A 101,352-nucleotide genomic window follows, 5' to 3' on the forward strand; every position below is an offset into this window, starting at 1 on the left:
TGCCAGTGCCAGTGCCAGTGCCAGTGCCAGTGCCAGTGCCAGTGCCAATGTTGTGGGCGGCCGGGGGATGGTCGGCGGTTTTAGGGGCAACCGTGTGATCAGCAACCAGTCGCGCCAGGGCTTCAAATGAGGGATAGGCCTGAAAACGGATGGTTATCAGGCGGTCAGCCGTCAGGATAAACCCGACGGGCGAGGCCTGAAATTCCGTGCCGATTTTTTTCAGCATGGGGGTGGAAAGAAATGCCGCCCCATTCCGCACGCTGATTCGGGACGAACTTTCAATTTCGTTCAGATCATCAAATGTGGGTACAGGCTGGCCACATAGGCGGCTGGCCAGATCATGCTCCTGCGGGGTGGGGTTAAGCAGATCAAGCCAGGTGACTCCTTCTGCATCAGCTTCGTTTTCGACCGCCCGTGCGGGCATGCCGGGCCGGTGGGCCAGAAACATGCAACTCTCCCTGCCTGTCAGTCGCAGCATATGTCTCTGCACTGCCGTGTGCGTACAACACTGGGGGATGCAGGCGGCACGGCAGGGCTTTGCTAGGGTATGCCCGCCTGTGCCCCATGCTGGCAAGGGGCGGGTTTTAACGTATGCGGGGGCTGTGCAAGGGCTTGTGCCTTCTGGTAAGCCAGAAACCTGTCTGGTGGCCAAGGCGGCCCCGACACAACGCGACACAGGAGCGGTAGAACCAGCAATGGCGGACCCGGTAGAACACGGCATAACAGCAACGCAAGCCAATTCCCTTCGGCATGGACCGGACGAACGTGGTCATTTTGGCGGCTGGTATGGCGGTCGCTTTGTGGCGGAAACGCTGATGCCATTGGTGCTTGAGCTTGAGCAGGCCTACAATACCGCCAAGGCAGACCCCGCTTTTCATAAAGAGCTGGATTTTTATCTGCGCGATTATGTGGGCCGTCCCAGCCCCCTATGGTTTGCCCGCCGCATGACGGAAGAACTGGGCGGCGCGAAAATCTACATGAAGCGTGAAGAACTGAATCACACCGGTTCTCATAAGCTGAATAACGTCATGGGACAGATTCTGCTGGCCCGTCGCATGGGGCGCACCCGCATTGTGGCGGAAACGGGTGCCGGACAGCATGGCGTTGCGACCGCAACCGTCTGCGCCTTGTTTGGCATGAAGTGCGTGATCTATATGGGCGCGACCGATGTTGAACGTCAGTCCCCCAACGTGTTTCGCATGCGGCTGCTGGGCGCGGAAGTCGTGCCTGTTACCGCCGGCGCGGGTACTCTGAAAGACGCCATGAACGAGGCCATGCGTGACTGGGTGGCTAACGTCGCCGATACCTATTTTCTGGTAGGTACCGTGGCTGGCCCGCATCCATATCCCGCTATGGTCCGCGATTTTCAGAGCGTGATTGGTGAGGAAACGAAGGAACAGATGCACGCCGCCGAAGGCCGCCTGCCTGATGTTGTCGTGGCGGCTATTGGTGGTGGTTCTAACGCCATGGGGATTTTCCATCCGTTTCTGGATGACCCCTCCGTCCGGTTGATCGGGGTGGAAGCTGCCGGGTGTGGACTTGATAGCGGTAAAACCGCTGCCTCGATCGAGCGTGGCAGCCCCGGTGTGCTGCACGGTAACAGAACCTATCTGCTTCAAAATGCCGATGGGCAGATTGATGAAGCCCATTCCATCAGCGCGGGGCTTGATTACCCGGGTGTTGGGCCGGAACATTCCTGGCTGAATGATATCGGGCGTGCGGAATATGTGGGCGCGACAGATACGGAAGCCCTTGATGCCTTCCAGCTTTGCACGCGTACGGAAGGCATTATTCCCGCGCTGGAATCAGCCCACGCCATTGCATATGCCACCAAAATTGCACAAACTTTACCAAAAGACACCTTGCTGGTTGTGAATATTTCGGGCCGTGGTGACAAAGATATCTTCACCGTTGCCGAACATCTGGGAGTCAAACTGTGAGCCGCATCGCCGCCCGCTTTCAATCTCTGGCCGCCCAAGGGCGCGGCGCGCTCATCCCGTATCTTGAAGCGTATGACCCGGATCTGGAAACATCGCTGGCTCTGCTGAAAGCTATGCCAGACGCCGGGGCTGACCTGATAGAAATCGGTATGCCGTTTTCTGACCCCTCAGCAGATGGTCCGGTTATTCAGGCAGCCGCACGGCGTGGTCTGAAAGCGGGCGCAACTCTGCCGGGCGTGTTGGCCATGGTTGCAGAATTTCGAAAGGATAATGCGGAAACCCCTGTTATTCTGATGGGATATCTGAACCCGATTGAAGCATACGGGTATGACCGTTTCTGCACAGATGCCGCCAAGGCAGGTGTTGATGGGCTCATTATTGTCGATCTTCCCCCGGAAGAAGCTGACGTTATTGAAAAACCGGCTGAAGACGCCGGGCTGGATATCATTCGTCTGGTAGCCCCCACTACGTCTGATGACCGCCTGCGTTATGTGCTCTCTCACGCATCTGGTTTTGTTTACTACGTCAGTATTACTGGCATTACCGGTACACGTGCTGCCAGCACGGATGACCTGAAAGCGGCGTTGCCGCGTATCCGCGCGGCAACCACCCTGCCGGTTGCTATCGGGTTTGGTATTCGCTCTCCCCAGCAGGCCGCCACAGCCGCCAGTATTGCCGATGGTGCGGTTGTCGCGTCGGCGCTGCTGGCCACACTGGCAGACACGCTGGATGCAGAAGGGAAAGCCACAGCCGAAACTCTGCCGCGCGTGCTGGAGCAGATCAAGGCGCTGGCTACCGCCGTGCAGGCCGGAACAGTGAGCGCGGATCAGCCTGCCTGATGCTGCTTTTGTGTTCTGTGTCTGTGTTTGTGGGCGTACGCTAGAGCATGAGTACGTCCTATAGGGTTGCGGTTATTGGCGGTGGCCCCGCCGGGCTGGCGGCAGCAGAAAGTTTGTCGGCCGCCGGGTGCGCCGTGCAGGTAATAGAGCGCATGCCCAGCATAGGCCGTAAACTGCTTATGGCGGGCCGTGGGGGGCTGAATATCAGCCATTCGGAAGCGCCGGATCATCTGCTGGCCCGGTATGGGCAGGCAGCCCCATGGCTGGCCCCAACGCTGGCCGCATGGACGACTGATGATATTCGCGTCTGGATGGCGGGTCTGGGGCAGGAAAGTTTTATCGGGTCTTCGGGGCGTGTATTCCCCACGGCCATGAAGGCGTCTCCCCTGTTGCGGGCGTGGCTTGCGCGACTACAGCACCAAGGGGTTCTGCTTCATACCCGTGTGGAATGGACTGGGTGGGATGCCTCTGGCGGCCTGACTTTTGCCCCCGCCGCGGGTCGGGATGTGCTGCCTGACACATTGCCCAGTCCGTTCGTGGCAGATGCCGTTGTGCTGGCTATGGGCGGTGCAAGCTGGCCCCGACTGGGCAGTAATGGAGCCTGGGTGCCGCTGTTGCGGTCTCACGGTGTTGAGGTCGAGCCTCTGGTACCTGCCAACTGCGGTTTCCGTGCCAATTGGTCCGATCCTCTGCGCACCCGGTTTGCCGGAACCCCTTTGAAACCTGTTGCATTGCGGTTTGCTGATCATACTGTGCGTGGTGAGGTTGTGATTACGGCAAATGGGTTGGAAGGGGGGGCGCTTTATGCCTTATCTGCCCCTTTGCGAACTTGTCTGGCACAGCAGGGACAGGCTGAACTGCTCCTTGATTTGCGCCCTGATCTGACGGTGGACGTTCTGGCAACGCGTCTGGCCAATGTGCGTCCGCGTGAAAGTCTTTCAAATCGCCTCCGCAAGGCTCTGCGTTTGCCACCGGTCGTGGCCGCCTTGTTACGGGAAGCTGGGGAAGTACCCTCCGCGCCTCACGCCTTGGCCACGCGTCTGAAGGCTTTGCCGGTCATGCTCACGGGGCCGGAACCGATTGACCGGGCTATTTCTTCAGCCGGGGGGGTAGTGCAGGCCGCATGTGATGCGCGGTTTATGGTGCGGGCCATGCCGGGTGTGTTTGTTGCTGGTGAAATGCTGGATTGGGAAGCCCCGACTGGCGGTTATCTGCTGCATGCGTGTCTGGCAACAGGCCGTGCAGCCGCACAGGGTGCATTGCAGTGGTTGCGGGAGACCCGCTCCTAGCGGTATCGAGTGGCCCCATGACCAACATGATCACAATGGGTGAAGTGCCGGGTGGCGGCCCCGCACAGATGGACCTTGCCGAGCTTCTGGCAACGCGACTGCTTGTGCAGGGCAATTCGGGCTCGGGCAAATCGCACCTTTTGCGGCGTTTGCTGGAACAGTCTGCCCGACTGGTGCAGCAGGCAATCATTGACCCGGAAGGCGACTTTGTCAGTCTTGCCGACAAATTTGGCCATCTGGTGATTGACGGTGCCGATTGTTCGGAAATGGCCCTGCATGCGGCGGGTGAACGCATGCGTATGCATCGCGCCTCCGTCGTGTTGAATCTGGAAGGTCTGGACGCAGACCAGCAGATGAAATGGGCCGCCGCATTTCTGGGCGGTATGTTCGAAACCCCGCGTGACTACTGGTATCCCGTGCTGGTGGTGGTGGATGAAGCGCAGCTTTTTGCCCCAGCCGCCGCGGGTGAGGTCTCGGACGAAGCGCGGCGTTCCTCGCTCGGGGCCATGACAAACCTGATGTGCCGTGGGCGTAAACGCGGGCTTGCCGGGGTGATTGCCACCCAGCGTCTGGCCAAGCTGGCCAAGAACGTGGCGGCCGAGGCATCGAATTTTCTGATGGGCCGCACGTTCCTTGATATCGATATGGCCCGCGCATCTGACCTTCTGGGGATGGAGCGGCGTCAGGCCGAGGCATTTCGTGACCTGCCACGCGGTACATTTGTTGCCCTTGGTCCCGCTATGTGTCGCAGGCCAACGCCCGTCCGTATTGGTATGGTTGAAACGGAAAGCCGTTCGGCAGGGCCGGTGCTGACACCGTTTGAACCCCCATCGGCCCCGGTGCATGACCTGATTCTGGCCCCGCTGCCTGCTGCTGAAAGTTTCACGCGGCCGCGAAAAGCCCCCGTCGCCCCGCCGCCTGACCTGCTGTCCCAGCTTGCAGCGCATGGTGAGGCACAGGCCGCCGCCGCACAGGTGGAGCAGGAACAGGACGAAACACCGGAAGATCAGGGTGAGCGCGAATCCCGCATGACGGCAATTGTGCGCGATATGATGGCGGATGATGAAACGTCATTCCGGTCAGCATCCGTGCTTTATCAGGATTTTCTGGTGCGCTGCCGTATTGCCGGTCTGGGGCGTAACGCGCTTGATCTGAAAGGCTTTAACCGGGCGCTGGCAACAGCCCGCAGCGGTGTGAGTGAGGATCTGTCGGCCACGCCCCAGTGGCAGGAAGCCGAGGCTCTGGCCGCTTCATTGCCGGAAGATTTGCAGTCAGTCTTTCTATTTCTGGCCCGCACCGCCATTGATCGGCAGCCATGCCCATCCGATTCTGAAATTGCCCGCGTCTATGGCACAGTGTCACAGGGCCGTGCCCGTCGTTTGCTGGAATGGCTGGAAGACAGAAACGTCATAGTGTTGCAGGCAGACGGCATGGGGCGGCGGGTGATTACCGTCATTGGGCCGGGTTGGGAAACGCTGCCGGGCGTGCCGCAGGCGTAATACGCAAAAAAGTGCCACTTTGCGGGCATGACGGGCGCGGCCTGCGGTGCTATAGCCCGAACCATGACGGATGACCCGCCTTTCAGTCCGGCCTTGCTGCCGGCCGGCTTTGTAGACCTGCTCACGCCTGATGCCCGGACCGAGGCAGAAGGTGTGGATGCGCTTATGGGCGTGTTTGCCTCACACGGGTATGACCGCGTGCGGCCACCGCTTATGGAATTTGAGGAAACGCTGCTTGCGGGGTCCGGGTCATCCCTGACCGAGCAGAGCTTCCGTGTGATGGACCCGGACACGCGGCGCATGATGGTGCTGCGGCCTGACATCACCCCCCAGATTGCCCGTATGGCTGCGACTCGCCTTGGTGGTGCTGCGCGTCCGCTGCGCCTGTCTTATTCGGGGTCATGCGTGGTTGTCATGCCTGCGGCGGCTGAAGAAAGCGGTCGGCAGATCATGCAGGCGGGGATCGAGCTGATTGGCCCGGATACCCCTCATGCCGATGCCGAAGTCGTGTCTGTGGCGGCTGAAGCGCTTGATCATCTGGGTGTGCCCGGTGTGTCGTTTGACCTGACCATGCCGCCGTTTGTGCCCGCCTTGCTGGAAGAAGCTGGGGTGCCACCCACCGTGCGCCCCGCTTTGATGCGTGCGCTTGACCGTAAAGACGCCGCCGCAGTGGCAGAACTAGGCGGCATGCTGGCCGAAACGCTTATTGCCCTGTTGCGTGCGGCTGGTCCGGCTGAACAGGCCGTGGCGCTGCTGGCCCGTATTAATCTGCCCCCACGCTCCCGTGCTATTATTCAGCGTCTGGCAGATACGGTTGAAGCTGTGCGGGCGTTGAACCCAACCCTGCGCCTGACGGTTGACCCTGTCGAGTTCCGTGGCTGGAAGTATCATACCGGCGTGTGCGTGACCGTTTTTGCCGTGGGCCGATCAGAAGAACTGGGCCGTGGCGGCCGTTATCTGTGTAACGATAACGAACCAGCCTGTGGCCTCACCTTCCGGCCCGATGTGCTGTTCCGCATGATCCCGCCTGCCGCAGCGCGCCCCAGGGTTTATCTGGCACCGGGTGCTGACCGTCACGTCGCTGCCAGCCTGCGCAAACAGGGCTATGCCACGCTGGCTGCTCTGGGTGGTCTCGCCGTCACAGGCAGCGCACAGGGTGGCGGTGCTGCGGCCCCGACAGGACCAGAGCGTGACCGGGCAGAAGCCCGTCGTCTTGGGTGCAGCCACATTCTTTCAGGTGCCACGTGCACGGAGCTTGAGTAACAGCCGCCTGTTCAAAGCGGTGCCTTTGCCCCTGATGGGGCGCCATCAGGCAGATTTTCCAGGAGCAGACTGTTTATGTCCAACGTCACCGTAATTGGCGCCCAGTGGGGCGACGAAGGTAAAGGCAAGATTGTTGACTGGCTGGCCAGCCGTGCGGACATTGTGGTCCGTTTTCAGGGTGGCCACAATGCCGGCCATACACTGGTTGTTGGCAATCAGGTTTACAAGCTTTCCCTGCTGCCTTCTGGCGTTGTCAGCGGCAAAATCGGTGTTATCGGCAACGGTGTGGTGGTTGACCCACAGGCCCTGCTGGCTGAAATTGCCCGTATTCAGGAACAGGGTTTGGTTGTCACCCCCGACACCCTGAAAATTGCTGAAAACGTACCGCTGATTCTGCCTGTTCATGGGGCTCTTGACCGTGCGCGTGAAGCCGCACGCGGTGACCGTAAAATCGGCACGACAGGTCGCGGCATTGGCCCTGCGTATGAAGACAAGGTTGCCCGGCGTGCCATCCGTCTGTGCGATCTGGCCGAGCCTGAAACGCTTGACTGGAAGCTGGACGAACTGCTGCTGCACCACAACACACTTCTGGCTGGCTTGGGTGCACCGACGTTCAAAAAAGAAGACCTGCTGGCTTTCCTGACAGACATCGCGCCTAAGGTGCTGCCATTTGCTGCACCCACATGGGACATTCTGGATGAAGCCCGGCGTGCAGGCAGTCGCATTCTGTTTGAAGGCGCGCAGGCCGTCATGCTGGATGTTGACCACGGCACCTATCCGTTTGTCACAAGCTCAAACACGGTTGCCTCTAACGCGGGCACAGGGTCTGGTATGGGCCCCAGCGCAGCCGGGTTTGTGCTTGGCATTGCCAAAGCCTATTGCACCCGCGTGGGTGAAGGGCCGTTCCCGTCTGAACTGCATGATGATGTTGGCCGCAAGATTGGCGAACGGGGGCATGAATTTGGCACGGTAACAGGTCGTCCCCGTCGGTGTGGCTGGTTTGACGCCGTTCTGGTGCGTCATGCTGTGCGTGTTGGTGGCGTGAACGGTCTGGCACTGACCAAGCTGGACGTGCTGGATGGATTTGATGAAATCCGTATCTGCGTTGGGTATGAACTTGATGGAAAAACCATTGAGCGTTTCCCATCGTCCCCAGCGGCACAGGCCCGTATCAAGCCAGTATTTGAAACGGTTGAAGGATGGAAAGACACGACGCACGGTGCCCGGAGCTGGGCGGATCTGCCCGCGCAGGCAATCAAATATGTGCGCCGTATTGAAGAACTGGTGGGTGCGCCCGTCACGCTTCTTTCTACCAGCCCAGACCGCGATGATACCATTCTGATGCGTGACCCGTTTGAAGACTGATTACGTCGTTTCAGGTTCAGGTGCGCGCTAAAGACCGCAAGGCTTTTGCCGATCACACCAAACGATAAGAATACCCGGCCCGGTGCTTCCGATGGCCGGGTTTTTTATGCGCCTTGCGGTTGTGGGGCGTATCGCTGTTGAAAGGAGTCAGGTGCTTTGCTGCTGACATTCATGCTCCCCGGTCTCATCGTGATCCTCAACTGGCTTTTGCCGCTGGCACTTCCTTTTGGGGTAAAAGTGGCAATCGGGCTGGGGGTCATGATCGTCTCTTACTATTATTTCTGGTCACGCCTTTCGTCTGGATCGGTGTTTGCGCCTGAATTTCCCCGGCTGATTGTTATCCTGTTTAACTGGTTGCTGGCGGCTGTACTGTTTCTGGCCCTCTTTCAGCTTGTGTTGGATGTCGGCGTGCTTGGCCTTGATCTTGTGCGTTGGCGTCTGGTGTCTCTCCCAGACACTGTGCGGGAAGTAGTTGCCCTTTTCGCCCTTCTGCTCTCAGCGGTAGGGGTGATGAACGCGATCAAAGTTCCGGCCGTCAAAGATGTCCGGGTCACGATTGCGGGCCTGCCGCCGCAGTTTGAAGGCTATCGTCTGCTGCAACTGACAGACCTGCATATCAGTCGGCTGTTCCCTGCGTCATGGGCAAAAGCCGTTGTGGCGCGTGCCAACACTGCCGGGGCTAACCTGATTGTTGTCACGGGTGATTTTATCGACGGGTCTGTTGTAATGCGTCAGGCTGATACCGCACCACTAGAAGCGCTTCACGCCCCGGATGGCGTGCTGGCGGTGGCGGGCAATCATGAGTATTTTTTCGATTATAACGACTGGATGCAGCGTCTCTCTCAGCTTGGCATCACCATGCTGCTGAATACTCATACCGTTCTGGCGCGGGGGGAAGGTAAACTGGTTGTCGCGGGCGTAACGGATTTGTCCGCGTCTGCTCATGGTCAAGAAGGGCCAGATATTACGGCTGCCTTGCAGAACAGCCCTGCCGGGGCGCCTGTTATCCTGCTTGATCACCAGCCGCGTATGGCCGCAACGGCGGCTGATCATGGGGTTGCGCTTCAGCTATCAGGCCACACACATGGCGGCATGATCGTAGGGCTAGACCGCCTTGTGGCGCGTGGAAACAATGGCTTTGTGTCGGGGCGTTATCGTGTAGGTGGCATGACCCTGTATGTCAGCAACGGCACAGGCCTGTGGCCCGGTTTTGCTCTTCGTCTGGGGTGTCCGCCTGAAATGACCCGTTTCACGCTAACGGCTGAAACCTGACAGACCGCCCAGATTTAGCAAAAGCAGGCCCTTTAATGGTCGGGTAACGACACAGGCCTGCTGGTAATTCCGGGACGGAGGGCTTCAGAGCGGACCTTCCGTCGGAACCTGCATGGCGGTTGCGGTCGGGGTCGCTGCAAAACTGCCAAAATGGGGTGTTGTAGGATAAAGGGCGCGAAGCCGGTCCTTACGGGCGTTTTCATCCAATGTGGTAACAATGCCTTCCAGCATGCCCAGTTGCAGCATGCCACGGGCCCGAAAAGCCCCGGAAAGCCGGGCCACAAACGCTTTTAATAAAACTTTCACGGATAGGCGGGTGTCCGTGCCGCTTTGCGGCAGGGAAGTGCGAAAAATACTCATGCGAGCGTATCCTGGAGGTGCATCCGGCACGATTACCGGTCCAGCTCCTTTTCGGTCCCATAATCCAGGAAGTGCGCGTTTGTATATAAAGATTTCGCACATCAGGATGGCATTGTGCGCAATGGCTGCAAAGCGCCAGTTTTCGGGGGCACGGTTGTTTTTTTACACGGCCACAGCCTATTCTGCGCTCGAATCGTTATGGGCAGGTCATGACGCAGAAAACGAACATTCTTGTAGTTGAAGATGATCCGGCACTCTCCCGGCTTATCTGTTATAATCTTGAAAAGCAGGATTATGAGGTCCGTCTGGCAACAGATGGTCAGGACGCGCTAGAGCAGATTGCCAAGCGCATGCCTGATCTGGTTCTGCTTGACTGGATGTTGCCGGGCGTATCGGGGATTGAGGTTTGCCGCCGTCTGCGCGAACAGCCTAAAACCCGGACATTGCCCGTGATCATGCTGAGTGCGCGCGGGCAGGAAACCGATAGTGTGCGCGGCCTTGATACGGGCGCGGATGATTATCTGGTCAAGCCTTTTGGTATGGAAACGCTGTTTGCACGCGTGAAGGCCATGCTGCGCCGTCTGCCACCGCCAAGTAAAACCCTCCAGTTTGAAACGCTGGTGCTTGACCGCGTGGCCCACAAGGTTGAACGCAACGGCCGTCTTCTGGCACTGGGTCCCACCGAATACCGCCTGCTTGAATTCCTGATGAGCCACCCGGGGCAGGTGTTCTCGCGCGAAGAACTTCTGGAACACGCGTGGGAGCGGAGTTCCTACGTGGAGCTTCGTACGGTTGATGTGCATATCCGTCGCCTGCGTCAGACGTTGAACGAAGGGGACGAAAAAGACCTGATCAGAACCGTGCGGGCCCGTGGTTACGCGCTTGATCTGCCGCAGGACTGATCTTGCCTGAAGACCACAGGCGTCGTGAGCCATGATGCATGCTGTGCTGATTGCGGCCTGTGGTGCATTAACCGGGGGGATTCTGGGGGCCGGACTGACGGTTGTTGCCTTGCGTCGCGGGGCTGACCAGCAGATCGAAAATCAACCAGAACCACCCCCGTTCATTCCTGCCAAAGTCCGCATGCTTATGGCGGTCGAGCAGGTTGTGTCCTCCCTCCCATCGGCGGTTCTGGTGCTCGATCAGGACAGGCGGCTGCTTTATGCCTCCCCACAGGCTTATCGTCAGTTTGCTGAAAGCGTGGGCAGCATAGAACGGCATCCTGCGTTTCAGGGTGCGCTTGATCGTTTGGCAACCCGCGGGCGTGATCGTTCTGATGAGGTTGAGGAAGCCCGCATTGTGCTGGACGTTCCACTTCATCGGATTGTGCGCGGTTTTTTCCAGAAAAAAGCATTTCCGAAGAATATTTTTGCCTGCGAGGAAGAACGGGGCGAGGAACGTCGCACGGTTTCCCTGACCTTTGTGGCGTTGTTCGATGTCACGGAAGCGGAGATTACCGAGCGCCAGCATGCCGATTTTGTCGCGTACGCCAGCCACGAACTCCGCACACCTCTGGCCGCCCTGATGGGCTTTATCGAAACATTGCAAGGCCCCGCAGCGGATGACCCGGAAGCCCAGAAAGAGTTTCTGGGTATTATGGCGGCACAGGGCCGGCGTATGCAGCGTCTGCTTGACGGATTGCTGTATCTGTCACGCGTGCAGATGCTTGAGCACCAGCGGCCACGCGGGCAGATCAAACTGACCGATTTATGTGATCGCCTTCAAAGCGAAACTACGATTCTGTTCAGACAGAACAAGGCAGAGCTACACGTCGAACCGCCAGAAAACCCGGATCTTTCCGTGGCTGGCGATGAAGACCAGATGTTGCAGGTGCTGATCAATCTTGTTGAAAACGCCCTGAAATACGGAAGCCATGATGGCGCAGAAGCGCGCTTGGCTCCGCTTGAGGTAACTGTTGGCTGTCATCTGGCATCCCCGCGGGATGGCTGGCCGGGTGGCTCTGGGGTGGTGTTGAGTGTTTCAGACACAGGCCCCGGTATTGCAGCCCGTCACCTTCCGCGTCTGACCGAACGTTTTTACCGGGTACCCAAAACGTCTGCCATTGTGCAGGGCAGCGGGTTGGGGCTTGCCATTGTGCAGCATATCATTACCCGGCATGGGGGGCGCTTTGTGGTTGAAAGCACGGTGGGGCAGGGAACAACCTGCAAGATCTGGCTGCCACTGGCGCAGACTGCCTCTGTCACAAAACAGTAACAAAACTGTCTTAAAGACGTCATTACCTTTTAGGGAACAGACCCTTTAAGGGAGAGGTCAGGCGTAGCACCGCTGCGTTCTTTTATAAGATGTCCAGGGATCATACCGAAATGCGTCTTTCATTCCGGCCACTCGCCATTCTGCTCGCGGCTACCAGCCTTTCCGCCGCGTTGCCCGGCGTCTCCATGGCTGAAAGCGTTACCGGCGCGGGCTCAAGCTTTGCCGCGCCCATCTATGAAGCATGGGGTGAAGCTGCGAAAGCCGCAACCGGCGTTGCTGTGAACTACCAGAGCGTTGGCTCCAGCGCCGGGCAGAACCAGGTTCTTGCCGGAACGGTTGATTTCGGTGCGTCTGATGCCCCGATGGATGCACAGAAAATCGAATCTGCTCATCTGTTCCAGTTCCCCACGGTCATGGGCGGTATTGTTCCTGTTGTGAACATTCCCGGTATGAAAGCCAACGCCCTGCGTCTGAGCGGCGAAGTGCTGGCCGGTATCTACGCTGGTGACATTACCGAATGGAACGACGCCAAGATTGCAGCCCTGAACCCAGGTGTGAAGCTGCCTGATCTGGCCATCGCCCCAATCCACCGTGCCGATGGTTCTGGCACCACCTTCGTGTTCACGTCCTATCTGGCTCGCTCTTCTGATGCCTGGAAGAACAATCTGGGTGCTGGCACGTCCATCTCTTGGCCCGGTGGGCTGGGTGCGCGCGGAAATGACGGTGTTGCTGCGACCGTGCAGAACACTGAAGGGGCAATTGGTTACGTTGAATACGCGTATGCCAGCCGCAACCACCTGACCACCACCAAACTGCGTAACCATGCCGGTGACGACGTGGAAGCAAACCAGACCAGCTTTGCACACGCTGCCGAATCCGCAGACTGGAAGCACGCAACCCACTTCGCGGTTGATCTTCTTGATACGGCTGGTCATGGCGCATGGCCGATTGTTTCTGCCACCTACGTGCTGACCCCTGTTCCCCCCAAAGATGCAGCACGCGGCAAGGCTGTGCGCAGCTTCTTTACCTGGGGCTTTGAAAAGGGCGATGCAATTGCTGCAAAGCTTGATTACGTAGCGCTTCCGCAGTCTGTAAAAACAGACATTCTGTCTTCTTGGAAGTAAGTCTTATTCAGTAAATTTATATATTTCATAAGTTATTTTAGCGAGGGGCTGCCTGAATTTTCAGGCGGCCCTTTTTTCATAAAACTGTCATGAAACCATCACGAAACCATCACGCACAAGCAACGGAAAGACACGTATTCAGCGCTCATCCTTTCTTCACTGGGAACGGTCCCGATGCGCTGTAAAATTGTTGCTTCTTCTCTAGCCTTTGCATCTTTGCTGATGAGTGGTGCAGCGCCCGCTGCTGTTGCCTCTTCTTCAGATGATGCACAAATTCGTGCTCTGCGTCTGGAAATGGCGCAGATGCGTAAGGAAATGATGGGGCAGATTTCTACCCTGAAGGTTCGTCTGGCCCATAGCGAAGCATCAGCTCACAAACAGGGTCACATGGGCCGTGGTGACATGCAGACGGCGGAATCGGGTGTTCATCCGTCCCGTCGCCAGATTGTCGCTGGCGCTACGGACCCACGCGTTCAGTTTGCTGAACCCGCTCCCGGTGCAACACGGATCCGCCTGAACGGTGCAGGCACCCCGACGTCTGACCGTGGCGACGTCATGGATTGGAAATCTTTCCGTCACGCCACCATCAATGATGAAAACGTGCATGTCGGTGGCATGATCGTCGGCTTCCCGAAAGGCCGCTTTACGGTTGCCACGGAAGATGCCGCTTACGCGCTGTCTATCGGTCTGGCCTTCCATGAAGATTTTGGTGGCTTCTTTAACTCCGGCCCCCGTCATGGCGAAGGCCGCGGTGCTTTCAACAGCTTCACCAGCAACATGCGTCGTCTGCGTATTCCGTTCACCTTCCGCTACAAAAACTTTGTTGCGGCCGTCACGCCTGACTTCGGCGCCAACCATAACGACGGTTATGTGGGGCTGTATGAAGGCAACCTGAACTATACCGGTCTGCGCAATACAATTCTGACCGTGGGTTACTTCCAGCCACGCGTGACAGAAGAAGATTCCGAAAGCTCCAACGACTTCTTCACGCTTGAACGTCCAAGCATCACTGACATGGTGCGTAACATTGCCGCAGGTGACGCCCGCTTCAGTGTTGGTGCGCTGCATTATGAAAAACGCTGGTGGGTTGCCGGTTATTTCACCGGGCAGGAATGGGGTCATCGTAACGCGTCTGACGTCAGCTCCACTTACTACGGTGGCGGTAGCGGCACGACCATGGACAGCCAGACAGGGGCTACGCTACGTGTCGCGGGCCGTCCGGTTGCCACAAAAGACTGGGATGTGCACATGGGTGCGTCCGGTATCACGGCCTTCCGTCTGGCATGTAACGCGGCGTCTTCTACGTCGGGCACGGCAACGTCCTGCACACGCTCTACCTCTTTTGGGCAGCGTCCTGAATTTGACATTGGTGAAGCCAATCTGGCGGCTACGGGTGCCATCGCCAGCGCCAAGCAGGTCTGGGCCGCTGGTCCGGAATTGGGCGTTCGCTGGAACCGTCTGCTCATGAAGGGTGAGTATTATCATGTTGGTGTGCAGCGCGAAAATGGCCTGAAAAACGCAGGCTTCCAGGGCTGGTATGGGTCAGCAGCCTATACGCTGTTTGGCACGCCCCGTCTGTATAGCGAAAAAATGGGTGCGTTTACGGCACCTGGCGTGAAGGAAAACGAAGAGTTCAACCCAGCACTGAACCACTGGGGTGCGCTTGAAGTCGTTGGTCATTACAGCGTGATTGACCTGAACAGTAACCTGAACGACAGAAATTCCAAGAACGTGATCCGTGGTGGTCAGCAGACTGTCTGGACGGGCGGCCTGAACTGGTATCCAAACCGTCACTTCCGTATCATGCTTGACTACAGCCACTTCATTGTGTCCCGCAGTGAGCAGGCGACCAACACAGCAGGCCGCACAGGGAACTCTGTTGCTGTCCGTGTTCAGGCTGGTTTCTAATCACAAACCATCCTGCACAATCTTTCTAAAAAAGGGGAGGCTGAAAAGCCTCCCCTTTTTCTATGAACGCATGGTGACAGAAAGTGCAGCACGCTACGCGCAGCGCACAAATCAGGACTGAACTGTGCCTGTAAACAGATATTGTGATGGTGTGCGGGCAAGGCCAACGATGGTTAACCCAGCGTCTTGAGCAAGCCGTAATGCGCGTGTAGTGGGAGCAGAAATGGCAACAAGCGTTGTAAACCCAGCCACAATCGCTTTTTGTGCCATTTCATAAGAACACCGGCTGGTAATCAGGCAGAAGCCTTCTGAAAAATCAGCCTTCTGCCGTATGCCTGCGCCAATCAGTTTATCCAAAGCGTTATGGCGGCCGACATCCTCGCGCAGCAGGGTGACATCGCCGCTGCTGCTACACCATGCGGCCCCGTGGACCATACGCACCTGTGCATTGAGTGTCTGGGCGGCGGGTAAGGCCGCCAAGGCTTTCCGAATAGCTGCAATGGATACAGGTGGTTTTTGCGGAACTTTGGCGAGATGCGTATGTAGGCTTTTCAGGTCATCACTTCCGCAAATGCCGCATCCTGTCCGCCCTGTCATGGCACGACGGGATTGAAGCAATCGCCTGAAATCTTCTCCAGAAATTGCAAGGGATAGGCTTACGCCATCATCCGTTTCTTCAACCCGAATGGCTTTGATGGACTCAGGGTTTGAAACAAGACGTTCCGTTATGGAAAAACCGTAGGCATAATCTTCCATATCCTGACAGGTTGCCATCATGACAGCATAGGGAACACTGTTGAAAACAAACCCGACAGGGGTTTCTTCCGCTAACTTTACGGATATCTGCTCTCTTGTTGTGTCTGTTAGTTTTTCAGCATCCCATGACACAATCAGATCATCTGTCATCAGCCTGTTCCTTATCGGCTAACGTGCAGGCTGTTGCATACTCATCCGGCGTGTTGATGTTGAAAAAGGGATCATAATATCCTGCTGCAAACGTAACTTCGCGGATACCCAGAGTTCGGGCAAACACGCGCACACGCAATTTGTCTGGAAAATCTGGCTTGTTCAGCCAGTCCTGTAACGCATGAAACGCCGATACCGGCCATGTGGCTACCAGCGGATGTTGCCTGCCATCCGATACGGCAACAGCGGGTGCAGGTAGCAGATCAGCCATAAGGTTGGCGGGGATAAACGGTGTGTCACCCGGCACCGTCAGCACTGTTTCAAGATTGTGCGACTGACCCCATGCCAATGCGGCCAACACGCCAGCCAGCGGCCCATAGTCAGGCATCGTATCTGGCAAGATCGGTAATCCCCACGCAGAAAACCGATCGGGGTTTCCGTTGGCACTTATGGCAAGGGCTTGGCACTGTGGCTGTAACCGGTCAATCAGATGGGTCAGAACAGGGACATCGGCAATGGAAAGCAGGGGCTTATCGCACCCGCCCATGCGCAGGCCCTGACCGCCAGCCAGAATAACAGCCCCGGTCCGGGCAGAAGGAGAGTGAAAAATCATGCTGGCAGAATCCTCCTCCCGCTGTGGATGTGCAAGAGGATTTATGGACGGCTGTAAATAAGGAGTTTTGAGAGGCTTTCTACCGCAGACAAATAAAAAAGAACCCCGCAAAAGCGAGGTTCCTGTTTGGTCTTAAGGCGACCCTAAACCAGAAAATAGTCTGGTAAGAGCGGTTTGCTGGAGCAAGTGGATCAGTAGTTACGGGCCGGAAGCACGTTTTTATAAGCAATCATGCACTGCACGTAAGCATTGTCATACTGTTGCTGGATGCCACCCTGACGCGAATTGGAATAAGCGCCACCGCCCAGTGTGCCGCCCAGTGCGCCAGCACCCGCACCAATACCAGCACCAACGCCGCCACCGGCCGCAGCACCCAGACCAGCACCCAGAGCCGTCGTTGCCAGACCGCCCAGCAGAGCGCGATGGTTCTGACGTTCAGCCTGCCCGTTGACACTGCTTGCGGCCTGAGACCGACAGAAATTCTGTTCCTGAGAGAATGTGGCGTAGTCTTTGCCCGGTCCGGGCAGAACCATGGCGGTTGGCCCCATAGGCGTTTCTGCACATGCTGCCAGCACCAGAGCCGGAAGCAGGAAGAAGGAGGCATGTCCAAGTTTCATTGTTCGATACTCTTGTTACGGTTGGACAATAAAATGCCTGATTAATAGAGCATTTTTAAGGCAGGGCAAAATACTCCTAAACAGTAAAAATGCAAACGAACCATGCGCCTGAAGGTTCGCCAAGTTGGCAAAAAAACTCTGCTTACTGGCTGTCAGGAAAACAGGCCGAGTGCTTCAAAGACCCGAAACGTCTTCTTGTGAATTCTTATAAAAGTACCGGTAAAATATTTGTATTCAGACACGGGATTGATTTGCAGCCGACAGGCACGTCCCGCCCTTGTTCGATTGCCAGAGGGCGCGGACCCCAGTTCTCAAGCTTCTATGAGCTAACAGGCTCCTGCTAGCCGCGCCTGTTTTTCAGTCAGGATAGGCGTGTCACCAACAGCTGGTTAATGCGGAAGCCTTCAACATCCACCACTTCAAACCGGAAACCACATTCATCCACCCGGTCCGTTTTACGGGCCATACGGCGCAGGCGATGCATCACAAATCCGCTGATCGTATCAAACTGATCGCTGCCCGGAAGTTCGAGCAAATGCAGTTCACGCATTACGTCGCCAATGGGGGCCGCGCCATCCACCAGCCATGAATTTTCATCACGCCGCACAATAGCCTGTTCTTCAAACGGGTTGGCCAACCCGTCCATCAGGGCACCCATAATGTCTTTGAAGGTAATCAGGCCCACAACCAGCCCATATTCACTGACAATCAGCGCAAACCCCACACCGTGGGTATCAAACTGGGCCAGTGTATCCCACAGGTTCAGGGTTTCGGGCACGGACAGTACATCCCGCCGCATACGGAAAATGGGGTTGGGAAGGGGGGAGTCCTCGGGTGCGGGAATCAGGCTTGGGTCCACAACGGAGGCAAGAACGTCTTCTGAACGGATGGAACCAATGACTTTATCCAGCCCGCCATTGCACAAAGGATACCGGGAATACGGCTTGGCGCGGACCTTTTCATAATTGCTCTGTGCTGTGTCCTGCACATCCAGATAAACAATTTCGTCCCGCGGGGTCATGGCCGATGTTACTGAACGGTCCTGCAAGCCAAGCACGTTCTGGATCATCTGGTGCTCTTGTTCAAGCAGTACGCCAGAGGCTGTGCCTGCTGCTAGAATCGCCCGCAAATCTTCCGGCGTGACAGGTTCTACTGCCGATGCTGCCGGGATTTTCAAGGCCCGCAGCACCACGTCTGATACTTTGGAGAAAATCCAGACAAAGGGATAAAGCACCCGAAGGGCAAATTTGGGAAACCAGCCAATAGCCAGCGCAACCTTGTCTGGCGCATTCATGGCAACGCGTTTGGGCAGCAGGTCGGCAAAAAGCACAAATACGCCCGTTACCAGCACAAAGCTGAACGCAGCTCCCAGTTTTTCGGATAATCCGCTGGAAAGCCCCCACTGCATTAACAGGGCCGCACTGGGGGGGGACAGCATTTCTGAACTGACAATACCGCCCAGAATACCAACACCGTTCAGGCAGATTTGCAGAACAGTAATGACCTGACCACTATTGCGGCGCAGGGCCAGAAACGCCTGTGCCCGCTTGTCCCCTGCTTCTGCGCGTGAGCGTAGCCGGACTTCTCGCGCAGCCGCGAAGGAAATTTCCGACAGGGAAATCAGGATGCTGACCGCAATCAGCAGGACAAGGGCCACAATGCCCATCAGGAACAGGATCAAGAGAAAACTCTGCAAACGAGAGAAAAAGGAAGGTATCACTTCCTATTATACCCTGTGCTGCGTGTATCGGCTAGGGTAAGAGGCAGGTTAAACAGGAAAGTAAAGAAACTCTGTCGCAGGTATAAATGGCTTAGTGGGCGTGGGCCGGGGCTGGTCGTTTCTGTGCACAGGCAGCGCAGAGCCCTTCAATTTCAACTGACGCGCTTTGAATAACAAATCCCTCCGCCCGGCAGGTGGCCCGAACGGCATCCAGAATGGCGGGTGTGCTGATTTCTGTCACATTTTTGCAGGACCGGCAGATCAGAAACTGCGCCGTATGCAGACACATATCATCATGATGGTGGTCATGCGCACAATCATGGGCGTGGTCATTATGGAGCAGATGCGTGCACGCAACAAATGCTGACAGCTTTTCGATACGATGTATCAACCCATGTTCCAGCAGAAAATCGAGCGCCCGGTAAACGGTAGGTGGGGCCGGTTTGCGCTCAGGCGACTTGATCTGCTCAAGCAGGTCATACGCCCCAACGGGCGTGGGGGCGTCCAGAATCAGGCCAAGAATTTCACGGCGTTGCTGTGTCAGGCGTGCGCCCTGCCGGGTGCATAGCCCTTCTGCGCGGTCTAGCAAGGCTTGCGTGGCCGGAGAGAAATTGTCAGGAGAAGCAGGCTGCATGGCAGATTTCATGGTCATTATCCGTTCTGGGCCTATCTTAGCCATGCAGGCGCGTGAAGGCAAAACTGTTGGCAGCGACTGTTCTGGCCCAGAATACACTATGTTATATTATCACATCTAGTGTTAGGAAGGCAGCCTGCCCGGTGGGGGCAGAAACCGGGGTGAGTCTGTATCTTATGCGTCTAGCCATGTCATGTGTGTCCGGCCTGATGGTATCCTGCCTGACTGTTGTGCCTTCCTATGCCCAGACAGTTGCCCCCACGACGACACACACCACGCTGACAGCCGTTGCAGCAGAAAACACATGGGGTGATCTGGCCGCCCAGGTGGCAGAACCAGACATTCACGTCACCTCCATTCTGACGACACCCACGATTGACCCGCATCTTTACGAGCCCAGCCCGGCAGAAGCGCGCCGTGTGCATGATGCCACGCTTCTGGTTGCCAACGGGGCCGGATACGACGCGTGGATGGAGCATCTGGCCAGCGCGCGCTCAACTCCGGCTCCGATGGTGCGGGCCGATAGCTGGGGCGGCTGGCATAAAGGCGACAATACGCATTTATGGTATAATCTAGCAGCTGTGGCGGCATTTGTTGGCCATTTTACAGCACTGTGCCAGCAGGTTGATCCGGCCCATACGGCAGGCTACACCGCACGCAGTCAGACACTGCTTGCTGCGATTGATGCTGTTCGGGCGCATATTGCAGCCCTAAGACCTAAAATAGAGGGGCAACCTGTGGCCGCGACCGAGCCTGTTTTTACGCCCCTTGCCGATAGTCTGGGGCTGGTGATGAAAGAACGGGCGTTTCAACAGGCTATCATGAATGATGTGGAACCACCCGCGTCGGCTGTTGCTGCATTTGATGATGATATCCGCCAGCGCCGGGTGCGGCTGGTGGCCTATAACGCTCAGGCTGACAGACCATCGGTTCAGCGGCTTATTGCCAGCGCAAAGCAGGTTGGTATTCCTGTGCTGCCCGTGCTTGAAATCATGCCAGCGGGCGAACATTGGCAAACATGGGTTGACCAGACCGTGACAAACGTAGCGGATGCTTTGGGCGTTACACCGTGATCCTGCCTGCGCTTGAGGTCGATCATGTCACGCTGGCACGGGGTGGGCAGGTGGTGTTGCAAGACATTACCTTTGCTATCCCCAAAGGCAGTTTCGTCGTCGTTCTGGGCGCGAATGGCGCAGGGAAAACCACGCTGTTCCGTGGGCTGCTTGGTCTTGAACCCAGCCACACGGGTACTTTGCGGGTTAACGGAATACCGGTGCACAGGGGCAGCCCCGCTATCGGGTATATGCCGCAAATGCGGAAACTGGTGGGCGGTCAGTTAAGTGGCTGGAGCATGGTTGCCGCGGCCCGCCGGGGGCAGAAATGGGGCTTGCCCTGGTGTGGGCGCGCAGGCCGTGCTGCAGTAAAGGCGGCTCTTGAGGCTGTAGATGCAGTCGATCTGGCCCGTAAACCAGTCGGTACGCTTTCCGGGGGGCAAAGGCAGCGGTTGCTTCTGGCCCAGACATTGCTGGATGATCCGTCCCTACTTTTGCTTGATGAACCTCTGGCCAGCCTTGATCCCGCCCGTATGAGAGAAACTGCATTGCGCATCCATACGCTGGCGCAGACTCGCGGTATGACTGTCCTAATGTCGGCTCATGATATCAATCCGTTATTGGGGTTGATGGACCACGTGCTGTATCTGGCGCGTGGCAAAGCCTTGCTGGGCACTGTGGATGACGTCATTACCACACAGGCTTTGACAGCCCTGTATGGTGCCCCGGTTGATGTGGTGCGGGCTGGTGGCCGTGTCTTTGTTGTGGCGGAGGGCGGCGGTGCTGCACTGCAACCCCATGACTGCACCGGGGGCCACACGCATGCTTGATTATGACTTCATGCGCACCGCGTTTCTGGCAGCATTTCTGGTCGCGATTGTCTGCGGGCCAGTAGGTTGGTTTCTGGTCTTACGTGGCCAGACGTTTGCCAGCCACGCACTGTCCCATGTCGGGTTTGCCGGTGCTACCGGGGCGTTGCTTGTTGGTGTTTCTCCGCTCGCGGGTTTAAGCACCGGGGCTTTGGTCGCTGGTATCCTGATGGGCTTTGCGGGCGACCGCGTTGCCGGGCGCGATGTTATGATCGGCCTAGTGCTGTCAGTTACCATGGGTGCGGGGGCGCTCTTTCTGCACTTTCTAACGCAATCCGCCAGCGCGGCTACGGCTCTTTTATTTGGCGATATTCTGGGTATCAGCAAAGGTATGCTGGGCTGGCTTGCCCTGCTGAGTGTCGGGTGTTTGTTGGCACTGGGTATTATGGCGCGCCCGCTGCTGTTCGCATCCCTTCAGCCCGAACTGGCTGAAGCCAAAGGTGTGCCCATGCGCCTGCTGGATGTGCTGTTTCTGGCGTTGGTGGCTCTTGCAACCGCCGAATGTGCGCAGATAACCGGCGTCCTTCTTGTGTTCACGCTTATGGTGGCCCCTGCTGCTACGGTCTTGCGGCTGGGTGTCGCGCCTCTGGCTGGGCTGATGCTGTCAGCGTTACTTGCGTTGTGTGAAGCGTGGGGCGGGCTAGTGCTGTCATGGCAGACAGATTACCCGACATCTTTCTGGATAGCGGCTCTGGGGGGTATTGGCTTTGTTGCAGCGGGTCTGTTTAGCCGCTTCGTCATGCGACAGACCACTTAAAAAGCGCGTCGATGCAGAGTAAAATAGGTCTTTAGAACGTCAGCCCACCCTCGCGTAAAGGTGCGGCAACTGGTGTAGGTAAACGGCTGATTACGATAACAGGCGGATTTACTGGGGCAGGGACCAGTCAAGCCAGGCCCAGAGTGCCAGCAGCACAAAAAGCACGGCATGCATGATAATCAGCGCCTTTAGGGTAATCACCGGCACGTCGTATTGCGGCTTGTTTTTTGGTGCGGCCATGACGATTGGTTCCTGTTTCTTCAAGGCTCTGGGGTTATCAAACGACCAGGCTGATTAGCCCATCATAGGCGGCGTTCCAGCCGCCGTCCATGCCCCGCTTATTCCGGTGCGTGTGGCAGGTGATGGTAGGCCCGGTTGAAATAGACCAACCCCCCAACATTCTGGTTAATGCGCAGGGCCTCGACAATGCCGAACATGACGCTGTGGGTGCCGACCTCAACAATCTGGCTGATGCAGCAGTCAAACGTGGCTACGGCTTCTTCCAGCACAGGGGCCCCTGTTGCAAGCGTTGTCCAGTGGCCAATTGTAAAGCGCTCTTCCATGCTGTTTGGGCTGGCAAAATGGTTGGACAGCGCCTGCTGCGCGGAAGAAAGGACGTTCACACACAGCGGGCCGCCTTCCACAAATGCGGGGCGGGCGCGGCTATCGCGTTTCAGGCACACAAGCAGAGTCGGGGGTGTATCCGTGACCGAGCACACGGCCGATGCCGTGAAGCCAACCGGGTCGGTGCGCGTTCCTGTGGTCACAATGTTCACAGCTGCGCCAAGTCTGGACATTGCATCACGGAAGGCGCTGGTGTCCAAAGCCAACATCTGCTCTCCTTTAATCCCTCTTTTAAGCAGAGTGTTTTGTGCATGAATAAAGAAGGAAAGCAATGACTGAGGAAAGCCTTTCAGGCACATCCAGTGTCAAAACCCGCCGCACAGGGCATATGGGCCGCATTATACTTGATAGCCCAAAGCGCTTGAATGCTGTTGATCTCGACATGGCAGAAGGCATTGCCCGTACCCTGGAGGCATGGCGCAATGACCCAAACGTCGCGGTTGTCGTGCTCGAAAGTTCGTCCCCTCGCGCCTTTTGTGCAGGGGGGGATCTGAAAAGAATATGCGAACTGCTACAGATTGAAGGTGCTGATGAAGCCTTCCGGCAGATGAGCCGGGTTTACGCCATCATGCAGCAGATTGCCGCGTACCCCAAGCCAACCGTGTCAGTTCTGGACGGAATTGCCATGGGTGGCGGGATAGGGCTGGGTGGTCACGCAACCTACCGGATTGTGACGGAACGCTCCGTTGTGGCCATGCCCGAGACAGCCATTGGCCTGACGCCAGATGCTGGCGGGTCCTGGATATTAAGCCGAGCCCCCGGCTTTTCCGGTTTGCGGGGTGCCGTAACCGGTAACCGTATGGATGGTCAGGCAGCCATAACAATGGGCTTTGCAGACACATTGATTGCGTCAGAAGCGCTGCCAACTTTTCTTGATCAGTTGGCTGACAAAGTGCCGGAAGATGTCTTTACAGTGACCCCGCCAGCCTCACAAAGCGTGTCCGTTCAAAGTCTGGATACGTGTTACAATGCCCCCGATCTGGACCATGCCATACGCAACCTGACCGAGCACGACAGTGAAGAGGCCCGTCAGGATCTTGACGCTTTATCCCGTGCGTGTCCGTTTTCCGTGCAGCTTGCTTGGGGTGCGTGGCACCGAGCACGGTTCCTTTCATCTCTTTCAGAAGCATTTCAACAGGAGACGGCTCTTGTGAACTGTCTGATACGCCGGGCCGATTTTGCTGAGGGCGTGCGGGCACGACTGATTGATCGGGATAATGCGCCGCGCTGGCACCCCCGGACATTGGCGGAATTAGACAGAAGTGAGGTCGAAGCCTGCTTTAAGCAGGTGTCGTAATCAGCTGATTGAGCAGTAGAAATGCGACTAGTAAAAAACGTGGGGCCCTGAATACGGGGATGTGCCTGAAATAGACGGGATGCGTCTTTGATTATGGCGTGAAGGGCAGCCCATTTCAGGCCAAAAGCCTTGTGACGCTGCTATTTGCTTTTTCAAAGCACAACCCGCTTCGCAGAAGGGCGGGCAGCCTAAAGCTGGTTTTTATCCAGCTTCCCCCGCAGGTTAGAGCCGAGCTATTTACTCGTTTTGGGAGAGGGATGCTGGTTCAGCAAAGCCTGCCACTGTTCATAGACTGCCCGAACAGTGGGGGAAGGGCAGCGCCCTTCCTGTTTCCCATGTGCCTGATAGTGCGCTTGGCCTGATGGCCAGTCGCCTAACCTGACTGCAACTGCCACGTCTGTGTTCTGTTGCAGATACCAGTCTTCCTGAAAATCAGACCCAAAACCACCGCGTTCTTCCTGATATCCAATCTGAAGAAAGTGACTCAACCCAGAGTCAAACTCTCCGTCCTGTACAGCCTGTGCAACATCAGGGTTGGCGGTCAGGTAGGCGGCTTCATCAAAAGGAAGCTGCGCGAGATAAGACTGGAGCAGAAAAGAAAAAACGGCCTGCGGTACAGCCAGAGTCGGCTGACTGGCATCAAAAGGATTAAACCCGAGCGCTTCGGAAAGAATGGTGGCAGGAATCATGCGGAGGGATATTTCTTAATGAATGGTTAACCAAATGTGATTATTTTCTTAATATCCGTCAACCAGAGACCGAGGCAGCAGGGGACTGAAAAGGAGGACAACTTTTTGGAAAACAGGCTGCATGCTAGAAGTCTTGACCAGCATTGTTTGAGGAAAAGCGGACACAGAGATGATAGAATTTACAGACATACAGGCCGTGCATCGGCTGGAAGTCGCAACAATTCTGTCACCTGAATTTACAATGCCTGTGCCGCATGTGCAGAATTTGCATCTTATCCCGCAGCCCATTCTGGACGCGATGCGACCGGGTTGGCTGACAGGGCATCATGCGCCGCGTCCCGTCACACTCACAAAACTGTTCGATGTCTTTGTGACTGAAGAAGGTCTGGTTTTTACGGCTGAAAAAAAGCTGATTACGCAAAGTGTAACGCAGCACACGCAGGATGAATGTCACCGTGCCTTTATGCGTGTGCAGTCAGCGCACAGCGTGCCTGAAATCAGACCTTCTGCGCTGTTGCTCCGTAAACGAGGGGACCATAATTACGGGCATTGGTTAATAGAGGTTCTACCCAAACTCTGGGTGGCGGAACAGTATATGGAACGTCCCATTTTGGTTGTGCCTGAATTGAGCGCGGCCATGACCCATGTTGTCCGTGATTCCATAGCTCTGTCATCCCATTATCAGCCAGAATTTTTGACCATGCGGAATGACGATGTCTGTTTTTTCAAAGAACTGGTCATGGTCAATGGCCTTACCGACCATGGGGTCTATATGTCTCCGCTGGTTTTTGCTCGCACTGACGCCATGCGGGCATGTGTGCCAAATGGATCCCCCCAGAACCTGTATGTGAAACGTTCAAACAGTAACCGCCAGCTTACGGACTATGCTGATATTGAGGCAATGCTGAACAGGCATGGCTTTAAAGGGGTTGATCCCTCAGAACTGACCTTTCTTGAGCAGATAAAGGTTTTTAAGGCTGCGCGCATTGTGGTGGGGGTTATGGGGGCTGGCCTGACGAATATCGTGTTCTGTTCCCCGTCGGCCAAAATCATCACGCTGGCCCCCGCCACCATGCCGGACACGTTTTTTGCTTTTATTGCTGCTTTACGCGGGCTTGATTATCATGAAGTACGCGGGCCGATGCGGGAGGAGCAAACAACCGGGTGGGATGAACCTTTTTCAATCATGCCATCCCAGATTGAGGCCCTTCTTGCAGCCTGACGTTATCCGAACACCGCATTGCGATGCGGCACGGCAACGGTGACGCCTGCATTGGCTCCCGGAATATCAGGAGAAAGCTGAAGCGGTCCGTAGCGGTGGAAAAAGCCGGGAACGGACGTAATGATGTAAGCAGCCTGCTGTAGGCAGGAGACCACACGTTCCCGCGCCAGGCAGGCTTCTTCCGGGTGTGGCACTGTGCTGATGATATCGGCAGCATTTCGCAATTTGGCGGCAGTCTGTTCCGGGGCCTGATGCAAGGTCTTGAATGATTTCAGGGCATCCATAAGGGCCTCATGAGCAGACGGTGCCAGCGTGGTGTGGCCTGCATTCCAGCGGAGGCGAACAATCAGCCGTCCAAGGGACAGTGCTGCGAAGGCTGCATCTGTATATCCTTTCCGGTCCACACTTTCATCCAGAAAGGAAAGACGCATCATCAAACGGCTGATTTTCTGAAGTTGCATGCCTTCCCACGCAGCCCATAAAATGGGCTTGTTCTGCCGCGCTGCGGCCAGTTGCTGCACACTACGGGTAAGCGATGTGACAAGTCGTGCTGCATCCAGCCTGTGGTCGGCTGGCAGAATAACGCGGAACACCAGCACAAGCAGCACGCAGGCTGCCGCCATGGTCATCCAGTTATTGGTCAGCGTCATGTCATCATACACAATCGGGTTGGTGACAGACAGCATCATGGTAAAAAACACGGCGTACCCAAACGCGCCAATGCTGTAGCGCGGATGAAACTGTAACCAGACCCCCGGCAGCAGAAAAACACAGACTGTCACCCATAAAAGCGGATAACCATCAATGCGTGGCAAGCCGATCACATGGCACAAAAAACTGGCCGGAATAGCCAACGCAGTACCCATTGCCATCAGCGGACTGGTTTTTGCGGCAGACGGCGTTGTGGAGAGCAGGCTGGAGGCGGCCACAACAAACATCATCAACATAGGGCCAGTGCTCCAGTGTAGCACGTACCATAACAGACCAGCCAGTAACGCAATAAATGTGCCCCGTGCGCCGTTACGCAGCGCCATAGGCCATTCCAGATACGTCCCCATTTTGAAAGATGCGCGGCCCGGCCGCCGGGTTGTGATATCGCTAAGGGCCATATCAAGTTGGCCCAGAACATCGCGTGTGTTGTCCAGTGATGCCAGAACAGTCGGGCTGGGGTTCTGGCGTTCCAATACAGCCAGCTTTTTCAGGGCATTGTGAATACAGTCAGAAATTGGGCGTGGGTCATTCTGCCAGTCAGGGCGCTCTGTCAGTTCCAGAATCTGGCGGAGTGTTTCTGAAACTTCCAGATGCACCTGACAGGATGCCCCATTAGCCAATGACAGATTCAGCCAGTAAGGATGATAGGTGACAATCAGCCCCGTCAGACGGCTTAACCCAACACGCAGACGGTTTACACGGGCCTGCATATCCCGGTCATCTGCTGCAGCATATTCGATGGCGGGCCCAAGCCCCGTCATGCGGGCCAGCAGACGGCCCCGGCTATCATAAAGGGGTTGCGGTAGTCCGCGAAAGGCCGGTGTGGAAGACGTGTTTTCCAAACCCGGCATCTGGTCTTCCATGGCATCAGCCGCCTGCGCGGGAGAGGAACGCGTGCTTTCCGCCGCATGAAATGACAATGCGTGACGCACGGTTTCCCGGAACGCATCGCCTAATGTGCTTAAAACCTGCGTGGGTTTACGCGGGGATGTGATCATGAACACAAAGGCAGTGACAACAACCCCGGTTGTCACTGCGGAAAGTCGGCCCATTGCGGCCAGAAAAATGGAATCAGGATGTGCAAATGCGGGCGAGGAAACAATGACAATGGTGTAGCCTGTCAGCACGGCTGCATAAGCGCGGAACAGCCGTAAAAACGTGGCAACCATACAGGCCAGACCAACAAAAAAAGCCAAAGCAGCAAAGTAAAGCACGGGTGACTGCACGAAAGCCGCCATGACCGCCACGCTGATTCCGGCCCCTATGACAGTACCAATCACGCGCCACATGCTTTTTGAAACCATGGCCCCCACAGTCGGGTTTGCCACAATCAGTACGGTTGTTGCTGCGCTCATGGGTGATTGAAGCTGGAAGGTAAATGCCAGAAACAACGCAATGCCAATCGACGCAAAAACACGGGCGGTATAGGCCGCTGTGGCGCAGGTGGCCCGCCACCGGTCGTCCTCGGTAAAGGTTGCGGGCAGGAGTGAACGGATCAGGGCTGAAAGAGTGTGCAGCATGGGCGTGCTTTTTAGGTCAACAGTCAGGCAGAAAAGGCAGGGCGAACAGCCAGAAGCTGGTCAAGTTGCTGAATAAGCGATCGGATATCCTCGGTGGCGACATCCTGTGTCATTGTCTGTTCCATCTGGGCGGCAACCTGATGGAACACAGCACATTTTTTCTGCCCGCTTTCTGTCAATATCAGCCGTTTGGCACGCCGATCCTGCGTATCAGGCTGTCGGGAAATCAGGCCTTCTTTTTCAAGCAGATCAAGCACCCGCACCAGCGCAGAACAGTCTGTATCCATGGCGGCCGCCAAATCACGCTGGGTTGCGCCGTCGGGCATCATCATCAGATAGGCCATGGGCCGCATCAGGGCGACGGTCATACCGTGGGGGCGTAAAGCGCGCTCCAACCCCGTGCGCCACGCAGCGGCCAGTCGCATGACACGAAATGTCAGCGCCATATCCCGAAATCGGGTTTCATCAAGGGCACATAAGCTGCGCAGAGCGTCCATCGGCCTGCTCCATAGTTAGCGTCATAATATTTGACATGAAAAATATATTGAAACGAATATAACAGAACGCCCTTAAGGGTCAACGCCACGCCCCTGTCACGCTTGAGGGAGAGTGGGGGTGCCGGTTTTATCCCCATATGACTGTGGCTTGGCCGCCGCACTTTGCGCACAGGCTGGCCTTCTAAAGCGCGTATTTTTTAAATCACTTGCATTGCGTGTTCGTGGGCTTAAAGACGGCGGCTCGCCTGTAATGGGCTGTAATCATACGCAGGAAAGCCGCAAGGCAGGAGAGCGCACGGTGTCTCAGAAATTTTCATCCCAGACCATGGTTGGGCTGGGGGCGTTATGCGCCGCAACCTTTACCGCCATTACAACGGAATTGGCCCCCATTGGCCTGATGCTGGAAATGGCCCGGACCTTTGGCGTGGGGGTGGGGCAGGTTGGGCTGGCAGTTAGCGCCTATGCGCTGATTGTTGCAGTTATTGCCGTACTGCTTACCCGGCTTACGGCTGGGGTTGACCGGAAAAAGCTGCTGCTGTCGGCTTTGAGCGGGTACGTTCTTACAAACGTAATCGGAGCAACTGCGCCCAGCTTTGCCGTGCTGTGCGTGGGGCGGGTTATCGGCGGTGCGTCGCATGCCCTGTTGATGTCCATGGTCTCAGCCTACGCAGCGCATCTGGTGCCAGAACGCCAGACGGGGCGGGCTATTTCCATTGTTTTTGGCGGTGCGTCGCTGGGGGGTGTTCTGGGCGTGCCGGGTGCCGCCGCTATCGGGCATTTTGCTGGATGGCGAATAGCGTTGTGGGTGGCGGCTGCATTGGCTGCCATTCTTACGCTGTTTATTGCGGCCTATCTGCCGCGGGTCGGGCATGCCGCTAAACCGGCTTCGTTGGTTATTGTGCGTGCGCCCGGTGCCATGCGTGCCTTTGTGCAGGCTATTCTAGCCAATGCCTTGTTCTTTCTGGCCCAGAACGTGCTGTACACTTACATTGCACCGGTGTTGATGGCGCACGGCCTTTCCGAGGCTTCGGTCAGTGTGGATTTGCTTGTTATTGGCGCCTGTAGCCTGTCTGGTCTGTGGGCGGCAGGGCTGGTGGTTGATAAAAGCCCGCGCATGGGTCTGCTCAGCGCCGGTGTGGTTATGATCGCCGGCATTACGCTTCTTTGCGGTGGCTTGGTCTCCGGGTTGATGACGGTTGCGGCGGCGGCGGTATGGTGTGCTGGTTATGCAGGGGTTATTCCCTTCATTATGTCAGGGGCAATCCGCACCCGTGCCACATCCGCTGATATTGCCGGGGCGGCCGTGAATAGTACCAGCAATATTGGTATTTTGCTGGGATCTGCTTTTGGGGGAAAATTGCTGGCATCTTACGGTGTTAGTGTATTGGCCCCCACCGCAATCGGCATAACGATTCTGACATTGCTGGTGGTTCTCTTCAGTCGTCAGGCATTTCCTGCCCACCTGCATGATCATTCAGATGGCATGTAGGGATAGACTGCTTTTATGTCCGGTATGGCACTGCCTGTCAGATTATAAAGTTTTTTGCGTTGGGTCGCTGGCTTCAGATATTCCAAACGCACTTAAAAACAGGGCCGACTTTTTTAGTCTGGCCCTATTTTTAAGTTAGGTCGTCAGTTGTTAGTCGAAACGGACTTTGTTGTTTCTGGTGGTGCTGTCGGCATTTCGGGGCCAGTGGTCGTCAGATTTTCATACTGGTCCGGGTTGGGTGGGCTATCAATACCCCCGACCGGCGTGGGGTGATGCAATCCTTCATACTGAAAGCCCGTAAACGTCATGGTCTGGTCAGGCGTTGGCAGCAGTTTGTCATTCCAGCCGCCGCCCAAGGCACGAACCATGCCAACTGCGGCCTGAAGCGCACGGGCCTGCACCTGTGCCTGTTCAATACGTGCATCAAGCGTATTAACCTGCGCAATCAGTGCATCCAGATACCCATCCGCGCCGCCTTTATACAATGTCATGGTTAAGGTCTGTGATTGCATGGCGGCATCAACGGCCTGCTTCAGGCGCGTGTTTTCGGCCCGAAGCCGTGCCGTCATGGACAGGCCGTTTTCTACATCCTTGAAAGCAGACAAGACCGCCATGCGATAATGGTCACGGGTTTCGCGGTAGTTTGACCATGTGCGTTGAAGTTGGGCTCTGCGCAGTCCACCTTCAAACAACGGCATGGTCACAGATGCCCCGTAAGACCACATGCTGTTTGCCAGATTGGCCAGATCAAACCCGTTCGCGTCAAAACCCCCATTCGCGTTGAACGACACATGCGGGTAGAACGCAGCGCGGGCAATGCCAATAGCCCGGTTGGCCTGCGCCATTTCACGCTCCGCCACGGCAATATCCGGGCGACGTTGAAGCAGTTCAGATGGCAGGCCTAACGGAAAAACAGGTTCTGCCGTATCCTGATGCGCAACTTCAGGAATGTGGAAAGAAGATGGTGACGCGTTAACCAACACAGCCAGAGCATGTTCCAGCACTTCGCGCTGGGCCTGAACATCCAGTTGGCGGGCCTGTGTCATGTAAAGCTGGTTTTTGGCGCGGGCTACGTCAATGCCGGTTGCATCCTGATTATCAAGCCGTGTTTGCGTCACACGTAGGGCCTGCTGATAATAGCTGATGGACTGCGTATAAATTGCGTTCTGGGCATCCAGCCCCCGCAGGGCAAAGTAATCAGTTGCCAGTTCGGCCTGTAGACTCAACCGGGCAGAGGCATATTGCGCAGCCTGTGCCTGCGCATAATATTTCTGGGCCCGCACACGGTTGCGAATGGAAGACCAGATATCTGGTTCCCAACTGGCCATGCCGCCGTAGAATTCATCGGTCGCAGTAATGGGCCCCTTGTAACGGAACAGTCTGTCAGACGAGCTTTTGTTGTTACTTGACCCAAAGGCCAGCGCAAAATGCGGCAATAGGTCAGACCGGGCTTCCATAACAATTGAGCGTGCCTGAATGAAGCGTTCCGCAGCAGCCTGCAAATCGGCATTACCAACCATGGCTTGTGCTTCAAGCGTGTTCAATGTTGGGTCTGTAAATAACGTCCACCAGTTAGACCGCATGACAGTTTCTTGCGGTTGCGCATCATGGAACAACCCTTGTCCATGCCAGGACGCAGGCACAATGAAGTGCGGAGCCTGATAGGTAGGGGCCAGATCACACGCGCTAAGGGCCGTGAGTGTGGCAAGTGCTGCTCCCTTCAGACTGTTTGTCTGAAACAGTTTTCTTTTTGAAAGAACACTATCTTTTGTAAGCACAAAGGCTTTCTTTCGGGCCGGTGCAACGGGGCGTGTTATGAGAATGCTCATTCGTCATCCTCCTCGTCATTGCTGGCAGTTGTTAAATATCCTTTCTCTGGCACACTTAACCGCACGGTCTGTCCTTCAAGAAGATCTGCCGGCGGGTTGTTTATAATATGGTCAGTCGGAATCAGACCTGCATCGACTTCCGTATAAGCATCTGACATACGACCGACAGTTATATTTTTATAATGTGCCTTGTTCTGAGCATCGACCGTGACAACCTGCATCCCTTTTTCCTGAAAGACCAAGGACCCGGTGGGAATTGTATAAACACCGCCTTCAGCAGGAGCAGACAGCGACACGGTGGCAAAGGTGCCGGGCCATAATTTCTGGTCAGCGTTGTCAATGGTGAATTCAGTAACGGCAGTACGGGTGTTGGGGTCATAGCCCTTGGCAATCGTCAGGAAGTTGGCAGTGAAAACCTGATTGGGGTACTGCGGTACTGTTACGCGTGCTTTCAGACCGGGCTTCAAAACGTAGGAGAAAACTTCCGGGACGGAGACAAAAAGTCGCATCTCATGCGTATCTGCCACGGTAAACAGTTCACTGGCCATGCCATTGGCGTTCAGATTGCCCCCGCCAGCACCAACATAATCCCCTACGCTAATGTTTCGGGCGGTCACAACACCATCAAATGGCGCAACAATTGTTTTGAATCGTTCAAGCGCGTCATAGTGGTCCACATTGTGCTGGGCGGCTTCTAACGCAGCCCGGGCAGACTGTTCATTTGCATTTTGAACAGAGACAGACTGCCCTGATACAGCCTGCGATTTTCCCATCGAACGCCAGCGATCAGCCGTAACGGTTGCTAGTCCATATTTGGCCTGCGCAACCTGAAGGTCGGCCTTAGCCTGTGCATATTGCGCGTCCAGACCGGGCGCATTGATTTCGGCCAGAATGTCCCCCTTTTTTACTGGCGCACCATAGTCTTTATACCACATTTTCACATAGCCAGAGACCTGCGCATAAATGGGTGCTTCATACCAGGCGTTGATATTTCCCGGCAGTGTCATGGCAAGGGTGGATGGTGCAGGCTTGGGCTGTACCACAGCCACATCCGGGACACTTGCATGCGTTGCATCAGCCTGCAAGGTGACCTGATTATGCAGGTGCTGTAGTTCCAGATACACCACATAGCCGACAAGCACACACAACAGGGAGCCGACAAACAGACGTTTTTTTGTAACTGTGGACATCAGACGGCCTCCTGCCCAATTTCATGGCCCGCTTCAGACGGGGTATGGTTTTTTGTATGAGAGTTCTTGTGAAAAATTGCATAAACACACGGCACAAAAAGAAGTGTTGAAACTGTTGCCAGAATCAGCCCTCCGATAACTGCCTTCCCCAGTGGCGCATTCTGCGAATTACTGGTTGCCATAGGCACCATACCAATCACCATGGCAGAAGCTGTCATGATAACCGGGCGGATGCGTCCAAACCCGGCCTCGACTGCGGCAACAAGCGCGTTACCGTGCAGGCCAAAACGCTCCTTGGCGAATGAGACGACCAGAATGGAATTTGCTGTCGCTGTGCCCATGCACATGATGGCACCCGTCAAAGCCGGCACGGAAAGACGTGTCTGGGTCAGGAACAGGCTCCAGGCAATCCCTGCCAGGGCCCCCGGCAGTGCAGAAATAATAATGAAAGGATCAATCCATGACTGGAAGTTGATAACAATCAGCATGTAGATCAGCACGATAGAAACAACCAGACCGGCAATCAGTTCAACATACGCCCCGTGCATGGTAACGGCTTGCCCACGGATATCGACAGCCGCTGTCTGTGGAAGGTCTTTTTTTGTGCTGGCGATAGTCTGTTTTACTTTTGCCAGAACAGACCCCAGATCCGTACCTTCAGTTGAAACATACACATCAATGTCCGGCATGGAATTGTAGTGGGAGACCTGCCCCGGTGTTCCTGTAGGTGTTACGGTGCTGATGCTACCCAGAAGCTGCATATCCGTACCTTTGGGGTCATTATCACCTTTATCAACCGGAATGGTCAGCAAATCATTATAGTGGGTCAGCTGATCTTGCGAGACATAGACGTTAAGCGGAAACGTAATACCTGTTTTCGGGTCAAGCCAGTATTGCGGGTCAACTGTCTGGCTGCCAGAAAGCGTCATCAGTTCATTGTTGGCAATATCCGCTTCTGTCATGCCTGTTGCCTGACCAAACGTACGGTTGCCCTGCACAAACAAGGTTGGCGTTTTCATGGTCTGTTGAATAACCACATCTGCCGTGCCGGGAATGGCGCGCAGTTTGTTCACCAAAAGACGGGCGTATTGGTAATTATCACGGATATCCGGGCCAGAAACCTGAATGTCGATGGGTGCTGGTGACCCGAAGTTGAGTATTTTTTCAGTCAGGTCTGCAGGCTGGAAGGTAAAGACGCTGCCGGGAAATTTGGCAGACAAATCGCTGCGTAGCAGTTTGCGATATGTCCAGACGGGAGATTCCTCATCCTTGAGCGAAATTGTCAGGTCACAATCCTGCGTGCCGATAGAGGGTGTCGGGATAAATGCCTGATTATGCGGGCCTTCAGGAAGCCCACAGTTGTTGATGATTCCAGAGACTTTTCCCGGAAGAATTTGCTGAATTCGGTCATCAACCAGAGAAACGACACGGCCTGTTGTTTCAATACGCATGCCAAGTGGGGTGCGCATGTGCATCTGCATCATGCCCGATTTCACTTCGGGGAAAAAATCTTGTCCGGATACCAGGAACAAGCCCAGTGAAAGGACAGATGCCCCCAGAAAGCCTAAGGCAAACACGCCACGTCGCGCAATGATACGTTCAAGCAGACGACCATAGCTGGCGCGGAAATTATGGAATGCGTGTTCAAACTTGTTCTGAAAACGCCCCAGAAAACCTTTGGGTAGGGCAAGATGTTCGTCACTGTGCAAACCGGGGTGAACCTGCCCAGCCAGAAGATATTTGGCCATGGTCGGAACCAGGGTGCGCGACAGAATGAAGGATGCCAGCATGGCATAAACAATGGCTTCTGCCATTGGCATGAACAGCCAGCCTGCAACGCCGCTTAACCGGAAAAGGGGTGTCCATACAATGCAGATACACAAGGTGGAGACCAGTGTTGGCACCACAATCTGGTTGGCTGCATCAATAATTGCGGGCTCTAGCGCTTTGCCTTCCTCAAGATGGGTATCAATGTTTTCAATCATGACGGTGGCGTCATCCACCAAAATCCCGACCGCCAGCGCCAGGCCACCAAGCGTCATGACATTGATGGTCTGCCCTGATAGCAGAAGGCAGATAATCGCCGTGAGAATGGCAAGTGGAATGGATGTGGCGATAATAAGGGTGGAACGCCATGACCCAAGAAACAGCAGAACCACAAGCCCTGTCAGAATGGCGGCCGTTACCATTTCACGCACCACATCCTTAATGGCGTCTTTCACAAAAATAGACGCATCACTCAGAATGGAAATATGCACGTCAGGGGGAACAAGTTTCTGGATACGTGGCAGAAGCTCCTTGGTGTGCGCCACAACATCCAACGTGGAAGCATCACCACTTTTCATGACAACAACTTCCACACCTTGCCGTCCCTGAACCAGAACAAGGTTGGTCTGTGGATGCCCGCCACGGTAAACCTGCGCGACGTCGTGCACATAAATAACGGCATTACCAACACGTTTTACCGGAATATCACCTAGTTCCTTCATGGACCGTGGGGTGGCGTTGGTCTGAACCATCCAGTCTGTTGTGGCTATCTTTTGGTCACCTGCCGGTAGAACGATGTTCTGTTTACGCAGTGCATTCTGCACGTCCATTGCGGAAAGATGATGTGCTTGTAACTGCTTCTGGTTCAGGGCAACCATAATAAAGCTGTCCATCCCGCCATAAGGATGCGGGAGAACCGCACCTGGCACCGTTACCAGAATTGGCCGAATACGCGTCATGGCGATTTTATACAGATCAGATGGTGTCTGTTTTTCAGACGTAATCTGAAGTGCCAGAACCGGAACAGACGATGCTTCCAGCCGCATGACCATGGGGGCTGGAATGTTATCCGGTAGCTGTTTGATAACCGTTTGCGAAATTGCTGTGACTTCAGCTTCGGCTTCCCCAATATCCGTGCCGGGCTGGAAGTAGATGTTGACGATGCTCCTACCATAATAGGAGCTGCTTTCCATGTGTTCGATACCCTCCACGGTGGAGGTTACGGCCAGTTCGTAATTATAGGTGATACGGCCAGCAAATTCTTCAGGCAGCATGCCACCGTATGTCCAGACCACGGATACGACGGGAATCCGGATATTCGGAAACACATCGGTCGGGGCATTGAAAAGGGACAGCACACCAAAAGCGAGAATAAGCAGCGACAAGACAATAAATGTGTAAGGTCGCTTCAGCGCCGTCACAACGATGGCATTCATGCGTTTCCTTCCTTGCTGGGGTCGGTGGAATTCAGCGCACGATAGAATTGCGGTTATGCAGAAATCTTTTAAAAAAAATATTATCGCGTTAAAAACTGTTTTATGAAAATTCTTTTTAAAAACAATACGATATAAATTTCTATTTAGGGAATCTCCTTATGTTTTTTTGTGCTTGTGTTTGTGCGCGCGTCTGGGTGCCTGCTAATGATCCGACAAAATAGGTGTGGTCATGCGTTCGCGGCCAGCTTACGCAGGCAGGCGATAATAGTAGGGAACCAGACATTGGGTCGTGTATGTCACCGCGTGACCTTTGTCGCACGGCGTGGTTTGGGTCTTGAAGAATGATGCAATCTGTGGCCAATGTTCAGCCGATGGTGTCCCGCAAGGGATGAAAAGGGAAGAACGGTGCGCGGCCCAAACCGCCAGTCCGTCGCTGCCCCCGCAACTGTAAGTGCGTGAAACCATTACCCTGTGAAGCCCCCTTGGGCGGGTCTCACACACCACCGGGCCATCCGTCTGGGAAGGGGGGTAATGTTGCCAGCCGCCCAAACCCAGATGGGTCGGGCGTGTCTGGCCCGGCACAAGCCAGGAGACCTGCCATCAGCATGATGTGTGACCCATGTGTCATGCCGTGTTGTGAGTTCATCAAGGTGTTGCGTCTGGCGGGGTGCCCGGATGTGTGACGATGCGTGACCTGTCACGTATGCTTTCATCCCATGTTGGAGAAAGCCCTGTTTTCTGCGCCCCGGCCTGCATGGGTTCTTGTGTTGAACCATGCCGTAACAGGAACCGGTATGCTGTCAGATACTCCTCCTTTGGTGGCCGATACGCAGCAAGTTCTGCCAGTTGTGCATATCTGTGTGACGTGTCGTCGCGGCGGCCCTGCCATGGATACGCCGCCGGGTGCGCAACTTTATGACCGGCTGGTTGCGCTTCTGGCGCAGGAAGAGGCACATCCTGACGGTTCACAGTATTGCGATGGTGGAATTGCGGGGGCTGACGGTGTCACGCGAGAAATTCCGGTAATTGTAAAACCAGTCCAATGTCTGGCGGCCTGTGACCGGGGCTGCACAGCCGCTATTGCCATGCACGGCCACTGGACGTGGCTTTTAGGCCATCTGGGGCCAGAAAAGGCGGAAGACCTGCTTGTGTATGCCCGTCTCTATGCAGCCTCTAAAAAAGGGACTGTCATGCCATCGCGGCGTCCGGCCTCGCTTTCTGATATGGTGCTTGGGCGCGTGCCTGCATCACTTTACCAAGAACAGGAATAAGTCATGAGTGCTGCTTCTACCCGTAGGGTTCCGGTCACCATCATCACAGGTTTTCTGGGGGCCGGGAAAACCACCCTGCTGCGCCATATTCTGCAAAAAGCGCAGGGCCACCGTATTGCCGTTGTGGTAAACGAATTTGGGTCACTAGGCATTGATGGCGATATTCTGCGCGGGTGCGGGATAGAAGGTTGCCGTGATGATGATATTGTCGAACTGACCAATGGCTGCCTGTGTTGCACCGTAGCAGATGACTTTCTACCCACCATGGAAGCCTTGCTTGATCGGGCAGACCCACCCGAACACGTTGTGATTGAAACATCCGGTCTGGCGCTGCCCAAACCGTTGCTGAAAGCCTTTGGCTGGCCGACGGTGCGTGGGCGCATGACGGTAGATGGCGTGGTAACCGTGCTTGACGCCCCCGCAGTGGCTTCAGGCCGTTTTGCGGATGACCCGGAAGCCGTGGCCAAACAGCGCGAAGCTGACCCGTCGCTTGATCATGACAATCCGTTGGCCGAGGTATTTGAAGACCAGTTAAATGCGGCCGATCTGATTGTGCTGAACAAGACAGACCTGCTGGATGCTGCGGCACTGGATGCTGTGGAAAAACAGATTCAGAAGCTGGTTCCTCGGCCTTTGCAGATTTTGCGGGCCAGCGAAGGCAAGGTTGACCCTGCTGTGCTGCTGGGTGTTGGCGCAGAAGCAGAGGCCGATCTGGACTCTCGCCCGTCGCATCATGATGCAGAAGATGGTGACCATGAGCACGATGATTTTGAAAGCTTTGTCGCCACAGTGCCAGAACAGAACAGCGTGGAAGAGTTTCTGACCATTTTGCAGGATGTTGCGCGCAAATATGACGTGCTGCGTATGAAAGGCTTTGCCGCAGTGGCGGGTAAACCCATGCGTCTGGCTGTGCAGGGGGTGGGTGTGCGGTTCCGGCATGAATTTGATCGCCCGCTTCAGGCAGGAGAAGACCGGACCGGACGAATTGTGGTGATTGGCCAGAAGGGTCTGAAGGAAGCGGCCATCAAGTCCGAACTGGCGAAAACTGCCTGATAGGAAAGCACGGGGCGTCAAGTAGGGTCAGGCAGTTTCATGCATTTGCTGGTTCGGGAAAATCGCACGATTGATGAGCAGGACGAGGCAGAAGACCTCGGCCTGCCATCGGCTGATCTGGTGGTCCTCTCTTTCACTGAGAGCGATCTGTTAGGGCTGCGATACGCCCACGCCCGCTTGCAAGCGGATGCTGAAGACGGTCAGACACTCCCCAGCTTGCAGGTCACGCATCTGGCCCGACTGCGACACCCGATGTCGGTTGATCTGTATCTGGAGACCACGCTTGAAAAAGCGCGGTGTGTGGTCGTTCGGTTACTGGGGGGGGTGGAATATTGGCGCTATGGGGCTGAAGAACTGGCAGCATGGTGCCGCGAGCACAAAGTGCCATTGGCCCTGCTTCCCGGTGACTGTGTTCAGACCCAGGGCGCTCAGGCTATCGCGCGTGACCCTGCTGCAATCGGCGATTACGCCAGCCCTGCTATGGACGATGAAGGAGCATTGGCTGCTCTCTCAACAGTGTCGGCTGAAATACGGTCCAGACTAACCGGTTTTTTCCGTCACGGTGGCCCCCAGAATATGATGAAGGCGCTGCGTCTTATGGGTGCCGTGGCCGGGCTTAATGACGATGCGGCAGACCAACCAGCAGACCTTCCCTCATGGGGTCTGTATCGTACCGTGCAGGCGCGCTCAGTTGTTGCATTCCCTGCTGATGCGGCCAAAGCGTTTGCTGTTCCTGATTTGCCAGAGGGTGCCACAGCGCGGGCTGTTCTGGTTTTTTATCGCGCTCATCTTCTGGTCAGTGACTGTGCGGCACTGGATGCTCTGGCAGATTATCTGGCGGCGCAGGGCTGCACGGTTGATCTGCTGTTTGTCACATCCCTGAAAGATGCGGCAGTTGCATCGGGTATTGCTGGGTTTCTGCACACAACACAGCCGGATATTATTCTTAATGGGACAGTGTTTTCTTCAAAAAATCAGAACGGTATCTCTCCATTAACCAGTATCGGCACACCTATTCTGCAACTGTTGCAACCCAATGCAACATACGCGGTGTGGGCGCGCAGCCCTCGCGGCCTGTCGCGTTCTGACTTGGCCATGCAGGTTGTGCTACCAGAACTTGATGGATCTATTGCAACCCTTCCACTTTCCTTTCGTGAAGAGGTGCAGACAGGCCAACCGGGCCGCCGCGAGCCTTATCTGCCGGGTATAGAGCAGACAGCCGCCCGTGCGCTGGCATGGATACGATTGCGGAAACTGCCTGCTGATGAAAAACGACTTGCGATTGTGGTGTCAGATTACCCCGGAGCCGGATTGCAGCAGGAGAGCGGGCATGTCGCCCATGCCGTGGGGCTGGATGCTTTTGCAAGCCTTCACTCTATTCTAACGAATTTAAAACAGGAGAATTATTCACTGGGGTCCGGTGCGCTCCCCAACCAGAAAGACCTCACAAAAGCCCTCACAGATGCACCGGTTCAAAGCCTGCTATCGGTCGAAGACTATAAAAAACTGACGGCAAAACTGGATGATAGCCTGATGGCAAAAGTCCATGCCGCATGGGGCGAGCCGGAGCAGGATCGTGCTGTCCAGAATACTCAGTTCTGTCTGCGTGTTTTAAAACTCGGAAACGTGATGGTTGCTGTGCAGCCTGACCGGGCAGCCAGTGCAGAGCGGAAGGCGCTGTATCATGACCCGGATAGCCCGCCGTGCCACGCCTATATCGCTTTTTATTTGTGGCTCCAGCATGTTTGGCGGTGTGATGCACTGGTGCATTTGGGCACCCACGGCACTCTTGAATGGTTACCGGGAAAAGCCGCAGCATTGTCTCCTTCCTGCGCGGCGGCGGCTTTGACGGGGGCCATGCCTGTAATTTACCCGTTTATTGTAAATAATCCGGGTGAAGCCGCAGCAGCTAAACGCCGACTGGGGGCTGTTATCATCGGGCACATGACGCCGCCCGTCATGCAGGCCGAACTGTCAGCAGACATGCAGGTCCTGGAACGCCTGATTGATGAATATGCCGAGGCAGACGGCCTTGACCCCAGACGCGGTGCTTTGCTGCGTAAGGATATCCTCAATCAAGCTGCCCGCACCGGCTTGCTGTCAGAAAGCGGTGTGCGCCCCGGTGATGAGGATGAAGCCGAAGCATTGGCGCGGCTGGATGCGTATTTGTGTGATGTAAAAGACCTGCAAATACGCGATGGTTTACATATTTTTGGAAAACCCGCACCTAAAGCAAAGGCATTGGTGGATGCCATTGAACAGGCCTGTTCAGGGAGTGAGTGTTCGCCAGAGTCACAGCCTGATTATTTAGTAAAAAGGTTAGAGATAGAAAGAAAGATTGCGGCCAGTTCTTCCGCAGAAGCCAACGCTTTAGGCGATGCCTTGGCGGGACGGTTTGTGGCCGCTGGTCCGGCTGGTGCCCCGACACGGGGGCGTGTCGATGTGCTGCCAACCGGGCGCAACCTGTTCACGATTGACCCACGCGCGCTGCCCACGCCGTCTGCCATGCTGCTGGCAGCTAAAATGGAAAAGCTGCTGTTAACCCGGAACCTTCAGGAACAAGGTGAGCCTCTGACCCATCTGGTCATGGATTTATGGGGGGCAGCCAGTTTGCGCACGGGCGGCGAGGACATGGCGCTGGCCCTGCGACTTATGGGGGTTACGGTGCAGCGCGCTGCGGGTACGGGGCATGTCAGCGGCTTTGAAATTATTCCTCTGCCCGTGCTTGATCGCTCCCGTGTAGATGTCACACTTCGTATTTCGGGCCTGTTCCGCGATGCCTTCCCGGATCAGATTGCTTTGTTTGATCAGGTTGTCTCTGCCGTTGCGGCCCGTGATGAACCGCTCGAATGGAACCCTTTGGCTGCGGCTGTGAAGGGGCTTGAAGGGGAAGCACGCATACGGGCATCGGCCCGCATATTTGGTGCGGCATCAGGCACATATGGCACAGGCGTAGAAAAATCTCTGCAGCAGGGTGGGTGGCAGACGCAGGCTGATCTGGGTCACGCGTGGCTGGATGGGTCAGCATGGACTTATGGAGGTGGCCGGGATGGACAACAGGATGCAGACACGTTGGCCAGCCTTCTGGGCCAAGCCAATGCCATCCTGCATGTGCAGGATCATGCGGAAACAGACATGCTGGAAAGCCCCGACAATGCTGCGCATGAAGGCGGTCTGGCCGCTGCGGCAGCGGTTGCGGGTGGCCAACCTGCGCAATGGCATGGGGATACATCGCGACCTGAAGCCCCAAAACTTCGTGCCACGGCACAGGAGGTCGCTCGCGTTGTAAGGGGCAGGCTGGCTAACCCCCGCTGGATAAAGGGTATGCAGCGGCACGGCTATGCCGGTGCGGCGGAACTGGCGCGTGGGCTGGATGCGCTACACGGCTTTGCCGCTACTCTGCCAGAACGATTTGATCAGCAGTTTGACCTGGTTTTTTCGGCCACCCTCGGGAACGAAGAGTGTGATGCTTTTTTGCAAGACACCAACCCAGCCGCCCGTGCTGCAATGTGTCGTCGTTTTGTTGACGCGTGGCAGCGGGGGCTGTGGCACCCCAAAAGCAACAGCGTGATCCACACCTTAGAGACATCCGCGCAGAAGCAACCCCTAGCTTCTGATACGGCAAAACAGAAAAACAGAACGGTGGCCCCATGACTGCACGCGCCATTATGGTGGCTGCCCCGCGTTCAGGTGGTGGCAAGACAACGGTGACACTCGCCCTTTTAGCAGCTCTGAAACGGCGTGGCTTGCGGGTTGGGGCGGCAAAAACAGGCCCGGATTATATTGATCCCGCTTTTCACGCTGCTATTACGGGGCGGCCAGGACTGAATCTGGATAGCTGGTGTATGCCGCCCGCGTTGCTCGGCGCAACAATGCAGGCGGCCCAGCAGGATGTGGACGTGGTGATTGTGGAATCTGCCATGGGCCTGTTCGATGGTCTGGTGGAGCCCAAAGGGGCGCGGGGCTCACCGGCGGATATTGCGGCCGGTTTTGGTATTCCTGTTGTTCTGGTGCTGGATGTTTCAGGGCAGGGGCAATCTGTTGGCCCTATCGCAAAGGGCTTTGCAACATGGCAGCCTGATGTGCACATTGCGGGTGTTGTTGTGAATAGAGTGGCTTCTGCTCGGCACGCGGGCCTGACAGAAGGCGCGATTACAGCGGCCGGTCTGCCAGTGTTTGGCACCTTGATGCGTCAGGCCGGAACCCCTTTGCCCGAGCGTCACCTAGGGTTGGTGCAGGCGCGTGAGCACGGAGGATTGGCAGACTGGCTGGAAAAACTGGCAGACAAGGCAGAACAGGAACTAGACTTGGACGCCATTTTGGCTGCTGCAACCGTATTACCAGATTTGGCTTCTGTGGTTGACCAAAGTGCGGCGGCCTTTGTGCCCCCACCCGGTCAACGGATTGCCGTGGCGGATGATGATGCGTTTTCGTTTCTGTATGGGCATCTGTCGTTGTTCTGGCGTCAGACAGGGGCAGAATTACTGCCGTTTTCACCTTTGGCTGATGAAGCGCCGGATCCGTCCTGCGATGTCTGCTGGTTACCCGGTGGATACCCTGAACTGCATGCTGGCCGATTGGCGCAGTCACAAAACTTTCATGCCGGTTTGCGTTCCTTTGCACAAAAACACCCTGTGCATGGGGAATGTGGGGGCTTTATGGTGCTGGGGGGGGCTCTGGAAGATGCTGATGGTACCGTTCACGCCATGACCGGGCTGCTTGGCCACCAGACGTCTTTTGCAAAGCGTAAGCTGCATCTTGGTTATCGTGAAGCGACGTTGGTAGCAGATTGTGCCGTGGGTAAAGCAGGCACCCGTTTGCGCGGGCATGAATTCCATTATGCATCGGTGCTGGATGCGGGTGACGACCTGCCGCTTGCGGACTTACGAGCAGGGGACGGCACACCATTAGGCGCATGTGGCGGTAGGCGTGGTCTGGTTTCAGGCTCGTTTTTTCATGTTCTGGCACGCGTCAACACAGAGGCGTGACGTGATGCCATTCTGCTTCATAACGGCTTTGCCAAAAAACAGGGACCCTATGGGTATGATCCTGCGTTGTGTGCCCGTAAGGTAGTCTGACGCTGGGTCGTGTCAGACAATTTTGTCTAAGGCGGGTCTGAAAGCCCAAGGAGAGAAAAATGGCACAGTCTTTCCCTGTTTTGTTGGTCCGTCATGCGCCGGTACAATTACCGGACGGCGTTTGCTATGGGCGTCAGGATGTTGCGCTGCGCCCCGGGTGGGAGGGACTGGCTTCCGGGTTGGCGGTTTTGGCACAGGGGGCGGTTTGCCGCGTTCTTTATAGCTCGCCCGCCAGACGGTGCCGTGAAATGGCCCATAAACTGGCAGCCGCTACTGGCATGGAACTGAAAATTGATGACCGGCTGGCTGAAATTGATTTCGGCCACTGGGAGGGTATGAACTGGCATGACATAAGCCGTACCCAGTTGGATGAGTGGGCGGCTGACCCTGCGGGCTTTGCGCCACCGGGTGGCGAGAGTGGAATGGCATTAAGCCAGCGGGCGCGGGCTTTTTGGCAAGACGTAAAACAGGCGGGTGTTCCGGCATGCGTGTTGTCTCATGGTGGGCCGTTGCGGGTTTTAAGTGCTTTGGCCGGGGGCAGGCAGCCTGAACTTCTGGCCCCGTCTATGCCACAGGGGTCAGCCCGGTTGTTCATGGTGCCACAGCAGCACAGCATCTCTGTCACAACCCTGCAGGCAGCAGAATAGAGTTTTCCATGACAGACCGATTAGTAAGAAAATATTTTCCATGACAGAGCGTTCTTCAAACCCGCAGCAGAATGAACAGACCCGCCACCGGGAAAAAATGCAGAAACGGAAAGCCGTGCAAGATCAGGAGGTCGCGTCGAAATCCATCGAAAAGGGCCTGCTAATGGTTAATACCGGCCCAGGTAAGGGAAAATCGACGGCTGCTTTTGGGCTTTTGTTACGCACACTGGGGTATGGACGCCGCGTTGTGGTGGTGCAGTTTATTAAAGGCGCATGGGATACAGGCGAGCGGCATGCACTGGAGCGGTTTGAAGATCTGGTCGAATGGCATGCTCTGGGCGAAGGCTTTACATGGGAAACACAGGATCGCACACGCGATATCGCTGCCTGTGAACGGGCATGGGCCGTGGCTAAAGCAGCCCTCGCACGCCCGGATGTCGCCCTTGTGGTGCTGGATGAACTGAATATTGCGCTACGTTATGACTATCTGCCAGTTACACAGGTTCTGGCAGACATTGCCGCCCGTGCAGCGGGACAGCATGTGGTTATCACCGGGCGCAACGCGAAGCCGGAACTGATAGAGGCCGCGGACCTTGTTACTGAAATGGCGCTAGTGAAACATCATTTCAAAAACGGTGTTAAAGCACAGCAAGGGGTGGAATTTTGAGCGCACGGGTGCTCATGGTGCAGGGAACAGGGTCAAGTGTCGGTAAATCCACTCTGGTGGCAGGGTTGGCACGGGCTTACACGCGGCGTGGGTTAAGGGTTCTGCCATTCAAACCCCAAAATATGTCGAACAATGCAGCCGTTACCCAAGATGGTGGAGAGATAGGCCGGGCGCAAGCGTTACAGGCCCGTGCCTGTGGTGTGCAACCTGAAACGGATATGAACCCTGTTCTGTTAAAGCCGCAGGGGGAAACGGGTGCCCAATTAATCGTGCAGGGGCGCAAACTGAATACAGTGGCGGCTCGGGCGTATCAGAAAGAAAAAAATAAGCTGTTACCGGCTGTTCTGGAAAGTTTTTATAGACTGGCTGAACGTGCTGATCTGATTCTGGTTGAAGGCGCTGGTTCTGCTTCTGAAGTAAACCTCCGGGCAAATGATATTGCCAATATGGGGTTTGCCCAAGCGGTCAATGCCCCTGTTGTGCTGGTGGGTGATATAGACCGCGGCGGGGTTATTGCCAGTCTGGTTGGTACACAGGTCGTGGTGGCAAAAGAAGATGCTGAGAAAATAAAAGCGTTTATTGTGAATAAAATGCGCGGTGATACCACATTATTTGAAGATGGAATGGCGTTTATAGCAGACCGTACGGGGTGGTTGCCTTTGGGGGTCGTGCCAGACCTGCCCGCAGTCAGGCAACTGCCGGCGGAAGATGCGGCTGAGTTAAAAACAACTTTTGCATCTAATTATTTTCAAAAACCTGATGAAAAGACAATAACCGGCATAAGTAAATGCCCTAACCGTCTGCGTGTTGCGGTTCCCATTTTGCCTCTTATTGCCAATTTTGATGACCTTGACCCACTGCGGTCTGAACCGGGTGTAGAGCTTCTGCCAGTCATGCGCGGCGAACCATTCCCGGAGTGTGATCTGGTGATTCTCCCCGGTTCTAAAGGGACGCTTTCTGACCTCGCCTGTTTACGATCTGAAGGGTGGGATAAGGCTTTGGTAGCCCATGTTCAGCGTGGTGGACACATTATGGGTCTGTGCGGTGGCTACCAGATGTTAGGCAAAAGCATTGCAGATTGGGCTGGTATAGAGGGTAATGCTGGGGAAAGCGCGGGCTTGGACTTTCTTTCTGTTGAAACAATATTGCATAACGAAAAAACATTAGAAGAGAAAAAAGGCTTTTTAGCCAATACCTCTATCCCGGTGCATGGATACGAAATGCACATAGGCGAAACATCCGGGCAAGACCGTAAGCGGCCATTATTAGTGCTGGATAATGAACCGGAAGGGGCTATTTCAGAAAATGGCCATATATATGGCACCTACCTTCATGGTGTTTTTACAAACCGATCTGCACGGCTGGCGCTTTTGCAGCGTGCTGGCGGAATGGATTTTGCACCTGACGGCTTTTGGAGTCAGCGAGAGATATCTGGCCAGAAAATTTTAGTCCATTCCTCTTACGATGTGACCATAGAGAAAGCGCTTGATGCGTTAGCTGATCATCTGGAAACGCATCTTGATCTTGATGCGTTGCTTGCTCTGGCACAAAAACTCCTAGTCTATAGTTAGTTTTCCATCAGTATACGCCGCATTCTTTTTTTGACGTGTTTGAGCGTTTGAAAGCAGGACGCTTTATTCCCTGAAACAGCCACATTATTTTGGCTTCGGGTAAATCAAATAAACCCATAAAAAAGGGTATGATGTTGGCATAGTTACCAGCATCATACCCATTCTAAAGACAGTCAGGCGGAGCCTGAATGCTCCTCTCCGTGAAACACTAAAGCAGAAAAATCAGCCCTGCTTTTGCACTTTCCATCCTGTTTCTTTCAGACGGAAAGACAGAACAATCGCGATGACAATACCAACAACCAACGGCAGGAACGCACGGTGGAACAGGTCCATGCTGCTGGTGTCACCACCTGTCATCAGGGCTGAAACCAGCGGAGACATGATTCCTGTTGTGCCAAATACCAGAAAGTTCATCACGCCAGCAGCCGTTCCCTTCACTTCAGGTGGGTTGACTTCCTTCATGCTAGAGAACGGAATCATGGCTGCGCCTGACGCAATACCCATGATAAGGGCAACAGAATAACGCGGCATAATCCCAACCGGCACATACAGTGCGCACAGTGAGGCAGCCAGCAGAACAATAGCTCCGCCAATCAACACCGGCTTACGCAGGCCGATTTTGTCAGAAACCCACCCCAACAGCGGACAACCAATAACCCAGCCAATGGGCACCATGGACACGTCAGATGCCGCAAATGCCATGCTGACATGCTCGCCCTTGTTCAACATGGACGCGCCCCAGCCCAGTGCACCAATGGTGGTTGGTACAAACAGCAGCCCGCCAATAATGCCAGCGTACCAACTTTGCGGATTGCTGAAAATAATGCGGAACGGCTTGAGTAGGTTGGCAACTGAAAAATGACCGTGATGGGCTGCGCTGTCACCTGAATCGCGCGGCATCACAAGCCATGTTGCAATGGCCAGACACACGCCAATAACACCAAAGCCCAGCCAGACCGTCTGCCACGGAATATGGAATGACCCGTTGGGGTCAATCAGAATACGGGTGGGTTTGGAACCAAAAGCAGCCCCAGCCATACCCAGACACTGCGTCAGGCCAACAAACAGGGCCAGCGTGCGTGCGGGCAGGTAGCGGGCCGCAACGTAAGATGACCCTACAAAAGCACAGATTGCACCCAGCGCCTGAATCACATAGCCGCCAATCCCTGCGGCTACACTGCCTTGTGCAAAAATCAGGCAGCCGACACTGGTAATGGCAATACCCATGGGCATGGTGGCATGGGCACCGTAACGGTCAAGCAGGACGCCGACAGCCAATGCGGCCAGAGCATACACAATGTAATAAGACGCAATCATCAGCCCCAGATGGCTGTTGCCCCATGCCTGTGTCAGTTCATCCTGCATAATGCCGGGGGCAGAGCGGATGGCATATTGATAAAAATAGAATAGCGCACATAAAAACCACGCCAACACATAAAGCGGCTGAATTTTCTGAGGCTGACCAGCCTGTGCGGTATTCGGCAACGGTGTCGTGTTGGTCGTTTTTGAAGCCGACATGAATAATTCCGGTATTTTCAGGAATTTCTTCCCTGCATTTTTAAGTGTCAGGGAAGAAAACAGGTTAAGTTATTTTGCAGGCGGACGCGCGTTTGCTGTGGCCACATGGCGACCCCAGGAGATCAGTTCAGACGTGCAGTCATCACGCGGAATGACACATTCAATCAGCGTTGGGCCTTCTTTGTTGTCCAACGCGACCTTTACGGCGTCAGCCAGTTCACCCGCGGTTGTAGCGCGCAGACCAATGCCTTTGCCGTCTTCTGCATTAAAGGCGTTGACGACGGCTGCATAATCCCAATTTTTGATATTGTTATAAGGGCCATCATGAATTTCGACTTCAATGGTGTACCCGGCATTGTTGATGAGGAAGATAATGACGGGCAGTTTGCGGCGCGTCATCTGGGCAACTTCCTGTGCTGTTAGCTGGAATGACCCGTCCCCAACCATCAGAATGGTGCGTCGTTCTGGCGCGCCGACAGCGTAGCCAAACGCGGCAGGCACAGACCAGCCGATATGACCCCACTGCATTTCGAATTCAACGCGTGCACCCTTTGGCAGTTTGGTACGCACCACATTGAACCAGGAATCACCTGTCTCACCCAGAATAGTGGTTTCTGGTGTGACTAGTGTTTGAAGTGTGTGCTGAATATCGGCGCGTGTCAGTTTGTCATCGCCGCTGCCCACTGTTTCGCTTGATGTGCCCGTGTGAACGCGCTTGTACTGTGTAAGCGTGGCGTCTTTTTTGGGCTTGTTTTTGAAATGCTCTGCCAATGCTTCAAGCAGCTCTTTCAAGTGGAGATTATCAAACGAATAGCCGTGCAGTTTGGTAATGTTTTTATCAAGAACAGCCACATTTGGGCCTTTGGGCCATGCGGTCCAGCCTTCGGTTGAATAGTCATTAAAAATTGGTGCCAGGGCCAGAATACTGTCAGTCCAGTTGAAAATATCATTCACACCGGGGGTGCTGGCGCTGCCCCAGTAAGTACCAACATAGCTGGGATGATCTTCCGGAAAAAAGCTTTTGGCAGCAGCCATGGTTGCCACGACACATCCAAGCGCATCTGCCAGTTTGATGGCGGCGTCTTCTGCCCCGGCAGCGCGCAGGCGGCTGCCAATCAGAATGGCGGGTTTTTCATGCTTTTCAATGAAGTCAGCAACAGCAGCGACGGCTGCTTTCAGCGTCTCTTTGTTTGATGGCTGTGCATCAAGTACTGCGCTGATTGGGCCGGGGGCTGCACAGGGTTGTGCTGAAACATTGCAGGAAATTTCAATGTAAGCGGGCTTTTTTTCACGCAGCGCGGTGCGGATGGCGTGATCAATTTTTTCAGGTGCGTCGTCAGCACTTGTAATTGAAACAGCCGCACAGGTCAGCTTCTTTGCAATTTCAAGCTGGTATCCATAATCTGGCACACCAATAGTGTGGTGCAGGATATGACCGCTTCCATAGTCGTTGGAATTCGGTGCGCCAGAGATAAGAATAACAGGCAGGTTTTCTGCATAGGCACCGCCAATGGCGTTCAGGGCAGAAAAGGCACCCACATTGAATGTGACAACAGCCGCTGCCGCACCATTGGCGCGGGCATAGCCTTCAGCGGAAAAACCGCAGTTCAGTTCGTTACAGCAGTAAACCTGCTCACAGTCCTTGTTCAGCAAAAGCTGGTCAAGCAGCACAAGGTTATAGTCACCGGCTACGGCAAAGTGGTGTTTCAACCCAATTTGGGAAAGTCGTTCCGCAAGGTAAGTACCTACAGTGTAAGACATAATTTCTTTCTCCCTGTTGGATAAACCTGTTTTTCCATTTTATTGGAAAGGAAAATATCGGAAGGTGACGTAAACGGTGTTGCCCGCTGTTGTGGGGTACACACTGTTGCCGTTGCCATCATTGCCCCTGAAGGCAAACTTCCGGATATAGGTGTATTGCAGCCCGGCCATGACGCTGCCGTAGTGGCCCTGCATGAAGTGCCACCATCCGCCTGCGGTTAGTGACGCCAGAGTACGGGTCTGTGCGCTACAGGTGCCGAATTCAATATCGCATCCGCCGAGGTCAAGGTCGGTTACGCCGTATCCATATTGGTGGCCGTCTGCACCAATATAACGGCGGCGGCTGGCGGTTTCGACACCCCCATAAGTGTAAAGCAGCACGGATGATGTCGGGTGGCCAATCAGGCCAAGAGACCCGATAATTTCTGGAACGGGCGAAAGCTGGCCACGGCTGTTCAACGTAGTGTCTGGTAACAGGGACGGGCCATACCGCCCCACGCCCTGACCCGCGAGAATATTGCCTGCAAGCTGTAATTTGTTTGTGCCGAGCGGCGTTGTCATGCCAGCGCCAACCCCGCCCCCAAAATGGGTGGTTTTTGTGCTTTTGGTTTCTCCCGGTAAAACACTCAGCGAGCGGAACCAGCGGGCCAGACCAAACACTTCATAATGGCCGTAATTGGTATCAACAGCGCTTTTTAGAACAATATCAGGCGCTGGATTATACGTATAATGGGTGGAGTTGTTCAGAAGAACGCCCCCTGAATCCTGATAATAGACTTTGGCCCCGGCCGTTTGCCCATAACCGGCAGGAAGCGTCCCCCCGGATGACAGGGCCGAGGAAAAGGCAACCGTTGCCTGCGGGTCTTCCAGCGATAGACCCAGCCAGTATTTCTGCCCCCAATCTTTCCCAATCCTGATTTGTGGAACACGGGTAAAGGCAATGCCGGGAATCTGGTTGTTATCTGTTACGGCAGGAAGCTGCTCCTGCCGCGGCAGGATGCCTTTTGCATAATTGGTAACAAGGCTCCATGCCTGCCCCATAAGCAGATGAAATCCCCAGTCTTTCTGCGTGAAAGTAAAATAGCCTTGTCGCATACGGGGGGTGTAGCCGCTGATCTGCACACTGTTGGCAGTCCCCGCCGCGCCACCAAAATCTGTTTCAACATAGGCTTGCAGTCGGATGGATTTCGACGGGTTGGCTTCCATCAGGATGGAGGTACGCGAAAGCTGTGCAGACAGACGTTCCTCGCTCAGACCATGGTCGGGGTTGTTGGCGTAGGGAAAGCTGCCCCACGCCGTAGCGGGCCCGGCGGTCATGTTTGAATCGCGCCAGATGTTTGACAGTTCAACAAATCCCCCCAAACGGACCGAGATCCCACCAATGCTGAAAATGGGGGGAAGATGGTCAACCGCCGTCTGGGTAATGGCTTGTGGGCTTGATGACGATAAATCAATGTTGGAGCGTGATTTGTCGGAGACAGACTGTTCAGGAAGCCACTGGAAACCAAGTGGCATACCGCCTGCATTATGTGACCGAAAAGGCGCTGCGGAGGCAACGTTCTGCGGGTTTGGGTCAGCTGAAAAGCGAATGGACGGGTCGGCGGGGGCATCTGCAACCAGATGTTGCGGCACGGTTGCTGTGGCTGTTTGTGTGGTGTTGCTGAGTGACCGGGCACTACGGGCCGAACGTGCTGTGGTGTTATGCGGTTTTTTAAGCGCCTGACGGTGCTCAATGGCTTCGACCTGTGCTGCCAGTTTACGCATCTGCGCTTTAATGAGTGCAAGTTCCTGCGCATCATCAGCAAAGGCAGAAAAGGGTTCGTTAAAAAGACAGAAAAAGAATGAACCAATCAGGAGTTTGGTAGGCAGGGTTTTTCTGTTTACCAAACTGTCGAAAGTGACAGGTGTCACGCCTTTTCCTTCCCGCATCGTCAGTATCTGGTGTGAGAATGATGCTATTCACAGCGGATTTTTGCTGCGGGAGCATTGATTCACATCATTGGTTACTGAATGTTAATTATAACAGAAATTCAATATGGGCTGTCATACTGAATTTTGCAGAGTTTGTTATACAGGAAAGGTAAATTTAAAATATTATTTATTGTTTTATTTTATTCTAAAAACGCGTGTTACAGCACCATTTTTACCAAATGAATTGCGAAAGAATGATAATTTTATTAAAAAATATACAGAAAAAATGTGAAATCTACAGGTCTTATCGCATAATCCATTTTCGTCGATCGGGATTTCTTTGTTCCCATCCTTTTTCTTGAAGTTCAGGGGTGTCTCTCTGCTGCTGCGGATACCCCACGCACAGATAGGCCAGAAAAGACCAGTCAGGATCAAGGCATAACGTGCTGGCTGCTTCCTGTGGGTTCAGAATAGACACCCAGCCAACCCCTATGCCGCGTGCAGCAGCGGCCAGCCAGAATGTGTGAATAGCCATGACGGCCGACCAGAGTGTTGTTTCCGGCATGGTCGCCCGGCCTAACCCGCGCCCCTGTGTGGGGTTGGTGTCACAAAAGACAGCAATCTGATGCGGGGCATCATCTAGCCCGGCAAGCTTTAGTGTGGCGTACCGCTGGGCATTGTCGCCATCATGACCCTCCAGCGCGGCCTGATTACATCGTGCAAAATTATGCCGTATGGCCGCACGGCGGTCTGCGCTTTCAACCCTGACAAACCGCCATGGTTCACTTAGCCCAACGGAAGGGGCCAGGCAGGCAGTGTGCAGCAGAGAGTCCAGAACCCCTTCTGGTAGGGGCGTTTTCTGAAAATGCCGCACATCCCTTCGCCACGTAAAAAGGGCATCAAGCTGTGTGCAAAAGGTGCGGTCAAACTGGGGTTGGGTCATGCTTCAATCATGGCCAGAACCGATGCTGTCAGCAAGAGGGCCACCAGCAGTCCACATGCGCGCCTGTATAACACCAGCCCGCGATCCAGGTCTTCAATGGACGCGTCAGGCGTGCCATCTCCCATCCACGCATCGTCAACTGTGACACCGGAATATATGCGTGGCCCAGCTAACCGGAGGCCAAGAGCCCCCGCCATAGCGGCTTCCGGCCACCCTGCGTTGGGTGAGCGATGGGCAGCGGCGTCTCTGCCCACCGCATTTCTGGCCTGTCTGCGGGTTGCAGACGGGGCTGCGCAGATTAGACAGACGGCGGCCAGACGGGATGCTGGTAGATTAATCAGATCATCCAGCTTCGCAGCCGCCATGCCGAAGGCCGCGTGGCGTGGTGTCAGGTGGCCAATCATGCTGTCTGCCGTGTTGACGGCTTTATAAAAGACCGCACCCGGTAACCCAAACAAAGCGGCCCAGAACAAGGGGGCCACAACACCGTCTGAAAAATTTTCAGCCAGACTTTCCAGTGCCGCCCGCACAATGCCGGCTTCATCCAGTACGCTGGTATCACGCCCCACAATCTGACTGACCGCCTGTCGCCCTCCTGCCAGACCATTACGCCGTAACCCGATGCCTACGGCCCGGACATGCGTCCATAAAGATTTCTGGGCGATAAACGCAGTGGTCAGAACGGCCTGCACACCAATCATGACCGAACCGGGCAGAAGCGCATAGCCAATGTGCAGAAGCACGTTGGTAAAGACCAACGGAATGAGAATAATCAGCAGGAGTGCGATCAGCCCCAGAAGCCGACGTGCATGCTCTGTGTGCTCTGGTCGGTTGAGGGTTGTGTCCAGCCTGTCTATCAAGGCACCAATCCACATGACAGGATGGCCAATCGTTTTCAGCAGGGCGACAGGGTAGCCCCATAATCCTTCCAGAATGGCGGCTGCGGCTGCAACGGGAAGGGTAATGAACAAAGGGAAAAAAAGCATGCGGGCTGGGGGCTCACGTTTCAGGCCGGATGAAAGCAGAGTGCACGGGCAACCATTCAACCAGAATGACAGGCCGCCCCAGAACCCTGTGCCGGTTAATGGGCCGCAGGATCATGTGCAGTCATCTATCATGCCAATGCAGCCAGTGGCCATGCCTGATCTGCCAACGCATGGAGGGCAGGTGCGGGCTGTCATGCAGCATTTCCCCAACGCTCTCGCGCCCTATATTGACCTTTCCACAGGCATCAGCCCCTTCGCGTATCCCTTTACTGTGCCAGAGGCCGATATCTTCACCCGGCTGCCTGAAAGAGACGAGGAATGGGCGTTAAGACAGGCTGCGGCCCAGGCTTATGGCGTCAGCAGCCCTGACATGGTGGTCAGTGGTGCGGGGAGTCAAAGCCTGATTGCGCTCTTGCCGTTTATCCTCCCAGCCCAGCGGGTCTGTCTGTTGGGGCCAACTTATTCTGGCCATGCGCAGGCATGGCAGGGGAATAACGTGCCTTTAACGCAGGTGCAAAACCCTGATGCTTTACACGCTGCGGCCGCGCACAGCGGCACGGTATGCGTGGTATGTAATCCGAATAATCCGGATGGTCGGCTTCTTTCAGCCGCATGGCTTGCTGATCTGGCTGATGTCTGTGCCAGTCATGGCTCATACTTGGTGGTGGACGAAGCTTTTGCGGATTTCTGTGAAGACTCTGTGGCGTATCTGCTGCCGCACCCTGCCTTGATTATTCTCCGCTCTTTCGGGAAAACCTATGGTCTTCCCGGCGTAAGATTAGGCTTTGTGCTGGCGGATGGTGATTTTGCCGCGCGTTTCCGTGCAGCACTGGGCAGTTGGCCGGTGGGAAGTATCGGTCTGGCTGTCGGCCAGCAGGCTTTGCAGGATACAGTATGGTGTCAGCAGGTCCGTCAGCAGGTATTCCATGCCCATACGCGGCTTTTGCGGGTGCTTGATGCTGCGGGATTATCCTGTGTTGGGCAGGCACCCCTGTTTACTCTGGTGAATACAGTATATGCCGCAGATCTTTGGCGTCATTTGTGCCAGCATGGCATCGTGACACGCATATTTTCAGATCAACCGGGGCGCTTGCGCATCGGACTGCCGGGTAACGATGTCGCCTGGGCAAGACTGGAAAACGCTCTGGCTCACTGGCAATCACGGACGCCGGATATCGAAAGCGGAGACCGTGACTAAGACTGTGCTGTCAGGCGATGGTGTAACTCCAGAACGTTTCCACTCTTTACAGCTTTGGTGTGTTGCGGCTTTTCTACCAGATGACGTGAAGCAGGCCCGTTTTCCGGCAGCTAAGGCAAAGGGTTTCTACCTTTCCACCCCAGCATTCACGCAGTGGCTTAGGCACAAAAATCGGGTTGGCGCAAAACGCCTGATAGCCCCGGATGTAGTCTTAGAGTGTCCGCAGGCAGCGGATAGCGAGAAGCAAAAGCCGTCTCTCTGGCAACCCGAACCCGCCCTACAGGATCGAAATTATGGCGCTTGGTGCGGACAGAAGCTTAGTGATCTGCCAGCTGAAGATCTTGTACAGTTTTTGCACCAGCCTGACTTTTCTCCCTTAATGGGAGAAAGCCTGAATGTTTTTCAGGCGCGTGTTTCTGACTGGGTCTCCGGCTGGAATGACTGCGGAGTACTGTTGGCTCGCCCCGCAGTTATAAAAGCAATCGCCGCCCATGTGCTTCAAGTCGGAAGCCAGATAAGCCACCGCTTGGACTTGGACGAAGGAACAGTCAGCCTGTTTACCCGGCATGCCGGGCAGTGGCGGGTAAGGCGGTTGGGGGCTCTCTTTACCGACGAGCGCTAGAGGACTGTTCAGTCAGAACCCGTGTAGCCAGCACCCCGAAGAGCAATCCCATTGTGCTCCATAATACAAGCTGCATCCCGATTGATGCCTCGCGGAAGCGCCAGAGAACCAAGGCTGGAAAACCTTCAGGCACTTCGTTCACGTCCGGCAGGCCAAACTGCACCAGTGCGATCAGGGTAATGAAAATCCCTGCGCCACACAGCGTTCCCGTCCAGGCATTGCGCAACTGGGTGATTTTCTGGGCGATCAGTGTTGCAATGGCGGCCACGGAAACAGACAGTCCGATCATGACAAAATATGTCATGGTGCGAAACGCTAACGTGGCAGGCACACCTACTGCAGGCGGGTTAGGGGGATATTTCAGGTCTGGCACCAGAACAAACGTCAGAAAACCTGCCCCGGCCAGCAGCAAAGCCAATGCCCGTGGAGACCATGTATTCAGGCGACCATAGGCATAGGAAAAGGCCAGCGCGAAGATCCCTCCAAATGCGGTGCCATACAGCACAACTGCTGTCAGCAGGCCGTAACCGGCTTGCACGGTTCGACTGACCAGTTCGGGCTCGGCTGCATGATGAGCGTGTGAGACATCCCCTGCATGACGTGCGGCTTCAAACGCGATGGCGAGTGCGACCTGTGGTTCACCAAAAATACGGGCGAACAGAAACGCCAAGGCTGCGGCGGCACAGCCTGCCAGCATGCCTCGGGCCAGTAACCGGCCAACAATCATGTCTGTGGCGAAAAATCAGTGGCAGGGAAAGCCGAGCAGGTGCCGCCCATCATGCACAAATTCATGCACTTGCTGGCCGGAAATCAGAGATACCGCCCCTTGTTCTGCCCCCACGAAATATAGCAGCACAAGTGAGAGCAACAATCCAAAAGCCGCCCAAGGAAGCAAAGCCTGAACAGGAATAGCCACAGGCGTGGGCAGAGCCACAGCACGGGCCTGATTTTTGGGGGAATGCATCATGGTCTCAAAAACTCCGCTGGTAAAAAACGCGTTCCGCGGTGGAATAAATAGTCTCGGAGGTCTGACTTTCTGCTGACAGGAGAATGTGTGCTCCTGCACCAGATTACAGTGGCGCGACCGTGCCGGATTTTCACCAGCTTCCCCAAAACAGGACGCCTTATGGTGGCGACTGACGGCTAGGCTGTCAATTCTGAAAGAAGGCTGTCAGGGTTGCCAGAACAAGACACTCCGCCACACTCACGCTGGCCCCCAGAACATCGCCTGTGTAGCCAGCAAGTTGTTTACGCGCCGAAAAACCGACCAAGGCAGTCCCCAGCCCCGCACTGACCCAGACGACGCAGCCGACCATCAGGGCATGAGGGAGTCCATCAGGCCCTTCTCTATAAAAGGACGCGCACACCAGACTGCCGAGCGTTATGGCAATGGCCACCAGTTGCGCGCCGATAAACGGCATGCGGGGAAGGGGGGACAAAGCGCGGGCAACGCCATCAGGTCGGGCAGCGGGTAACAGGCGTGGCAACCACAGCATGACGGCGCGGGAAACACACGCTGATACGGCCAGAATGGGAATAAGAAAGGCAGCAGGAAAAGCTGCCATAGCTCCGGCCCGGATGAGGATGCTCAGGCACAGGGCCAGCACGCCGTAACTCCCGATGCGGCTATCCCGCATTATGTCCAGCTTCCGTTCGCGCGTCTGGGCACCATAGCTGTCGGCCATATCGGCCAAACCATCTTCATGAAACGCGCCAGTGATCATTCCCTGCGCAGCCAACGCCACCCCGGCGGCTGGAAGGGACGCGATTGAGAGGGCCTCCATTAAACAGAGAAAGCCACCAGTCAGTGCGCCGATGGCGGCGCCGACTATTGGCCAGCACCAGATTGAACGGGCCAAAGACCACGGGGCCGTGGCGTCTTTTTGCTTGCGGGTTAGAAGCCAGCCTACGGGAATCCGTGTTAGCAAACTTATCCCGCAGGCCAGATCCTGCCGAACTCGGTTGAAGACAGTGTCTGCGGAGGGCGAGGCAGAACTCATGCTCGTTCTGAAACAGCAGCCTGTTGAAAAGTAGCCATTCCTGTGTGGCAGGCGAGGGCGGCCCGGATGATCGGAACTGCAAGCGTTGCCCCTGATGTCTCCCCTAAGCGCAAGCCCAGAGCGAGCAGGGGTTTGAGAGAGAGGGCCTGTGCCAAACGGGCATGCCCAGCCTCGGCCGAGCAATGCGAAAGCCACGTGTGTGCTAGGGCCTGCGGGGCCAGTTTGGCTAAGGGGGCGACAGCCGCCGTGCAGACAAAACCGTCTAGCAAAACAGGAATGTGTTTATGGCGCGCAGCCAGAGTGGCCCCCAGCATGGCGGCCAGTTCGTAACCGCCCAAAGCTTGGGCAATGGCTAATGGGTCGGACAGAAGGGCGGCATGGTGTTTCAGCGCACTCTCAATCACCTGCGCTTTGTGGCGCACACCAGCATCATCCAGACCTGTACCTTTCCCCGCCCATAGGGACGCTTCACCGCCAAACAGGGCTGCGGCCAGCGCAGCCGCGGCTGTGGTGTTGCCGATTCCCATTTCGCCCAGGCACAGCAGATCACAGTTATCTGGGACGGAGGCATACCCGACTGATACGGCATCAAGGAAAGCAGAGTCGGTCATGGCGGCCTGATGGGTAAAATCTGCCGTTGGCTCAAGATTATGAACGGCCACAACCTTCAATTCTGCCTCTGCCACCCGGGCAAGCTGATTGATAGCCGCACCACCATGTTGAAAGTTTAGCACCATTTGTGCGGTCACATCTTGCGGCCAAGGGGAAACACCCTGAGCCACCACCCCATGATTCCCTGCAAACACCAGACTGACAACATGATCCAGCTTTGGCGATGCCCGATGCTGCCATGCACCAAGCCATGCAGCCAGAGACTCCAGATCACCCAGACTGCCCGGTGGTTTGGTAAGGGTCGCGTCGCGGTCAGAGATGGCTTGCTGGCTGGTTGTGTCAGGGGAGGGCAGCGTCTGGCAGGCCGTCCGCAGGCTTAAAAGGTCAGGGAACAGAGGGCGGGTGACGGGAGAAAGAGGTGGCATGGTTCCAAATTTGTTTGTTATGCGCCTTCTGCCAACGGAAGCAGAAAGGCAGAGAGCACATGAAGACCGACGGCCCTAATGCATCCACTTTTCAGACAAAGCATGACGGCCAAGCCGCAGAAAAAGGACACACCACATTATCGGGCACGCACGCAATCAACCAGCCTGATTATGAAGCGGCTGGATTTCGCTCTGCCACCCTGGTTCTGGGGGGAGCGCGTTCGGGCAAGAGTCGTCATGCAGAATCGCTTATTATGGCGGCCCCCGGTCCGTGGATTTATCTGGCAACGGGGCAAGCATACGATTCTGAAATGCAGTCACGGATTGAACACCACCAAACCAGCCGCCCTACCGGGTGGCAGACCGTGGAAGAGCCGATAGACGTGGCTGCTATCTTGACGCGCTATGCGACTAATTCCCTGCTTCTGGATTGCCTGACCTTGTGGCTGACCAATCTGCTGCTTGAAGACCACGACATCCCGTCAGCAACGGACGGCTTATTAAGGGCTCTTGCGGCACGGACTGCCCCCACAGTTTTGGTCGGAAACGAAGTGGGGTTAGGGATTGTGCCAGAAAACAGACTGGCACGCCGTTTCCGTGATGAAGCGGGCTTTTTGCACCAGAGGATTGCAGCAAAGGTAGCGCATGTTCTTTTTGTCGCAGCTGGCTTGCCGCTGACACTAAAAAAAGAACAATAGTTTAAGAGTTTTTATGATCAATAGTGCGAAACATAAAGTCGCACAGTTCTGTTGTTGATCTACTGCACAAATCAGGACGGGTATTCCTGATCTCAACTTGCTTAATGGTTGGGAGACTAAGCCGCAGAGTTTGGTTTGGCGGAGAGAGTTTACAGGGAAAGCTTATGTTTTAAGAAACAGGCTTTTTCCCCGCTTTGATCAAATACAAATGGGTGTGGGTTAATGACTTACTGGAAGTTTCCACCGCCATTATAAAACTGCATGCCAACAGTATGAATTTTGTTGATAAATTCCTGTATTTTTGGATTTTTCTTAAGGTTTTCGGTGTAGATGACGTCTATGTAGATAGGGTCAAGTTCTTCGCTTGTTTTTAATTTGTAAATGACACCCTCTTCAACAGCATTTTTTGAAACACTTTCACAGGAGACAAAGACGCAGTTGAAGCGGACGCCCTGTTCAAGACACATGGCGAGTGAATCAACAACAATAAATGAATTGTGAAAGTCGTAGCTTTTTTTTCCGCTGTGAGTTGTCAGATATTTATGTTTTTTTGTATCAAGTTCTATCGTTTTCATATCCATTATTTCAGAGATTGAGTAAGTTTTTTCACGAGAAATAGATTTATTCTTTGTGGTTGTGTAAAAACCAACTGATGTTTTGGTAATGTTTTTCAAGATCATATTTTCAGCACTTTTGTTGTTTCTGGCAAAACCAACAAAAATGACGTTATCTGTCGGATTATTTCTGGTCAGGGTATCATCACTGAATACCTTAACTCTGACAGCCTTATTTTCTTTCATGAATTCGCTGATGCAGTTGGAAACCCACGCATCAAGGAAAAAATCACTGGTTATTACAGTAATTTCATCAAAGGCATATTCTCCAATTTTTTTCTCATACGATATTATATCTGAGAAAGATTTATTTATATTCTCGTAGTACTTTTCTCCTATTTCAGTCAGGAAAAGTTTATTTCCTATTTTTTTAACTAAAGAAACATTCAGTTTCTTTTCAAGATTACCGATGCTGCGGGAAACAGTAGACGCATAAACGCTCAGTTCCTCTGCCGCACCACTCAGGCTTCCATGTCGGCAAAAGCTCAGAAAGATCTCCCGCTCTGATGGGCTAGAAGAAGATTTATCATTAACAACCAATGTATTAATCCGCCCCATTTTGCGTAAATGCAAATTCATTTTGCAACAGTGCATGTTTTCTTATGAGAAACAACCATCTAGTGTCTGTCAATAGGCAAAGGTTTTATGGATTAACTTGGTATTAACCATTTGATAGTTCCATATTAACTTTTAGTATTTAGTTGCGGTCGCTAAGAAAGGTTTGAGGATATGAATTTGGCATGTGGAGCAGTGTTTTTTTACTTTTGCGATGTTAAATAATGTCTGAATTAATATGGTCTATGGGTAACTTTGTAAGTGCCCAACCTCCATATGACATTCAGGATAGTTCGTTTTTTCGGTCTGTTTTTTTTGTGTTTTTTCTCGTCGCAAGGGGGCACGCGCCTCATGCTTTTCCGGGTGTGCCTGTTTCATTAGCGTCTGATCTGGCTTGTTCGAAAAAGAGATATTCTTCCGGTTTATATTCCAGGCATTTCTTGCTCGATGATTGGCGAAGCGCTGCTTCGTTTTTCAATGAGGCAGCAGGGCAGTTTTCTGCGGTTTTTCTAAAAAATATGTCGAGCATCTCGTTGGGTGTGCAGCAACCGGTGCTCGACATTTACGGGCGATTTTTAGGCCATGCGGAATGTCACGCCTCGCCCGATAAACGCCAAAAAAACTTCCAGTTCGCGCGTAGCGACAGCGTAAGGGGTAACAAATGACAACAAATGTGAGTAGCACTGTTACTGTCAGTTCAGGAGTGACCTCCACAGGTCTGAATGTAACTGGCACTAACGATGTATGGGTTCAGGGTGGCGGCACCCTAACATCCTCAACAATTGGCACAACGGGCCAATTCATTATTCAGGCCAATGGTGTTGCCAAGAATATTACGGTCACTTCAGCGAATATGGCTGAAGATGCTGGTGGCGTTATCTCATCGGTTTATCTTTATGGGTCCGGAAATGGGCAGATTAACGGGACAGCCTATGATCTCGTAAATGCTGCTACAGTTGGCGGTGGTGCGCTTTCGATAAATGCTGGTGCAAATGTCAGCGGCCTTTATCTGAGTGGCGGGGCTATTAATGTTAATAGCGGTGCCACGATTAGTAATTTTGTGATCAGCAATAACAATACGCATTCTGCAGCTTACGCATTTGCCCAAATCTCCGGCGGTGCGTCTGTAAACGGTCTTTCTGTGACAGGCTGGGCGCAGGCTACTGTTTCGCAGGGTGCTACAGTTAGCAATGTTTCTCTGGCTGTCGATGGTGGCTTTGCAGCGACAGTGATTGCTGAATCCGGCGCAACGCTGGTGAATGCAACGGTTGCTTCTGGTACAACCCTAAGTGGTGGTTCAGGCGTAACACTGTCCGGCCTTATTACTGACCGCGGAACTGTATCTGGCGGCACCCTGGCTTCTGGTACAAAGCTGGATGCAAGCACCGGGTCAGCGTCTGATATTACCATTGGAAGCGGAGCGTCTGCCTTCGTCGATAATGGCGGAGATATACGGAATACTGCGGTTCAGAGCGGTGGTCTGCTTCAGGCCGGGCAGGACGGTAGCTACAGTGGGAACACGGTTGTCTCAGCCGGTGGTTCTGTTCTGAACGGCGAAGTCAAAGGCACTTTGGTTCTTTCTAACGGTGCTTCGGCAACGGGTCTGTGGGTTGACGATGGTGGCTTTGTTTCCGCCAATAATGTCGCTCTCTCCGGCATTACGCATGCACGGGCTGGTACGGTTTCCGGCGGCGTCATTAATTCCGGTGCAACCATTGCTGTCGATGGTTCTGGTGTCACAAGCGGCCTTACGGTTAACAGCGGTGGTGTAGAAACTCTTGCTGATCAGGGTGTAAGCGATTCAACAACGCTGAATTCTGGCGCAACGCTGAACGGTAATGGCGGAACCCTCACGGGCACGACCACAGTAAATTCTGGCGCAACGCTTTCTGCGACGTCCTCCACAATCATGTCCGGTTCCGTGAACGACGCCGGTAAGGTTATTGGTGGCACTGTTGTTGCCGGCGCTAACCTGAACGTGCTTGCGACAGGCGTTGCCAGCAACACCATTGCATCCAGTGGTTCTATCTGGGTTTCTGGCGGTAAAGCCTTTGATATTACTGTTACAGGCTCAGGCGCTGGTGGTTCTGCGACAGCCGGTGGCGTTGTAAGCGGGCTGACACTGACGTCTAACGGTCAGTATATTGCAGCGCAGGGCGGCACGGTAAATGGTGGCACTGTTTCTGGGCCTGAGGCCTATCTGTTTGCCTCTTCTGGCGGCACGGTAAACGGTCTCACTGTCTCCAGCAGTGGCCAGATTATTGTTGACTCCGGTTCTGTTGTTACGTCGAACACAGTCGGGAATGGTGGCCATTATTTTGTATTGGGTGGCACGCTTGATAGCAGCACAACCAACGTATTTACGTCTGGTGCTGACATCAAGATTACCTCTAACAGCACTCTTGGCACGCACGGTGCGGTAAACAACTTCACTGTTAATAGTGGTGTTGGTCTGCGTATTCAGGACAGTGCAACGGGTTCAAATGTTACCGTTGGTAACGGTGGCACGGAACGTGTTTTTGATGGTGGCACAACCACCAACGGCACCGTTTTGTCTGGTGGCACGCTGACAGTTTCTGCGAATGGTGCAGCCGTTAGCACGTTGGTTCAGTCCGGTGGGCAGTTGCTTGCTAGTGCAGGTTCTGTTGCTGGTAATACGACGGTCAATTCTGGCGGTCTGCTTTCAGCATCTTCCACGGTTGGTCTGTCCGGCACGATTACGGATAACGGAACGGTATCCGGCGGTATTGTTGTCTCTGGTGCTCAGCTGAATGTTGGTTCTACCGGTGTTGCAGCAAATGTTAACGTTTCCGGTGGCAGTGCTGTTCTGAACGGCGGCAAAGGCTACGGATTGGTTGTGCAGAGCGGTAGCGCAACAATTTGGGCCCAAAGCGGCGCTGTGGTGTCTGGCACACTCGTTACAAATGACGGCAACCTGACTGTTCAGGAAGGCGCTACGGCGTTTGGCACAATCCTGTCTGGTACCAACGTTGTTGTTACCAGCGGCGTGTCCAACGTGCATGAAGGCCTCGTTATCGGTAGCGGTGGCGTAACCCATGATACGGTTCTTGCAAATGTTGGTGCTTTTACCTGGGTTTGCAGTAACGGTGTAGAATACAACACCATCGTAAACTCTGGTGCGACTGACAATCTGGTTGGCGGTAGCTCCTTTGGTACCCAGATTAACTCCGGTGCTTTTCAGGCTGTTCTGTCAGGCAGTGTAGCATCTGGCACGATTGTTTCCTCTGGTGCGACTTTGAACGCGGATAACGGAACGGTTATCGGTTCAACGGTTTACAGCGGTGGCGTCATGTCCATGACTGGCAATTCCAGTGCCAGCGACCTGACTGTTTACGGCAACACATCCGTTACGTCTCTTCCTTCTGACGGCGGCCTGTTTGTTTCCGGCGGCACAGTGACGGATACGACGCTGAAAGGATATGCCGAGGTTCTTGACGGCTCCATCAGCAATACCGTGGTTGCAAGCACCGGTGCGCTTGATCTTGGTCCGATCTGGAACAGTGCTGTTTCCGGGTATAACGGGACGGAATCCGGTTCTAACCTGTTAGCGGTTTCTGGTGGCATTATCTATGTCAACAGCGGCGCGACACTGACCTCTGCTTCAGCGTCTGGTTCCTATACCTTTGGTGATGGTTCTGCTTACTCTGCTGAAATCGCGGTGCGTTCAGGTGGTGATGCCTCTCACCTCAGCTTCGGCAGCGGTGGCTTCCTTGAAATAACCGGTGGCAAACTTGACACTGCTACATTCGCATCTGGTGCCTCTGCGCTGGTTGCTGGTGGTACGCTTTCAAATGCAGTGTTCTCGGCTGGTGCAACGGCAGATGTCTACGCCAACACGCTGAACAACACGGACAAGTTCCTGTCCGGTGCAACGGTAAACGTTCACGGGTCCGAATACACAGGCTCGCCGGTTGATCGTTACAGCTGGGATAAGACATTCCCGGGTGGCGTTGTGTCCGGTATCAGCATCGACTCCGGTGCGACTCTGAATGTTCTCAGCGGCGGTAAATCTATTTCTGCTGTTATCTCCGGCATTGAAAATGTTCTGTCCGGTGGTTCTGCGACAGGGTCCATTGTCAGCGGCACCATGAACATCAGTGGCGGGGCGATTGTTTCCAACACTGTTGTGACCAACGGCGGTGTTGACTACGTGCTGTCTGGTGCAACGGTTACCGGAACCCAGCTTCTGGCAAACGGTCTGGAGCATGTTGCTTCTGGCGGTGTGTCCATTGGCACGGTAGCAACTGGTTCTGGCGCGCATATCTGGACGGACACAGGGGCTGTTACCAGCAATGCTGTTATTTCTGACAGCGCAACGCAGGGTGTAGGCGAAGGGGCAGCTTATAATACGACCGTTAACAGCGGTGGTCGTATGAGCGTGGCATCCAATGCTACCGCAGGGTCTGCTTTCAACACTGTTATTAATAACGGTGGTGATATTGAAATCTCTCAGGGTGCAGTTGTCAGCAACACCACTGTCAATAGCGGCGGTCTGGCCACTGTTTTCGCAAATGCTGTCATTACGGATGTCACTGTTAACAATGGTGGTTCAGCCAACATTGCGCAAAATGGCACTTTGTCCGGCACCATGAAGCTGGCTGATGGCGGTCGTGCAACAATCTGGGCCAATGCTGGCGGCACCATTGTTATGGATGGTAGCACCAACACGGGTCTGGTCGTCAGCGGTCTGGCTTCTGGCGGTACGCTGACGACAACCATCAATGGCTTTAACGGCACGGCTGCGGGTAATTCCGACGGCATTGAAATTGATGGTGTCAAAGCTGCTGACGTTACAAAAGTCGAATACACAGATGCTGACAATGTCAAACTGACGCTGAAGAATGGCGGCATCATCAATATGCACATTCCTGGTGCACAAGCTGCTGGGTATTCCTTGCAGACTGCCAAGGACGGTGACCTGTTGTTTGAAGTCTGCTTCCTTGCTGGCAGCATGATTGCAACGCCGGATGCAGACGTTGCGGTTGAAACCCTGGAAATCGGTGATGTGGTCAAGACGTGGAACTGGCAGAGCCAGAGCGTTGAAAACCGCACCATTGTGTGGGTTGGCAAGAAGCACATGACCGTCAAGGCCGGTGTGGCTGATGACGCTGCCGGTTATCCTGTGCGTGTGCTGAAAAACGCCATTGCTGAAGGTGTGCCTTACAAGGATATGCTGATTACGCCTGAACACAGCCTGTTCTTTGAGAACAAGTTTGTGCCGGTGCGTATGCTGGTGAACGACCGCAGCATTTTCTACGATCGCTCCATCCAGTCTTACGATTACTTCCATGTTGAAACGGAAGATCATTCCGTTATCTGGGCTGACGGTATGATGACCGAAAGCTACCTGGATACAGGCAATCGTTCCACATTCCGTCAGGACGGTGGCGTTGCACGTCTGACGGCTTCAGATAACAAGAAAGCCAAAAACTGGACGGATGATAGCGCAGCAGCCTTAAGCGTAAACCGTGACGTGGTAGAACTGCTTTATCGTCAGATTGATAGTCGGGCCCGTCAGAAGGGTCTGCCAAAATTAACGGCAGAACCCAAACTTGTAACAGATCCAGACCTCCATCTGGTCACAGATAAAGGACAGGTTATTCGTCAAGCACGCTCTGCCGAAGATACCGTTCTGTTCATGATCCCATCTGGGGTGGAAACAGTTTATCTGGCATCCCGCGCCAGCAAGCCGAGCGAAGCAGTTGGTCCATTTGTTGATGACCGACGCCAACTGGGTGTTCTGGTGGGTGCAATTCAGGTCATTGGTGCGGGCAAAGCGCACACAATTGATAGTTACTGCACACAGGAAAACCTTGCTGGGTGGGATGTAAAGGAAGCGACACCCTGCCGCTGGACAAACGGTTACGCAGAATTGCCGTTAGGCAAGGCTCTGTCTGGACGGTTTGGTATGCTGTCAATTCAGATACTGGCTGCCGGGCCATATCTTGAAACCGAAACAGCCCCGAACACCACCCAGAAAACAGCCTGATACTTACCACCCCATTCCTGTAAAACAGGAATGGGGTTCTCTCTGATAAAGAAAAGCCCTTGATGTATTCGCAGACTATTTCTCTACAACCCGGCCAGATCTGGGTGCCCACAGCCAAGCAAGCGTCTCAGCGTAAAATTCTGGGCTGTGTCAATGGTATGGTTTCTTATGCCACTATTGAGTCTGATCAGCCGGAGAACGCTAAAACGCATCCTTACGAGAAGCAGTCTGCTTTTATGGCGTGGATCAAAGACACCCATGCCCATCTGGCAGAGACGCATTCAGCCACAACGTCGCCCGCGTTTGATCTGGCACAGCGTGTGGTGACACTGCGTAAAGCCTTTGGTATGACACAGGAAGATCTGGCAGGCCGTATGGGAATATCACGCTCAGCCATTGCTTTTTTAGAAACTGGGCGCTCCAGCAGTGTGCGCAAGCATATTCCGCAACTGGCAGAAATTTTTCAGGTGCCAGTTGATCTTTTTCTCAGTGGCATGGCGGATAAAGATGTGGTGGAAGTGCTGTCATCAGATGAACAAAACCTGATAACGCTCTACCGTGCATTACCTTCTGAATTTAAGCTGAATGTTCAGAAATATATCGAACGGCAGAACGTTTATCGTTAAAGACCTTCTAGTGAAGCACTTTGTTTGCAAGGGCTTCAATGCCGGGAACAATATCCTGCAAAAGGTCTCCAGCCGGTTGGGGGGTATTGGTCACAACTTTTGTGGTGGCAGAGGCTGCTCTATCTGACTTTGCTTGCGCTAACGTGGTGCGTAAATGGCGCTTCCAGCCATGTTTTCTATGATAATCCAGCGCCCACAGTCCCCCCTGTGCCAGATTTGACAACATTTCTGATGCTGGCAGAGTAGTTTTCAACGCCGGATTTCGGTCTGCCGCAGCACTGAAAGCAGCATGATTAGCCTGCCATCCAATAAGCTGCGCAAGCAGGGCAGGTTTCAGATCCTCCTGACCTGCTGCATAGGCTTTAGCTTGACGGTTAAAGCGATCTGCGACAAAGCTGTCGGGACTGGCACTGTCTGCCGGCGTGTTCAGATCCTGCTCGGTAGCGGTCTGTTTGTGGCGTATCTGTAGAAATTCGTGATTATGAGCATAGTTCTGAACGGGGCTTGTCACACTCAATAAGGTGCGGAGCGCCTGTGTCTCACCGGGGGCGAGGCGGCTTAAGCGCCTGCTTGTGTTGGCACGGCTGTCTAACCCCAGTTGTTCCAGTTTGTCCTGAATAACAGCAAGACGGGGATATAACGTTTCAACCGAACATAGATTGGCAGGCGACCAGAAGCGTTCAGCCAGCGCCGCAGTTCGGGGCCACAAACGGGCATCCAGCATGTCTGGGGTTACAATCTCGGTCCATAAGGCTGCTTCAGCACCCAGAACCAGAGACTTCTGTGTTTCGGTAAGGGGTGTTTTCTGTGCCGTTACGGCGCCACCAATTGTTCCACCCGGACCTGTGGCCTGTGCGGCGGCCTCGGCTTCTGCGCTGTTTTCCACGTTTCCTAAAGGGTCTTGGCTGTAGAGTGTCGTGGCAGGTTGCAGGCGGTCCAGATAATATCCGTCAGACACAATGACAGGATGACCCGCCGCTGTGGCAGAGGCCGTGCGTGCGGCCCCACGCCAGATTTCTACAACCGTATCCTGTGGTATCTCGGCCGCAGTAATTTCATCCCATCCGACAGGTATCTTGTGGTTGTGGGTTAGAGATGCAGCAATGCGGCGTGTAAATTCTGCCTGCATATCAGCAGGTTTTTTGAAATCATGTTCCTGCATGTAAGCCTGGATATGTGGAGACTGGGTCCATTGTTTTGCAACAACTTCATCCCCACCAATATGGAAATAGGCATCAGGAAACAGACTGGCCATTTCTGAGTATAATGAGGTTACAAAGCGATAGGTAGCTGGATTGGTCGGGTCTAATGCGGCCCGATTTTTCTCTGCCCGGTCTTGCATATTAAGGGGCGCTTGGGAGGCATATTGAGGATAGGCCTCCAATAATGCAAAGGTGTGGCCGGGTGTATCAAATTCAGGCACAACGCGTATGCCGCGTGCAGCCGCATAGGTTACAAGAAAACGGATCTGCTTTTGCGTGTAATAGTCGCCGTGCGAGGAAACCGTATGCAACCGTGGGAACCGTTTGCTTTCAACCCGAAAACCTTGCCCGTCTGAAAGATGAAGGTGTAGCACATTCAGTTTCACCAGTTCCATCGCATCAATCTGGCGCAAAAGGGTTGGGATGGGCATGAAATGCCGACTGACGTCGATCATTAACCCACGCCAGCGAAAACGTGGACTATCGTCAATGACAGCATGCGTAAGGACTGCCTCTGTTGCAGTCCGTTCCACCAACTGCACAAGTGTGGACAGGCCGCGCAACACCCCAATGGGACCATCAGCATCAAGTGTTGCGCCGGCCTGCGATACAGTCAGGGCATAATGTTCCTGCATGTTGAGCGATGGGATGCGCGGGGCGGTGTTTGTACTCTGTATCTGAAACGTGAAGTCTGAAGTTTCGGAAGGTAATTCCGTGAATTTTATTGACTTTCCAGAGACTTTTTCCAGGTTTGTGTGGAAACGCTCTACGGCTTCCACCAAAACGGGTGTTTTAACACCAGTCCATTGCACATGAATGGTCGCGGGCAAGACTGTCTGCCCACCATCCGTTTGCAATGATGAAGGGACTGGCATGACAACCGGTTTTTCCGCCCACACAGCTGGAGTGGCACAGATGGCCGTTGATGTAGACAAAGCCAGAAGAGTGGCGCTTGCCAGCAGAACACGGGCAGACTGTAGGGAGCGTAACATCATGGAAAAACCAGTCTTTCTTCAGTTCAGGCAAGAAGTGTCTGAATGTGACGTAATTGCGGGTCATGCAGACAGGCATGGTTCAGGCTGGGGCGGATAGTCAGGCGGCTTGCGGCTTCTTCATCTGCCAGAACAAGACAGTTATTATGAAAATGCAAGGCCGAAGCGCTGATCTGGGCCGTCATGGGGCCTTCAAGCACCTGCCGGAGCATGTCTGCTTTTGCGCTGCCCGAGACAGTTAGCAGAATAGATTTGCTTTCCAGAATAGTGCCAACACCCATGGTCAAAGCACGGGGCGGAACACTGTCCGGGTTGCCGTCAAAAAGCCCCGCATTTTGCTGGCGTGTCTCGGGCGCAAGCGTAACCGCGCGGGAGCGGGAGGCGAGCGAGGAGAGCGGTTCATTAAACCCGATATGGCCGTTTTCGCCCAAACCAAGCAACTGCAAGTCAATCCCTCCAGCTGCTTGAATTGCGGCATCATAGCCCACCCCTTCGTTATGCAGGGATTCCGCCATGCCATTGGGCAGATGCGTGCGTTCAGATGAAAGGCCAACTGGGTGAAAAAGGTGTGTCTGCATGTAAGCATGGTATGACCGCGCATCTGACGCAGGCAGGCCCACATATTCATCCAGATTGAAAGTTGTGCACCCAGACAGGTCAAGCCCGTCTTTCTGGTGCAGTTCTACCAACCGTGCATACACCGCTTCCATTGTGCGTCCGGTCGCCAGCCCCAGAACGGAATCGGGCTTGCGGCGTATCTGTTCCGCCAGCAGGGCGGCTGTCAGACGCGCAAGTTCCTTGCGGTCTTGGCAGAGAAAAACTTTCATGGTCAGGGCTGTTCCTGTGTCAGGGAATAATCAGGCAGTGGGTGCGGTGTCACCGCAGTGTGTCGGCTAGAATGGTGCGAAGGTTGCCTCCATTATTGGCCAGCACCGCACGGCCTTCCTCTGGCGCGTAACCAAAGCACACCAGCACAGCCAGCTTGATGCTGCCTTCGGCTTTTTCAAGTGCGGTAATCGCCTCGGCCGGGGTGCAGCCGGTTAGCTGCTGCACCATGCGGTGGGCGCGTTTGACCAGCTTGGCATTGACAATGCGCATATCAACCATCTGGCCGCGCCACGTATGGCCCAACCGAACCATCAGCGCAGTTGATAGCATGTTTAACGCGACTTTTTGTGCTGTTCCGGCTTTCATGCGGGTTGAGCCCGCAACCACCTCGGGCCCAGTTTCTATCAGCAGCCCCAGTTCAGCATCGCGCAACAGGCGTGTCTCCGGGCTACAGGAAAGGCCAATGGTCAGGCTGCCGACCTGTCTGGCGCAGGTTAGTGCAGCGCAGGTATAGGGGGTGCCGCCGCTGGCGGCCACACCAATCACAACATCATCCGGGCCAGCCTTGTGCTGGGTTATGGCGGCGCGGGCTGCGTCTTCATCATCTTCCGCGCCTTCTACTGGCTGGAACAGGGCCGCATCCCCGCCAGCCAGAAGCAGCACCAGACGGTCTTCCGGCCAGCCATAGGTCGGGATAAGCTCTACGCCATCCTGTAAGCCAATACGGCCCGATGTGCCCGCACCAACATAGAATAACCGGCCGCCGCGTTGCAGCCGGGGCAGGGCAGCGGTAATCGCGGCCTCCATGCCCGGTAGCGCGGCCTTGACGGCAGAAACGGCGCTTAGCTGACTTTCCAGCAGCGCTTCCAGCATGGTTCCAGTAGGCCACACATCCAGTGCTTCATAGCGGGAATCATAGGTTTCCGTTTTGGCGGGACTGCTTGTGGAAGAAGACTGTGTGGTCATGAAATGGGAATCCTGTTGGTCGTCTTGTCAGAATTAATACAGCAGATGCGCCTGACGCAGGGCGCGGAACTGGGTCAGGCCCTGCGCCCAAGAGGCTTCGATAGCCGGAGCATCCGCCCCTTTATCCAGCAGCGCACGGATGGTTGGGGTGCCGCTTAACTGATCAAATGTCTTGCCATTGCCCCGCCAGAAGGCTGAACCAGCCAGACGGCGGCCCGTGCCAAGCAACGCCATACCTGTTGCTATGGGGTCAAAAACGCTTCGGTTGGTGACGGCGCAGTGTAGCCCATGCAGTAATGTTCCCTTGAAGGGGTCAGCCAACGGCGTGAACCAGACATCCCGAAAGGCGGCGCCGGCGCATTGTGCGGCAGTCGCCTGTTCTGCCCAACGGCGCCCATCTACAGTTTCACTCCCCAGATACTGGAACGGCATGGTCGTGCCACGGCCAACTGAAAAACTGGTGCCTTCAAACAGGCATGTGCCGGGATAAACCAACGCTGTTAACGGTGACGGCATATTGGGGCTGGGCGGGCACCACGTCAGGCCGGTGTCATCAAAAAACATGCTGCGCTGCCAGCCTTCCATCCGCACGACATCCAGTGATGCCGCCTTGCCTGCCAGTGCGGGAATAAAGGCGCTATTGAACAAGTTTGCCAGTTCGCCCACCGTCATACCGTGGCGCAGAGCAATTGGCGCACGCCCGACAAAGGAGGCAACGCTTGGGTCTAAGACTGGCCCCGTGGCCTGCGTGCCTGAAATGGGGTTGGGGCGATCAAGCACCAGCAGCGGCAGTCCAAGCTGGGCGCAGGCCGCCATGCAGTCAAACAATGTCCAGATATACGTGTAAAAGCGCGAGCCCGTATCCTGAACATCAAACAGAAGCAGGGTAATGCCTGATTTTTTCAGGATGGCTTTCAGGCGGTCACCACTTTTGGCGTAAATATCATATACGGTGCAGCCGGTTTGTGGATCCTGCATTTCGGGTTCTGAAAACCCTTCCCGCATGGAGCCCCGAAACCCATGTTCAGGCCCAAAAATAGCCTGAAGCTGCACGGTAGGGGCCTGATGCAGGCAATCCACAATTGAACGAAGGGTGATGTCCACACTCGCAACGTTGGCAATAACGCCAACCTTGTGGCCTTTCAGCGGGGCGTAGCCACTGTCACGGAGTCTTTCAAACCCCGTTTTGACCGGAGAAAGAGCGGCTTTCTGGTTTTTGGTATGATCGAGTGCCGCTGCATGCGCGCGACCAGAAAAAGCCACCCCACCCAGCATGAGAGCAGTTTTGCCAATATGGGATGCCAGAGTGCGGCGGCTGAAATGGGTCATGCGTTTGGCTTTCTGGCCAGACTGGAAACAAGCATACGCACCACGCGCAGGGTGGCGGCAAAAACAAACAGCAGCATCATGCCCAGCAGCACCAGCCAGGGAAACGCCACCGCGTGGCCCCCGGGGTGTAAGGTGATCATCACGATCAGCATTAACGGCACGGTCAGGCAGAAAGCGGGCAAAAGTTCAGCGGACGTCGCCTTCGGAAGGGCCATACCGACCAGAAAGGTGCCCAGCATGGGGCCATAGCTACAGGCCGCGATGGAAAGCCCCAGCAGCACGGCAGACTGGCTTCCCTGCTCAAACAGCAGCGAACACCCTACAAGGATTGCCCCCCAGATTATGGTAATCCCGCGGGCCAGTGTTAGTGGACGCAGGCTGAATATGTGTTCCAGTCTGGCGCAGAAAGCGGGAAAGTCCCCAACTGTCGCGGCTGTCATGGCCGAGAGGGTGGATGAAAGTGACCCCATGGTCGCAGCCAGAATGGCCGCCACCAGTAAGCCACGCAGGCCGGACGGCAGACCATGCACAATATAGTCGGGGAACAGCGCATCAGGCGAGGATAGACCTGTTGCCGCGAGCGAGACCTGACCATGGTGCAGCCACAGTAAAACCCCAACGCCGGACAGGAGGAAAAACAGCGCGGCAACCCCGACAGCGCTTCCCATAAGGGCCAGTCGGGCTTCTTTCAGGCTGCGGGCGGCCAGCACACGCTGCACCATGAGCTGATCCGTGCCGTGGGAGGCTAACGTCATTAACGCGCCCCCGCCAACAGCGGCAAGCGGCGTAAAAGCACTGCTGAACGGGGCGGAGATATGCGCAAAAAGGGCAAATTTACCCGCCTGGTGAAGAATGTGCATAGCGCCCACAGGTGCATCCTGCATCAGCAGAATGGCGCAGAGGGCGGCCCCGCCCAGATACAGGCAAAACTGAATGGCGTCTGACCACACAACGGCCCGTAGGCCTCCGCACAATGTATAAAATAGCGTGATACCCACAATGACAACAAGCAGGGCTGTGTGCGGTATGGTCAGATGCGCCGCTGCCAGCATTGCGGTCAGGGGAAGCATGCCGGCAAACAGCCTGACGGCTTCTGCCAGAACGCGTGTGCCCAGAAAGGTGGCAGATGCGGCCCGTTGCATACGGCCGCCAAACCGTTGGCCCAGATAGTCATAGGCGCTCAACATGCGCCCGGAACAATAAAGAGGCAGGAATTTCCAGGCGACGATGGAACGGCCCAGCAGATAACCCAGAGCCAGCCCCACAAAGACCATGCCACTACCGAAGGCGATACCCGGAACACTGATAACCGTCAGGGTCGATGTTTCAGTGGCCACCATGGAAAGGCACAACGCCCACCACGGCAGGTCATGCCCGCCTTCGAGATACGCGGTGGTGGAGGACTGACGCCCCGAAAGAGCGACGGCCAGCAAAGGCATGCCTGCCAGATAGGCCAGCATGACAGCCAGATCGAGCACGGTCATGGATGGCAGGTCTTCACAGCAGTCTCTCCTTTAACGGCAGCGCTGATTATGCGGACAAGAGGCCGGAGGGACAACCGGGCCAGAACCATTGCATGTGTCAATTTTGTTGTGGCATGTTAACGTCCTGTTATCACAGGGCAGCGGCTTTTTGGCGTAGGCCGTGCTGAAGTCTGCATCGTTGCCGACACCGCGCTAACGGTGCGCAGGGTCTGAAACAGTGTGAAGCGGGAAGGATAAAACGCCAGTCATGCGTTTGCGTCAGATCGAAGTGTTCTATGCGATCATGTCCACGGGTTCCCTGCGGCGTGCGGCTGAAGTGCTGCATGTTTCCCAGCCTGCGGCCAGCAAGGTCTTGCGTTATGCGGAGCAATCGCTTGGTTTCGCGTTGTTTGAACGGACAGGCGGGCGTTTGGTGCCAACGCGTGAAGCCCGTATCATGCTGCCACACGTCAACACCATTTTCGGGAAAATATCTGACCTGAAACGGCTGACGGAAAATCTGCGCTATGCGCGGGATGGCCACGCCATCAATATTGGGTGTGTCCCAAGTCTGGGCTTAAGCCTGGTACCCCGCGTTATTCAGAAATATCATGCGGCGCACCCCGGTAATGAACTGACTATTGATACATTACATGGTACGGAAATTGTCTCCCGCATTCTCAATCATGAACTTGATCTGGGGATTGTCTTCGGGTCTTACGAAAAGCAGGGTCTGACGGCCTGTCATATTGCCGATATTCCGTTGGTCATGATTGACCAGAAAAACACAAAAAGCCCCATGGCGTTAGAGGACATAGACCCCGCCCGTTATATAGGGTTGAGTGAAAATGACCCGACCGCCTGCCTGCTTGATATGGCGTGGGAGGAGGCAGGTTTAGCTGCTGTGCCGGGTGTGAGGGTACGGACCCATTATATGGCGGCCGAACTGGTGCGCCTTGGCGGCGGGTGCGCCATTGTTGATGGCCTGACAGCCCTGCATCACCCAGGTTTGCCCAAGCCGCTTTTGCTTAAGCCCTCATTGGGGATGGCCTGCACTGTGCTGTTCCGGGCGGATTATGCTTTGTCACGTATTTCGCAGGATATTCTGGGGCTGCTGAAGGAAGAAATTAAGGAAGACCTGGCAGCGCTACCGGAAAACTGATGCATAAATGTAACGCTAGAACCTCTTTTTGTGGAACAATCTTATCGTTTAGAGCGGTCATAAAGTAACGATTTTGTAAGAAGCGGGATTTGGCTACGCTATCGCAGGCGCGATATAACAAACCCCAGAGACACCGTAAACGATGCCGCAATTCTATTTTTAAAACTATTTTTAAGAGATTTTTCAAATAGTCGATTTTGTGTTTTGTCTGGCAAGCACTGAAAACCGAGTATCTAAGATTGTCAGCGTGTCGCGCACACCAACGATACGCATAACTTAAGGTTAACACATGCAAATGGTTTTGAAATCGACACAAAAACGTCGTTTCTGCACATTAATTCAATAAGCGAATAAAAGTGCTGAACCCGACACGATGTAGGAAGAAACCTGATGATGACCTATGCAAAAAAGCGAAGTTTCTTGTTTTTCTTCGTGGCACTTTCATCAGGTACCGTCGTGCCATTTATGGATGCGGCGCATGCTGAACCGATTGCCGATGCACAGGCCACGAAAGCAAAAAACAAGCAGACCAAGGCAGAGGCAAAAGCAGCAGCCAAAAAGACGGCCAACAACGAGGTCGTAACCGTTACAGGCAGCCGTATTGCCAACCCCCATGCAAAATCTCCCACGCCCGTCAGCACCCTGACGCAAAGGGATATTGCCAACCAGTCCCCCACAAACAATCTGGCAGATCTGGTAAACCAGTTGCCACAGTTTGCTGGTAGCCAGACGCCCCAAAACTCTCGTCTGGCGTTGAGTACGGGGTCTGCTGGTATCAATGCCCTTAACCTGCGTAATCTTGGGGCAGTCAGGTCTCTGGTCCTTCTTGATGGCCGTCGCACTGCACCGTCCACTATCACCGGGCTGGTAGATATCAACACCCTGCCGCAGCAGCTTGTAAAACGTGTTGACGTTGTTACCGGTGGTGCATCTGCCCAGTATGGGTCAGACGCGGTGGCTGGTGTAACCAACTTTGTGCTCGATAAAACTTACACTGGCCTGAAGGTTAATGCGGACTCCGGTATTTCTACGTATGGTGACGGCGTTAATTACTCTACGGCCATAGCGGGTGGTTTTGGTTTCGCGCATAACAAAGGGCATGTTCTGCTAAGCGGTGATTACGCCCATGAAGATGGTATTTACAGCGTAACCCGTAAATGGAACGAAAACGGCAACAGAATTATTCGAAATCCTGATTATACGACCTCAAATGGCCAGCCTTATTACATTGTGCGCGGTCCGGGTGGCACCAATAATGCGCTTCCGGGTGGTATCATCAATTCGTCAACCGGGTCTGTCGCAAATTCGTTGAAAGGAATTTATTTCGGGCAGGGTGGCAGCGTCAACCAGTACAATTACGGCTCTCTATCGACCACCACAACTTCTATTGGTGGTGACTACAAGTTGGCGGATAACGGTAGAAATATTGGTCTTTCGCCCGGCAGTGACCGAAAAAACCTTTACGGCCGCTTAAGCTATGACGTTGCCTCCTGGATGACGCTGTATGCGGAAGGTGCCTATAATCAGAGCGAGTATATTTACAACGCCGGCCCGCAATATCTGTCCGCCATCAAGCTGACCAGTGATAACGCCTATCTGGTGGATGCGCTGGGTGCCGATGCCCTGAAAAATGTCTCGTCAGTTTCTGTTGGCACCACGGCCAGTGATATGCCCTACAGAAAAATTGATAACCGACGCAATGTGCAGCGGTACACGTTTGGGGGAGAAGGTAACTTCCAGATGTTCGGCAAACGGGCATCATGGAGTGCGTATGCGCAATATAGCGCTACCCGAACGCACGAGCAGATTTATAACGTGATGAATACGTCAAAGATCAGCAAAGCAACGGATGCTGTTCGCAATTCATCAGGGAATATTGTCTGCCGGTCTTCCCTGACTGATCCGGGGAACGGTTGCTCACCTATCAACTGGCTGGGCACGGGCGTAATGTCTTCAGACTCTATCGATTACGTTCTGGGTAATCCCTATCGTGACCAGAAGTTCGAAGAAATCGTTTCCGGCGTTAACCTGTCCATGACACCATTTGCCACATGGGCAGGGGATGTCAGCGTTGCGGTAGGCGGTGAGTACAGAGACGAACGGGCAAGCGGATATGTGCCTACAGACTATCAGTCTGGTTGGTCAGTCGGGAATTTCCGGGCAACAAACGGCGGGTATAACGTTAAAGAAGCCTATATTGAAACGGAAGTACCACTGGCAAAAGGACTTGCCTTCAACGGTGCGGCCCGTGCGACAGATTATTCTACGTCCGGTTACGTGACGACATGGAAAGTCGGCGGTACATGGCAGCCGATCAAAGATATCCTGTTCCGTGCCACTCAGTCCCGCGATGTGCGTGCGCCAAACATCAATGAACTGTATCAGGGCGGCACATCCCGTACAACATCTGTTCTCAACCCATGGAACGGGGAGACCGATACCGTACTGGAAATGACAACCGGCAATGCAAAACTGAAGCCTGAAAAAGCCAATTCAACAGTTGTTGGGTCCGTCATTACGCCACGCTTTATTCCTGGTTTTTCGATTTCTGTAGACTGGTTCCACATCAAGCTTGATGACGCTATCCAGCAGTTTTATTCGCAGGACATTGTTAACCAATGCTATGAAGGAAAGCAGAGCTTTTGTTCCGCTGTGGGGAAAGACCCAACCGGAACCAGAGACCTTTACATTCAGGCAAGCCCTTTCAACTTTAGTAAGATCACGACCAGCGGCATTGATATTGATGCCTCTTACGTGCTGCCCATGCGCCATATTCTTCCCAAGGTTGGCGGCACGCTGATTGTTCATGGTCAGGCCAGTAATTACCTGAAATATGTTGCTGACTCTGGCCTTAGCCCCGCCATCAATACTGCGGGTGATATTACAAGCGGGCCGCCAAAATGGATTTATCGTTTCTCTGCAACCTATAGCCTGCCCAACTTCAGTGTAACGGCCATTGCTCGTGGTATTAGTGCTGGTAACTATTCAAACAGCTATGTGCAGTGCACGTCAGGTTGCCCTGCTTACAACGCTTACTTCCCGACGATTGATCGGAACAAGGTAAAAGGTACCTTCTATTTTGATATGAACTTTACCTACAAGTTCAAGTATCAGGATGTCGGCAATTTCCAGGTGTTCCTGAACGTGACAAATCTTGCGAATTCAAAGCCAGTCCTTGTGCCGGAAAGTGGTCTTGCTGCCGACAGCACTTACAGCAGCTTGCTCGGCCGCACGTTCCGGGGTGGTATCCGCTTTGAACTGTAATATCTGACGGTACGTTTCTATCCAGGGGGTGTGCTCTATCAGGGCATGCCCCTAAGTGGTTTTTTATGGTTTTAGGAACATCACGCACTACCAGACTGTTTTCAAATATGCTTTCTGGAAACAGATGTGTGATTCACAAGGGGTTTTGGTGAAAATGGTCTGTTATCCCACTGTAGGAAACCGTTCTGTCAAACAGCGTAGTGTAAAAGGTTTTCTGGCCGTTTTGGCGTTGGCCACCCTTTGCACCCCTGTCTCCGCTGCAGAAAATCTTCCTGCCGGGCTGACAGAGCAGCAGATTGATGATGTTGTCAGTCGTGCTCAAAAAGCATTTGATGTTCCGGGTATTGCAGTCGGTGTTGTCCATGACGGAAAAATTGTTTTTGCAAAGGGATATGGACGACGTGCTGAAGAAACCAAAAGCCCACACGTCGATACACGCACCCTTTTTGCCATAGGGTCCAACAGTAAGGAATTTACAGCGACAGCACTGGCTACACTGGTTGATCAGGGTAAAATGAAATGGACCGACCGTGTGGTTGACCTCATGCCTGATTTCCGGGTGTCTGACCCATGGGTGACACGTGATTTCCGGGTGAGTGACTTACTGACACACCATAGTGGCATGGGGCTGGGGGCAGGGGACCTGATGCTGTTTTCCCATAGTAATTTCACCCGGCAGGAAGTCGTGGCCGGTTTGCCTTATATGCCCTTCACAGGTCGCTATCGTGCTGATTACGCCTATAATAACCTTCTTTATGTTGTGGCCGGCACTCTTGTTGAAAAACTATCTGGCCAGATATGGGAAAATTATGTTCAGACCCATTTGATAGATGCTGCGGGCCTGCCTGCCTGCCAAAGCACGCGCCCAATCAAAGGGCAGGCAGATGTCGCCTTCGGCCAAGGAAGTGACGGCATTCTGCCCGATAAAGCGCACCTGAAAACGCCAGCCATGGCCCCTGCCGGGGGGGTATGGTGTAGCGTGGACGGGATGAACCGTTGGGTGCAAATGCTGTTGAATGGTGGGAAAACACCCGAAGGAAAACAGATTATCAGCCTTGCACAAAGAGACGCCCTGTGGGCTCCGCAGGCTTTATTGCCGCTGCCCGATAGCGCGCCGAAAACACAAAGTCATTTCAGAGCCTATGGTTTTGGCTGGTTCATGGAAGATTTTTTCGGCCTGAAAAGGGTGTGGCACACAGGCACAGTGAGCGGAATGGTCAGCTATGTGTCCATGTTGCCAGAAAAACACACAGGGCTTGTCGTTCTGACCAACCATGACGATAATCATGCGACATATTCCATTGCACTGACCATGAGTTCGCTTATGGCAACAGGAAAAAGTCTGGACTGGGTTGCCTACTGGCAGGATGTTGCCAAACAGGCAAAAGATAAAAGCGACAAGGAAGCAGTAACAACAGGGCCGGGGTCACCCGCTCGCCCATTTATCACGCTTTCTGAACAGGATCTGAAATCGTACGTTGGCCGTTATCATGATGCGTGGCGCGGCGATATTCAGGTTTCGATGCAAAATGGGGCACTCGTCATGACCTTCAGTAAAGCCGATGGTCTGTCAGGCATTCTCTCTGCCCTGCCGCATGATCTGTTTGTAGCAAAATGGAAAAATCGCGAGGAAGACAGCAGCGACGACAGCTATGTGCAGTTTGAACGGGATGTGACCGGCAAAGTGACGGGTTTTCATATGCAGCTTGTCGGCTCTGACTTCAGCTTTGATGCGCAGGATATGCATCCGCTCAAGGTTTCTGACTGATGGCGTACAAAACCAGCATGATTCCCCGCCGGTTTTTTCTTCAGGCTGCGTCTCTTTCCGGGGTGCAGACCGCTTTGTCGGGGTGTCAGATGACGCCCCGACAGGATGGTTTTGCCAAAGCAGATGCCCGTATTCAGAAAGCCATTGCGGACGGAGACTGCCCCGGTGCCGTCTGGGGCGTGGGGCAGCATGGTCGTATCGTCCATAGCGGCGTGTTTGGTATGCGCAGTCTGGTACCACAACGTGAAGCCATGACATGGGACACCGTGTTTGACATGGCGTCACTGACCAAGCCGATGATAACGGCTTTGGCGGTAATGCAACTGGTCGAAAAAGGGCTGGTGGATGTTGATAAGCCAGTTTCTACCTATCTGCCGGATTTTGCCGTGGGAGGCAAAGCCACTATTACCGTTCGCCTCTTACTGACCCATTTTTCCGGTTTGCAGCCGGATTTGCCGCGTCAGCCAGATTGGTGGGGAAAAGCGGCAGCGGCTGAACGTGTCATGCGTGCCGTGCCTAAAATAGCCCCGGGTAGCGGTTTTATTTACAGCGACCTTAACTTTATTGCCTTGGGTCTTCTGGTTGAAAAAATCACCGGACAAACCCTTGCTGTATACGCTCATCATGCCATTCTTCAGCCATTGGGTATGACGCAGTCAGGTTTTCTGCCAGACGCATCCCTGCAAAATCGTATCGCCCCGACGCAATACGATGAAAAAGGGCAGATGTTGCGTGGTGTCGTGCACGACCCGACAGCCCGACGTATGGGCGGCGTTGCAGGGAATGCCGGTCTTTTTTCCGTGGCGGATGATGTGGCGCGTTACGCGCAGGCGTTGCTGGATAAACGGGCTGGTCGGGAAAGTGCTTTCCCCTTGTCCCGCGCAATGCTGACCCGCATGACAACGCCCCAGCAGCCAGACGGGCAAAAAAGTCTGCGCGGCTTTGGGTGGGATATTGCGTCGCCCTATGCCTCGCCTCGGGGGAGCCGTCTGTCTCATAATTCTTTCGGTCATACCGGATTTACGGGAACATCTTTATGGATAGATCCTGATAATGATTGTTATGTTTTCATTCTGACAAACCGCGTTCATCCTGACAGTAACCGGAGTGTTGTGTCTCTCCGTCGGGATGTTGCAACCGCAGCAGGCGAAGCATTGGGGCTGCCTCTTGCCCCGCCCTGAAGGGGCAGGACGAACGGCACACATAACCTCAAGTTATGAAGTGGGGGTACTTTTAAAATAGTGCGAAAGAGCGGATTTTTTTAGTTTTTTCTTAAGAATGCCTTGAGATTGAACAGTATCACACTCTTTGGGGCCTTCATAACGGGAAAGAGGTTGACGGTTAATATGCCTGCAAAGCGGACCATTACGATTGTAGGTGGAGGCGTTATCGGCCTTACAACCGCGTATGCCCTGATACAGGCCGGGCATGATGTCACGTTGATAGAACGTGAAGACAATGTCGGCCTACAGGCCAGCTTTGGCAATGGTGGGCAGCTCAGTTACCGGTATGTGCGCCCATTGGCTGATGCCGGAGTACCTTTGGATGCCGTGTCATGGATGTTCAGGGCAGGGTCCCCCATTTCTCTCAAACTGCGGCCAGACTGGCATCAATGGCGCTGGCTTCTGGATTTTCTGGCCGCCTGTAATGCCCGAACAAACCAGAAAAATGCGTCTATCCTTCTGAAACTTGCATTGCGTAGCCAGAAAACACTTCATCAATGGCAGCAGGACGGCCTTGATGGTTTTTTGTGGAGACAACCCGGAAAGCTGGTTGTTTACCGTAATGCAGCCAAATTCAAAAAAGCTGCAAAAGCCGTAATCAACCCCCAGCAGGAGCAAGTGCTTACGCCACAGGAATGCGCGAGGATTGAACCTGCCTTTGCTTCTCTTGCACCGCGTCTGGCGGGGGGCATATTCTCGCCAGATGATGAAGTGGCCGATTGTCATTTATTTTGTCAGTCTTTGCTAACGGCACTTCAGTCACACCCGTCGTTTCGCCTGCTGCGGGGTGAGGCACGCCTTGAGGGCGGAGAGAATGACCGCTGCCGCATAACAATAGATGGCGTAAAGCACGAAACAGATGTGATTGTGCTGGCCGCTGGTCTTGCGTCTCGCGCTCTGGCTAAGCCGCTGGATATTGCTTTGCCGTTATATGGGCTGAAAGGATACAGCCTGACTGTGCAGGCTGATGATGCCGTTCTTCCTACTGTCAGTGTGACAGATTACGATAACCGTGTGGTATATGCGCGCCTGGGTAATCGTTTGCGGTTGGCGGCCATGGTGGATATCGGTGCGCTTGATGCGTCCATCAACCCTGAACGTATTGAGCATCTTAAACGTCTGGCCGCCGAGACACTTCCGGCTGCGGGCCCTTATACGTCTGCCGCAACATGGGCCGGTATGCGCCCTGCAACGCCAACGGGCGTGCCGATTATTGCCCCGACCCAATGGAAAAACCTGTTGCTAAATGTTGGTCATGGGGCTCTTGGTTTTACGCTTTCTGTTGGGTCAGCCCTGACTATTCGTGATCTTGTTGAAGGGATGCATACTTAAAATGAAACAGACACCCGCGCGCCTGTATCGTCGTCATGTCTTGTTGGGTGGGGTCGCAGCTGGGCTGTTGGCTGGAGGGATGCGGAAGGGAGCGCAGGCCGAAACAGTATCATCGCTTCACGGGCTTGACGGTTTGGATGCGCCTGTTGAGGTATTTGAGGACAAATGGGGTGTGCCGCATGTACAGGCAGCTTCAATTTCAGACGCATTTTTTGCTAATGGTTACTTGATAGCGCGTGACCGGCTCTGGCAGCTTGACTTTGACTATCGGCGGGCTACCGGGCGACTGGCCGAAGTCTTTGGTCCGGATTTTGTATCATCTGATACAGCAAATAGATTATTTCTTTTTCGTGGAGACGTTACTGCCGAATTTCAGGCTCTTCCAGAACAGGTGCGTGAATGTGCGCAAGCCTATGTTTCTGGAATAAATGCTTATATTAATACTCTGACTGAAAAAACAATCTCCCTTCCGCCTGAATTTACGGATTTTGATTATACGCCGCTACACTGGGATGTTCTTGATCTTATCCGTATCAGAGCAGAAGCAACGGGAAATACAAAAGCAGAAATACGTCGTGCGCGTCTGGCCGCTCAAGGGGCGCTTGATTACGATGGCCTGATAATGCCTTTGCGCCCCGCCCATAAACTGACAGTGCCTGATGGGCTGGATGTGCATGCCGTTACAGAACAGGATCTCGGGTGGTTCGGTGTTCTTCAAGATGCACTGCCGACCAAGCATTTACATGATGAAATACCCAAAAATGATAGCGATCATCGCCGTGCCAATGAAGGCAGTAACGCATGGGTTATCGCGCCATCACGTACCGCAACCGGGCGGCCAATCCTTGCTAATGACCCGCATCTCAGTTTTAGTGTGCCAGGCCCCCGTCATGTTATTCACCTGACAGCACCGGGGCTGGACGTCATAGGCGGTGGTTCAGCCGGTATGCCCGGTGTCATGCAGGGGCATAACGCACATATTGCATTTGGGCGCACCAATTTTCATATCGATCAGGAAGATCTGTTTATTCTTCGTACACACCCTCATCATCCAGATCGTTATTTTCATAATGGTCAATGGAAAGAAATGGGGCGCGAGGAAACCCTTATCAAAGTGCGGGGTGAGGCTGATCAGCGTGTAACATTGCGCTATGCGACTCATGGGCCAGTGGTTTCTGCTGACGCGAACAGAAACAGGGCTGTCGCAGTCTCTGCCACGTGGCTTTATCCCGGTGCCAATGGCCTATTGGCAAATATTGGTATCAATCTTGCGCATGATTGGGATAGTTTCCGCGCTGCACTGAAACTTCATACCAGCCCAACCAATTTCACGTATGCGGATACCGCGGGTAATATCGGGTGGCAGGCAGCAGGTGGCTTACCTGCCCGCGCAACCGGGCATGACGGCCTTTTGCCCGCACCGGGCGATGGGCGCTATGACTGGTCTGGGTTACAGCCGCTTGACGCACTTCCTAACAGCTTCAATCCCGCCTGTGGCTGGTTTGGTACATCAAACGAACTGAACCTGCCTGCTGACTACCCGCAGGCCGAGCGACGCGTCAGCTTTGAATGGAAAGACCCCTACCGGTATCAGCGTGTTGCTGAAGTCTTGCAAGCATCCGCCCATGCAACAATTTCGCAAAGCATTGCACTGCAACATGATACGTTGTCGCATCTGGCTCTCTCCGTTGTGCAGACTTTACCAGATGTGCCGTCTGAATTAGCCGCCGAAGCGGCCATTTTGCGGGGTTGGAGTGGTCACGTTGAGGCTTCAAGTTCTGCCGCCGCATTATATGAACTATGGTGGACTCACCTTAATCGGCTTTTTTATAATACACTAGTGTCAGAAGCCTTGCGCTCTGATCTACCGGCTCCGTTAAATGCCTCTGTGCTTTTAGGTATTTTGCAGAAACCAGATGAAAGACTGGGGAGTGATCCCCACTCCGTCAGCAGAAATTTGCTGGTAAACGCTTTCCAACTGGCTGTGGAAGAAGCACGCGAACGAATGGGGCCTCTTACTGCCCGTTGGCAATGGGGTTTGCTGCATACGCTTCAGTTGCGCCATCCACTGCATACCGCCCCTTCTATAGCGCAACAGTTTCTACCTGTTGGCGGAGAAACAACGCATAGCGGTGGCGACCCATATACCGTTATGGCTCGTTGGTATAACCCAGAACTTTCAGAACATGCTTTGGCCCAAGGGAAAAACCCTTATGCTGTGACAGGTGGGGCAAGTTACCTGATGGTGTGTGATGTGGGCGCGTGGGATAATTCAGTTTTTCTGAATTTTCCTGGTCAATCTGGCCTGCCAAACAGCCCCCATTATGATGATTTTTTAAAGCCGTGGCTGAATGGGGCCATGCAGCCTCTGGTCTTTTCATCTCAACGGGTGCGGGCGGCTGCGCGCAGCCATAGTGTCCTTTATCCCAAAAGGAAAACACCATGAAACATCTTCTTGGTTCAGCGTTTCTTCTTGCGGCGATAACAGCTCCTGCTTATGCTCAGACCTCATCCGGAACGCTGGATGCAGCCGGTGCAACACAGCAACTCAAAACATTGTTGGCGCTCCCTTTTGCGAATGATCTGGTTGGCGCGTCGAAGGTTCAGCGTTTTGCGTGGATTGAAAAGCGCAATGGTGTTCGCAATATTTTAGTGTCAGATGCCGGAGCTGCCCCAAAACAGATAACCCATTACACACAGGATGATGGCACCGATATCTGGGGACTAGCCCTGTCTCCCGATGGAAGCACCGTGGCGTATGTGGAGGGAGGCGACCCGGAATATCCGGATGATCCATCCCCAAACCCGGATCTGAAACCTGTTGAAACACGCCAGTTAGTGCATGTTATTTCAGCATCAGGCAAAGACACCATAGTGGGAGAAGGGTGTAACCCGACGTTTTCCTCTGATGGTAAAATGATTGCCTATAGCCGCAAAGGCACGTTGTATCTTGGTGCGGTTGGCAAAGAAATCAAACCTGTATTGACCCAACGGGGAAGCATTATTTCACTGCAATGGTCACCGGATAAGACACGGTTGCTGTTCACGCTTGATCGCGATACGCACAGTATTATAGGGTTCTGGAGCGTTAAAGAGTCTAAAGTAAGCTTTCTTGACCCTGCCTTGGCGCAGGATATGCAGCCCGAATTTTCGCCCGATGGGCATGCCGTGGCATTTGTCCGGACGCATACTCCCGTAACGTATCACAAAAACAAGGATGCCCGTTTCTGGTCTTTGCAGATATATAATCTGGATACGGGAAAAAACCGGACCGTCTGGACGCCTTCAGCAGGGCGGGGTGCAAAGTTCTGGTCTACCGAGGGAAGCGGACTTCTGTGGGCAGATAACACCCATGTTCTTTTCCCTTGGGAGGGAAGCGGGTGGCTACGTGTTTGCAGTGTTGCAATTGATGGCGGACAGAATGTCCCAACCTGTTTGACGCCAGATCAGGCCGAAGTATCGTCCTATCGCCTATCAGCAGATAGAAAGGCTCTGTTTTATACAAGCAACGCTGGGAATGTTGATAAATGGCATGCATGGCAGGTCGGGTTAGATGGCGCGCATGCTACCCGTTTGAGCAACAGTGCAGATATGGAAACGGATCTTGCTGTTGCTGGCAATGATGTTGCTGTTATTGCGGCGAACGCGAACCAGCCCGCCCATGTGGTGGTTCTGGCCAAGGGGCAATCCCCAAAAATACCAGTCGACCCACAGCTTCCGTCTTCTGTCCATCTTGTAACGCCACAGGATGTTCAATTTAAAAGCGCGGATGGTATCAAGGTACATGGTCAACTATTTCGCCCTGCCGGAACACAGAGTGATAAGCACCCGGCGTTAGTGTTCGTGCATGGTGGCCCTCATCGTCAAATGTTGGCTGCGTTTAACAGTATGGGGTATTATTCAAACGCTTACGCCATGAATCAGACGTTGGCAGAACAAGGTTACGTGGTGTTGTCCGTTAATTATCGGAGCGGCACGGGCTATGGTGAAGCCTTCCGTAATGCGCCCGAGATTGGTCGTGCGGGAGCCAGCGAATATCGTGATGTGCTGGCTGGCGCGACGTACCTAAAAACACTTTCTGACGTTGATCCTCACCGTATCGGTATATGGGGAGGCAGTTGGGGCGGGTATCTGACAGCGCTGGCTTTAGCGCGGAATAGCGATGTTTTCCGGTCTGGCGCAGATTTCCACGGTGTGCATGACATGACGCGTACAGATAAGATGGGCCTTTCTCCATCTGAAAACAAAGCCGCTCATGATCTGGAATGGCAATCGTCTCCAGTTGCGAATATCGCACACTGGCATGCTCCTGTTCTGCTGGTGCATGGAGATGATGATTATAACGTGGAGTTTTCACAATCAACGCTACTGGCGCGGATGCTGTCAGAACAAGGGGTGAATTACGAAGAGCATTCATTCCCAAATGAACGTCATGCCTTTTTACGCATGCAGGACTGGTTGACGGCGTATCAATGGACGAATGCTTTTTTGGCGCGCACATTAAAGGATAGTCAGCCTTAATTCTTTCACCAGCTTTTCAGAGAAGGGAGACATCATGCTCATAAACCGTTTTCAAAAACATTTTGGGATGATCTGTTCAATTCTCATGCTGGGGGGCGTGAGTTATAAAGCGCATGCAGAAAGGCCCGATGCACCCCTTGCACACCAAATTGAAAAAACCGTTCTGGGACAGAAAGGGCTTTTTGCAGTCTACGCTGCACGCGTTGGCGCAAGACCAGAAGTCTGCCAGAATTGCGACCATCTGATTAATGCTGCCAGCACAATCAAACTTTTTGTATTAGATGCTGCCTACAAAGCTTTTGCAAGCGGAACACTTCATCCAACAGACCTAATCCCCGTCCATAATCATTTCCATTCTTTGGTTGGCAAAGGCACATTTGTACTGGACCAGAAGGAAGATTCTTACGACTCCCTGTATGCTCAACAGGGAAAAGAGGTTCCAGTTTCAGAACTGCTACGGGTCATGATTCAGTATAGCAGTAATCTGGCAACCAATCTGATGATTGAAAAACTAGGCGTTTTTCCTATCCGCGATGTTGTGAAGGAGCAGGCGCTTGATGGAATCGTTTTCGGTCGCATGATTGAAGATTTTGATGCAGATGCACAAAACATCCGTAATCGTGTATCTGCTCGTGGTCTGGGAGAGTTTTTGCAAAAACTTGATCAGGGTCAGATTGTCGGAAAAGAGGCAAGCCAGAGCATGATTACGATTATGCTTGGGCAGAAATTTAATGATATTATTCCTCCCGGCCTTCCTGCCGGAACACCCGTGGCACATAAAACAGGTTGGGTAAACGGCGTGAAAAATGATGCCGCCATTATCACGTTGCCTGATGGTTCTCATTATATTCTGGTTGTATTAACATCGGGGCTACCGGATGAAGCGGCAGGCGTTAAGATTTTGAATATAATTTCACAAGAAGTGTACGATTATTTTTCACATTCTTCGGCGCATTAAATCAGGCTGTATTCACGATTCAGATCAGGTCTATATGGAGGCGAAGATACCCTCGTCTCCATAGTCAAAACTCATGACGTCTCTTGAGTTTTGCGCCCCGGTAGCGTTTGATTACTGTGCTAGATAGCCACCATCTACTGGCAAAACAGCCCCGGTGATGAAAGACGCTTCGTCAGATGCAAGAAACAGAATGGCGTTCGCGACTTCCTCGGGTTTTCCCATACGCCCCAGAGGGTGCATGCTAACAACTTTATCAATACCTTCTTTATCCATACCAGCGACAGCAGGGGTATCGATTGTCCCGGGTGCGACTGCATTCACCCGGACACCTTTATCAGCGAGATCAATAGCAAGGTGTTTTGTCAGGCCAGAGGCTACAAATTTGGCGGGGCCATACACGGCCTGACCTTTCTGACCTGCAAACGCAGAAATGGAAGACAGGCACACGATTGCGCCTTTTCCGGCTTTTACCATCTCAGCGGCTGCATATTTGCAACTTAGAAACATGCCACGGCCATCAATAGCCATAGTATGGTCCCACAAATCTACTGTGGCGGATGCAAGATCAGCTTCGGGAATAACGCCGGCATTTGCGACAAGAATATCAATGCGTCCAAATGTTGCCACGGATTCAGTCATAATCCGTTTAACAGCGTCTTCACTTGCAACGTCCCCGGCAATACCAATTACTTCCACCCCTTTGTTTTTCAGAGCGTGAACCAGTTCATCAAGTGGTTGCTGATCTCGATCATTTAGGACAAGTTTTGCCCCCTCGCGTGCAAAGCGTTCTGCCGTGGCACGTCCCATACCACGGGCTGCGCCTGTGATCACGGTTACTTTCCCTTGTACGCGCCCGGATGATGTGTCTGTTGGCATGAGACCGACAAACCTTTCGTCTGTAAATCAAATATTGAAAATGGTTCTGTTTGGATGAAACCACTTCGTGATGGGTAGTTCCCTGTCAGAGCGATCTGACGGGGGCGAGTATCTTATTCCTTCAGGAAAGGACGGCCTTCATGTGCTACCAGAAGATCATGCATATCGGTTGCGTGTTCTTCTTCCTCCGCCAGAATATGTTCAAGCATGATACGAGTGGTTGGGTCTTTGTCGCCAAAATAGCGGATCAATTCGCGATAATGTTCAATAACAAGACGTTCGGCAACAAGGTTCTGCCGCACCATTTCTACCAGATTACCACCCTTCCCATATTCACTGGCTGACCGGGTTGCCAGTCCTTCCGGATCAAAATTTGGCACACCCCCAAGCTGGTCAATACGGTTGGCGGCAGCCAGCATGTGGGCGCGTTCTTCCTTGGCGTGGGTTGCAAATTCTTCTGCAATGCTTTCGCTGGTCAGTCCCTCGACTGAAATCGAATGCATGGTGTAGCGCAACACGCAGACCAGTTCGGTTGCGACAACAGTTTGCAGCAGGTCAATGGCAGTCTGCACATCGCCTTCATAAGCAGGGGTTAGGGCTCCCTTTTCAATGGATTTTTTTGCACGTTCCCGCAGGGTCTGTACATCCGTCAGAAATGTATTTTCTGCTGTCTTGGTCATGAGAGAACATCCTGATTAAAATGAATTTTAATCCTGCTATGCAGGACATTTCGCTTTTAACAACAGGTGCCAGACAGAATGGTTGCAGAGTTTTTTTGACGCTCTTGTGAAGAAAAGCAGGTAAACTTCAGATCAGGAAAAATGGGTCTTGCTATAACCCCTATGGCTCAAGGGCTTATCTGGTGTTTCAACCAGTTGGTTGCGGCGGTCAGGGTTGCTTCATCATTCTGTGTGGCTTCATCTGGTATGACATTATGACCGTATAATTTTCCGGTTCTATCTGCGTCAATGCTGGCTGTCAGCATCATACGTCCGCCGTCAGGAAGGAAAAATGTTCTATTGGCGGAAGCGTGACCTGCGGTAGCCGTGCCGAAAAAGCGGGTATTCGGTCGCCCCTTGAAGGCAATGGCCACGGCCTCGCCCGAGCTCGCAGTTTGCGAGCCCATGAGAACGGCAACCGGTGCGGTAAGCAGGCTTTGGTCGGTCGGAAGCGAAAGGGCTTTGTCGGGTTGTGCTTTCCACCCGGCTGATTTTTCCCCTTTATTGTTGACGAAATACCCGAGTACGCCGTCGCCTAAAAAAGGTTTCAGGCTGGCAAGCATTGGCCACATATTGCCGCCTTTGTTCTGTCGCAGGTCGATAATCCAGCCTTTTGGAGAACCAGAACTCTGCAAAGCATCAAAAACTGCTTTTTGGTAAGCACTCTTGCTTTGTGCTTGATCAGACGAGAATGATGGTAGTGTGATGCACTGAATGTCAGCGGAACAGGCAGTGAGGGTGGGGAGTATGGGAGGCTTGTTAAAAAATTCTGTGATTTTCCAAGGCGGGATAATAAAGCTGTGATAATCACCTAGGCGTTTTAGAACTATTTGTAACTTTTGATAGACGTCCTGCTGGCTTGCTGTTTGTGCAAAAGACAGAAGCGCTGGTTTCTGGGTGCTCCAGTCAATTCTGTCAGCATTATAAGAATATGTTTCAATATCTGTAATCGCCGCTTGCATGACGGACAACGGTGATGTCGCGGCAACAGCTTGTGTTTGCGCCTGAATATTTATGGATAAGGCAGTAACGGTTGCTTTTCCTGCCCCCTTAAGCGCAAGACCGTAGTTTATTTCAGTTGCATCAGTCGGAATGGAAAGTGTTGTCTGGCGGGGATATTCTGGCTGTTTTCCGGAACTGGGTTACTTTCTGTGTTCGAAAAACCAACCTGTTTTGCCCCTGATTTGACTGAAATCCATAAAATGGTACCTGTTGCAGAACTATCGGTTGTTATTTTTCCCGTTAAGAGCGCAAGTTTTCCCTGAAAATCTTTTGCGGGAATAGTATGCGTTGCCGCAGCAAACTGCTGCGCTGTTGCCTGCGTGCTTTCAAGTGTTATGGCTGTGTCCGATGTGCCAGATGAAGCAGGGTCAACATGCAGGGTAAAGCTGTTGGCAGGGTCGAACTTCCGCCATCCGTCCGTGTCAGCGTATGCGGTGCTGCAAACTGATATTGCCGTCAAAACCGACAACAGGGTGATTGTGCTACGGGTTATAGAAACCATCTGGGCGCTCGCAAAACGGATGAAGGAGGAACAGATTACGAAGTCATAGCCAAATTGATACTTTGTCTTGTCTCATTATAATCAAGTTGGAATATTATAACGCGTAATGTTTCAGGGCTCGTTCCATCCATGCTGCAAGAGCAAACAACTTGTCGTCCTGATGCCCCATGCACATGGCCATCAGGCCAACCGGCGCTGTGCCTTGTGTGTGACAGGGTAAACTGATGGCGCATCCATCCAGAAAATTGGCCACTGTCGGGTTGCGTAGCAGAAGCAGATTGGTGCGGGTATAGGTTTCATCTTCCGTTAAATCGGCCATTCTGGGTGCAATGATTGGCACGGTTGGCAGAAGAATTGCGTCAAAATCATCGAAAAAACCATGAGCTTTGGTGATAAGGGATTTTCGGTTGCGCATCAGGTTAATGTAATCAACAGCACTTTGTTCTTTGCCTCTCAAAATTCGTTTCAAAACAAAGGGGTCGTAGAGATCGGCTTTGGTGGCAATCAGCTTTTCATGCCATGTCAGAGATTCCGGCGCAGGAAAGCCCCCCAGACGGTTCAGTTCCGGGAGGGTGGTCAGGGCTTGAAATGTTACATCCTGTAAGATTGCTCCTGATTTTTCCAGTATTTGTAAGGCATTCTGGTAATCTGCTGCAACCGTGTCATCCATTCCGTCCAGAACATATGTTTGCAACATGCCAAAGCGAGGAGCAGATAGCGCGGTAGGGTCCGGGGCATCTTCTGCCCGAACAGTCTGACCAGAAAGGGCACGGTCTGCGGCCCAGCAGCACGATACAGTGCGGCCTAGACTGCCAACAGAATCAAGCGTGAAAGAAAGCGGGACCATGCCGTCTGTTGAAACGCGGCTGGCAGTCGGTTTGTAACCGACAATGCCGGTTAACGCTGCGGGGATGCGGCATGACCCCCCGGTATCGCTGCCAATACCGATGGCGGCCATGCCATCGGTCACGGAAATTGCCGCGCCGGAGGAAGACCCGCCGGGTATGCGCATAGTCGCCCGGTCCCACGGGTTAGCAGGCGTGCCGGTATGTGGATTGACCCCAACACCGGAAAACGCAAATTCCGTCATTGTTGTGCGGCCCATGGAAATCAGGCCAGCCTGTTTCAGGTTGCAGATAGCCGGTGCATCCTGTGTCGCTCGGGGCGCATCTTCCAGCACGCGTGACCCGGCTGTGGTAATGCAGCCGACTTCATCAAACAGATCTTTGACGGACATGGGTATGCCCGCTAGCGGGGGGGCGGATATGCCTGCCTTGCGCTGTGCATCATATGCCTCAGCCTGCTTGCGGGCGGCTTCAGCGTGAGTCTGAACAAATGTGCGGCGGCCTTCCCCGTCAGGGGCAGCAATGGCGGCCACTGCCTGTTCTACTAAAGCCCTGCTGGTGGTTTTACCTGAGGCCAAGTCAGTGGTCAGGTGCAGTAGCGGGGCGAAGGCTTCAGACATTTCTAAGGCTCCATGCAAGGGCAGGCCAGACAGGGGAAGAGCTCCATAAGAGCGTGTTTGCAAAAAATTTTACAACCCCTTGGCGTGCAAGACGTTGTTATGCCGATACATCTTAATAAAAAAGAAACGGAGGCACGGCGTGCAGGGAACCGTCTGTTCTGAAACAACCGGGGATAAGAACGACACAAACCAGAATAATGACAGCAAAAATGCAGGGCCATGGCTAGGGCAGGCATCCCTTTTTGCCTTGGCGGCAGGTCTTGCCGGGTTGATGTTTGGTTTGGATACCGGGGTTATTGCAGGCGCTCTGCATTTTATTGGTCTGGAGTTCAAAACCAGCACCGTTATGGATGAATGGATTGTCTCCACCCTGATGCTGGGGGCAGCAGGCGGTGCCTTGTTAGCCTCATTTCTGGCGCGGGAGTGGGGGCGCCGCGTTACGCTGTTCTGTGCTGCGGTGCTTTTTCTGGTGGGGACTGCGGCCTGCTGTCTGGCCCATTCTGTGCTCATGTTAATGGCGGGGCGCGTTGTGTTGGGTCTGGGCGTTGGGCTGGCTGCCTTTGCCGCACCGCTTTATATTTCCGAAATCACGGCCCAGAAAGATCGTGGCCGCATGATTTCACTTTACCAGATGGCGATCACTATCGGTATGCTGATGGCCTATTTCTCGGACAGTTTGCTGGCTGGGGGTGGGCATTGGCGGTGGATGCTAGGTATTCCGGCTATTCCCGCAATCCTGTTTTTGCTGAGCACGTTAATGGTGCCATATTCGCCCCGCTGGTTGGTCACGCAGGGGCGTCACAAGGAAGCGTCGCGCGTATTGCACATGCTCCGTGACAGTAGCGATAAAGCAAAACGCGAGCTTAAGCGTATTCGCGAGCAAGTTAATAAAGACAATGTCAGCGGCTTCGCGCTTTTCAAAACGAGTGCCCCGTTTCGCCGCAGCTTTTTTCTGGGGCTTTCTTTACAAGCCCTGCAGCAGCTTACTGGCATTAACGTGTTGCTGTATTATGCCCCAAAAGTGCTGGAACGTGCCCATTTTGGCAGTTCAGCAGCCATCTGGGCCACAACGCTGCTCGGGGTGGTCAATCTGGTGGCAACTGTTGCGGCGTTGTTTCTGATTGACCGCTGGGGCCGTCGCCCACTTCTGGTGACAAGCTGCATTATTGCCAGCCTTAGCCTTGTGCTGTTTGGTTTTGTCCTGAAACTGCAAGTTGAGGGGCCCTTAGGCGCAGTGCTGATTATTGGCACACTGGTAGCGTTTATTCTGGGCTATGCGTTGGGTGAGGGACCATTACCCTGGACATTATGTTCGGAAATTCAACCGCTGAAGGGGCGCAGCCTCGCGATTGGGTGCTCCACTTTTGTAAACTGGATGACCAACTGGCTCATCAGCAGCGTCTTCCTGTCATGTATGACGGTGCTGGGGGATTCCAATACGTTCTGGATTCTGGCTGGTTTTAATGTAGTGTTTCTGGTTGTGGCGCTGATATTTGTGCCAGAAACCAAAGGCACATCACTGGAAGATATTGAAGACAACCTGATGCAGGGGAAGCGTCTGCGCGATATTGGCGATACCGCTTCTTCCCCTACGGCACAGACAGTGGGAACTCAGGCTGTAGCTTGAGCGTCGTCACGGAGCGTTACAACCAGAGGCACATGGTCGGACGGGCGCTCAAGCGCCCGTTCGGCTTTATCAGGCCACGCTGTCTCCAGCCGTTCTGCAACGCGGGGTGAGAGCAGGGCGTGGTCAATTCTTAAACCGGAATCGCGCGGCCATGCACCGGCCTGATAATCCCAGAACGTATAGGCCGTGCCGGAAGGATGCAGTGCGCGAAGGGCATCGGTCAGCCCAAGCCACAGCATGCGGCGGTAAGCCGCACGGCTTTGCGGGCGCACCAGAGCATCGTCCGGACCCAGCGCACCCGGTGCACAATCTTCTGGTGTGGGGCAGACATTATAGTCGCCAGCCAGAATGAAGTCGGTATCAGTTTGCAGAAACTGCTGTGCGCGGGCGGTCAGGGCATCAAAAAAGGCTAGTTTGGTTGCATAGCCTTCTTCTCCCCCGGAATTGCCATTTGGCAGATACAAATTGCCTAGTGTCAGTTTCTGGGTTCTGATCTCTACATATCGGGCAACAGGATGGTCAAAACCCGGCAGGTGGTCGGATGTGACCTCAAACCCGCCTTTTACCAGTGTGGCCACGCCATTGTAGGATTTCTGGCCAACAATAGCACAGTCATACCCGGCTTCTTTGAACGCATCGGCAGGAAACTGGTCGGTCTCGCATTTGATTTCCTGCATCATCAGTACGTCAGGCTGCTGTCGCTCCAACCAATCAAGAATCAGATGCTGGCGCTGGCGAACGGAGTTGACGTTCCAGGTAGCAATTTTCATGCGACAGAAAAGCTTGTGCCACAGCCGCAGGAGGACGCCGCATTCGGGTTATTCACCGCAAAATGGGCCCCCATCAGCTTATCCGTAAAATCAAGTTCAGCACCGCTCAACAGATCAAGGCTGGCAGGGTCAACCACCACCAGAGCATCACCCTGCTCAATGCGGGCATCATCAGCAGCTATGTCATTCGGCCCTATCAGGGTGAACTGATACTGAAAGCCGTTACAGCCCCCGGCCTCAACCGCGACGCGCAGTGCGGCAGGCGGGGCCGCGTCTGCTGTGGCAACAGCTTTGCGCTTGGCAATGACAGAGGCAATCCGCGTGGCGGCGGCCTGCGATACGGTGAAGGGCTGGGGCTGGGTCATACCTTCTAGATAGCGTGACAGATAGCGGGTTTGAAGGGGTATGCGGGCAGACATGGTCAATTTTAGCGGAATGGCTTAGTGTATTTGCCACATTGCGCAGTCTCCCTTGCATGCTGTCGGGAAAGGCTGGGCCAGTGGGGTCACACATGGCCCGGATATGACTGAGACGGAGCAGGACCCTACCGCATGCCAGCACAGGCCGCAGCCCATCTGTTTCTTGCCCCCTATGCCGTGCAGCCGGGCACAGGCCGGGCCAGACGCCTGCATGCGGAAGAAGAATCGCCCACGCGCTCGCCATGGCAGCGGGACAGAGACAGGGTTGTCCATTCCTCCGGGTTTCGGCGGTTGCAGTATAAAACGCAGGTCTTCATCAATCATGAGGGCGATTTTTTCCGCACCCGTTTAACGCACTCGCTGGAGGTCGCGCAGGTGGCGCGCTCCATGGCGCGGTTTCTGCAACTGGATGAAGACCTGACAGAAGCCGTGGCCCTAGCGCATGATCTGGGCCACACGCCGTTTGGGCATGCCGGGGAAGATGCTCTGGCCGCCCTGATGTACGACTGGAACGGGTTTGACCATAATACGCAGGCGTTGCGGCAGGTCACGGTGCTTGAGCGCCGTTATTTGGGGTTCGATGGCCTGAACCTGACGTGGGAGACGCTGGAAGGGCTGGCCAAACATAACGGGCCAGTTAAAAAACCAGCACCTTGGCTGCGTGATTTTGATGCCCAATGGCCGCTTGATCTGCACAGCTATGCTTCGGCCGAGGCACAGGTGGCTGCGCTGGCTGATGACATCGCCTATCACGGTCATGATCTGGATGACGGCGTGAAGTCTGGTCTGGTCACTCTGGATGATTTGAAGGATGTGCCCTTGGTGGGAGATGCCCTCCGGCAGGCGCAGGCTCTGGCGGCTGATCTACCCGATGATATGCCGCAGAAAAAGCAGCGCATCCGGCATGAAATGGTAAGGCGCGTCATTCACGCATTGGCAACCGACGTGCTGGTGTGCACCCGGCAGAACCTGCAAGACCTTGCGCCGCAGAGTGTGGAAGATATCCGCGCGGCATCTGCCCCGGTCGTGGCGTTCAGCCCGGCTATGGCCGAAGCAAACAAGGGTATCCGTAAATTTCTGTTCGCCAAGCTGTACCGGCACTGGCGTGTGAACCGTATGACGCACAAGGCCAAACACGTGACGGCGGAGCTGTTCACCATTCTGGTGGAGTCGCCCAAACTGTTGCCAGACCGCTGGCGCGAAGTCGCGCTGGCGGGTAATGACGCCACCATACGCCGCACAGTGGCAGATTATGTGGCTTCAATGACGGATCGGTACGCGATGGAAGAACATCGGCGGTTGACTGATCTGTCAGTACCGGGCTGAAAACGCGGCTCGACCGTTTTGTAGTGGGAAAATTTTGGGCATGTCTGAGTGTTTGTTCCAGCTTTATCGTCATCACGTCCTGGCCGCCGTGCGAGGGCTGCTGCCCGACGTGCCGGAAGAAACACTGGCCCGTGTTGAAGTAACCCCCACGCGTGACGCCGCGCATGGTGATATGGCCACCAATGCGGCCCTGCTGCTGGCCAAGGCCGCCCGCCGCAAACCCGCAGATATTGCGGCTGATCTGGTGGCAGCACTTGAAAAAGTTGAAGGCGTGGCCAAGGTTGCGGCGGCAGGCCCCGGCTTTGTGAACATAACGCTGGCTCCCGAAGTGCTGCGGTCCGTGCTGCCTGCGGTGCTGAAGGCTGGCGAACGCTATGGCGAGTCACAGTCGGGCAAAGGCGTGCGCGTCAATGTGGAGTATGTGTCCGCCAACCCTACGGGCCCTATGCATGTGGGCCATTGCCGTGGCGCAGTTGTGGGGGATGCACTGGCAAATCTGCTGGCCAAGGCCGGTTTTGACGTCACCAAAGAATTCTACATTAATGATGCCGGGGCACAGGTAAAGGCGCTGGCATGGGCAACCTACTGGCGTTACCTGCAAGCCTTGGGAACCACCCTGACGGAGGAGGAGTTTTCGGCTCTGACACCGGGTGGGCTGCAATATAAGGGCGAATATCTGATTCCGGTGGCTGAAGCGCTGGTCGCAGACTATGGCGATAAGCTGGCTGAAGAAGGCGCCCGTCCGGCCCCTGAAAAAACATGGCTTGAAACCATACGCGGCTTTACCGTGGCCCATATGCTGGCCGCTATTAAGGAAGATCTGGCCGCACTTGGGGTGCATCAGGATGTTTTCACATCTGAAGCACAGGTGCTGCGTGATGGTGTGGTCGATGCCGCTATCGGTCGGCTTGAAAAAGCAGGCCTGCTGTACGAAGGTGTGCTTGAACCCCCTAAAGGCAAGCTGCCTGATGATTGGGAAGAACGCGAACAGCTTCTGTTCCGCTCCACCCAGTTTGGCGATGATGTTGACCGCCCGCTTAAGAAGTCAGACGGCACCAACACCTACTTCGCCAATGATATCGGGTGCCATGCGGACAAGGTGGCTCGCGGCGCGCAGGTGATGATTGACGTCTGGGGCGCAGACCACGGCGGTTATGTTAAGCGCATGAAGGCTGCCGTTCGCGCTGTGACGGATGATACCGTGCCGCTTGAAATCGTGCTGTGCCAGATTGTGCATATTCTGCGCGACGGCCAACCGGTGAAAATGTCCAAGCGCGCTGGCACGTTTGTGACCCTGCGTGACCTGATTGATGAAGTCGGCAAGGACGCAGTGCGCTTCACCATGCTGACGCGTAAAAGCGATGCCCAGATGGAGTTCGATCTCGATCTGGTTGTGGCACAGCAGCGCGATAATCCGGTTTTTTATGTGCAGTATGCCCACGCACGCTGCCGTTCTGTTCTGCGTATGGCGCAGGAAGATGGCAGTTACGGGCCAGTGACGGCAGAGGCTCTGGCCAGTGCGCCGCTATCCGCGCTGGAAGCGGATGCTGAAATGGCGTTGCTGCGTCGTCTGGCAGAATGGCCCCGTTTGATTGAGTCCGCAGCCCTTGCGCGTGAAGCGCACCGTGTGGCGTTCTATCTGGCAGATCTGGCTAGTGACTTCCACGGCTTGTGGAACCGTGGTCGTGATGATGCGTCTCTGCGCTTCCTTCAGCCCGATGCGCCAGAGGCAACCCGTGCACGTCTGGCCCTTGTTGCGGCCACCGCCACGGTTATTCGTTCCGGGCTGGCAGTCATGGGTGTGGAACCCGTCGAGGAAATGCGCTGATGAGCGACGATAATAAAAACAACTCCTTTGACGAACGGATAAGCCGTGCGCGCGAACGCATGAGCACGGATTACGATGACGCACCCCCGCCGCGTCGCCCCGTTGGCGCGGCCCCCGGTAAAACAGGGTCAGGCGGCGTTCTGGCACAGTTTCTAAGCAGCGATTCCGGCACGCGCAAACTGGTTTACAGTGCAGCAGGTCTGGGTGGTTTGTTGGTTATCGGGATTGGAAGCTGGGCGCTTCTGGGCCACCACCAGTCTGGCATCCCTGTCATGGGGCCGCCCCCCGTTTCCATGCGCACAAAGCCGGTTGATCCGGGCGGGATGCAGCTTGATGGCGTCAGCATGCCTGAAGCTGAGGAAGAAGGACAGGCACACCCTGTCCCTGCGCCCGAAAAGCCAAACCCAAGTGCGCTTGCCGCCCAGTATGGCCAGCAGGCTGCCAGCACGGATGCCGCCACCAAGGCCAAGGAGCCGGAAACACCGACGCCCCCGGCTGACGAGACCAAGACGGCAGAGGCCGGAAGCCCTGCGGCTGATGGTGCTACCCCGGCAACACCTGCCAAAACAGGCACCGATTCCGCGCCTGCTGCCGCTACGCCCGAAGAACAGCAACCAACCAGCCTGCCAGATACCAGCGAAGGTACGACAGATGAATCCGCTGCAGGCGATGCTGCTGCGGCATCAGGCGCGGCTGCGACGAAGGCTCCGGCCAAGCAGCAGCCAGCCCCCCCGGCAGCCCCTGCTACCCGTAAGGATACCCCTGCACCTGCAGCTGCGACCAGTAAGCCAGAGGCGGCGCTGCCTGCGCCGGTTCCGGTCGCATCGGGCGGAAAATACAAGGTGCAGCTTGCTGCCTTGCAGTCGGAGGCTCAGGCCCAGCAGGAGTGGAGCCGCCTGAAAACGCATTACCCCACGCTGTTTGCTGATAAATCACCCGTGGTGGAAAAAGTGCAGCGTGATAACGCGGTGTTTTATCGCCTGCGTGTCAGCGGATTTGCCTCGAATGCTGAAACGCGCACCTTTTGCGGTGCGGTCCGGGAACGTGGGTTGGCCTGCGCGCAGGTGCGCTAACTAGGTTCAGGAAACTGACGGAAGCTTGCTGTTGCGGGCTTCCGTCATGTCTGGGGTAGAGATGGGGCGTCGGCTTGTTTCGGCAGCCCATCCTCGCCGGGTTGTTTCCCTTTTCCCTATACGTTTCAGGCTATAGCCCCAGCAGCATAGGGGCTTTCCTTCCTTCACACGCCAGAAGACAAGACGTCACACAATGGATGCCGACCAGCGGCTAAATTCCACACCAGACTCTCGGCAGGCAGAACCATCACCCCAGACGGGTGACGGTTCAGTGCAGGCCGAAGCCGGGAAGCAGGCAAGCCCAGCACACCCTGCTGGCGTGCAGGAGGACGCGGTACCCCGCGTACCGTTGCTCCAGCTTGAAGGATTTGAAGGTCCCCTTGACCTGCTGCTGGATCTGGCGCGTGCCCAGAAGGTTGATCTTAGCAAAATCTCCATTCTGCAACTTGTGGAACAATATCTGGCGGTTGTTGAATCGGCCCGTAAGGTAAGGCTTGAACTGGCGGCCGATTGGCTGGTGATGGCAGCGTGGTTGGCATGGTTGAAATCCCGCCTGCTGCTGCCTGCTGAAGATGACCTCGCTATGGAAGGGGAAGAAGCAGCCGAACTGCTTCAGGAACGCCTGATTGAACTGGCGTGCATGGGTGAACTCGCCCGATGGCTGGAGGCCCGACCGCGTCTGGGGCGTGACGTCTGGGCGCGCGGCGAGGCCGAAACGCTGATTGAGATTGACCGGTCGGGTCTGGCACTGGATATGCCGCAGCTTATGCGGGCCTATATGGCGGCCATGCGCCGCACAGCGCGTAAACGCATTTATGCTCCCCGTACCATCCGGTTCTGGACCGTGCAGGATGCCCTATCGCGTCTTACCCGTTTGCTGGGGGAAACACCGCCGGGCTGGAACAGTCTGGATGCGTTTCTGCCAGAAACATTGCCGGAAATAGCCGTGGGAGAAGACGCCATCCGCCAGCGCCGCGCGGCCATGGCAGGTACGTTGATAGCCGGTCTGGAATTGGCCAAAAGTGGCAGACTCGAACTGCGGCAGGATGAAATATTCGGCCAGATTCTCCTTCGCCCCCATGACGGTCACCCTGAAGAGTCAGACGCGATGGACGATGACAACCCACCACAAGAGAGTGAGCATGCCAATAAACCAGCACTTGCTACGTCGGAAGGGCTGAACGATGCGTCGGGCCAAACTGACATACGGAAAGGGACACGGGGGAGCAAAGGCGCATGAGTACAGACACACCATACCCGGACCCCGCCATGCCGCATAATGTTCACTCACAGAACCTGCCTTCTGACGGCGCGGACACATCTGTAGCATCGGTCACCGCAGATGCGTCTTCAGTCATGCAGCCCGGTGACGCTTCTTCCGTTGACAGAGAGACCCCGGCCGACAGGCTTTCAGAAGCAGAAGCAGAAGCAGAAGCAGAAGCAGAAGCAGAAGCAGAAG

At 54.4% G+C, this 101,352-nt stretch carries 80 protein-coding genes, 1 pseudogene and 1 riboswitch; of the genes and pseudogenes, 43 read left to right on the forward strand and 38 right to left on the reverse strand.

Annotated elements, in window-relative coordinates; genetic code table 11:
* Positions 1–448 (reverse strand): annotated as a pseudogene (locus Abin_RS14410) (hypothetical protein); the annotation flags it as partial.
* 247 nt (positions 449–695) lie between these two features.
* Here Abin_RS14410 and trpB point away from each other — a divergent pair.
* From trpB to Abin_RS14445, 7 genes are all read left to right on the forward strand, one after another.
* Positions 696–1,940, forward strand: a complete 1,245-nt coding sequence (trpB, locus tag Abin_RS14415) for a tryptophan synthase subunit beta (RefSeq protein ID WP_048848304.1) — start codon at positions 696–698, stop codon at positions 1,938–1,940.
* A complete protein-coding gene (gene trpA, locus Abin_RS14420) occupies positions 1,937–2,779 on the forward strand; it encodes a tryptophan synthase subunit alpha (RefSeq protein ID WP_048848185.1) in 843 nt (280 codons plus the stop codon). Before trpB ends, trpA begins: the two co-directional genes overlap by 4 nt.
* 47 nt (positions 2,780–2,826) lie before the next feature.
* Entirely contained in the window at positions 2,827–4,068 is a 1,242-nt protein-coding gene (locus Abin_RS14425; protein WP_048848187.1) for a TIGR03862 family flavoprotein, read from the forward strand.
* A gap of 17 nt (positions 4,069–4,085) precedes the next feature.
* On the forward strand, positions 4,086–5,567 hold the full coding sequence (locus Abin_RS14430) for an ATP-binding protein (RefSeq protein ID WP_048848189.1): 1,482 nt from the start codon (positions 4,086–4,088) through the stop codon (positions 5,565–5,567).
* Between the two features lie 27 nt (positions 5,568–5,594).
* Entirely contained in the window at positions 5,595–6,830 is a 1,236-nt protein-coding gene (locus Abin_RS14435) for an ATP phosphoribosyltransferase regulatory subunit (RefSeq protein WP_048848191.1), read from the forward strand.
* Positions 6,831–6,905: 75 nt separating this feature from the next.
* On the forward strand, positions 6,906–8,195 hold the full coding sequence (locus tag Abin_RS14440) for an adenylosuccinate synthase (protein WP_048848193.1): 1,290 nt from the start codon (positions 6,906–6,908) through the stop codon (positions 8,193–8,195).
* 156 nt (positions 8,196–8,351) lie between these two features.
* Positions 8,352–9,467 carry a metallophosphoesterase gene (locus tag Abin_RS14445; protein ID WP_371862217.1) on the forward strand — a complete coding sequence of 372 codons (1,116 nt, stop codon included), beginning with the start codon at positions 8,352–8,354 and terminating at the stop codon, positions 9,465–9,467.
* Between the two features lie 84 nt (positions 9,468–9,551).
* Here Abin_RS14445 and Abin_RS14450 read toward each other — a convergent pair whose 3' ends face one another.
* Positions 9,552–9,827 (reverse strand): hypothetical protein, encoded by a 276-nt coding sequence (locus Abin_RS14450; protein WP_048848194.1) that lies wholly within the window; start codon positions 9,825–9,827, stop codon positions 9,552–9,554.
* A gap of 209 nt (positions 9,828–10,036) precedes the next feature.
* Here Abin_RS14450 and phoB point away from each other — a divergent pair, with 209 nt between their 5' ends.
* The 4 genes from phoB (at position 10,037) to Abin_RS14470 (ending at position 15,073) form a co-directional block, all read left to right on the forward strand.
* Entirely contained in the window at positions 10,037–10,729 is a 693-nt protein-coding gene (gene phoB / locus Abin_RS14455; protein ID WP_048848196.1) for a phosphate regulon transcriptional regulator PhoB, read from the forward strand.
* Positions 10,730–10,760: 31 nt separating this feature from the next.
* Positions 10,761–12,041 carry a sensor histidine kinase gene (locus Abin_RS14460; protein WP_052948250.1) on the forward strand — a complete coding sequence of 427 codons (1,281 nt, stop codon included), beginning with the start codon at positions 10,761–10,763 and terminating at the stop codon, positions 12,039–12,041.
* A gap of 110 nt (positions 12,042–12,151) precedes the next feature.
* The gene (gene pstS / locus Abin_RS14465) at positions 12,152–13,165 is read left to right on the forward strand and encodes a phosphate ABC transporter substrate-binding protein PstS (RefSeq protein ID WP_048848310.1); all 1,014 of its coding nucleotides are present in this window, start codon (positions 12,152–12,154) and stop codon (positions 13,163–13,165) included.
* A 174-nt stretch (positions 13,166–13,339) separates the two neighbouring features.
* Positions 13,340–15,073 carry an OprO/OprP family phosphate-selective porin gene (locus tag Abin_RS14470; RefSeq protein WP_048848198.1) on the forward strand — a complete coding sequence of 578 codons (1,734 nt, stop codon included), beginning with the start codon at positions 13,340–13,342 and terminating at the stop codon, positions 15,071–15,073.
* A gap of 111 nt (positions 15,074–15,184) precedes the next feature.
* Here Abin_RS14470 and fdhD read toward each other — a convergent pair whose 3' ends face one another.
* The 5 genes from fdhD to Abin_RS14495 all read right to left on the reverse strand — a co-directional run bounded on the left by fdhD (position 15,185) and on the right by Abin_RS14495 (position 19,581).
* On the reverse strand, positions 15,185–15,979 hold the full coding sequence (gene fdhD / locus Abin_RS14475) for a formate dehydrogenase accessory sulfurtransferase FdhD (protein ID WP_255319343.1): 795 nt from the start codon (positions 15,977–15,979) through the stop codon (positions 15,185–15,187).
* Positions 15,969–16,592 carry a molybdenum cofactor guanylyltransferase MobA gene (gene mobA, locus Abin_RS14480; protein ID WP_048848200.1) on the reverse strand — a complete coding sequence of 208 codons (624 nt, stop codon included), beginning with the start codon at positions 16,590–16,592 and terminating at the stop codon, positions 15,969–15,971. The genes fdhD and mobA overlap by 11 nt, the downstream gene beginning before the upstream one ends.
* A gap of 191 nt (positions 16,593–16,783) precedes the next feature.
* A complete protein-coding gene (locus Abin_RS14485; protein WP_048848202.1) occupies positions 16,784–17,209 on the reverse strand; it encodes a glycine zipper family protein in 426 nt (141 codons plus the stop codon).
* A gap of 361 nt (positions 17,210–17,570) precedes the next feature.
* A complete protein-coding gene (locus Abin_RS14490) occupies positions 17,571–18,890 on the reverse strand; it encodes a hemolysin family protein (protein ID WP_048848204.1) in 1,320 nt (439 codons plus the stop codon).
* A 130-nt stretch (positions 18,891–19,020) separates the two neighbouring features.
* The gene (locus tag Abin_RS14495) at positions 19,021–19,581 is read right to left on the reverse strand and encodes a transcriptional repressor (protein WP_371862218.1); all 561 of its coding nucleotides are present in this window, start codon (positions 19,579–19,581) and stop codon (positions 19,021–19,023) included.
* A gap of 50 nt (positions 19,582–19,631) precedes the next feature.
* Here Abin_RS14495 and Abin_RS14500 point away from each other — a divergent pair, with 50 nt between their 5' ends.
* From Abin_RS14500 to Abin_RS14510, 3 genes are read left to right on the forward strand one after another with little or no spacing between them, the layout of a single operon-like run.
* Positions 19,632–20,636 carry a metal ABC transporter solute-binding protein, Zn/Mn family gene (locus tag Abin_RS14500; RefSeq protein WP_255319344.1) on the forward strand — a complete coding sequence of 335 codons (1,005 nt, stop codon included), beginning with the start codon at positions 19,632–19,634 and terminating at the stop codon, positions 20,634–20,636.
* Positions 20,633–21,445, forward strand: a complete 813-nt coding sequence (locus Abin_RS14505) for a metal ABC transporter ATP-binding protein (RefSeq protein WP_255319345.1) — start codon at positions 20,633–20,635, stop codon at positions 21,443–21,445. Before Abin_RS14500 ends, Abin_RS14505 begins: the two co-directional genes overlap by 4 nt.
* Positions 21,438–22,241, forward strand: coding sequence for a metal ABC transporter permease (locus tag Abin_RS14510; protein WP_048848209.1), 804 nt, complete (start codon positions 21,438–21,440; stop codon positions 22,239–22,241). Before Abin_RS14505 ends, Abin_RS14510 begins: the two co-directional genes overlap by 8 nt.
* Before the next feature lie 108 nt (positions 22,242–22,349).
* Here Abin_RS14510 and Abin_RS15970 read toward each other — a convergent pair whose 3' ends face one another.
* Positions 22,350–22,481, reverse strand: coding sequence for a hypothetical protein (locus tag Abin_RS15970; RefSeq protein WP_255319346.1), 132 nt, complete (start codon positions 22,479–22,481; stop codon positions 22,350–22,352).
* Positions 22,482–22,579: 98 nt separating this feature from the next.
* The gene (locus Abin_RS14515; RefSeq protein ID WP_048848211.1) at positions 22,580–23,074 is read right to left on the reverse strand and encodes a flavin reductase; all 495 of its coding nucleotides are present in this window, start codon (positions 23,072–23,074) and stop codon (positions 22,580–22,582) included.
* A gap of 62 nt (positions 23,075–23,136) precedes the next feature.
* Between Abin_RS14515 and Abin_RS14520 the strand changes: the two genes are divergently transcribed.
* On the forward strand, positions 23,137–24,162 hold the full coding sequence (locus tag Abin_RS14520; RefSeq protein ID WP_048848214.1) for an enoyl-CoA hydratase/isomerase family protein: 1,026 nt from the start codon (positions 23,137–23,139) through the stop codon (positions 24,160–24,162).
* A 233-nt stretch (positions 24,163–24,395) separates the two neighbouring features.
* Here the strand turns inward: Abin_RS14520 and Abin_RS14525 are convergent, their stop codons facing one another.
* The gene (locus Abin_RS14525) at positions 24,396–24,851 is read right to left on the reverse strand and encodes a hypothetical protein (protein ID WP_048848216.1); all 456 of its coding nucleotides are present in this window, start codon (positions 24,849–24,851) and stop codon (positions 24,396–24,398) included.
* Between the two features lie 169 nt (positions 24,852–25,020).
* Here Abin_RS14525 and Abin_RS14530 point away from each other — a divergent pair, with 169 nt between their 5' ends.
* Entirely contained in the window at positions 25,021–26,073 is a 1,053-nt protein-coding gene (locus tag Abin_RS14530) for a glycosyltransferase family 61 protein (protein ID WP_048848218.1), read from the forward strand.
* A gap of 2 nt (positions 26,074–26,075) precedes the next feature.
* Here the strand turns inward: Abin_RS14530 and Abin_RS14535 are convergent, their stop codons facing one another.
* Positions 26,076–28,304 carry an FUSC family protein gene (locus Abin_RS14535; protein ID WP_048848220.1) on the reverse strand — a complete coding sequence of 743 codons (2,229 nt, stop codon included), beginning with the start codon at positions 28,302–28,304 and terminating at the stop codon, positions 26,076–26,078.
* Positions 28,305–28,327: 23 nt separating this feature from the next.
* Complete coding sequence (locus Abin_RS14540; RefSeq protein WP_084593681.1) at positions 28,328–28,801, reverse strand: MarR family winged helix-turn-helix transcriptional regulator; 474 nt, start codon at positions 28,799–28,801, stop codon at positions 28,328–28,330.
* Positions 28,802–28,919: 118 nt separating this feature from the next.
* Here Abin_RS14540 and Abin_RS14545 point away from each other — a divergent pair, with 118 nt between their 5' ends.
* Positions 28,920–30,290, forward strand: a complete 1,371-nt coding sequence (locus Abin_RS14545) for an MFS transporter (protein ID WP_255319347.1) — start codon at positions 28,920–28,922, stop codon at positions 30,288–30,290.
* A 143-nt stretch (positions 30,291–30,433) separates the two neighbouring features.
* Here Abin_RS14545 and Abin_RS14550 read toward each other — a convergent pair whose 3' ends face one another.
* The 3 genes from Abin_RS14550 to Abin_RS14560 are packed head-to-tail and all read right to left on the reverse strand — an operon-like array spanning position 30,434 to position 36,512.
* Positions 30,434–32,119, reverse strand: a complete 1,686-nt coding sequence (locus tag Abin_RS14550; protein WP_084593682.1) for an efflux transporter outer membrane subunit — start codon at positions 32,117–32,119, stop codon at positions 30,434–30,436.
* A complete protein-coding gene (locus tag Abin_RS14555) occupies positions 32,116–33,309 on the reverse strand; it encodes an efflux RND transporter periplasmic adaptor subunit (RefSeq protein WP_048848221.1) in 1,194 nt (397 codons plus the stop codon). The genes Abin_RS14550 and Abin_RS14555 overlap by 4 nt, the downstream gene beginning before the upstream one ends.
* On the reverse strand, positions 33,309–36,512 hold the full coding sequence (locus Abin_RS14560; RefSeq protein WP_048848223.1) for an efflux RND transporter permease subunit: 3,204 nt from the start codon (positions 36,510–36,512) through the stop codon (positions 33,309–33,311). The genes Abin_RS14555 and Abin_RS14560 overlap by 1 nt, the downstream gene beginning before the upstream one ends.
* 355 nt (positions 36,513–36,867) lie before the next feature.
* Positions 36,868–37,128, forward strand: a riboswitch (cobalamin riboswitch).
* Positions 37,129–37,306: 178 nt separating this feature from the next.
* Between Abin_RS14560 and Abin_RS14565 the strand changes: the two genes are divergently transcribed.
* The 7 genes from Abin_RS14565 to Abin_RS14595 all read left to right on the forward strand — a co-directional run bounded on the left by Abin_RS14565 (position 37,307) and on the right by Abin_RS14595 (position 46,799).
* Positions 37,307–37,783, forward strand: coding sequence for a DUF1636 family protein (locus Abin_RS14565; RefSeq protein WP_048848225.1), 477 nt, complete (start codon positions 37,307–37,309; stop codon positions 37,781–37,783).
* 3 nt (positions 37,784–37,786) lie between these two features.
* Positions 37,787–38,836 carry a cobalamin biosynthesis protein CobW gene (gene cobW, locus Abin_RS14570; protein ID WP_048848227.1) on the forward strand — a complete coding sequence of 350 codons (1,050 nt, stop codon included), beginning with the start codon at positions 37,787–37,789 and terminating at the stop codon, positions 38,834–38,836.
* A 39-nt stretch (positions 38,837–38,875) separates the two neighbouring features.
* Entirely contained in the window at positions 38,876–42,490 is a 3,615-nt protein-coding gene (gene cobN, locus Abin_RS14575; RefSeq protein WP_084593683.1) for a cobaltochelatase subunit CobN, read from the forward strand.
* Positions 42,487–43,824 carry a cobyrinate a,c-diamide synthase gene (locus Abin_RS14580; RefSeq protein WP_048848229.1) on the forward strand — a complete coding sequence of 446 codons (1,338 nt, stop codon included), beginning with the start codon at positions 42,487–42,489 and terminating at the stop codon, positions 43,822–43,824. The genes cobN and Abin_RS14580 overlap by 4 nt, the downstream gene beginning before the upstream one ends.
* 149 nt (positions 43,825–43,973) lie before the next feature.
* The gene (locus tag Abin_RS14585) at positions 43,974–44,561 is read left to right on the forward strand and encodes a histidine phosphatase family protein (protein ID WP_048848231.1); all 588 of its coding nucleotides are present in this window, start codon (positions 43,974–43,976) and stop codon (positions 44,559–44,561) included.
* A gap of 40 nt (positions 44,562–44,601) precedes the next feature.
* Entirely contained in the window at positions 44,602–45,228 is a 627-nt protein-coding gene (gene cobO, locus Abin_RS14590) for a cob(I)yrinic acid a,c-diamide adenosyltransferase (protein ID WP_048848233.1), read from the forward strand.
* A 14-nt stretch (positions 45,229–45,242) separates the two neighbouring features.
* Positions 45,243–46,799, forward strand: coding sequence for a cobyric acid synthase (locus Abin_RS14595; RefSeq protein ID WP_048848235.1), 1,557 nt, complete (start codon positions 45,243–45,245; stop codon positions 46,797–46,799).
* A gap of 222 nt (positions 46,800–47,021) precedes the next feature.
* Here the strand turns inward: Abin_RS14595 and Abin_RS14600 are convergent, their stop codons facing one another.
* The 5 genes from Abin_RS14600 to cbiB all read right to left on the reverse strand — a co-directional run bounded on the left by Abin_RS14600 (position 47,022) and on the right by cbiB (position 53,918).
* Complete coding sequence (locus Abin_RS14600; RefSeq protein ID WP_048848237.1) at positions 47,022–48,317, reverse strand: MFS transporter; 1,296 nt, start codon at positions 48,315–48,317, stop codon at positions 47,022–47,024.
* 69 nt (positions 48,318–48,386) lie between these two features.
* Positions 48,387–50,078, reverse strand: a complete 1,692-nt coding sequence (locus Abin_RS14605; RefSeq protein WP_048848239.1) for an alpha-keto acid decarboxylase family protein — start codon at positions 50,076–50,078, stop codon at positions 48,387–48,389.
* Positions 50,079–50,117: 39 nt separating this feature from the next.
* Positions 50,118–51,989 carry a hypothetical protein gene (locus tag Abin_RS14610; RefSeq protein WP_371862219.1) on the reverse strand — a complete coding sequence of 624 codons (1,872 nt, stop codon included), beginning with the start codon at positions 51,987–51,989 and terminating at the stop codon, positions 50,118–50,120.
* A 304-nt stretch (positions 51,990–52,293) separates the two neighbouring features.
* Positions 52,294–52,932: a 5,6-dimethylbenzimidazole synthase gene (gene bluB / locus Abin_RS14615; protein WP_048848243.1), complete on the reverse strand. Its 639-nt coding sequence runs from the start codon at positions 52,930–52,932 to the stop codon at positions 52,294–52,296.
* Positions 52,929–53,918 (reverse strand): adenosylcobinamide-phosphate synthase CbiB, encoded by a 990-nt coding sequence (cbiB, locus tag Abin_RS14620; protein ID WP_048848245.1) that lies wholly within the window; start codon positions 53,916–53,918, stop codon positions 52,929–52,931. The genes bluB and cbiB overlap by 4 nt, the downstream gene beginning before the upstream one ends.
* A 40-nt stretch (positions 53,919–53,958) precedes the next feature.
* Between cbiB and cobD the strand changes: the two genes are divergently transcribed.
* Positions 53,959–55,116 (forward strand): threonine-phosphate decarboxylase CobD, encoded by a 1,158-nt coding sequence (gene cobD, locus Abin_RS14625; protein ID WP_258027433.1) that lies wholly within the window; start codon positions 53,959–53,961, stop codon positions 55,114–55,116.
* Positions 55,109–55,738: a histidine phosphatase family protein gene (locus Abin_RS14630; RefSeq protein ID WP_048848247.1), complete on the forward strand. Its 630-nt coding sequence runs from the start codon at positions 55,109–55,111 to the stop codon at positions 55,736–55,738. The genes cobD and Abin_RS14630 overlap by 8 nt, the downstream gene beginning before the upstream one ends.
* Here Abin_RS14630 and Abin_RS14635 read toward each other — a convergent pair.
* The 4 genes from Abin_RS14635 to cobT all read right to left on the reverse strand — a co-directional run bounded on the left by Abin_RS14635 (position 55,722) and on the right by cobT (position 58,775).
* A complete protein-coding gene (locus Abin_RS14635) occupies positions 55,722–56,462 on the reverse strand; it encodes a CbtA family protein (protein ID WP_048848331.1) in 741 nt (246 codons plus the stop codon). The two genes, Abin_RS14630 and Abin_RS14635, sit on opposite strands and share 17 nt — an antisense overlap.
* Positions 56,463–56,480: 18 nt before the next feature.
* Entirely contained in the window at positions 56,481–56,705 is a 225-nt protein-coding gene (locus Abin_RS14640) for a CbtB domain-containing protein (RefSeq protein WP_253642434.1), read from the reverse strand.
* A 184-nt stretch (positions 56,706–56,889) separates the two neighbouring features.
* Positions 56,890–57,738 carry an adenosylcobinamide-GDP ribazoletransferase gene (locus Abin_RS14645; RefSeq protein ID WP_048848249.1) on the reverse strand — a complete coding sequence of 283 codons (849 nt, stop codon included), beginning with the start codon at positions 57,736–57,738 and terminating at the stop codon, positions 56,890–56,892.
* Positions 57,735–58,775 (reverse strand): nicotinate-nucleotide--dimethylbenzimidazole phosphoribosyltransferase, encoded by a 1,041-nt coding sequence (gene cobT / locus Abin_RS14650; RefSeq protein ID WP_048848251.1) that lies wholly within the window; start codon positions 58,773–58,775, stop codon positions 57,735–57,737. Before cobT ends, Abin_RS14645 begins: the two co-directional genes overlap by 4 nt.
* 59 nt (positions 58,776–58,834) lie before the next feature.
* Between cobT and cobU the strand changes: the two genes are divergently transcribed.
* Positions 58,835–59,473, forward strand: a complete 639-nt coding sequence (gene cobU / locus Abin_RS14655) for a bifunctional adenosylcobinamide kinase/adenosylcobinamide-phosphate guanylyltransferase (RefSeq protein WP_084593685.1) — start codon at positions 58,835–58,837, stop codon at positions 59,471–59,473.
* Positions 59,474–59,700: 227 nt separating this feature from the next.
* On the opposite strand, the gene Abin_RS14660 is transcribed toward cobU, so the two are convergent.
* Entirely contained in the window at positions 59,701–60,666 is a 966-nt protein-coding gene (locus tag Abin_RS14660; RefSeq protein ID WP_048848254.1) for a LysR family transcriptional regulator, read from the reverse strand.
* Positions 60,667–60,991: 325 nt separating this feature from the next.
* Positions 60,992–61,171, reverse strand: a complete 180-nt coding sequence (locus Abin_RS14665) for a hypothetical protein (RefSeq protein ID WP_148315673.1) — start codon at positions 61,169–61,171, stop codon at positions 60,992–60,994.
* 132 nt (positions 61,172–61,303) lie between these two features.
* On the opposite strand from Abin_RS14665, the gene Abin_RS14670 reads away from it, so the two are divergent.
* Positions 61,304–66,652 (forward strand): Hint domain-containing protein, encoded by a 5,349-nt coding sequence (locus Abin_RS14670; protein WP_146867681.1) that lies wholly within the window; start codon positions 61,304–61,306, stop codon positions 66,650–66,652.
* Positions 66,653–66,714: 62 nt separating this feature from the next.
* Positions 66,715–67,278, forward strand: coding sequence for a helix-turn-helix domain-containing protein (locus tag Abin_RS14675; RefSeq protein WP_255319349.1), 564 nt, complete (start codon positions 66,715–66,717; stop codon positions 67,276–67,278).
* 7 nt (positions 67,279–67,285) lie between these two features.
* Here Abin_RS14675 and Abin_RS14680 read toward each other — a convergent pair whose 3' ends face one another.
* The 5 genes from Abin_RS14680 to Abin_RS14700 are packed head-to-tail and all read right to left on the reverse strand — an operon-like array spanning position 67,286 to position 74,079.
* The gene (locus Abin_RS14680; RefSeq protein ID WP_052948251.1) at positions 67,286–69,475 is read right to left on the reverse strand and encodes a beta-N-acetylhexosaminidase; all 2,190 of its coding nucleotides are present in this window, start codon (positions 69,473–69,475) and stop codon (positions 67,286–67,288) included.
* Positions 69,476–69,498: 23 nt separating this feature from the next.
* Positions 69,499–70,299 carry a glucosamine-6-phosphate deaminase gene (nagB, locus tag Abin_RS14685; protein ID WP_048848258.1) on the reverse strand — a complete coding sequence of 267 codons (801 nt, stop codon included), beginning with the start codon at positions 70,297–70,299 and terminating at the stop codon, positions 69,499–69,501.
* A 49-nt stretch (positions 70,300–70,348) separates the two neighbouring features.
* Positions 70,349–71,266, reverse strand: coding sequence for an N-acetylmuramic acid 6-phosphate etherase (locus Abin_RS14690; protein WP_048848260.1), 918 nt, complete (start codon positions 71,264–71,266; stop codon positions 70,349–70,351).
* Positions 71,267–71,299: 33 nt separating this feature from the next.
* Complete coding sequence (locus Abin_RS14695) at positions 71,300–72,595, reverse strand: exo-beta-N-acetylmuramidase NamZ family protein (protein WP_084593687.1); 1,296 nt, start codon at positions 72,593–72,595, stop codon at positions 71,300–71,302.
* Positions 72,592–74,079: a sodium:solute symporter gene (locus Abin_RS14700; protein WP_048848264.1), complete on the reverse strand. Its 1,488-nt coding sequence runs from the start codon at positions 74,077–74,079 to the stop codon at positions 72,592–72,594. Before Abin_RS14700 ends, Abin_RS14695 begins: the two co-directional genes overlap by 4 nt.
* A 247-nt stretch (positions 74,080–74,326) precedes the next feature.
* Here Abin_RS14700 and Abin_RS14705 point away from each other — a divergent pair, with 247 nt between their 5' ends.
* From Abin_RS14705 to Abin_RS14740, 8 genes are all read left to right on the forward strand, one after another.
* Entirely contained in the window at positions 74,327–75,220 is an 894-nt protein-coding gene (locus Abin_RS14705) for a LysR family transcriptional regulator (protein ID WP_048848266.1), read from the forward strand.
* Between the two features lie 390 nt (positions 75,221–75,610).
* The gene (locus Abin_RS14710; protein WP_048848268.1) at positions 75,611–78,484 is read left to right on the forward strand and encodes a TonB-dependent receptor plug domain-containing protein; all 2,874 of its coding nucleotides are present in this window, start codon (positions 75,611–75,613) and stop codon (positions 78,482–78,484) included.
* 154 nt (positions 78,485–78,638) lie between these two features.
* Positions 78,639–80,252, forward strand: coding sequence for a serine hydrolase (locus Abin_RS14715; protein WP_048848342.1), 1,614 nt, complete (start codon positions 78,639–78,641; stop codon positions 80,250–80,252).
* A complete protein-coding gene (locus Abin_RS14720; RefSeq protein ID WP_084593688.1) occupies positions 80,252–81,433 on the forward strand; it encodes a serine hydrolase domain-containing protein in 1,182 nt (393 codons plus the stop codon). The genes Abin_RS14715 and Abin_RS14720 overlap by 1 nt, the downstream gene beginning before the upstream one ends.
* Positions 81,434–81,598: 165 nt before the next feature.
* Positions 81,599–82,807, forward strand: coding sequence for an FAD-dependent oxidoreductase (locus Abin_RS14725; RefSeq protein WP_048848274.1), 1,209 nt, complete (start codon positions 81,599–81,601; stop codon positions 82,805–82,807).
* A gap of 1 nt (position 82,808) precedes the next feature.
* Positions 82,809–85,253, forward strand: a complete 2,445-nt coding sequence (locus Abin_RS14730; RefSeq protein ID WP_048848277.1) for a penicillin acylase family protein — start codon at positions 82,809–82,811, stop codon at positions 85,251–85,253.
* On the forward strand, positions 85,250–87,328 hold the full coding sequence (locus tag Abin_RS14735) for a S9 family peptidase (protein ID WP_048848279.1): 2,079 nt from the start codon (positions 85,250–85,252) through the stop codon (positions 87,326–87,328). The genes Abin_RS14730 and Abin_RS14735 overlap by 4 nt, the downstream gene beginning before the upstream one ends.
* A 34-nt stretch (positions 87,329–87,362) precedes the next feature.
* A complete protein-coding gene (locus Abin_RS14740; RefSeq protein ID WP_084593689.1) occupies positions 87,363–88,286 on the forward strand; it encodes a serine hydrolase in 924 nt (307 codons plus the stop codon).
* Positions 88,287–88,397: 111 nt separating this feature from the next.
* On the opposite strand, the gene Abin_RS14745 is transcribed toward Abin_RS14740, so the two are convergent.
* The 5 genes from Abin_RS14745 to Abin_RS14765 all read right to left on the reverse strand — a co-directional run bounded on the left by Abin_RS14745 (position 88,398) and on the right by Abin_RS14765 (position 92,850).
* The gene (locus tag Abin_RS14745) at positions 88,398–89,162 is read right to left on the reverse strand and encodes an SDR family NAD(P)-dependent oxidoreductase (protein WP_048848281.1); all 765 of its coding nucleotides are present in this window, start codon (positions 89,160–89,162) and stop codon (positions 88,398–88,400) included.
* A 113-nt stretch (positions 89,163–89,275) separates the two neighbouring features.
* Positions 89,276–89,842, reverse strand: a complete 567-nt coding sequence (locus tag Abin_RS14750) for a ferritin-like domain-containing protein (protein WP_048848283.1) — start codon at positions 89,840–89,842, stop codon at positions 89,276–89,278.
* 167 nt (positions 89,843–90,009) lie between these two features.
* Entirely contained in the window at positions 90,010–90,843 is an 834-nt protein-coding gene (locus Abin_RS14755; RefSeq protein ID WP_048848285.1) for a S41 family peptidase, read from the reverse strand.
* Between the two features lie 107 nt (positions 90,844–90,950).
* Positions 90,951–91,385 carry a hypothetical protein gene (locus Abin_RS14760; RefSeq protein WP_048848288.1) on the reverse strand — a complete coding sequence of 145 codons (435 nt, stop codon included), beginning with the start codon at positions 91,383–91,385 and terminating at the stop codon, positions 90,951–90,953.
* Positions 91,386–91,479: 94 nt separating this feature from the next.
* Positions 91,480–92,850, reverse strand: coding sequence for an amidase (locus Abin_RS14765; protein ID WP_048848290.1), 1,371 nt, complete (start codon positions 92,848–92,850; stop codon positions 91,480–91,482).
* Positions 92,851–92,989: 139 nt separating this feature from the next.
* Between Abin_RS14765 and Abin_RS14770 the strand changes: the two genes are divergently transcribed.
* A complete protein-coding gene (locus Abin_RS14770) occupies positions 92,990–94,477 on the forward strand; it encodes a sugar porter family MFS transporter (RefSeq protein WP_048848292.1) in 1,488 nt (495 codons plus the stop codon).
* On the opposite strand, the gene Abin_RS14775 is transcribed toward Abin_RS14770, so the two are convergent.
* Both Abin_RS14775 and Abin_RS14780 read right to left on the reverse strand, forming a co-directional pair.
* A complete protein-coding gene (locus Abin_RS14775; RefSeq protein ID WP_048848293.1) occupies positions 94,462–95,247 on the reverse strand; it encodes an exodeoxyribonuclease III in 786 nt (261 codons plus the stop codon). The two genes, Abin_RS14770 and Abin_RS14775, sit on opposite strands and share 16 nt — an antisense overlap.
* Entirely contained in the window at positions 95,244–95,612 is a 369-nt protein-coding gene (locus Abin_RS14780) for a HesB/IscA family protein (protein ID WP_048848347.1), read from the reverse strand. The genes Abin_RS14775 and Abin_RS14780 overlap by 4 nt, the downstream gene beginning before the upstream one ends.
* A 186-nt stretch (positions 95,613–95,798) precedes the next feature.
* On the opposite strand from Abin_RS14780, the gene Abin_RS14785 reads away from it, so the two are divergent.
* The 5 genes from Abin_RS14785 to Abin_RS14805 all read left to right on the forward strand — a co-directional run.
* Positions 95,799–96,992, forward strand: coding sequence for a deoxyguanosinetriphosphate triphosphohydrolase (locus Abin_RS14785; RefSeq protein ID WP_048848295.1), 1,194 nt, complete (start codon positions 95,799–95,801; stop codon positions 96,990–96,992).
* Positions 96,993–97,032: 40 nt separating this feature from the next.
* A complete protein-coding gene (gene argS, locus Abin_RS14790; RefSeq protein WP_048848297.1) occupies positions 97,033–98,820 on the forward strand; it encodes an arginine--tRNA ligase in 1,788 nt (595 codons plus the stop codon).
* Positions 98,820–99,893, forward strand: a complete 1,074-nt coding sequence (locus Abin_RS14795) for an SPOR domain-containing protein (RefSeq protein ID WP_048848299.1) — start codon at positions 98,820–98,822, stop codon at positions 99,891–99,893. The genes argS and Abin_RS14795 overlap by 1 nt, the downstream gene beginning before the upstream one ends.
* A 193-nt stretch (positions 99,894–100,086) precedes the next feature.
* A complete protein-coding gene (locus Abin_RS14800; protein ID WP_084593690.1) occupies positions 100,087–101,133 on the forward strand; it encodes a segregation and condensation protein A in 1,047 nt (348 codons plus the stop codon).
* A partial coding sequence (locus tag Abin_RS14805) for a hypothetical protein (RefSeq protein WP_048848300.1) occupies positions 101,130–101,352 on the forward strand: 223 nt, incomplete at its 3' end. The genes Abin_RS14800 and Abin_RS14805, both read left to right, overlap by 4 nt.

The sequence above is a fragment of the Acetobacter indonesiensis genome (assembly GCF_000963945.1).
Lineage (GTDB): Bacteria > Pseudomonadota > Alphaproteobacteria > Acetobacterales > Acetobacteraceae > Acetobacter > Acetobacter indonesiensis.

Excerpts from the sequence above, each read along its gene's own strand:
- trpB (WP_048848304.1), top strand. The coding sequence starts at position 696 with ATGGCGGACCCGGTAGAACACGGCATAACAGCAACGCAAGCCAATTCC.
- Abin_RS14425 (WP_048848187.1), top strand. The coding sequence starts at position 2,827 with ATGAGTACGTCCTATAGGGTTGCGGTTATTGGCGGTGGCCCCGCCGGG.
- Abin_RS14430 (WP_048848189.1), top strand. The coding sequence starts at position 4,086 with ATGACCAACATGATCACAATGGGTGAAGTGCCGGGTGGCGGCCCCGCA.
- Abin_RS14435 (WP_048848191.1), top strand. The coding sequence starts at position 5,595 with ATGACGGGCGCGGCCTGCGGTGCTATAGCCCGAACCATGACGGATGAC.
- Abin_RS14440 (WP_048848193.1), top strand. The coding sequence starts at position 6,906 with ATGTCCAACGTCACCGTAATTGGCGCCCAGTGGGGCGACGAAGGTAAA.
- Abin_RS14450 (WP_048848194.1), bottom strand. The coding sequence starts at position 9,827 with ATGAGTATTTTTCGCACTTCCCTGCCGCAAAGCGGCACGGACACCCGC.
- phoB (WP_048848196.1), top strand. The coding sequence starts at position 10,037 with ATGACGCAGAAAACGAACATTCTTGTAGTTGAAGATGATCCGGCACTC.
- Abin_RS14460 (WP_052948250.1), top strand. The coding sequence starts at position 10,761 with ATGATGCATGCTGTGCTGATTGCGGCCTGTGGTGCATTAACCGGGGGG.
- pstS (WP_048848310.1), top strand. The coding sequence starts at position 12,152 with ATGCGTCTTTCATTCCGGCCACTCGCCATTCTGCTCGCGGCTACCAGC.
- Abin_RS14470 (WP_048848198.1), top strand. The coding sequence starts at position 13,340 with ATGCGCTGTAAAATTGTTGCTTCTTCTCTAGCCTTTGCATCTTTGCTG.
- fdhD (WP_255319343.1), bottom strand. The coding sequence starts at position 15,979 with ATGACAGATGATCTGATTGTGTCATGGGATGCTGAAAAACTAACAGAC.
- mobA (WP_048848200.1), bottom strand. The coding sequence starts at position 16,592 with ATGATTTTTCACTCTCCTTCTGCCCGGACCGGGGCTGTTATTCTGGCT.
- Abin_RS14485 (WP_048848202.1), bottom strand. The coding sequence starts at position 17,209 with ATGAAACTTGGACATGCCTCCTTCTTCCTGCTTCCGGCTCTGGTGCTG.
- Abin_RS14495 (WP_371862218.1), bottom strand. The coding sequence starts at position 19,581 with ATGACCATGAAATCTGCCATGCAGCCTGCTTCTCCTGACAATTTCTCT.
- Abin_RS14510 (WP_048848209.1), top strand. The coding sequence starts at position 21,438 with ATGCTTGATTATGACTTCATGCGCACCGCGTTTCTGGCAGCATTTCTG.
- Abin_RS15970 (WP_255319346.1), bottom strand. The coding sequence starts at position 22,481 with ATGGCCGCACCAAAAAACAAGCCGCAATACGACGTGCCGGTGATTACC.
- Abin_RS14515 (WP_048848211.1), bottom strand. The coding sequence starts at position 23,074 with ATGTTGGCTTTGGACACCAGCGCCTTCCGTGATGCAATGTCCAGACTT.
- Abin_RS14520 (WP_048848214.1), top strand. The coding sequence starts at position 23,137 with ATGACTGAGGAAAGCCTTTCAGGCACATCCAGTGTCAAAACCCGCCGC.
- Abin_RS14525 (WP_048848216.1), bottom strand. The coding sequence starts at position 24,851 with ATGATTCCTGCCACCATTCTTTCCGAAGCGCTCGGGTTTAATCCTTTT.
- Abin_RS14530 (WP_048848218.1), top strand. The coding sequence starts at position 25,021 with ATGATAGAATTTACAGACATACAGGCCGTGCATCGGCTGGAAGTCGCA.
- Abin_RS14535 (WP_048848220.1), bottom strand. The coding sequence starts at position 28,304 with ATGCTGCACACTCTTTCAGCCCTGATCCGTTCACTCCTGCCCGCAACC.
- Abin_RS14540 (WP_084593681.1), bottom strand. The coding sequence starts at position 28,801 with ATGGACGCTCTGCGCAGCTTATGTGCCCTTGATGAAACCCGATTTCGG.
- Abin_RS14550 (WP_084593682.1), bottom strand. The coding sequence starts at position 32,119 with ATGAGCATTCTCATAACACGCCCCGTTGCACCGGCCCGAAAGAAAGCC.
- Abin_RS14555 (WP_048848221.1), bottom strand. The coding sequence starts at position 33,309 with ATGTCCACAGTTACAAAAAAACGTCTGTTTGTCGGCTCCCTGTTGTGT.
- Abin_RS14560 (WP_048848223.1), bottom strand. The coding sequence starts at position 36,512 with ATGAATGCCATCGTTGTGACGGCGCTGAAGCGACCTTACACATTTATT.
- Abin_RS14565 (WP_048848225.1), top strand. The coding sequence starts at position 37,307 with ATGCTGTCAGATACTCCTCCTTTGGTGGCCGATACGCAGCAAGTTCTG.
- cobW (WP_048848227.1), top strand. The coding sequence starts at position 37,787 with ATGAGTGCTGCTTCTACCCGTAGGGTTCCGGTCACCATCATCACAGGT.
- cobN (WP_084593683.1), top strand. The coding sequence starts at position 38,876 with ATGCATTTGCTGGTTCGGGAAAATCGCACGATTGATGAGCAGGACGAG.
- Abin_RS14580 (WP_048848229.1), top strand. The coding sequence starts at position 42,487 with ATGACTGCACGCGCCATTATGGTGGCTGCCCCGCGTTCAGGTGGTGGC.
- Abin_RS14585 (WP_048848231.1), top strand. The coding sequence starts at position 43,974 with ATGGCACAGTCTTTCCCTGTTTTGTTGGTCCGTCATGCGCCGGTACAA.
- cobO (WP_048848233.1), top strand. The coding sequence starts at position 44,602 with ATGACAGAGCGTTCTTCAAACCCGCAGCAGAATGAACAGACCCGCCAC.
- Abin_RS14595 (WP_048848235.1), top strand. The coding sequence starts at position 45,243 with ATGGTGCAGGGAACAGGGTCAAGTGTCGGTAAATCCACTCTGGTGGCA.
- Abin_RS14600 (WP_048848237.1), bottom strand. The coding sequence starts at position 48,317 with ATGTCGGCTTCAAAAACGACCAACACGACACCGTTGCCGAATACCGCA.
- Abin_RS14605 (WP_048848239.1), bottom strand. The coding sequence starts at position 50,078 with ATGTCTTACACTGTAGGTACTTACCTTGCGGAACGACTTTCCCAAATT.
- bluB (WP_048848243.1), bottom strand. The coding sequence starts at position 52,932 with ATGACCCAACCCCAGTTTGACCGCACCTTTTGCACACAGCTTGATGCC.
- cbiB (WP_048848245.1), bottom strand. The coding sequence starts at position 53,918 with ATGCTTTTTTTCCCTTTGTTCATTACCCTTCCCGTTGCAGCCGCAGCC.
- Abin_RS14640 (WP_253642434.1), bottom strand. The coding sequence starts at position 56,705 with ATGATGCATTCCCCCAAAAATCAGGCCCGTGCTGTGGCTCTGCCCACG.
- Abin_RS14645 (WP_048848249.1), bottom strand. The coding sequence starts at position 57,738 with ATGAGTTCTGCCTCGCCCTCCGCAGACACTGTCTTCAACCGAGTTCGG.
- cobT (WP_048848251.1), bottom strand. The coding sequence starts at position 58,775 with ATGCCACCTCTTTCTCCCGTCACCCGCCCTCTGTTCCCTGACCTTTTA.
- cobU (WP_084593685.1), top strand. The coding sequence starts at position 58,835 with ATGAAGACCGACGGCCCTAATGCATCCACTTTTCAGACAAAGCATGAC.
- Abin_RS14660 (WP_048848254.1), bottom strand. The coding sequence starts at position 60,666 with ATGAATTTGCATTTACGCAAAATGGGGCGGATTAATACATTGGTTGTT.
- Abin_RS14665 (WP_148315673.1), bottom strand. The coding sequence starts at position 61,171 with ATGCTCGACATATTTTTTAGAAAAACCGCAGAAAACTGCCCTGCTGCC.
- Abin_RS14670 (WP_146867681.1), top strand. The coding sequence starts at position 61,304 with ATGACAACAAATGTGAGTAGCACTGTTACTGTCAGTTCAGGAGTGACC.
- Abin_RS14675 (WP_255319349.1), top strand. The coding sequence starts at position 66,715 with ATGTATTCGCAGACTATTTCTCTACAACCCGGCCAGATCTGGGTGCCC.
- Abin_RS14680 (WP_052948251.1), bottom strand. The coding sequence starts at position 69,475 with ATGATGTTACGCTCCCTACAGTCTGCCCGTGTTCTGCTGGCAAGCGCC.
- nagB (WP_048848258.1), bottom strand. The coding sequence starts at position 70,299 with ATGAAAGTTTTTCTCTGCCAAGACCGCAAGGAACTTGCGCGTCTGACA.
- Abin_RS14690 (WP_048848260.1), bottom strand. The coding sequence starts at position 71,266 with ATGACCACACAGTCTTCTTCCACAAGCAGTCCCGCCAAAACGGAAACC.
- Abin_RS14695 (WP_084593687.1), bottom strand. The coding sequence starts at position 72,595 with ATGACCCATTTCAGCCGCCGCACTCTGGCATCCCATATTGGCAAAACT.
- Abin_RS14700 (WP_048848264.1), bottom strand. The coding sequence starts at position 74,079 with ATGACCGTGCTCGATCTGGCTGTCATGCTGGCCTATCTGGCAGGCATG.
- Abin_RS14705 (WP_048848266.1), top strand. The coding sequence starts at position 74,327 with ATGCGTTTGCGTCAGATCGAAGTGTTCTATGCGATCATGTCCACGGGT.
- Abin_RS14710 (WP_048848268.1), top strand. The coding sequence starts at position 75,611 with ATGATGACCTATGCAAAAAAGCGAAGTTTCTTGTTTTTCTTCGTGGCA.
- Abin_RS14715 (WP_048848342.1), top strand. The coding sequence starts at position 78,639 with ATGGTCTGTTATCCCACTGTAGGAAACCGTTCTGTCAAACAGCGTAGT.
- Abin_RS14720 (WP_084593688.1), top strand. The coding sequence starts at position 80,252 with ATGGCGTACAAAACCAGCATGATTCCCCGCCGGTTTTTTCTTCAGGCT.
- Abin_RS14725 (WP_048848274.1), top strand. The coding sequence starts at position 81,599 with ATGCCTGCAAAGCGGACCATTACGATTGTAGGTGGAGGCGTTATCGGC.
- Abin_RS14730 (WP_048848277.1), top strand. The coding sequence starts at position 82,809 with ATGAAACAGACACCCGCGCGCCTGTATCGTCGTCATGTCTTGTTGGGT.
- Abin_RS14735 (WP_048848279.1), top strand. The coding sequence starts at position 85,250 with ATGAAACATCTTCTTGGTTCAGCGTTTCTTCTTGCGGCGATAACAGCT.
- Abin_RS14740 (WP_084593689.1), top strand. The coding sequence starts at position 87,363 with ATGCTCATAAACCGTTTTCAAAAACATTTTGGGATGATCTGTTCAATT.
- Abin_RS14745 (WP_048848281.1), bottom strand. The coding sequence starts at position 89,162 with ATGCCAACAGACACATCATCCGGGCGCGTACAAGGGAAAGTAACCGTG.
- Abin_RS14750 (WP_048848283.1), bottom strand. The coding sequence starts at position 89,842 with ATGACCAAGACAGCAGAAAATACATTTCTGACGGATGTACAGACCCTG.
- Abin_RS14755 (WP_048848285.1), bottom strand. The coding sequence starts at position 90,843 with ATGCAAGCGGCGATTACAGATATTGAAACATATTCTTATAATGCTGAC.
- Abin_RS14760 (WP_048848288.1), bottom strand. The coding sequence starts at position 91,385 with ATGGTTTCTATAACCCGTAGCACAATCACCCTGTTGTCGGTTTTGACG.
- Abin_RS14765 (WP_048848290.1), bottom strand. The coding sequence starts at position 92,850 with ATGTCTGAAGCCTTCGCCCCGCTACTGCACCTGACCACTGACTTGGCC.
- Abin_RS14775 (WP_048848293.1), bottom strand. The coding sequence starts at position 95,247 with ATGAAAATTGCTACCTGGAACGTCAACTCCGTTCGCCAGCGCCAGCAT.
- Abin_RS14780 (WP_048848347.1), bottom strand. The coding sequence starts at position 95,612 with ATGACCCAGCCCCAGCCCTTCACCGTATCGCAGGCCGCCGCCACGCGG.
- Abin_RS14785 (WP_048848295.1), top strand. The coding sequence starts at position 95,799 with ATGCCAGCACAGGCCGCAGCCCATCTGTTTCTTGCCCCCTATGCCGTG.
- argS (WP_048848297.1), top strand. The coding sequence starts at position 97,033 with ATGTCTGAGTGTTTGTTCCAGCTTTATCGTCATCACGTCCTGGCCGCC.
- Abin_RS14795 (WP_048848299.1), top strand. The coding sequence starts at position 98,820 with ATGAGCGACGATAATAAAAACAACTCCTTTGACGAACGGATAAGCCGT.
- Abin_RS14800 (WP_084593690.1), top strand. The coding sequence starts at position 100,087 with ATGGATGCCGACCAGCGGCTAAATTCCACACCAGACTCTCGGCAGGCA.